The organism is Shewanella litoralis, from assembly GCF_009828585.1.
Lineage (GTDB): Bacteria > Pseudomonadota > Gammaproteobacteria > Enterobacterales > Shewanellaceae > Shewanella > Shewanella litoralis.
Window position 1 is genome coordinate 57,672 of sequence record NZ_WSRZ01000009.1, and the last position, 99,445, is coordinate 157,116.

Sequence of the window (99,445 nt, forward strand, 5' to 3'; positions counted from 1 at the left end):
TCTGCCGGTTTAGATTGTTCTTATGCTTTAGCTACTGACGGAACTCCTTTTCTTGGGCCTGACGGTGAAAGCCGTGATGCTTTTAATGATGTTGATGATTACCATGGCTTAGATCAAGATGACATGATGCTCGACTCAAGCCAAACTTATGCCCAGGCCTATCCTAATTATGAAATACAAGTGTCGGTGACTTATCTCGACTCAGTAACGAAGGCGCAAAAATTAATTAGCGTAGATGTCACTACACCTAGCAATGAAGTGATTACTTACCAAGCGGTAAGGAGTAATTACTGATGCTGTTGAATTCACGTGCTAAAGCCGTTGGTTTTACCTTAATCGAAATGGTCACGGTTATTTTGATTTTAGGTGTTGTGATTATTGGCGTCAGTGGCTTTGTGATATTTGGCACCCGTATTTTTGTTGAGTCGAGCGCGGTCGATCAAGTACTGAGTCAAAGTCGTTTTGGCATTGAAAGAATGACCCGAGACATTCGCCGTGCAGTGCCCAATAGTATTCGGGTGTTAACCGCAACCGATGGCAGTTATCAATGTATTGAATTGCTACCCATTTTAGCAAGTACCTCATACCTTGACGCGCCGTTTGTACCTGAGACTGCGCGCAATAGCCTTACCGCAATCAAAAGCATTAGACCAATTAGCGCAGGGCAGTCAGTATTGATTTACCCGCTAACCGATCCTGAAGTTTACAACCCTCAAGGGACAACAGCGAAACGCTTTATTGTGCAAAGTGTGTCTGAGACGGGCGATCAATTAACCATCACCTTGACTCAATCAGTGCGATTTACTGAAGCTTCACCATTAATGCGTTTATATGTTGCCGATAGCCCGTTAAGCTATTGCTTTGTTACCTCTGCGAGTTCGGTTGAATTGCGGCTTTATCAAAATTACGGTTATCAGGCCACTCAACCCACGCCCACAACAATGGGCGTAGGGGTGCTAATGGCGCAAAATGTCACTAATAGCTTAACGATTAATCCGGCCATTATTTTAACTCCTGCAACATTAGTGACTAATGCGATTGTGCATTTAAAACCACTGTTTACAGTTAATGGTGAGACGTTTCAATATCAACATCAAGTGCAGGTGATGAATGTTCCCTAAGCATAAGTTATCTCATCATGCTCAACGTGGTAGCGCATTAATCATTGGTATTTTTGTGTTAACCGTGATGTTTCTAGTAGCGGCGAGTTTAATCCGTATTGTTGGCGATGCTGATGAGTCTGTGAATATGGAAGTATTTGGCACGCGAGCATTGTTTAGTGCTAATAGTGGTGCTGATGCGGCATTAGCGCAGTTGTTCCCGCTCAGTGGCAGTGCTGCAACCTGCAGCAATGTGTCTTCATCTTGGACGCCTCCGAGCAACGCGGTTGGATTTCATAATTGTAGCGTGAGCATTAGCTGTAATACCGCCAGTGTTGGCAGTGTTGTTCAATATCGAATTAATAGCTTAGCGGTATGCGAAACCGGTGATTGTGCGGGTAACTCAAGTAGCTCAACATGTTTACGAGTGAGTCGCCAAGTGGAGGTAGAAGCGCGTGGGAATTAAACGACTACAAAAAGTGTGGCTGGGATTAAGCGCGATTATTGTTGCTTTTTGGATACATAGCGCCAACGCAAATGACAGTGATTTTCATATTCAATATGGTAAAGCAGATGCCAATAATATTACATTTGACACGTCATTTCCTTCAGGTGTAACTCCTTTGGTTTTTTTAATGCCAACCACCGAAGACGCGACTAACGATGGTCCAGCATCGGTATTTATTGATAGTGTATCGGCACAAGGTTTCACATGGTCACAAAAAAAACCAGTATCACCTGATAACCGTTACGTAGCACCAATTGAAATGTCTGAAGTACATTGGATAGCCGTCACACCAGGGACCTATGAACTGCCTAATGACATCAAGCTCATTGCAGGTTCAGTTAATTATAATCAGGCATTATTTGGTTCTAACTCACCCTATATCTCTGTTGATTTACCTGCAAGCCAAAATGTGTTGTTGAATCAGATTCAAACTCAGAATAATGACTGTTGGTTAACGAGTACCTCTGAGTTTACGAGTTCGGGGATCAAGCTTGCGTTAGATACTTCTGAGGTGAAAAGTAATAATCGATGTCAGCCTGGAGATTTAAATAATAGCCAAATTCAAAATGAAACCATTGGTTATTTATCGTTGAGCACCCCTAACGGTACAATGACTGCCAACGGTCGCATGACGTTAAATGGTGTCGACACCAATTATCACTTTGGTACTTCCAATACGCTTGATGGTTCTTCAGTGGGAAATATCACTGAACAATGTAAAAAAACAACTGAGTTAGTCGGTTTTACTGATGCTCCAATCTTTGTGGCGGGTAAAAATAGTCGCTTAGGTGGTAATGGGGGATGGCTGCGACGTTGTCATCTAACTAACGATACAGTGAGTATGTTTGTTGATGAAGACACCTATAGTGACAGTGAACGTAATCATCTCAATGAAAACTATAGCTTTGTTGCGTTGGAACCTAGCGAATGTTTTACAGATAATTTTGATCGTACTGACGTTGGTGATGATTGGGCGCTTAAGGTATTAGGGTCTTCATTGCCGCCCTCAATCGTGAGCAATAGACTGCGTTTTACCTCCGCTAGAGGCAATCAAGCGACATCGAGTACTTACCAACGTATATTTCCTGCAGCGAATAATTTAGTTGAAATTGAGTTTGATTATTTTGCTTGGTCGAGCCAGTCGGGCACAGGAGCCGATGGTATCGCAATTATTTTGTCTGATGCCAGTATTACCCCACAACCTGGGAGTTTTGGTGGTGCTTTAGGCTATGCCCCGCGTAATAACGGTACCCCTGGATTTGCTGGTGGCTGGTTAGGCATAGCTTTAGATGAATACGGTAATTTTTCTAGTCCCAACGAAGGTAAAAACGGAGGTCCCGGGTTTAGGCGGCAAGCAGTGGCAATTCGTGGTTCTGCAAACACAAGTTATCGGTATTTAACCGGTACGGAAGCCAATATTAGCCCCCAAATTGATGTGCGGAGTACATCCAGTGCTCAACCAAATCATAAATATAAAATCATTATTGACTCAAGAGTGTCAGGAACAGCAATAGTTTCAGTGCTGCGCGATGCCACGAATAATGGTATTACGGATAATTATGAAACGTTAATCGAGCCTTTTGATGCATTAAGTTTTTCAGGGCAAGCTCCTGTCCCTGAAGACTTTTATTTGTCTATAACAGGTTCAACTGGTGGCTCAAACAATAATCATGAGATGGATAATTTTAAGGTTTGCGCTCTTAAATCCAGAGAGGTTGGCCAGCAAATTCATCATTTTGAGTTTGATTACACTAGCTCTCCACTGACTTGTAAGGCCGAGACGATGACCGTTAAAGCCTGTAAAAATGCTGCATGTGATTTGTTTACCGACCCCGTACAAGCTGAGTTATCTCTTGATCCAAGCACGAATGGATCGTGGTACGTCAATGCGGCTAAAACTAATTTAGTTCAGTTTAACAGTGGCATTGCTACAGTTGCATTGCGTAATAATGTTATTACACCTATCACGATAGGAGTAAAATCTTCTGTTCCTTCTACTATCGCAGGCAGTAATACCTTGTGCCGCAGTGGTTCAGGTGCGTTAAATACTGCAAGCTGTAAATTTAGTTTTGCCGACAGTGGCTTTATTTTTGATGTGCCAGATAAGTTAGCCAATAAACCTACGGGTAATATTGCCATTAGTGCAGTGAAAAAATCCGATGAAACTTTGCAATGTATTCCGACCTTTGCCAACACCACAAAAAATGTCAGCTTTTGGAGTACTTACATTGAACCGGTTACGCCAATCATTGGGTCGTCGGTTACAGTGAATAATACCACTGTCGGCAAGCAAAGCTCGGCCGCGACCTCGATTGCGTTGGCTTTTGATGCAACGGGTAAAGCCAATATTGATGTTAACTACCCCGATGCGGGCAAAATGCAGCTTGATGCAAAATACACTGGCAGTGGCGATGAAGCAGGATTGGTGATGCTGGGCTCTGATCAATTTGTGAATTTCCCTGTGGGATTGTGTGTAGCACCCAAAGACAGTACCGCGGAGTGCTCGGCAGGAAACAGCAGTTGTAATCGCTATAAAAAAGCCGGTGAATCGTTTGATTTAGTCATTCAAGGTAAAGCATGGCAAGTCGATGGCGATGCTAATTATTGCGACAACGTTAATACGCCCAATTATGCTCATAATAATATCGTGCTAGGTCAGCAGCTTGTTGCGCCTAGTGGTGGTGTATTAGGTGCTGTAGGTTCTAATGAATACAATCATGTTGCGCAAACCACTAACAGTAATACGGTGGCTCAATCCGTAACCGAGGTCGGCGTATTTAAATTTACTGCTAACCCACCAAGCACGTATTTAGGTTCGAGTTTTTACGATATTCCGCTGGCAGCATCAGCTAATATTGGTCGATTTGTACCAGACCGGTTTGCCGTTACCGGCTCAAGTGTGTTACCAAGTTGTGGCAGCTTTACCTATATGGACCAGCCTTTTGGCTTAACCCTTACCTTAAGTGCATACAATACTGGCTCTTATATCACCCAGAATTATCAGGGGGCTTTTGCCAAAGCCAGTGCCAGTTTAGTTGGAGAGAACCTTAATGATGGCGTTGATTTAAGCAGCCGCTTAAGTACTTTACCAATCGATGCCAGTTCGTGGAGTTTTGGTGAGGCGAGTGTTGGTATTACGTATCAAGCAAATCTTAGCCGTATCATTGCGCCAGGTGTCGACGGACCCTTTAGCCAATTAGATATAGGTGTTCAGGTTGCTGATAATGATGGCAGTGTGTCATTTGTCGCATCACCTGATATGCGTGCAGATAGCAGTGATATTTGCACAAACAGTAATGATTGCAATGCAAAACAGATATCAACCCAAGATTTTCGTCACGGGCGAGTGGTGATGGACAATACCTTTGGCCCAGAAACCGAAATATTGCGCATGTCAACGTATGCACAATATTGGAATGGAGCAGGATGGATAACCAATACCAGCGACAGTTGTAGCCAGGTCATCGATCCACTTGATGGTTCTGAAATTTATGCACCTTTATTAACAGCTGGGCAAGCAGTAACACGCAGTGATGCGGGCAGTTTTGTGAATAATGGCCAACTCACTTTATTATGGCAAAACACAGGTTCTGATGCATATCGGGGTCAAGTGACAGCACCACTACAAGTCAACAATTGGCTCAAATGGTATTGGAATTGGGACGAAGCCAGTCCGACAGTACTTGATGACCCAAGAGCAAGTGCTTTCTTTGGTCGCTACCGAGGCCATGATCGGATCATTTATTGGCGCGAGGTCGGGCAATAATCGGCATAAAAAAGCATCGCTTTTACGCTTTTTAGGATTAAATTTGCTCGATTGACGTTTTTTTACAAGCTTTTGTAAAAAAAAACGCCAGATTAGCAATTGTTAACCTGTTCGGTCTTGTAGAATAGGGGTGTCATTGATAAAGTTAGCTGATTTTTCTTTCTTCTGACTCCACAGAATACAGGCCTGATACATGTTCAAAAAGCTGCGCGGCATTTTTTCTAACGACCTATCGATCGATTTAGGTACGGCAAACACACTTATTTATGTTCGCGATGAAGGCATCGTGTTGAACGAACCCTCAGTGGTTGCCATTCGCGGCGAACGCAATAGCAATGGGCCAAAGTCAGTTGCTGCAGTCGGGACTGATGCAAAACAAATGCTGGGCCGAACGCCTGGTAATATTCAAGCTATTCGTCCTATGAAAGACGGTGTAATTGCCGATTTCTATGTGACAGAAAAAATGCTTCAGCACTTCATTAAACAAGTGCACAACAACAGTTTCTTCCGCCCAAGTCCTCGTGTGCTTGTCTGTGTGCCAGTTGGGGCTACACAAGTTGAACGCCGTGCGATTCGTGAATCAGCCATGGGTGCTGGTGCACGTGAAGTGTATCTAATCGAAGAGCCGATGGCGGCGGCAATTGGTGCTGGTCTGCCTGTTTCTGAAGCAACAGGTTCAATGGTTGTTGATATCGGCGGCGGTACCACAGAAGTGGCGATTATTTCACTAAACGGTGTGGTGTATTCTTCATCTGTGCGTATTGGTGGCGATAAGTTCGATGATGCGATTATCAATTATGTGCGTCGTAACTACGGCAGCTTAATTGGTGAGGCCACAGCTGAACGTATTAAACATACTATTGGTACAGCTTACCCAGGCGATGAAGTACTTGAGATTGAAGTTCGTGGTCGTAACCTTGCTGAAGGTGTACCAAGAAGCTTCACATTAAATAGCAACGAGATTTTAGAAGCGCTGCAAGAGCCTTTATCGGGTATTGTCAGTGCAGTGATGGTGGCATTAGAGCAATCTCCACCAGAATTAGCGTCAGATATTTCAGAGCGTGGCATGGTGTTAACCGGCGGTGGTGCACTGTTGCGTGACTTAGACCGTTTGCTGATGCAAGAAACCGGTATTCCTGTAATGGTTGCCGACGATCCACTGACCTGTGTGGCTCGTGGTGGCGGTAAAGCGCTTGAAATGATTGACATGCATGGTGGTGATTTGTTCTCAGAAGAGAATTAATGATTAACTGCAAAGTGGCTTTGTTAACCGCAATGTGTGCTAGCAAAGCCGCGCACAATTTATGAAACCAATTTTCGTTCGTGGCGTTTCAAATCAATTTAGACTGACACTGGCAATTATATTGTCGGTGGCTTTGCTTGTTGCTAACCATCGTCTTGATCCCATCCGCCAATCATTATCCTCCTTGTTAAGCCCATTACAATATTTAGCCAATGTTCCCGGTGTGATGCTTGATTGGTCTGCTGAAGCCTTTGCCACACGCAATATGCTTGAGTTGCAAAATAAAGAATTGTTACGCCAACAATTGGTGATGTCTGAGCGTTTACAGCGTTTTGAGCATGTTCGTCAAGAAAATGAACGCTTGCGTGCGCTGCTCGGTTCTCCTGTTCACATGGATTCACGCAAAGTGGTTGCCGAAGTGATGGAAGTGGCCAGCGATCCATTTCGTCAGTTTGTGGTGCTCAATCATGGTTCGCAAACTGGGGTTTATGTTGGTCAACCTGTGGTTGATGCTCAGGGCGTTGTGGGGCAGGTTATTGAGGTCAGTGAATTTACTAGCCGCGTGTTAATGGTGTCAGATACGACTCACGGTATTCCGGTTCGTGTTACCCGAAATGACGTGCGGGCGATTGCTAATGGTACGGGTGATATTGATCAAATTGAGCTGCGCCATGTGGCTAAAAGTACTGATATTATTGCCGGTGATTTATTAGTGACCTCTGGTTTAGGTAATCGATTTCCTGAAGGCTACCCTGTGGCAAGAGTCATTAGTGTCTCTCGTGACGATGGCCAAAGCTATGCAGTAATTAATGCCCAGCCGTTAGCCGCATTAGACCGTATTCGTTATGTGTTATTGATTTGGCCTGATGAGACTAAACCTTTTACTTTACCGGCCGATTTGGTTGGCGTTGTCGCCACCGATCCTGCCAATGCGGCGCAAAATACAGTACCGGCTAATAGTGTGCCAGCTACTGGCGAGCAACCGCCTGGGCAAGCCGCTACAGCAACACCAACAATAATGTCACCAACGCCAACCATTGGAACGGAGCCGGCTGTAAATAATACCGCGCCTAGTTCAGCGTCTAATACCGTGACAGCACCGATTACAAACCAGCCAGCGCTAAACCCAGCAGTCAATAATACAACGACCCAACCTGCAACGACGACATCGTCAACGCCGATATCTAACACCAATGAGGTTAACCAATGAGTGCGCATATCACCAGCGGCCGCTTAGTGGTGTGGCTGACCCTATTTATTGGAATGATGTTTCAAATCATGCCATTACCGAGCATGGTAGAAGATTGGCGACCAGATTGGTTGTTAATGGTCATGGCGTATTGGGCGATGGCATTACCACATCGATACAGTATTCTCACCGCATGGATACTTGGGGTGATGCTCGATGTATTGTTGGGCGCGACGTTAGGTATTCGTTCATTAGCATTATCACTGGTGATTTATATTGTCGTATTATTATGTCAACGCTTACGTAATTATCCGCGTTGGCAACAGTCGCTCGTTATCGCCAGTTTGATTTGTATTTATCATGCATTGATATTCTGGGTTGAATTTGTGGTAGTAGGAGCAACTCCGTTTGATTTATCTATGTTTTTACCCGCAGTATCCAGTTTGTTTATTTGGTGGTGGGTATTCTGGGTTTTACGCAATATACGTCGTCGATATAAAGTGCGCTAAGCAGAGTGTTTCTGTGTTAATGGCATAAAAAGAGTAAATAAACATGACTTGGGTTTTGGCTTCAACTTCACCAAGAAGAAAAGAATTACTGGCGCAAGCGGGTTTTAGTTTTACCGCATTTAGCTTTGAGCTTGTGGCACCTGATATAGATGAAACCCCAAAAGCCAACGAGTTAGCGGCGGATTATGTTTGCCGCTTAGCGATAGAGAAAGCCCAGGCGGGGCTGATATTAAGTGCACAGTTTAACCAGCCAAAGGTGCTAGGTTCAGACACGATTGTGGTGCTTAATGGAGCCATATTAGGTAAGCCTGTCGATGCAGAAGATGCCAAACGCATGTTATCCATGCTATCTGGTAATACCCATGAAGTCATGACCGCTGTAGCGTTAACCGATGGCAAGCACACCTTAACTCGCCTTTGTCGCACTCAAGTCAGCTTTTGCGAATTATCTGTAGCTGACATTGATGCTTATGTGGCATCAGGTGAACCGATGGACAAAGCCGGTGCATACGGCATTCAAGCATTGGGCGGCTGTTTTGTTAAGTCGATTAGTGGCAGTTATTCTGCCGTAGTTGGTTTGCCGTTAGTTGAAACGCGAGAATTATTAGCCTGCATGATGCAGCAAATTTAACCTTTTGCTTTAATCGGTCTTCATACGGTGGTGCAACTGCTGTCAATATTACGATTGGAGCATGACCTCAATACTGGTGGCCTATGAACATAAAAGCACAGCGTAAAAAAGGCACAGAACTTCTTATCAATGTTACGCCAACCGAAGCGCGTGTTGCGTTAGTTGAGCATGGTGTGTTGCAAGAAGTCCACATTGAGCGCCGCATGAAGCGTGGCTTAGTAGGAAATATTTACAAAGGTAAAATTAGCCGCGTGCTGCCAGGCATGCAAGCTGCCTTTGTGGATATTGGTTTAGATAAAGCTGCTTTTTTGCATGCCTCCGATATTGTTCCCCATACCGAGTGTGTTGCCGATGTTGAAAAAGGCAACTTTGTCGTACGCGACATTGCCGAGCTGGTGCGCCAGGGCCAGGATATTATGGTGCAAGTGGTTAAAGACCCGCTAGGCACCAAAGGCGCTCGCCTCACTACCGACATCACCTTACCGTCGCGCTATTTAGTGTTTATGCCGGGCTCGAGCCATGTTGGTGTGTCACAGCGTATTGAGCTTGAAGAAGAGCGTCAACGTCTTAAAAATATCACGTTACCTTACGTTGATGATGACGGCGGGTTTATTATCCGTACCGCCGCAGAAAATATTGGTGAAGACGAGCTGGCACAAGATGCGGCATTTTTACGTCGAGTGTGGGCTAAAGTTAGCGAGCGTCGTAAACGCAAAGGTGCCACATTACTTTATCAAGACCTGGCATTACCAGTGCGTATTATTCGCGACTTTGTTGGCACGGAGCTTGACCATATTCAAGTAGATTCGCGCCGCACTTATGCCGAATTGCAGCAATTCGCTCAAGAGTTTATGCCAGAAATTGCCGACAAAATTGAGCACTATGCAGGCCCCGCGCCGATTTTTGAATTGTATGATGTTGAAAATGAAGTGCAGCGTGCTCTTGGCCGTAAAGTAGAGCTTAAATCGGGTGGTTATTTAATTATTGACCAAACCGAAGCCATGACCACGGTCGACATCAACACGGGCGCATTTGTTGGCCATCGTAATTTAGAAGAAACCATTTTTAATACCAATTTAGAAGCAACACAAGCCATTGCTCGGCAGCTGCGGTTACGTAATTTGGGCGGCATTATCATTATCGACTTTATCGATATGCTCAATAAAGAACACCAAGCCAGGGTACTCGAAAGCTTAAACGCAGCACTTGCCCTTGATCGGGTTAAAACCAGTGTGAGTGGTTTTTCTGGTTTAGGCTTAGTTGAAATGACTCGTAAACGTACCCGCGAAAGTCTTGAGCATGTGGTGTGCGGCGAATGTCCATCGTGTCAGGGCACGGGCACCATGAAAACCATTGAAACGGTGTCTTACGAAATTTTCCGCGAAATTATCCGCTTAAATCGAGCCTATAAAGCCGATGAGTTTCTATTGTATTGCTCGCCTGCGGTTTACATGAGTTTTAGCGGTGAAGAGTCGCATTTATTAGCCGAACTTGAAGTTTACATCGGTAAACGCATCCGCCTGCAAAACGAGCCTTTATACATTCAAAGCAAATATGATGTGGTGATGATGTAGTGTCAACAACCCGTGTAGCGACTATCAACAGGATCTGTTGGCAAATATTGGCGATTACGCTGGTGCTTTTTGCACTGGCAGTTAGCCTTATTCGCGGGTTGCTGCCCCATGTACCTGAAGTGCGCACCGAGCTGGTGAACTACCTTTACAGTGAATATAAACTGCAGGTAGAGGTTGAAACCTTAAGTGCCGAATGGCAAGCTTTTGGCCCCGCGCTGAGCATTAAAAATCTCACTTTACCACCGCAAGAATCATTGCCCATAACGGTTATCAGTCAAAACGTACACATTAAGATCGACTTTTGGCAATCGCTATTTACCCTCAGTCCCCAAGTCGAAACCGTGGTATTTGACGGTGTAAGTGTGGCGTTAAATTTGGACCAACTGTCAGCCAACGACGAACTCGATAGCAATCAACCCCAAGCAAACATAGATTGGCTTTATCACTTGTTATTGGAGCAGTTAGCGCATTTTTCGATAACCGATGCGTCATTACAATTAATCAGCAGTGAGCATGACTATCGACCGATTTTTATCGATAACCTTGAATGGCAGAACAGCCAAAATCGCCATCGCGCACAAGGGTTAATCCATGTTGATCAACTTGAATCAAATAATGAACAGCTGACCTTACGAATTGATCTTAGTGGTGATGGTTATCAGCCAGAGTCAGTTACTGGGCAATTATATGTGTCTGCAGAGTCACTTGATTTGGGCGAATGGGCATCTCGTCAACATAATACTCAGCAAGCTACCGACAAAATTGAGTTTCAAGGTGTCATCAATTTAGATGCCTGGATGACGTTTGCAAATCGTAAACTTCGTGATGGTGTATTGGTGTTTAAGCCAAGTTGGTTGCAATGGCAAGATAATGATAGCGTGCAAAAATTTGCCATTGATTCTGGAGTATTACAATGGACACCCGAGCAAGGCGGCTGGAAAATACACAGTGACAATTTAGCATTGTCGACGAACGAGCAAGCCTGGCCGCAATTAACATTGGCTTTGGGCGCACAAAAAGGGCAGTTTTTTGGTTATATTAATCAAATTATGCCAGCATTATTAACGCCCTTACTGCCATTAATCCCTAATTTAGGTCTCGAGCAAGTCAACAGCTGGCAACAGCTTAATCCTCAGGGCACCATAGGCCCGATTCGGTTATACAAACATGCACAACAATCACTCATCGCCACCGCTGATATTGAGCAATTACAATGGCAGCCATTTGGTGTTATTCCAGGGTTAAACCCCATTGATTTACAGTTAACGTGGGCTGATAACCAACTTGATTTTTCTCTACCCCAGCAAGCTTACCAATTTGATTTTGGTGACAGTTTTAGCCAACCATTAGCATTGCGAGGCGAGTCTATTAAGGGGCGCCTAGATCTTGCTAAGCAACGACTGACGATGGCTAATATTAGTTTAAGCAATGCTGACATTGCATTACAGGCTGGGGTCAATCTTGATTTAAGCGACAATCAACATTTAGCCTTAGCCGCTAATATGAGTATTTTTGATGTTGCCCATGCGGGGCGATATTTTCCGTTAATGGCCATGAGTCCCCAGTTAGTTGATTACCTCAACGGTGGCTTGCAAGCAGGTAAAATTGAACACGCTCAAGTGGTGTGGCATGGTGAATTGCGCGGCTATCCATATCAAGATAGTAGTGGGGTGTTTCAAGCGGGCTTTACCTTACAAGATGGTCGATATCAATTTCAGCCCGATTGGCCAGCTGTAACCGATTTAACCTTGTCGGCATTATTCGAAAACGCCTTAATGGACCTGCATATTGAAAAAGGGATGCTAGGTAACGTTGTTGTTGATGGTGCCAGAGTATCTATCCCGCAGTTGGGTAAAGAATCATTATTAAAAGTTGAGGCCGATATCAGCGCAGACGGCCAGGCCGCGACTCAAGTTATCAATCAATCACCACTAAAAGACTCAGTGGGTACCACGTTAAATGTCGTACAGATAAAACAACCTATTGGCATCAATTTAGACCTAGCAATTCCGCTATATCACGGTGGCCAACAATTGATAAAAGGTCAGGTTAATTTAAACAATAATCCGGTGTTTATTGCCAGCCCTGGCCTAGACTTACAACAAGTTACTGGCCAGGTGAGCTTTGTTAATCAATTTATCGAAGCTAAAAATATCAAGGCGCAATTGTTTAAACAGCCCCTAAATTTTAACGTCACTACGAGTAAACAAAACGATAATCTTGCGTTAAATATCGACATGGATGGCCGCTGGAATTTGGATACATTATCAAGCCAGCTGCAGAACCCTATGACAGGTTTATACCGTGGTGAGCTTGATTGGCAGGGGGCAATGACGATGGTTTTTGACCCAAGTGGGTACAGTTTACAAATGTCGCTCAGTTCTGATTTACTCGGCACTGAACTTGATTTACCCACGCCTTATGCAAAGTCTGTTTTGGAGCCAAAATTACTGCGCGCGGACTTAGTCGGTGACAATAAACAGTCTTCACTAAGCATTAAACTCGGTAACGATGTTGAGTTTTGGGGCGGGTTTAACGCCGAATATGGCGATAACCTGGTTTTTTACGATGTCATGGTAGGGCGGCATTTTAAATTAGGCGATAAACTCAGAAAACAATATGGTCACTTGCATCTCGATTTACCAAAGGTTGAGTTAGCACAATGGTTACCACTGATTAAACGCTTTAGTGCAGCCGCTGAACCACAAGTTATTGCATCATCAGTACGAGACCGAATTTTAACTGATACCGAATTGCAAACCACAAACAATACCGCCTTAGCCACCGCTAACCAAGCCTCTGCTCCTGCCGTGTTTCCACCATTAGTTGGGATCCATGCCAACGTTGCCCAACTCAATGTCCTTGGTCAGTCGTTTGATCAATTGCAATTTGATGCAGAGCCGACAGAATATGTATGGCGCTTTGATGCGATTTCTGAGCAATTTGATGGCAGAATCGATTTTTATTCAAACTGGCGTGAACAGGGCATTAAAGTGGCGGCAAAGAAACTGCATCTGTCACCGACCTCACAAGTTCAATCACCGTCGTCACAAGCAGCCATAGCAAATGAATCTGTTGATGCTATTAGTAAAACAAGCATACTCGATCAAATACCCACGCTGGCCATTGATGTTGATGATTTTAGCGTTTATGACCTGTCGTTAGGGCATTTAGTACTACAAGGTTTGCCCACAGAGCAAGGTTATCAATTCCAAACGCTGTCTTTAACTAAGCCTACGCTATCTCTGCAAGCCAATGGTTTATGGTCACTCAATGAGGGAGTCGACAGCACTGAATTTGATGTCACACTGCGAGCAGACAACTTTGACGACTTATCGACCACATTGGGCATTAACCCTGGTCTTAAAGATGCGCCGTTAGATCTCAGCGGCCAGGTGTCATGGCAAGCCGCGCCTTATCATTTTTCGCTCGACACCTTAAATGGCCAAATTAAGTTTGACCTAGGTAAGGGCCATTTATCAGAAATCAGTGACAAAGGTGCCAGGGTATTTTCGTTATTTAGCTTAGATTCATTATTGCGTAAATTGTCGTTAGATTTTTCAGACGTGTTTGGTCAAGGGCTGTATTTTAATACTTTTGCAGGTAATTTAACCATTGACCACGGCGTGGTAAAAACCACCGACACCGAAATGGATGCTATTGCCGGCAACATGAAGGTGAGGGGGTATACTGACTTAACCACTCAAAGCCTTAATTACGATATTCGCTTTGTGCCACAGTTGGCTTCAAGTGTGCCTACGGTGGTGTTACTGAGCACCAGTGCATGGACTTTAGGATTAGGTGCATTTGCATTAACCAAAGTGTTAGAACCCGTAATAGAAGTGATTTCAGAAATTCGCTTTCGGGTCACTGGCACCATGGATAATCCGCAACTTGAAGAGCTAGAGCGTAAGAGTAAAGAGATTGAAATTCCAAAGGCTATATTGCCGCAGCCAGATGAAAGCGGTATTGATGGCGCTGAGAATATGCCAGCTAAAATGAAGGATGCAGAGCAACACAGTCCGGCATCTGAAGCACAACCTACAGTAGAAGCGTCAACTGTTGACGCACCTACACCAATAACCAATGTCGTGACGCTACAAGGAGCGCAATATGCAAATCAGCTTATTACAATGCCAGAGCAGCCGCGACGTTCAAGCCAACCTCGCGTTTATCGACTCGCAGCTTAAACAGTTACCGCGTGATATTGATGAGCCACAACTTGTGGTACTGCCTGAATGTTGTTTGTTATTTGGCGGCCATGAAAGTCAACAATTGCAATATGCCGGTAGCGAACATCAAAGCGAGTTAAAAACTGCATTAGCCAACATGGCCAAGCAATACCAAGTGTATTTAATTGCCGGCACTATTCCAATGCGCGCTGATGATGGCAGAGTGTTCAGTCGCTGTTATTTTTTTGATGATCATGGCGTCACCCTAGGTCATTACGATAAACTGCATTTATTCGATGTCGATGTTGCCGACGGTACTAAAACCTACCGCGAAAGTGATACCTTCCATCCAGGCGATCACCTGTGTGTTGTCGACACGCCTTTTGGCAAAGTTGGGCTTGCCATTTGTTACGACATTCGCTTTGGTGATTTGTTTAGGGCACTGCGCCTTGCGGGTGCGGATTACATCGCACTGCCGTCGGCTTTTACCAAAGTGACCGGAGAGGCGCACTGGCAAGTATTATTACAGGCTCGGGCCATCGAAACTCAATGCTATTTATTGGGTGCAGGCCAATGGGGTCAGCATAATCAAGGTAGCCGAGAAACCTGGGGCCACAGCATGATTGTTGACCCATGGGGCAGAGTCATTGCCGAACGTGCCACCGAGTGCGGTTGGGCACAAGCCAAGGTTGAACTCAGTGAGCTACAACGTATACGTCAACAAATGCCGGTCATCGGCCATAATCGTTTCATTGCGCCACAATTAACCCCTGTTTAGGTGGACGCTTAAGACCTCATTCGCACCATGCGTTAGCTATTAATAAAAGAGAATTTGAATGCCATTTTTAACTCAAGTAGAGCAAAGCTTATTGCAAGATGGATTAACCTTAGATGGACTACAAGGTTACCTAAATACCATTCATCAACACAATATTGATTTTTCAGACCTGTATTTTCAAGCTTGTCGTCATGAGTCGTGGGTATTAGAAGATGGCATTGTAAAAGAAGGTAGTTTTCATATTGAACGCGGTGTGGGGGTGCGTGCGATTACCGGCGAAAAAACCGGTTTTGCTTATGCAGATGAAATTACCCCAGCAGCATTAGATGCCGCAGCTAAAGCGGCGCGTGGCATTGCCAGTGCGGGCGAGCAACACAAAGTACAAGCGTTTAAGCGCCAAACCGCGCATAAACTGTATGACAGCGCCGACCCAATAGCGGCAATGGACGAAGTCAAAAAAATCGACTTACTTAAACAGGCTGATGCCTATATTCGCAGCCTCGACAGCCGTATTATTCAAGTTGTGGTCAGTTTATCTGGCGTGCACGAAGAGATATTAATTGCCGCCAGTGACGGGACATTAGCCGCTGACATTCGTCCATTAGTGCGTTTTAATTGCAGCGTTATTTTAGAAGACAACGGCAAGCGTGAACGTGGCAGCGCCGGTGGCGGTGGTCGTCATGACTACAGTGTATTTTTAGCCACTGATGACGCCGGTTTACCACTGAGCTTTGAATTTGCCCGTGAAGCTGTGCGCCAGGCTCAGGTTAATGTTCATGCCATTGATGCCCCTGCGGGCGAAATGCCAGTGGTACTGGGTAATGGTTGGCCTGGGGTGTTATTACATGAAGCCGTAGGCCATGGTTTAGAAGGTGATTTTAACCGTAAAGGCAGCAGTGCATTTAGCGGTAAAATTGGTCAGAAAGTGGCGTCAACATTAGTCACCGTGGTCGACGACGGCACCATGGAGAATCGTCGTGGCTCGTTAAGCATTGACGATGAAGGTGTTGTAACCCAAAAGACCACCTTAATCGAAAACGGTATTTTAAAAGGTTACATGCAAGACAAGCTCAATGCGCGTCTTATGGGTCAGGCCCCTACCGGTAATGGTCGCCGCGAATCATACGCTCACCTACCTATGCCGCGTATGACTAACACCTATATGAATGCTGGCGAGTCTAACCCTGCCGACATCATTAAGTCGGTTAAAAAAGGCATTTACGCGCCTAACTTTGGTGGCGGACAGGTCGATATTACTTCAGGTAAGTTTGTGTTCTCAGCCTCTGAAGCATACTTAATTGAAGACGGCGAAGTGACTCAAGCCATTAAAGGCGCCACCTTAATTGGTAACGGCCCAGAAGCCATGGGATTAATCTCAATGGTCGGTAATGATTTAGCCCTAGATAAAGGCGTGGGTGTATGTGGTAAAGACGGCCAAAGCGTGCCGGTTGGGGTGGGGCAACCTACATTAAAAATTGATCGTTTAACCGTAGGCGGTACAGCGTAACAAACGTTAGTGAATGAGCTTAATGCTGAGTGCTACAGTCGATTAAGCTCGTTTATATATTGAAACGATTTGTTCTTTTAAAATTAACTGTATTGCTTACCTGTGCAGTGGATCTCAATGATTGACTGATAAGCAATGTAGAGACAGGGTATAATTCATTAAGAAAATAGAGCATAAGCTCTAGAGGTGATTATGATTTTAATGAATGTGATTAGGCAATGCATACAGCGCCCTGCACGTATGGCTGGTTGTATTACGCTATGTTTTAGTGCGTTAGCCTTTACCGGTTTAGCTAATGCTGAAACTGTGAGTTTTGTTCAGGCTTGGCAACAATTACAGCAAGTGAGTGATCATCTACAGGCTAAAAACCAACACGTTAACCGTGCTAAAGCTGAAGAACATGCCGGCGATGCATTAAACTATCCCTCGCTTAATATTGCGGGCAGCTATACCCGACTAGAAAAACCGATTGAATTAGACTTACAAGATTTAAACCCACTTGCCTCGCTTGATGCAAATTCATTACCCAGTGCGATTACCGAAGTATTAGCCACCATCCCCAGTTCAATGTATGTCACGCCGTTTACTGAACAAGATGTGTTCCGAGCCAGCTTGCAAGCCATGTGGCCAATTTACACCGGTGGGCGGATCACGGCTGCACAAGGGATTCATGCTGCACAAGTGTCAGAGTCAGAACAAGAGTTTGCCCTTGCCAGCCGAGAGTTATTTTTACAATTAGTTGACCGTTATTATGCGGTGTCGGTAACACACACCTTAGCTGACACTCAACAACAGCTGGTGGACTCGTTAAGCTTACATGTGTCACATGCTGAAAAGCTCGAGCAACAAGGGCAAATTGCCAAAGTTGAACGTTTAAATGCGCAGGTGGCACTTGAAAATGCCAAAGTCGATTTAGGCAAAGCTAAGCGCCAGTATGAAATGGCCGAAATCGCCCTTGCGCGGATGCTACATGTGCCAACGGTCAGTCCAAGCACCCCATTATTTGTACTCAAGCAACAGCCTTCTTTATCACGTTTAAGTCAGCTTACCTTAACCCAACACCCGGCACTAAAACTGCTTGAGGCTAAAGAAGCGCAAGCCAATGGTTTGGTCGATTTAGAGAAAGGCGGCTATTTTCCAACAGTATATTTATACGGTAATTACACCTTATATGAAGATGACAGTTTATTTTCTCAAGTGGAACCAGACTGGATGGTCGGCGTCGGTGTGAGTATTCCGCTTATTAGCCGTGACGGTCGCAGTGGTAAAGTGTTAGCGGCCAAAAGTGCCTTATTGCAAGCGCGATATACCAAGGCGCAAACTCGACAAGATTTAAGCTTACTGATAGACCAAAGCTATCGCCAAATGCTGCAAGCTCAAGAAGAAGTTGAAGCACTTAATGCTTCACTGGCGCTTGCCACTGAAAACCTACGATTACGCGAATTAGCCTTTAATCAAGGGTTATCGACCTCCATTGAGCGCGTCGATGCTGAACTGAATTTAACCGCCGTTAAAACCAAACAATTAGGGGCTAAATATCGTTATATGCAAGCGTATGCCAAAGTGATGGCGGTGAGTGGTCAGGTCGACGAATATATTAATAGAATTGAAATTCAGGGAGCTTCACATGCGAACTAACAGAGTTATCGCAGTATTCGCATTGCTGCTGTTATTGTTATTACTGGGCTATGGCGTCATGTTGGCGTTTACGCCTAAGCCAACTGTATTGCAGGGGCAAATTGAAGCGCGAGAATATAATATCTCCTCTAAAGTACCTGGCCGAGTAGAACAAGTGTTAGTGCGTAAAGGTGATAAGGTCGCTCAAGGCGATATTTTATTTTCCATTAGTAGCCCAGAGTTAGATGCTAAATTAATGCAAGCCCAGGGTGGGTTAGATGCCGCCACCGCTCAACAACAGCAAGCCAATAATGGCGCAAGACAACAAGAAGTCACAGCCGCACAAGAGCAATGGCGCAAAGCAAAAGCGGCCACTGAGTTACGGATTAAAACTTATCAGCGAGTTGAAAACTTGTTTGAAGAAGGTGTTGTCGCACGGCAACAGCGCGATGAAGCCTACACTCAATGGCAAGCTGCTAAATATACCGAACAAGCCGCTTATGCCATGTACCAAATGGCACAAGAAGGCGCGCGTAGTGAAACCAAAGCTGCAGCAGCAGGGCAAACTCGCATGGCCGAAGGGGCAGTAAAAGAAGTCAATGCCATTTTAGCCGACAGCCAAATGCGCTCACCTAAACAAGCTGAAGTCAGTGACGTATTACTGCAAGCGGGTGAGCTCGCACCTAGTGGTTTTCCGGTGGTGAGTATTATTGATATGAATGATGTGTGGGCGGTAATGCAGGTGCGCGAAGATCAATTGAGCCAATTTAAACAAGGGCAAACCTTAGCTTTAGAGATCCCGGCATTACAACAACAGGTAGAGTTTGAAGTGTCGCATATCAGTGTAATGGGCAACTTTGCCACCTGGCGCTCTACCGAAAGCGGCCACGATTTTGATATGCGCACTTTCGAAGTCGAGTTAACGCCAAAGCAGCCAATAGCAGACTTACGCGTGGGGATGTCGGTATTATTTCGTGTCGACACGCTTACACAATAAGCCAGGGTAAAAAGCTTAATGATGACAGAATTATTTAAGCGAGAATTCAATGCCCTATGGCACTCACCATGGCAGTTGGCCCTGATAAGCTATATTCCGCTTATTGGTGTGCTGGCATTATGGTGGTTGTTCAGCGCAGGTTTACCACGGCAACTCCCTGTCGCGGTTGTTGATGTTGATAACAGCCAAATTAGCCGTATGTTAACTCGCCAGCTGGCTGCTAACGCTGTGATTGCGCCACAATCCTATGCTAATGAAGCACAAGCCGTAGAGGCAATGCGCCAAACTCAGGTTTATGCCATGGTGGTGTTACCTTATCAGCTAAAAAAAGATCTGCTGACGGGTCAACAGCCCACCATTGATATTCGCTACAACAGTCAGTTTTTGCTGGTGGGTAAATTGTTGTCGAGCCAGTTACAGTTGAGCCTGGCAGAAGGACTGACCCAAATAGGCCAGCAACGCTTGCTACTTAATGGTGCTAACAAAGCCACCGTCGATGTTAGTTTGAGCCCCATTACCAATCAAACCACGGCATTATTTAATCGTAATAACAATTATGTCGGCTTTTTAGTGCCGCCCATTTTGATTGCATTGTGGCAATTATTATCGATGTTGGTGTTTATTAACAGCCTCAATCAAGAGCTGGTCCTATACCAAAATCGCTATTATTTTCCTAAACAAATCTGGGCATTAATCGCTACTAAGATTCTGTTTTATAGCCCTATTATGTTACTGCATGGCGGGTTCATCTTATTGTGGTTATATCATTACTTAGGGTTACCAGCCGCAGGCGCATTGGTTGACTTAACGCTCGCGCAGTTAGCAATGCTAATGGCGTTGTGGTTAATGGTATTGGTGATATTTACAGGAATGCGAGACAGTGCTCGTAGCGTGAGCTTTTGCACCGCATTATTTGCCCCAGCGTTTGCATTTATGGGCATTACCTTTCCGGTGAATGATATGCCTTTACTCGCCCAATGGTGGCGCTTAATCATGCCGTCTAGTCATTATATAGACTCTCACGTGAGCGTGATTAGTTATGGGGTCAAATTACCTCATGTGTTGGGGCAAATCAGTGGTTATTGGGGCTTTTTATTGTTGTTGCCTTTCATTGTGTTTTTCGCCAATAAAGCCAAAGATGTCCCAAAGACTGATTTAACCTCAAGTGATGTTAATCAGGAGGTCAGTTAATGAACTTCTGGCAGTTAATACTCGCAGAGTTTAAGGCTATTTTTGCCGACAAGGCGATTATGGTGACCCTATTTGGTGGCGTGTTGTTTTATTCGGTATTGTATCCATTACCGTATTTAAACCAGGTGCCTACCGAGCAACAAGTGGTTGTGGTTGATCATGACAACTCATCGCTGAGCCGTTTAGTGACTCGCCATGCCGATGCCAGTGCCAAAATTCATATTGTAGCCAATCTTGGCAGCATTGATGAAGCTGAAGCCTGGATAAGCGAGGGTAAGGCTCATGGTTTATTGGTGATCCCAGCCAATTTTAGACGTGATTTATTGCTAGGTAAGGGCGCAACCTTAAGCTATGGCGGCGATGCAAGTTACTTTTTAATTTATTCTGCAGTAGCAGAAGGGCTAGTGGCTGCGGGTTTAGATGCCAGTAAACAAGTGCAACTTATCGGTTTACTGGCCCGTGGGCAAAACCCGCAATTGGCTCAGCAAAGTGTTAACTCAATTAATATCAACTCAGTACCTGCATTTAACCCGAGCTTGGGTTACACACCCTATGTGATCCCCGGTCTCTTTTTACTGATATTGCATCAAACGTTATTAATTGGCACTGGGATTTTAGGCGCAGGCCAATGGCGAAGACCAGGATATTGGCAGCATGTGAGCCCTGGCGTATTGGTGTTTGCCCGTTTAAGTGTATTTTTACTGATTTATAGTGTGTTCAGTAGCTTTTACTTGGGGTACTGCTTTTATTGGTATCAGGTTAGTGTTGCGGCAACCATCATTGAAGTCGGCTTATTTATGCTGCCATTTTTATTAGCCACAGGTGCGTTGGGGATTGTGTTTAGTAGTTTATTTGCTCGGCGCGACTTATCAACTCAGGTGTACTTATTGATGTCGATGCCGGTGTTATTTGTGTCGGGATTTGTATGGCCCATTGCCTTAATCCCTGAACCTTTGGTGATGATATCGCAGATCATTCCTGCTGTACCCGCCATTATGGGAATGCTAGAACTCAATCAACTTGGTGCGGGGTGGTTAGCGGTTATGCCTAAATGGCTGCAGCTTTGGGGATTATTTGCGGTGTTTGCGTGTATTGCAATCATGAGGGTAGCCGCGAGACAAAAACAGGCTAAAGCGATGTTAAGTTAAATTCGCGATCACATTCAACATAGTTAAGTGTTGCCGAAGTAAAAAGACAGGCATCGCAATGATTGGCCTGTCTATCGCACCACACTCAGCTAGATGTGATGTTGTTATACTAATTGACTGATTGGCGTTAACCTTCGCGGTTATTTGGTCGCTCTCCAATTACAGAATACCAGTTTGCACTGTGTTTAATGCTGCTTCTAAACGTTCAACATTATGTTTATAAATACCGCTGCTATCGACTTTAGCTGCGCGTTTAAAGTCAGCTAATGCCCCTAAATTATCATTGTTCAATAGCTTCATTACGCCGCGGTTGTTGTAAGCGTAAGCACGAACTGACATAGAAGGTATGGCCACTAAAGATCGTGCGCTTTTAACTGCAGCGCTGCAGGCTTTTTCTGCTTTTTCCATATCAGACATTTGCACGTAACCGGCACATAAGTTCACATTGCGAGAATAGTCGTCTACGGTATATTTACTGGCAGAGAGTGTTGCTGTTAACCCTTCTTCAATATTACCTGCTTGCAATGCCGTTACACCTGGTACATCTTCAACAAGTACCATTTTGTAAGCAGTACTATCCATGTTTTGGCCTTGAGTGTTAGCCATCACACTTGCCGATGCGGTGAGTAATAATGTGGCACTGATTAAGCCATTAATGATGTTCTTGTTCATGATGTCGCTCCCTGTGAGGTTTGGTAGCGCCGCGCTACAGGTGAACTTTAGTGAAAAGCGATACAGGCGACAAACGATAAAAAACGCATTAATGAGTTAAAAAAACTCACCTATACATAAAGAGGTATATGCGAGTAGTAAATTAACCAAGAGCGCTATAGGTTAGAGTGAAGGGCAATCGGCTGGCTAGCAAGGTCTTGCCTTGCTGCCTTATCGACTTTTTATGTAGAATCATTACACCTCAAAGTCTCTGCCTTTAAAGAACTACAGCCCCCTAATATTACTCAAGAAACTAACTTCATTGTATATTGGACCGCTAAGCTAAATCGATGAGGCTACAATAAGGATAACAATGACGATACTTCAACACAGTAAATTGCTTGGCTACAGCTTTGTGACTTGGCTAAGTTTTTATCTGATTGGTCTGCCTGATTATTATCAACAATGGCCGTTTTGGATAAAATTACCCTTATTGCCACTTGTGACTTTGCTATATATTCCTATCACTAAGATGACGCTGAGAAAATACTGGAGCGATGGCCAGCATGTTATTAACTCATGCTGGCTGGCGTTTTATTTAACCTTACCTTTGTTTATTTACGATTATTTGCTGCTCGGGGTATATACCCAAACAACCTGAAGATGCTCGATTTCAGCAAGAATTTACACGCGTTTAGGCAAGGCATTGATTGCGGGTAATGGTTGTTCCCTTTCCAAAATCAATAACACAGCATAAACGCGTGTAAAACTTGCCCTTTGGGAGTTTCACCGTGTTCCCACTACGTTGTTGCGTTAATTTATAAGGTACCCACATTACCGCATTAACGCGCCTAGTATTGAAAACACGGTGAAGCTCTGAAACACGTCTCTTCAAGTTGATTGGGTATATAAAGACTTAGGCATCAATTTTGTTTTTTCATACTGGTATTTAAGCTTTTTCTACTTTTCATTTTGGCTTCAATTTCCGTATATAGCCTGGCGAATGGAAAAGGCAGAGGGCCGTCGCTAACACCTCAAGTGTGGCGCAAAAAGCGTGTTAGTTTTACCGGTTAGCTCAGTATCTACGTGAGCTAATGGCTTTCGTCATGAAAGCTTTTGAGGATCCAGTCGATAAGCAGCTGCACTTCAGGGCGCTGTTGTTCGTTCGTATGGCGGGTAAGGTAATAACGGTCATGGCTGTAAAGTGGGTGAGAGAAGAGTGGAATAAGGGTGTTGTTATCAAACCAGGCCTGGCTAATGGGCAGTGGGATTAATGCCACTCCTAGCCCTTGCTCTGCGGCGCGGGCGACACTGAACATACTGTCTAATTGTATAATTTGTTTGGGCTTGAATTGATCAAAACCGACATTTTCAGCCCATTGATGCCAGGCGTAAGGTCTGGCTTTATGCAGTATTAATGGCACTTTTGTCAGTGCTTTAAAGCCTTGAGAAGACAGTTCACTGTGTAGCTTTGGGTTGCACGCCGGGATATACGTGATGGGAAATAAATCGTAAACATTGGCACTGGGTTGTTGCTTACCAGACAGCATAATCGACACATCGGTATGCTTAATCACGTCACTGCGCGACTTAATGGTTTCAAGTTTTAGATTGATATTAGGGTATTTAGATGACCAGCCAATGAGCTTTGGCATAAACAATTCACTGGCAAAAAATTCGGGCATGGAAATGCTCACTTCAAGCATTCGGTCCGACTGATTAAACTCGCTAACCGTATTGACCAGTTGCTGCATCACCGGCTCAATGGCTTGATAAAAGCGTGCACCGACTTCGGTTAAAGCTATTGAGCGCGTTTGGCGAATAAACAAACTTTGGTTTAATGTTTCTTCTAGCTGTTTAATTTGATGACTTACCGCAGAAGGCGTTAAATACAGCTTTTTAGCCGTTTCTTTAAAACTTAAGCATTCCGCCGCAACGCAAAAACAGCGTAAACCGCGCATAGAAGTGTGTAAAGGCAGCATTCAATTCTCAACAACAGTAAATGACTTGGTATAGGGTAAATGACACGGATGACAATCGTCGGTGGGTGATTATCAGTCACTCACATTGTCACTAAACTCAAATGGTCATTTAGCTCAAATTGACAGCTAAACTGATTTGACAACGATTTAGCGGGCCAATGATTATTGCAGCAAAGATCAGACCATAGTTTAATATAATTTTAAAACAATATGTTAACTCATCTAATTGATAGGTTATTGGGTCGAGATGGTGCCTGTCAGATAAGTATGCGCACCACAGTAGTGCAGTATCGGTTTGGTAGTATCAAGCAGGGCTAGTGCTTAGTGAGTATTATCGACTAGAAATAAAGTGTTTCTTTTGGCTCGCCATCAATAAAGATGTCGCACTTGTCAGCAGTGCTGTTTTTCGCTGATTGCACAATACTGGCTACCACGCCAAAAGCACCACCTTGATCGCCTAAAACAGAACCAAAATAGCAATCGCCTTTAACCGCCATACCTTTGTATTTAGCGTTAAGGTGTTGAGTTGGTGTCATTGGTGGAAATTGACCCTGCATAATGGCGTCGCCATTAGCAATAAGTTGCAGTTTGTTTTTTTCTTTGTCATATATGCCACCAAAAATGATGGTTTGATCATTCACTACAACGGTTTTATTTTGTGCCACGATAGGCGGTTTAGCTGCACAAGCAGTAAGAAGCACGCCTGCGGTTAAAGTAGAAAGTACATAAAGTTTGCGCATTATTGTTCCTTAGTATGCGTCGAAAGACGTTTGTCTGTCTTTCGTATAAATAAACTAGCCCTGTTTATTAAATTGGATTGATTGAAAAGCAGTTGAGATACAGCAATAACACTTTTACCGTATTTCTGTCGCCATTGTAACAACTTATCAACGAATGCCAACCACAAAAAAGCCTGCTTATTCAGCAGGCTTTAGATTTCTGTATGTTAAAAACTACGATAAGGTAACAAAAAAGCTCAAGGTCGTAACCACACCTTTTGGTGTTGTTGCGTTTAAGGTAACCTGGCTAATACCCGATGCGTCTTCATTTTTAAGAGTAAAAGAGGTTGATGTACCGCCAGCGGCGTTCATGCTTGGTACTGTGTAACCGTCAAACTGTAAGTCACCCAATGTGCTTGTGACTGTTAGCGTGGTGCCCGCGGGTAATATTTGGTTAGCACTGTCAGCGAGTTGCACCTTAAATGTCGCGGTACTGCCGTTGGCTATTGCTTGAACATCACTATTGTAGTCATTAATGACGGTACCATTTTGACTCACGGTAAAGTTGGCCGCTGACCCTGACATGGTTAACACTAAGGCTTTACGGATATACGTGGTCATGGCCGTGCTGTCGCATAAACTGCCCTGGCACTGTGGACCATTAAACACACCGTCAGCGGCTTGATAAGCGCTGCTTGATTTTGTATTGAAATACACCTCAGCAGATTGACGATCGCCCGACTCATTGTCATCTCTAAAGGCATCAGGTAAATCAACAAAACCGCCAGTATTATAGGTTTCAACATCCATACCGTTGCCACTACAAGCAACAAGTGTCGACCCGCTTAAGCAGCCATTAACCGCAACGCCGTCAGTATCATCAAATACATTGTTGCCATTGGTGTCGAAGAAGGTCTCGTGGCCAAGAGCATAAGCCAAAATGGTGATGCGATGATCGCTGACTCGTGGTGATGCAGATGTCCAGGTCACGTTACATGTCCCGCTTACGATACTACATGATGGCTCAATTTGACCGCCTTCTGCGGTAAAGTTAACCGTGGTGTCGTCTGGTGCTGGGTTACCAAAACTGTCTGATGCATAAACCGTCATGGTGACAGCTTCGCCATTGTAATCGCCAGCTTCAGGGTTAGATGTCGATACTGAAATACTAAAACCCAATTGCTGTGGCAAACCCGTATTGACAGTTAATAGTTCTGATTGGCTGGTAATCGTATTGCCTGTGTCGGCGTCGCTTGTTGATGCCATGACACGAACAGGAGTTGGCACAGTTCCCGCTTGCACGCGAACACTGACTAAGCCTTCTGAATTACTGATGCTGCTGTCTGTTGTCTCGTTATTTGAAAACTGTAACCCACCCACTGTGGTGTCGAGACTAAATTCAACTTCTTGCTGAGCTGCCGGTTGACCGTTGGCACTGCTAACCAGGAATGTCACCAAAGAAGACTCTGTTGTATTGGTACCACCAGAACCTTTAATACGTATTTGAGTGGGCTCTGCTGACACAAAGCTTATATTTGATAATGTTTGGCGTGCTAACGTAAATGGCAGGCTAGCGCTTAAACTGACGTCATTAACGGTTGCTGTTGCCACAACGGTATCGCTACGTTGGCTATTGCCACTGCAACTGGTATCAGTAAACGTAGAACTTGCAGAGCCTGAGAGTGTGGTCACTGGCGAATCTAGACTGGCGTTTGCATTGGTATAACAATCAGAGCTAAAACTGATGCTGGTTGGGTTTTGTAAACGAGTAATTGTGCCATCTATTGCTTCAGTGACTAAAGTGGCTGTAACACCAAAAGTCCCGCCAGCGCTAATGGTATATTCGCTGCTGGTATCAGCTGTTAAGGTGGTGCCTAACGAGCCTTCAACAAAGACGCCGCTAGCATCAAAAAAGCCCATTTTTACGGTGCCATCAGTGGTGACATCGGTAGAGGCTAATACTTCATATGCGCTGGTGCTGGTGAGCGTGGTATCTTGATAATCTGTCGTTGCCGTGAGTAAACTCGCACCCAGCTCTGCATCCGTTGGCGTGAAATTAAGCGTCGCAATACCTGAGGTTTTAGTTAATGCGGTTGTTGGCGTTAACGAAGCGCTACCGGCATTAAAGGTCACTATTTGATTGGCAATGCCGAGGTTATTGCTGTCGGTCAGTTGCGCGTTTAGCTGCACTGTGTCACCCACATTAAAACGGGTAATCGCACCATTAGCGTCACTAATCGATACCGTAAAGTTGATTGCTTCTACAGGTACTGTAGTGGTGTATTCTTTAAACTGGTAATTACGGCTGGCACTGACGGCATCAGCATCATCTGGCGTATAGGTCACGCTTAACGTGCCCGCCTCTGTGCTGGTGGAGCTGACGATTGTTGAGGCTATACCGCTAGAGTTTGTTAATACAGACGCTGTGCTTAGCGTGCCATTACTGGTACTAAATTCAATGAGTGCACCGCTAACATTAGCGTTACCCAATTTAAGCTGTGCGACCGCACAAAAGCTGGTTTCGATATCAAAAATTAAACTGTCGGTACTGGTATCGCATTGGCCATTGACCACATTTTGATAACTGACCGACACGTTGTAACTGTCGTCTGATGTATCTGAATCGGTGCCATCAGCGGCACCGTTACAACCTGTCAATACCAACATTGAAGCAAAAGATAAAAAAAGTGCACGTATCGTTGTTTCAAGCCGCATTAGCAACATCCTTATTTGATTAATCAGATAAATAGAGAGCAGATCCTAATCTTTAATTTCAGAGCGTAAATACTTATATAGCTCTTTTGACGACTTTGATTCTGGGCCTTTGGCTAATTCTTTATTTGCCTGGCGGATCAATTGACGTAATTTTTGACGGTCTAATTGTGGATATTGGTCCAATAAGCTTTGAACTTCATCGTCACCATTAGCCAATAAGCGCTCACGCATTTTTTCAAAAATCTGTATTTGAGCTGCTTCATTATTGTTTTTGTTCAACACTTTATCGAGTGCTGCTTCAATAGGTTCATGCTCAAATCCGCGCATCAATTTACCAATATATTGTAAATGACGACGATAGGCTTCAGTTTTTTGTTTGATCAGTTTTGTTTTTAGAATCGCATCATATAGAAATTCATCTAAATCCATTTTGTCTAATTGAGTTTTGCTCAGCGCCACTAGACGCATGCCAAGTGCTTGAGCATCCTCACTTTCTTTTTTAACGCCTGTTCTGCTGACATAGTTGTCATCATTATCATAGGGCTGCTGAAACAGTTCAGAATCGCCAACAATCTTCATAGTCTTAAACCTCGAGTCAATATGCCTTAATGATAGCATTTATTTGGCATTGAATATGCAGATTTTATTCAAGATAACGGGTTGGTTATCAATCGCCATTTTAATTTGATATGCTAGCGGCAATTAGACTAATTAAAGAGTAAATTTGTGGCTTCTCATCCTTCTTCAGCGCCTAGCGCCAGTGAAACAACACCTAGAATTGATTCTGAATTATCGGCACTAAAAGATGCCGTAGCCGTTGCATTAGAGTACGCCAAACAGTTGGGCACTACTGCAGCAGAAGTCGCCATTAGCAAGCAACAAGGTTTGTCGGTATCAACCCGCGAAAAAGAAGTCGAAACGGTCGAATTTAATAAAGATGGTGCATTAGGGATTACCATTTACCGTGATGGCCGCAAAGGTAACTCTTCAACCTCAGATTTAAGCCCAGAGGCTATCCGTGAAGCCGTAAGAGCGGCAGATGGTATTGCTAAATATACCTCAGAAGACCCATTCAGTGGTTTGGCCGATCCTGCGTTAATGGCCCAAGATATTCGTGATTTACAGCTGTATCATCCACAAGATATAGATGCGGAAGAATTAGCAAAACTGGCAATCCGTGCTGAAGCGGCTAGCTTGTCGGTAGACAGTCGTATCCGCAATTCAGACGGTGCTACCGCCAACGCACACACCGCGGCTAAAGTGTATGGTAACAGCCATGGTTTTTTAAACGGATATTGTAGTTCGCGTTACAGCTTAAGTTGTGTGGTGATTGGTGAAGAATCTGACGGCAATATGCAACGTGATTATGATTATACCGTTGCCCGTAAATACCAGGACTTATTGGCGCCAGAGTTTGTAGGCCAACAAGCGGCAAACAAAACCTTAAGTCGTTTAGATGCGCGTAAAATTGCCACGGCAAAAATGCCAGTATTATTTGCACCAGAAATTGCTACCGGTCTAATGGGCCATCTCATTGGTGCAATTAGTGGTAGCAGTATTTACCGAAAGTCGAGCTTCTTGCTTGATGCCCTTAACACCCAAATATTTCCTGACTGGTTTAGCATTGAAGAACAACCGCATTTATCAGGCGCATTGGCCAGTGCTAATTACGACAGTGAAGGTGTCGCCACCCAAGATCGCCGTATTATTGATCGTGGCAACCTAGAGACATACTTATTAACCAGTTATTCAGCACGGAAACTCGGTATGACCAATACAGGTCATGCCGGCGGTATCTATAATTGGACCTTAAGCCACACCAATCAAACATTTGATGACTTGGTTAAAGCAATGAACACGGGTTTGATTGTGACCGAAGTGATGGGCCAAGGCGTTAATGGGGTTACGGGTGATTATTCTCGCGGCGCAGCGGGTTTTTATGTTGAAAACGGCGAAGTGATGTACCCAGTAGAAGAGATTACCATTGCGGGTAATTTAAAAGACATGTTTAAAGGCATTCAGGGCATAGGTAAAGATCGCGACTTACGTTCATCTATTCGTACTGGTGGTATTTTGCTCAGTGAAATGAAGATTGCCGGCAACTAATTTTTTACAAAAGGCCTAAGGTAAGCGAATTATCGCAGCGCTGTTAAATATTAGTTTGAGTTAATATATCTATTTAAGACCTCTTATCGGCCGATAAGGGGTTTTTTTATAACCAAAATTAACCATCTTGACGCTTTATATATCTACTTTACCTTTCTTGACAGTCGTTTACGCATACAAAGAGTCATAATACTGCAAATGTAGCTAAGCGGTTAATGGAGTAATTATGTTTAACAAGAAAGTAAGCCGATTGATAATCATGTCAACGGTTGGAGCAGCACTTTTAGGGTGTGGCTCTGATAGTTCTGATAGCAGTAGCAGCGATGTTGCTTATGTACAATATTATAATGCGTCGCCTAACAGCACCTCAACATCGTTAGTACTCGATGACTATGCTTACACCGCAATCGACTTTGCTGATGCGATGCCTCGTTACGGTTACAGTGTGGGGAGCGCAGATTTAGAGATATACGGCCAGGATGAAGACAGCGAAACGGTGACGGTTTACAGTGATACTGTAAGTTTAGAGACGGACGATAACCATTTGTTCGTATTATACGGAGATTACCTTGACCCACAATTACTGGATATAAACTACAACCGCGATGATATGGACGAGCTTAACGCGGATGATGATTACGAATACAGTAAAATGCAGGTGCTTATTGCCAACGTAGCTACTGATGAAGGCACATTTGACGCGTATATCTCTCTTGATACTCAAAGTATTGATGATGCGGTAATGATAGGCAGTGCGACTTATGGCACCTATACCGACTCAACTATTCTTGATACCGACGATTATATTGTGTACCTCACAACTGCGGGTACTAAAGATGTGGTTTATACGACCGGCAGCATGGATCTCACCACCGAAACGGTTTACAAATTCGTGATCCGTAACAGCTTTGGTGCAGGTGACATAAAAGTCACTATCGACAGTGTAGATTCAACGACAACACCAGATAACTATGCAGCGTTAGAAGCCACTGCAGATTACCGCGTGTTTAACGGACTTGAAACGCAAAATATTGATATTGATGTAACCAGTAAGCAAGAAACTCAGTATTTATATGATGTTGCATCTTTTGCGGTAACAGATTACCAATCAACGTCGTTTAACGATTATGGTATTACGGTTAAAGACGCCACCAGTAAAACCAAGTTATTCGATAATTTATTGGTTACCTTTAACCAGGATGATGTTAAATCGCTACTGATTTATCAAAAAGCCGACAGTTCTGTTAAAGGCATGGTTATCTCTCAAGACTTACGTCCACGTGCATACGAATATAAAGTCGATGTTGTTAATTTATCGTATGATTACGATGACTTAACGGTGTACTTTGTTCGTGACTCAGAAACCATTGAAACTGCAGAATACACCCTGACGGACTTAGACTTTGTTGAACAACAAAGCTTAACGTTACCTTCTGACGACTATGAAATTAACATCGTCTATGAAGACGACAACGGCACGCAAACATTGGTGTATCAGTCAGAATCACTGAGTATAAGTGGTGGCAACAACTTTACCTTTGTACTGTCGCCAGACACAGAAAGTGCGCTAGGACATCGATTAACCTCGTTGCAGTAACTGAGCTTAAAACGGGTATCGATTACAAGATGTCATTCGATACCAAAGCAGTAAATCAGCCAGTGTAAAACTAAAAAAGCCGATATCAGTGATATCGGCTTTTTTATGAGATAACTCGCTATAACGCTAATTTATCAAGGTTATTCGTCTTGATCATCGTCGACTTTAACGCCCCACACATCGTGCTCGTCGGCATGAATAATTTGTACCCAAACTTGGTCGCCTGGTTGCACGTCAAACTCGTCGGTTAAGTACACTTTACCGTCAATTTCTGGCGCGTCCATGTATGAGCGACCAATAGCACCTTCGGTGTTCACTTCATCAATTAAGACTAAATACTCTTGACCAATACGGGCTTGCAGCTTGTCGGCACTGATCTGTGCTTGAACCGCCATAAAGCGTTGTAATCGGTCTTCCATAACATCATCAGGTACATGATCTGGTAAATCGTTAGCTTTGGCACCTTTTACTGGCGAGTATTTAAAACAACCTACGCGATCAAGCTGTGCTTCTTCTAAAAAGTCTAATAGCTCTTCAAACTCTTCTTCGGTTTCCCCCGGGAAACCAACAATAAAGGTTGAACGAATCACTAATTCTGGGCAAATCTCGCGCCATTTAGTAATGCGTTCTAACACTTTGTCTGAGCTACCTGGGCGTTTCATCAATTTAAGGATGCGCTTGTTAGCATGCTGAAACGGAATATCTAAATACGGTAAAATACTGCCTTGCGCCATTAATGGAATAATGTCATCCACATGCGGGTAAGGGTACACATAGTGCAGGCGTACCCAAACACCTTGTTTGGCTAATTCTTCACAAAGCTGTTGCATATGGGTTTTCACTGGCATGCCATCCCAAAATGCGGTTTTATGTTTTACGTCAACGCCATAAGCTGAGGTGTCTTGCGAAATGACTAATAGCTCTTTTACGCCTGCGTTCACTAAACGCTGGGCTTCACCTAATACATCACCAATCGGGCGAGAGTCTAAATCACCACGCATTGACGGAATAATGCAGAAAGTACAACGATGATTACAGCCTTCAGATATTTTCAAATAGGCGTAATGTTTTGGCGTGAGTTTGACGCCGTGATCTGGCACTAGGTCCATCAGTGGATTGTATTTTGGCTTTGCAACATGCAAGTGCACTTGTTTAAGCACTTCGTCATAAGCATGCGGGCCAGTTACGCCTAATACGTTAGGGTGTAGCTCAATGATTTCGTCTTTCTTAACGCCTAAACAGCCTGTTACCAGCACTTTACCGTTTGCGGCTAATGCTTCGCCGATGGTTTCTAACGATTCTTGTACCGCGCTGTCAATAAAGCCACAGGTATTAACAATAACGAGGTCGGCATCGTCATAACTGTTAGTTACGTCATAACCTTCGGTACGTAATTGGGTGAGGATCCGCTCTGAGTCGACGAGGTTTTTTGGACAGCCCAAGGAAACAAACCCGATTCGATTACCAGTGCTTGGAGTGCTTGGGCTGTTTGCTTCAAGGGTTTTGACTGGAATATCGAGCGTGGTGGTTTGTTTCGGTGTAAAAGTTTCAACTGTCATAAGATCTCACACATAGAGTTTGCGATTATCGTCGCGATAAAATTGCGCGGATTATACCTGAAAGTCGTAAAAGGTATAGATCCAATGTGGTTGAAAAGTATACTGCAAAAGCAGGGTGAGTATAAAAACGGCGCGACATCTGTCGATGCCACGCCGAAGGGGATTGCGCTCGTGTTAGTTGCTCACGTTAGTTAGTGCGGTAACGGCTTAAAATCTTACCCAGGTTCGCTGATGCTTTAGATAGATCTTTCACGCCATGTGATGATTGCTGTGATAGCCCACGAATAACATTTGATTTATGACGAATATCAGTCAGTTCTTTGGCAATATCATTTGCCACTGCACTCTGTTCTTCTGATGAGGTCGAAATCTGGAAGCTCATATCCATAATTGAGCGTGAAGATTCGGCAATAGCATCAATGTCAGTACCAATATTACTGATTAAATCACTACTGGTTTGCGCTTGCTTAACCGTGTCTTGAGTGATGCTGTCAATGTTTAGCGTTTCACTTTGCAGTAATTCAATCATCTTATGAATTTCAACCGTTGCGGCTTGAGTACGGCCCGCTAACGTTCTCACTTCGTCGGCAACTACGGCAAAGCCGCGGCCCATTTCACCCGCTCGTGCAGCTTCAATGGCGGCATTAAGCGCCAGTAGGTTGGTTTGGTCTGAAATCGCATTAATGGTGGTGATTACTTCATTAATGTTGGTGGCATTAACCTTTAAGGTATTCACTGAGTTAGAGGTTTGCTCAATGTAATTAGACAATTGTTGAATTTCGTTAATCGCACGTTTTGCTCTGTCGTAGCTTTGGCGAGTATATTCTGAGTCTTGCTCCACGCGCTCGGTAGAGTTGCGTGCAATATTAGACACTTCAGCGGCAGAGGCGGTCATCTCTTCCATTGCGGTAGCAACAGAGTCGAGTGATGCATATTGTAGGTCGATTTGTTGTGCACTTTGTTCTGCATCGCGAGCAAAAGAGTCTGAGGTAGCGTGCAAGGTGTCGGTGTTTGTTTTAACCGCAATAACCAGTTCACTTAAGGTGTCCATGGCTTTGTCTAGTGCGCAACCAATGGTGCCAAACTCGTCACGGCCAGGGTGAAAACCTAAGCGTGAGGTTAAGTCGCCTTTAGCAATTTTTTCTGTGGTATCCCAAAGCACCCATAGTGCACCACCGATAAAGGTTGCATTCCAATATATGACTAGCGCAAAGGGTAATATCCATAAAAATGCCAGTAGCATCGATGTCATCGCAGCTTGTTTGGCGTCAGACTCGAGGTTATAAACCGATTCGCTCAAGGTGTAATATTGACCTGCCGAAGCATAAACAGCGGTTACTGTGTCTTGTGAACGAGTGCTGGTTTGGGCACGGTTAGAGACTTGTAAGCCTAAACTCGCAGCCTTTTCGAGCTGACCTGTCGCATCCAGTGCTTGCACCATCGATGCGGCTTTTTGCTCTAGCATCTGCACTGATTGCTGCTCAATTTGATCAAGTTTGCTGAAATAACTGCTGATGGAAACGCTGGACAAAATAATAAGAAACAGTCCGAAGATGGTCCAAAACTTATCGTTAATAGACATTTTGATGAAGAGTTTATCGATATTTCTGAAATCAACTTGTTTCATAGCGAGGGTACCTAAATCGGTAAATACAATAGATGCAAATAGTAGATGAGCTTGTCGTATTTTGATACTAAATACACAGCAGAACTACAGTTTTTATGAGCCTAAATACAGTTTTTATGAGCTTAACTACAAGTATTCTAAATTGATATCGACAATAAATCGAATAGCTAAAGTGATTTATTGTTTTTTCTGCCGTTGCCTAAGTGTAATGAAATGGCTTTGCACTATAGTCTGCTATGCATCATAGTTTGCTACAAGCTCATCACAAACCGCCCAGCTAAACATAATAATCACGCCCTAATCATCTATGCATTCTTTTATCGTTTCAAGATAAATTAAAAAATTAATAACAATACAAAACAGCATGTTGTAATGCTCTAAGCTGATTTTAAATAATAAGTGTTACAAAACTTATCTTATTGTTCTGTTATGCCTCCAGGCACTGTTCTGTGCTTAGTTTTTGTTTTTAATGGGTATTTGATCGCATTTTTTTGATTTGTTTTGTGGGGTTGGTTAATTTGTCTGGCTAATCAAGTAGATAGTGAATTTGGTTCGCCCATTTCTGTGATCAATGTTCTTTTTTATGTCACAGAACTTTGGGACAATCTCGCCGCATATTACAAAAAAATAGCATTTTTATTACAAAGTATGGGGTTAAAAACATGAAAGGACTGACTAAACTAACGGCGGTTTCACTCGCAGTAGCCGCTGCATTGCCAATGATGGCAAATGCAGATGTGCTTATTAGTGAATACGTAGAAGGGAGCTCAAACAACAAAGCGATTGAACTGTATAACAGCGGTGATGCCGCCGTTGATTTAACAGGTTACAAATTAGTTCGTTATAAAGACGGCGATACTACACCAACAGATATGGTCGACCTTGCTGATTCTATTGCAGCGAAAAGCATCAAAGTGATTTTACATCCAAGCGCCGCAATTACCTTGCCAGCAGGTACCGACTCAATGACCGGTAACCTATATTTTAATGGTGGCGATGCAGTCGGCCTATTAAAAGATGGTGTATTGGTTGATGTGATTGGCGATATTCCTACGCCAGCGGGTTGGGGGCTTGATACCACCTTTCAACGTAATGTAGCCAACTTAATGGCAAGCGCAACTTATGCTGCTGCCCAATGGGTTGAGTTAGAAAAAGATACCTTTAGTGGCTTAGGGACTCTAGAAGCCGCAGAAGCTCCAGAGCCAAGTACATTTACCTGTAACGGTGCCACGCTGACCAACATTTATGACATTCAAGGCGCTGGTGATTCAAGTCCGTTAATTGTGAGTGGCAGCTTTGAGTCTGCTAATGAAGTGACCGTAAAAGGTATTGTTAGTGCTAGAAGTGATAGTTTATATAAAGGTTTCTTTATTCAAGATGCCCAAGGTGACGGTTCGCCATATACCTCTGACGGTATTTTTGTTTACCTAAACGAAGCTGCGCCAGACACCATTCAGCCAGGTACTGAAGTGTGTGTGCAAGGTAAAGTTAAAGAATATTTTGGCTCAACTCAGATTGACATTAAAGACGAGCAAAAATTTGAAGTGGGCGTTGTCGGTGATGCACCTGCCGCGGTTGAATTTTATGTCGCTGACGGCGAGACACTTGCGCAAGCATTAGAGCGCGTTGAAGGCATGAAAGTGAAGCTAGATGCTGGCAGCGACATGAAAGTCACGCGTACCTTTAGTTTCGATTACGCAAGCTATCGCAACAACATGGTGTTGTCGCATAAAGCACCGTTAATGAAACCGACTCAAGTATTTGAGCCAAATTCAGCAGAAGCGGTAGCATTAAATGATGCCAATATCGTTAACCAGCTATTTGTTGAGTCTGACTATAAAGCTAAAGACGGTGAAGTGCCTTACTTCCCTGACTTTAATGCTGAAACAGGTTATATCCGCGTTGGTGACCAGTTAACTAATCTCGAAGGTGTTATTGGTTACAGTTACAGCTCATACCGTCTTTTAGCGACGAACACTATCACCGCGGGTGATTTTATCCGTGTTGATGACCGTACCGATGCGCCAACTGTGGCAGACATGGGCGATATTCGTGTAGCAAGCTTTAACGTACTTAACTTCTTCAATGATGCCGTCGGTGGCGATGCTAACCCATCAAACAGCAACCGTGGTGCGTTAACTGAAGACGAAATGGTACTACAGCGCACCAAGATTGTGACTGCGCTCGTTGCCATGAATGCTGATGTTGTTGGCTTAATGGAAATCGCTAACAATGGTTTTGGCGAGCTAAGTGCGATTCAAAACCTAGTTGATGCATTAAATGCTGAGCTGACAGACGAGCAAGCATATCGCTTTGTTGAAATTGAAGATGCTGATAAGTATGAAGGCAAATTCATTGGTAGCGATGCCATTACTGTGGGCCTGCTATATCGCCCAGCGCGCATTAGCTTAAATGGTGCCGCGCAAGTGATAGCAACACCAGAGCAGCATGCCGCTGAAGGTGCGCAAACTCGCGAGCAAAATGATGTTGTTGAATCTAGCCCTAGCTATAACGTGTTCCAGCGTCACAGCCTAGTGCAAAGTTTTAGCATTAATGATGAAAAACTAACGGTTGTGGTTAATCACCTTAAGTCGAAAGGGTCAGGTTGTGTTGAAGACTGGGCAGAGTTTAACGACAACTCAGAGCCAGCTGACTTACAAGGTAAGTGTAATGCATTCCGTGTATCGGCTGCCAAAGTATTAGGTGAGTCACTTAAAGATGTTGACGGTGATGTGTTAGTGATTGGTGATTTAAATGCTTATGGAAAAGAAGATCCGGTCGCCGTATTAACCGACTATGATGCCTCAACAACAGACCATGTTATTCGTACAGCATCTTGGACAACCCTTGATGGCAAAGTGTATGAACGCGAAGGTAGCGTGATTGATAAAGGCTACGGATTCATTAACTTAAACACGCAAGCGCACGGTGCTGATACTTACTCTTACAGCTACAACGGTGAGCTAGGTAATTTAGACCATGCATTAGGTAATGCGAGCTTAGCGGCTAAGTTAGTGGGTATTGATGACTGGCACATCAACTCGGTTGAATCTAACCTATTTGAATATGGCAGCAAGTACACTGGTGAGTTAGTGAAGTCTGAAAATGCATTTTCAGCATCTGATCACGACCCAGTGATTATTGCATTAAGCTACCCAGCGCCAGTGACGCCAGAGCCTGTTGACCCAGTTGAACCTGAGAAAGAGAGTGATGGTGGTAGTTTAGGCTACTTGGCATTAATGTTATTAGGTGCTTTAGGCTTACGCCGTCGTAGCTAATGATATTGAGCCACTAAAGTGCTCTGTTAACATAAAAAAAGGATGGCCATATGGTCATCCTTTTTATTTTTACGAGCTCAGGTTGATTAATCGATTAAATCATACTGCTCACGCAGCACCTTAATAATGTCTGCTTTTGGATTCGTCGGCAGTGCAATGCTATGGCCGGTGACTTTTTCTGCGACGCCAGTGTAGGTACGCGACACGTTCATCATTGCTTCAAGTGGCAGGTCATTGTCTCGGGCAAGGGCTTCACGCTCAGGCATTCTATCTTTGTTTAATAGAATGTCGGCATCGTCAAAATGATTTAATAAGAACTGACGGAAGCCTTCTTTTGAGTTCTCAACAATTTTACCATCACGATAAGCAGCACCGTCCCAAATACGTGATGAGTCAGGGGTGCCGACTTCATCCATATAAATCAATTTTGACAGACCATTTTTGTCATTCACATAGCCAAACTCAAATTTGGTATCGACAAACACCTGATCAAGCTTTGCTAGCGCGTCTGAAATGACTTTAAAGCCTTGTTTGAGTAAGGTTTCGTATAAGTCGATATCTTGTGGTTTTTCAAAACCAAATGCCTGGTAATTAGCTTCAATGTCGCTGCGGCTGATATTCACGTCATCTTGTGCTGGTACGCCTGGAATACCGGTTAAAATGCCTTTTGTTGATGGCGTTATTAGCAACTCTGGCAGTTTTTGATCTTTACTTAAGCCTTCTGGCAAGGTGATGCCACAAAAAACACGCTCGCCTTTTGCATAGGCGCGCCACATTGAGCCGGTAATGTATTGACGACAAATGGCTTCGACTTTAATAGGACGGGCTTTTTGTACTATCCACACAAATGGGTGCGGAATATCTAAAATGTGGCTATCAGCTAAGCCGTTTTCAGCAAATAAACCAAACCAGTGATTTGAAATCGCATTTAATGCCGCACCTTTGCCTGGAATGCCTTGCAAGTTACCTTCGCCATGGAAGATACAGTCAAATGCTGAAATGCGGTCGCTGATCACCATAATGGCAAGTGGAGTATCTTCAGGGACATCGTAACCTTTGTCCTGAATAAGACGACGGCTATCGGTATCAGTTAACCAGTAAACGCTGCGAACTTTGCCACTATGGACAGGCTTGTCGGTACGGATCGGTAAATCATTGTTCACGGCAAGAACGGAATCAGCAAGACTCATGCGAGTGTTCCTTAGGTAGTAGGGCACATAGGTTTTTTATGGCGGCTATTTTACCTGTATTAGCTGGATTTGCCACGCGAAAAGGGTGTACTGAAATAGGCTTTTTTATTATGCGAACAATCAAGCACCTTAGAAGCTGATCTTGATAAAGACTTTGGTTCGGCTATCGGGCAAAATCTACCTCCTTAATTGTGTGCGAGTAGATAACAGTGACAGTAGAACAGCAAAGCGCCAATAACCGTTTAGGATTGATATTTGTTTCTATAGCCGTATTTTTCTGGGGTATTTTACCCATAGCACTAAAACTCTCAGGTGGTTTTATTACTCCCGTTACCTTGACCTGGTTTCGGTTTTTAATGGCGTTGGTGGTGACATTATTAATTCAATGGAAAATCGGTGCGTTACGCCAATTTGTGGGTTTACCACGGGCAGTATGGCTCAAACTCACATTGGCTGGTGTACTGCTGATGTGCAATTACGTTTCGTTTGTGTACTCATTGAGTTACTTAGCCCCGGGCACAGCACAACTTAATTTTCAAACAGCGCCATTCTTTTTAGCATTTGGTGGGGTGTTGTTTTTTAAAGAACGTTTTACCGCATTCCAACTGAGTTGTTTTGCCACGCTTGCATTGGGGATGCTGATGTTTTTCCATCCGCAGCTCGATATGGACCAAGCTCGTGATGAGCAAGTGCTTATCGGCATTATGATTGTGCAGTTTTCAGTGATGTCGTGGACCAGCTATGCCTTATTACAAAAGTCGGTGAGCCAACGTTTATCGCCCAGTAATGTATTGTTGTTTATTTATGGTTTAGGCATTGTTGCAATGGCACCGTTTAGCGATTTTAGCCAGTTTAACACCATGACATTAAACCAATGGTGGATTGTATTATTTTGCGGTGCTAATACTTTAATCGCTTATGGCTGCTTTGCTCAGGCCTTGCATTATTGGCCAACCGCTCAAGTGAGTGCGATGCTATCGTTAACGCCAGTGTTGAGTTTTACCGCGACAGAAATTGTCGTCAGTTTAGGCTGGTGGAGTGGGGTATTTAGCAGCGCCAATATCGATGGCTTGTCATTTATGGGAATAGTGCTGATTGTGTGTGCAGTCTTTGCCGTGCAAATTGTTCCTATGTATCAAAAGCGTAAGCAGTCTAAAGCATTCAGGACGGTGCTGTAGGTTATCTCTTAATATTAGCGGTGCATTGCAAGGTAATAGAGCGTTAATCCAAATACGCTAAAAAACAAGCCGCCAATGATAATCATCCATAATAAGGTTTTATCTTGTTTAGCAGATTGAGCTAGATCCACAGGTGACGAGCCACCAACTATCTGTAATATGAAGGCTAAAAAATCCATTTACGACTCCTAATTATTGATGTAATTCGTATCAATCCAATTAAGGTCACTGTCTTCTATCTATTACTATTTTCCAAGTTAATTTATGTTAACGAAATAGGTGTTACTCATATTATTTATATCGAGAGTATAAACACCAAGCAGCCTTAATAGATTGCGATATAGTAAAAACTGAAAACAAAAATGGAGCCCTGAGGCTCCATTTTTTGTGTCATTCAGCTGAATGATTAGCCATTGTCACGTGGCTTACGTGGACGACGTTCAACACTTGCTGGACGATCGCCGGCTGGGCGGTCACCACGTGGACGATCACCACGAGGACGGTCACTGCGAGGTTTACGTGGAGCACCACGACCTGAGTCTGCAAACACTTCATCACCCGCTTCACGGATGTTAAGTGGACGACCACATACACGCACTTTTTTAAGGTGATTAAGGATGTCTTTTGGCATACCGTCTGGTAAGTCAACTGTTGTAACTTGGTCGAATAATTGGATTTGACCAATGAAACGACTGTCGATGTTTGCTTCGTTAGCAATAGCGCCAACAATGTTACCTACACCAACACCATTTTCACGACCCACATCGATAACATAACGGTTCATTTTCACGTCTGGGTTATCTTTTAGAGTGTCGGCACTACCAAAGCTGGTTGGCGCTGGACGGCTGCTGCGATCGCTACGTTCACGACGTGGACGGTCGCCACGATCGCTGTTACGGTCACCGCGGTCGCTACCACGATCACTGCGCTCGTCACGTGAATCACGTTGACGTTCAGTAATGGTTGGTAACTGTAATGGACGCTCTTGCTGTACTTGCTGTAACAAGGCCGCTGCAAGTAAGTCTGTATCAACTTCAAGCTGTTGGCATAATTCAGCTACGGCGTTTTTCATGAAATCTAAGTCGCCATTGATGGTTTCTTGGATTTGCTCGCCTAAACGAGATAAACGACGCTCAGCAACAGTCTCTGGACTTGGTACTTTCATTGGCGAAATACGGCTGTTTGTTGCACGTTCGATAGTGCGTAACATACGCATTTCACGGTTGGTCACAAACAAGATTGCCATACCAGTACGACCAGCACGACCAGTACGACCGATACGGTGTACATAGGCTTCTGAATCATAAGGAATATCGTAGTTTACAACGTGGCCAATACGCTCAACGTCTAAACCACGTGCCGCAACGTCAGTCGCGATCAAAATGTCTAACTTGCCGCGCTTTAGCTGATCAACAGCACGTTCACGTGCTTGCTGGTTCATGTCACCGTGTAGTGGTGATGACGCATAACCGCGTGCTTCTAATTTTTCTGCTAATTCAACACAGCTATTACGTGTACGTACGAAAATGATAATACCTTCAGTATTTTCAACTTCTAATACGCGAACTAACGCTTCAAGTTTGTTGTGTTGTGATACTTGCACATAACGTTGGTCAATTGACTCTACCGTTGTGTGACTAGCAGCAATGCTGATGTTAACTGGGTTATTCAAATGCTTAGCTGCTACGCGCTTGATTTGCTCAGGCATAGTGGCAGAGAATAACGCTAGTTGGCTGTTAGCTGGCTTATGTTCTAGAACCCATTCGATATCGTCGATGAAGCCCATTTTTAACATTTCATCAGCTTCATCAAGCACTAATGCTTTTAATGAGTCTAATTTAAGTGTGCCACGACGCATGTGATCCATTACACGACCAGGTGTACCAACAATTACTTGTGGGCCACGCTTAAGGGCGTTTAACTGTTGTTGCATGCTTTGACCACCGTAAATCGGCAGTACGTGGAAACCTTTCATGTGTTTTGCATAGCTACCAAAAGCTTCTGCAACCTGAACGGCTAATTCACGAGTTGGAGCCAACACTAAAATCTGTGGAGCATTGATTTTCATGTCGATTTTGTTTAGTAAAGGCAGGGCAAACGCACCTGTTTTACCGGTACCGGTTTGTGCTTGACCGATAATATCTTGACCAGCCATAAGCGGATCGATACTAGCAGACTGGATTGGCGTTGGTTTTTCATAACCAAGCTCGTCAAGTGAACGCAACAAATACTCAGACAGGCCGAGTTCGCGGAAAGTTCTTTCATTGGATGACATTGAGTTGTAGCCTTGTGGATGCGCACGAAGTTCGGAAGCTCGTGCTAAAGTTTCACAGACAGAAAATCAACCCCGTGTCGATTTCCCGCGCCGATAAGGGGGCGTATTATAGCAGTAAGTATGCGATTTGACCACGTAAAAACTAAAAATAAACATCAATTTGCATAATAATTGTAAAGATTGGCCTGATTCTTGATTTATAGCGTGTAGCAATTGCTTGAAAAGTGAGCGGTTGTTGCGTTTTATGATGTGTTTATTGGGTTAGGGTGAGTTTATCAATGGTTAACAGGTGATACACGGTTTCAACCACTGCAACGATAAAGTCGAGATCTAACGTGTCAGCCGTGTCATGTTCAGTGTGGTATTGCGCATGTGGCGGCACGCCAAAATACACCCATTTATAACCCGCTTTATGAAATGGATAGTGGTCTGACGCTCTTAACCAATCGGTTTTTTGTAAGCTTCCGCTAAGTAATTTATGGTGATGGGTGCGTATACATAACTGGGTTTGTTGCATCAATTTGGCTTGAATAAGGTCAAACTGTGTCAAATTTTTTTCCCCTTCCATGTATATTGCTCGGCGGCGATTTGGATGGCCAATCATGTCAAGATTAACGCTGAGTTCTACCTCTATATTAGGGTCTTGTTGCAATAATTTCACTAGGGCGTAACTGCCAAATAATCCCGGTTCTTCGGCATCGGTGGCGACTATCATCAGGTTAATGTCATCAACGGGAGCGTGTTGTTGCCAACGCTCGGCTATCGCCAACATACCTGCCACGCCAGAGGCGTTGTCGTCGGCACCAGGGTAAAATTTACTGCCTTTTTGGCCTAAATGATCGTAATGGGCGGTAATAATACGCCAACGACGTGAGGGAGTTTTTGCCGCAATAGTGGCGATTAAATTAGTGCCAGTCACTGTTGAAAATTGATAATCAAAGGTAAAGGGTATGGCAAACTCTGCTTGCCAGGGTTTAAGCCCAAGTTGATTAAAGCGTGCTATCAAAAAATCTTGCGCGGCCTGTGAGCCTTCAGTAGCGGTTTTGCGCCCTTGAAATTCGGCTGAGGTCAGTTGGAGTATATCTTGGTTGATTTGTTGCTGGGCGTCAGGCCAGGTAGTGATGAGCTCAGACGAACACTCAGGCAAGCTTGAGCTGCAGCCGCTGATAAGACTGGCTAATAACAGTAACCCAGCCACTCGATAACACATAAGAGGTTGCAACATATTTGTATTCTCCTCTGGGTGATTAAGTGGCTAGGCCCTAGATTAGCGTTTATCTGGTTACGTTTTCGCTTTGGCTTTGGCTTTTTTGGTGCGTTGCTTATGAATCTCCAGCATCGGCTTTAAAAAACGCGCGGTATGCGACTCAGGGTGCTCGGCGACATCTTCAGGGCTACCGGTGGCTAAAATCATGCCGCCGCCAGCGCCGCCTTCTGGGCCTAAGTCTACAATCCAGTCTGCGGTTTTTATCACATCTAAATTGTGCTCAATCACCACAACGGTATTGCCATGCGACTTTAAGCGATGCAGTACATCTAACAATAGTTGAATGTCAGCAAAGTGCAGACCTGTGGTCGGTTCATCTAAAATGTACAAGGTTTTACCCGTGTCGCGTTTAGATAACTCTTTTGCCAGCTTAACCCGCTGCGCTTCACCACCAGACAAGGTGGTCGCACTTTGACCTAGACGGATATAAGACAAGCCTACATCCATTAACGTTTGCAGTTTGCGCGCAATCGATGGAATCGCATCAAAATAGCTGCGGGCATCTTCAACGGTCATTTGCAGCACTTCGTGAATGTTTTTACCTTTGTATTTCACTTCTAAGGTTTCGCGGTTATAGCGCTTTCCTTTACATGAGTCACAAGGCACATACACGTCTGGTAAAAAGTGCATCTCCACTTTAATTAAGCCATCACCCTGACAGGCTTCGCAGCGTCCGCCTTTGACGTTAAACGAGAAGCGGCCTACTTGATAACCACGGGTACGCGACTCTTGCGTGCCGGCAAACAACTCTCGTATTGGGGTAAATATACCCGTGTAAGTTGCTGGGTTTGAACGCGGCGTGCGGCCAATAGGGCTTTGGTCGATGTCGACAACTTTGTCGCATTGCTCCATGCCTTTAATGCTTTTATACGGTGCGGGTTCGTCGACCGTAGCGCCGTTAAGCATGCGATGGGCAATTTTAAAGAAGGTGTCGTTAATTAGGGTCGATTTTCCTGAGCCTGACACACCAGTAATGCACGTAAATAGACCGATAGGAATGGTTAAATCGACATCCCTTAGGTTGTTACCTGAGGCGCCAAATAGCTCAATGACTTTTTTAGGGTCAATGGGCGTGCGCTCATCACTGATGTGAATTTGCTTCTTGCCAGAAATATACTGGCCAGTGACCGACTCTTCGCAATTAAGAATGTCATCTAACGTGCCGTCGCAAATCACTTCGCCGCCGTGTACACCTGCTCCTGGGCCAATGTCGATAACATGATCGGCTAAACGAATGGCGTCTTCGTCGTGCTCAACCACAATAACGGTGTTGCCTAGGTCACGTAGGTGAATAAGGGTTTGTAATAAACGTTCGTTGTCGCGTTGATGCAAACCAATGGACGGTTCATCCAATACGTACATAACGCCCACAAGCCCGGCACCAATTTGGCTGGCTAAACGAATACGTTGCGCTTCGCCGCCCGATAAGGTTTCGGCTGAGCGCGAGAGGCTTAAATAATTGAGGCCAACGTTAACTAAAAAGCCTAAACGTTCGCTGATTTCTTTTAAGATCTTTTCGGCAATTTGCGCCCGCTGGCCTTCAAAGGCGACAGTATCAAAGTACGCTTTGGCTTCGCCAATGGACCAGGTGGTTAATTGCGGCAAGTTAAGCTCGCCAATAAACACGTTGCGGGCTTCTTCACGCAGGCGTGAACCACCACAGCTATTGCAGGGCTGCATATTAATAAACTTAGACAGCTCGTCGCGCACCGAATTACTTTCTGTTTCGCGGTAGCGGCGGTCCATGTTATTTAAAATACCTTCAAACGGATGGTTACGTACCACCACGTCACCACGGTCATTGATGTATTTAAAGGCAATATTTTGTTTGCCTGAACCATAGAGGACAATCTTTTTCACTTTGTCGCTCAGTTCAGCAAAGGGCTTTTCAACATCAAACTTGTAATGTTCTGCTAACGAGCTGAGCATTTGGAAATAGTAAAAATTGCGTCTGTCCCAGCCTCTTACTGCGCCACCGGCTAATGATAATTCGTCGTTGGTGATCACGCGGTCTGGGTCAAAAAATTGTTGTACGCCTAAACCATCACAGGTTTGGCACGCGCCCGCCGGATTATTAAATGAGAAAATGCGCGGTTCAAGCTCGGCCATTGAATAACCACAATGCGGACAAGCAAAGTTTGCCGAAAACACTAATTCTTCGGTTGTCGAATCGTCCATGCTAGCAATTTTGGCGATACCACCAGACAACTCTAATGCGGTTTCAAATGATTCAGCTAAACGCTGTTTAATGTCTTCACGCACTTTAAAGCGGTCAACTACCACTTCAATAGTATGTTTAATGTGTAAATCTAAGGTGGGTGGGTCGGTTAAGTCGCACACTTCGCCGTCAATACGGGCGCGGATGTAACCCTGAGCCGACAAACTTTCAAGCAGTTTAACGTGCTCACCTTTACGATCGTTTACCACTGGTGCCAGCAACATTTGGCGACTGTCTTGTGGCATGGCCAACACTTTATCGACCATCTGGCTGACCGTTTGTGCCGACAAGGGTAAATTATGGGTTGGGCAACGTGGCTCACCGACTCGGGCAAATAGCAGGCGCAAATAATCGTAGATTTCGGTAATCGTGCCCACGGTTGAGCGTGGATTATGCGAAGTCGATTTTTGCTCAATTGAAATGGCTGGGCTTAAGCCTTCGATATGGTCGACATCGGGTTTTTCCATCAAGCTTAAAAACTGGCGCGCATAAGCTGATAAGGATTCGACATAACGACGCTGACCTTCTGCATACAAGGTATCGAAGGCTAAAGATGATTTTCCGGAACCAGATAATCCTGTAATAACAATAAGTTTGTCACGTGGAATTGTTAGATTGATGTTTTTCAGATTGTGGGTGCGGGCACCGCGTATTTCAATTTTATCCATCTATCTCGCTCTATGACTGGTGTAAACAAAACGATGAACAGTATCGCATAGATATCGAAGTACTTCAGATCAATTTTGTTATCAATAATGTTTTGTATACGCCCGTAACAACCAATAAGTTTAGTAAAAGGTAAACTAAATGAAGCATAGGTCGCAAACTACGATTTCCTTTTGAGCTAATTTACGGCGCTGTGATAATATGCTCAGCTAATCATTTTATTGAATCATTTTTCGAAGGGCAATTGCATGGCCGGTAATGGACTGTCAGGTATAGAGAAAAAAGTCGCTTTTTCGTTAGCCAGTGTGTTTGGTTTACGAATGATGGGGCTGTTTATGATTATGCCAGTCTTCGCATTGTATGGTCAGCACCTTGAGGGCTTTTCACCGTTATGGGTGGGTATTGCTATTGGTGCTTATGGACTGACTCAGGCAGTGTTACAAATTCCAATGGGAATTCTGTCAGACAAGTATGGCCGCAAACCAATTATTTTAGGCGGTTTGGTATTATTTGCTATTGGCAGCTTAATTGCCGCCTCATCTGATCATATTTATGGCGTGGTTTTTGGCCGTGCAGTACAAGGTATGGGCGCTATTGCCGCAGCCGTATTAGCATTAGCTGCCGACTTAACCCGCGACGAACAGCGCACCAAGGTCATGGCCGTCATTGGCATGTGTATTGGTTTTTCGTTTGCGTTATCGTTATTAGTTGGGCCTATTGTGGCGCAATACATGGGGTTAACAGGCTTGTTTTTATTAACCGCAGTGCTGGCGGTATTGGGCATGTTAATTGTGCAGTTTTTTGTGCCGAACCCCATCACTCAAGCACCGAAAGGTGACACAGTTGCCACCCCGACTAAATTAAAGCGCATGTTGCTAGACCCGCAGCTATTCCGGTTAGACGCGGGGATATTTATTTTGCATTTGGTGTTAACTGCGGTGTTTGTTGCGTTACCGCTAGATTTGGTGGATGCCGGTTTAGTCAAAGAAAAGCACTGGATGCTGTACTTCCCAGCCTTTGTTGGCGCATTCTTTTTAATGGTGCCGCTAATCATTATTGGAGTTAAGCGTAATAACACCAAAACCATGTTCCAATTTTCATTAGTAATTATGATGTTGTCATTAGCCACCATGGGCATTTTTGCTGACAATATTTGGATGTTAAGTGCTGCTGTTGTGTTGTTTTTTACCGGCTTTAATTACCTTGAAGCGTCGCTGCCAAGCTTAATTGCTAAGTTTTGCCCCGTGGGTGAAAAAGGCTCTGCAATGGGGGTGTATTCAACCAGTCAGTTTTTGGGGGCGTTTTGTGGCGGCATGTTAGGCGGCGGTGCTTATCAGTTAGTGGGGGCTTCTGGAGTCTTTTTTGTTGCACTAGGGTTAATGTTTTTGTGGTTGCTGTTAACCTTTGGCATGCAAAAGCCTGTATTGCTAAAAAGCTATACCCTTGAAGCCAATATAAAAGATAAAAATGATGCTCAGGTGATGGCCACCGAATTATCGCAATTAGCTGGTGTGGTTGAAGCCATTGTGGTGCTTGAAGAGAAGGTCGCTTATTTAAAGGTCGATGATAAATTCAATTTAAGCGAAGCCCGAGCTGTGTTAGGCTCTGTACAATAGATCGTGTAGATCATTTCGTTTAGAATTCAGATAAAGTAAATAGATAAGAATCTCAGGAGATTTCGATGGCTAGTCGTGGTGTAAATAAAGTGATTTTGGTCGGTAACTTAGGTAAAGATCCTGAGGTTCGTTACATGCCAAACGGCAACGCCGTAGCCAACTTTACAATAGCGACAAGTGAGTCGTGGAAAGACCAACAAGGTCAAGTGCAAGAACGCACTGAATGGCACAACATTGTAATGTATCGTCGCCTTGCTGAAATTGCGGGTGAGTATTTAAAGAAAGGCTCTAAAGTTTATCTTGAAGGTAAATTGCAAACCAGTAAGTGGCAAGACCAGGCTACCGGTCAAGACCGTTACAAAACCGAAATCAATGCGATGGAAATGCAAATGTTAGACGGTCGCAACTCGGGTGATAACGCAGGCGGTCAAGGTCAATATAATCAAAATACCCCAAACGCTTATAACTCAAATCAAGGACAGCCAGCTCGCCAAGAGCCTGCTGCAGCGCCTCAGCAACGTGCACCTCAGTACAACAACCAGGCTGCACCTGCTGGCAATAGCAATACTTACCAGGGCCAGCCTAATGCGGGTCAACAAGGTGGTTATCAGCAACCAGCCCCAGCACAGCAAGCTCCTGCTTATGCGCCTAAGCCTGCAGCGGCTCCACAAGGTAACTTCCAACCACAAAATGCACCGGCTCAACGCCCAGCGCCACAGCCTGCACAAAACTTCACTCCAGATTTGGATGAAGGTTGGGATGACGATATTCCGTTCTAGCCCGGAACTTAGTGCAACGAATTAACAAAAAGCCCTGGCAGCAATGTCAGGGCTTTTTTGATCTCTCGTCGCTCAGTTCAAGGGTTGATGCTTAAGCGGTTAATGATTCTGCCGGGCCAAAGAATTCATAATGAATCTGGCTTGCTGGTACACCCAGGCTGGTGGCGATAGCTAAAGCGGCTTTCATAAAGCCAATAGGGCCGAGGACATATAGTTCTACATCGCGGTTTGCTGGCAATTGCGCTTCGATGAATGAAGCATCAATAAAGCCTGTTGCATGTGGTTGGCAGTGTGCTTGTGGCTGGCTGTAAATGTATAGCGGTTTGATATTGTTGTTGGCTGCGGCAAGTGTATCTACATGCTGTTTAAAGGCATGTACGTCGCTGTTAATCGCGGCATGAATAAAGCGAATGTCACGGCCAGAACCTGCTGCAGTATTGAGCATGCTGATGGCGGGTGTAATACCGACGCCGCCAGTGAGCAGCACTAATGGTTTAGCATTTTTACGTAAGGTAAAGTCACCACTTGGTGCGCGTAACTTTATTTTGTCACCGAGCTGAATATTATTGTGTAAATGGTTTGAAACCACACCATTAGGCTCTCGTTTAACACTGATTCTTAGGTAATCTTTGCCTGCGGCATCTGACAAGCTGTAGTTACGACGCATTGCTACACCATCGATATCGTCAAATACGATGGTTAAAAATTGTCCTGCTTCAAAATCGGGTAAGCCTTGGTTATCAAAAGGCTGAAAGTAAAATGAGGTGATAACCGAGCTTTCATCTTCACGCTTCACTAAAATGAACTCACGCTCGCCGCGCCAGCCACCTGATTTTTGTTCATTCTCAGTGTAAATAGACTCTTCTGCGGCAATTAAAATATTAGCCAATTGGCTGTATGCTTTGGCCCAGGCATCAATCACTTCGTCTGTTGCCGCGTCACCTAAAACGGTTTTAATGGCTTGCAATAAACAGCTGCCAACTGCGTCGTATTGCTCAGGTAAAATGCCTAATGCAGTGTGTTTTTGAACAATTTTACTTACGGCGTCACTTAAATTACCCAGTTCATCAATATTGGCGCCATAGGCAATCACTGCGTTCGCTAACGCTTTCGGTTGGGTGCCTTTGCCTTGGTTAGTTTGATTAAAATAAGGTAACACTTCAGGGTGTTGAGCAAACAATAAAGGATAAAAATGGCTGGTTATGTCATTAGCATAAATTTGTAATGCCGGTACGGTGGCTTTAATAATTTGAACAGTTGCAGCGTCTAACATCGATGAGTCCTTTTGGGCTTAAATGGCGATAAACTTCAATTGTTTATTTGCGATACTCTTGTATTACACATAACGTGCCAATATTTATGATGTTGATTCATATATTATAATTTCGTAAAGGGTTAAATTGACCTAGATCAGCAAATGTGTCAAATTAACCTAAATTGGGTTAATTTGACTTATTATGAATATTTCTCCTTTCATTGATATTGTAGAAGACTTAAATCGCGATCTGGCTAAATCGGAACGTTATTTACGCCTCATTAAAGCGATTCAACGCGCCATTCCTTGTGATGCTGTAGCGTTATTAAAGCTCAAGCAAGATTACCTAGTGCCAGTCGCTGTGGTTGGGCTCAAGCAAGAAGCACTTGCACGGCAGTTTTCTATTCATCATCATCCGCGATTGCAGCAAATACTTGCCAGCCCACACATAACTCGTTTTGATGCCGATTCAAGCCTAGCCGATCCTTATGATGGTTTGGTGGACGACGGCAGTGAGCAATTGCACGTACACGACTGTATGGGCTGCACTATTTATGTTGATGGCAAAGTGTGGGGCGTGCTCACCCTAGATGCGATGCAGGCGGGCAGTTTTGATGCACTTAATCCAACCGAAACCCGAGCATATATTGCAGGGGTAGCCGCAGCGATTAAAACCAGTGAGCATATTGAAGCACTTGAGGCCAAAATTGAGCAAAGCCATCAGGTGGCTCAAGCAACCTTAGGCCCTTCAACCATTATAGGTAAGAGCACGGCTATAAACGCATTACAAGCCGATATTGATACCGTCGCCAGCAGTGATTTGTCGGTGTTGATTACTGGTGAGACCGGCGTGGGTAAAGAGTTAGTCGCGAAGAGTATCCATCAGCATTCACGACGAAACCTGCAGCCTTTAGTACAAATCAATTGCGCAGCATTACCTGAAAGTATTGTAGAAAGTGAATTGTTTGGTCATGTTAAAGGGGCTTTTTCTGGGGCGGTGAGTGATCGCTGTGGCCGTTTTGAACTGGCTGATGGTGGCACGTTATTTTTAGATGAAGTGGGCGAGCTGCCATTAGCGGTACAGGCTAAGTTATTGCGGGCACTGCAAAATGGTGAAATTCAACGCGTCGGTAGTGACAAGATCATTGTCGTCGATGTTCGGATTGTGGCGGCAACTAATCGTAATTTGCAGCAAGAAGTGAAAGAAGGACGTTTTAGGGCTGATTTGTATCATCGTTTGAGTGTTTATCCTTTGCCTGTGCCGCCCTTACGCGAACGCGGTAAAGACGTTATTTTACTGGCTGGATATTTCTTAGAAAAAAGTCAGCATCAATTGGGCGTCGCCAAACTGAGATTACAGCAAACGGCAATCGAACAGCTTATGCAATATGATTGGCCTGGAAATGTACGTGAATTAGAGCATCTGTTGAGTCGGGCAGCATTAAGGGCAATAAGCGAGCAAGGTCGTCTTGCTAGCATTATTAGCATTAATTGTGCGCATCTTGGGATAGCGTTTGCTGCACATCAACCTGAAGTTACATCAGAGTTAGTTATAACGCATAGCGTTGATAATCCTTCATCAATTGCATTAGCGAATGCCGAAATTTACGGGTTACGCGATGCAACCGATGAGTATCAGCGCCAAATTATTCAAGCGATATTAGTTAAAGAACGCGGTAATTTGGCAGCGGTAGCCAGAACGTTAAAACTTGACCGAAGCAACCTTATTCGTACCATGCGCCGTTTGGATATAGACCCCAATGCAGGGTTTATGTTGGTATAAACCCGTGGGGTATAGTGTTCTATACTGGGTATTTAGCCATAAATAATGAACGATTAACTCAGTGCACTTTTAATGGTGGTTTTTAAGTTTTGCATAAAGGTTTTAAAGTGCGGCATAAAATCGATAAACAGTGGGTGTTTACGGTTTTGCATCATTAATGGGCCTAACAAACGTAAACCAACACTTAAGATAGTGGCTTCTGACTCCGGGAGTCCACTGCCTTTTTTAAGATTCTCAACGAGCTTAAACAGATCTTCTCGGTCTTGGAATTCAAACTGTAATGGTTGAGCTGCGACGTTATCTGGATTAATTTGCTCGACGGTAATTCGATATTGGTTTTCTTTGCTCATGCTGAATTCCTCAATAAGTTTATGGGTAAATAAGTTAACTTTTTAAAAATCGTTCAATTTTAGGTTTGATGGTTTGATGGTTAATGATGTAATGATCATTAACGTTAAGCCTAATGGCAGCGCGGCGAGTAGCGCATCAAGCCAGTGGCTAAACAGTGCAGAATAACTGTTAAAGCCAATATTATTAATCGAAGTCGATAAGGCCATTGCAGACTCCATGGTAACTGCCATAAACAGTCCAATAATAATATTGCGCTTTTTCTCGCTGGTATCAGGTAGCCACTTTTCAACAATCTGCGTTAACAAAGTCATTAAGATAAATCCCGCAGGCATCACGGTTACCGCCGCAAATAAGAATGATGTTAACCAATCATTGAAAAACGTCTCGCTATATCCGGTGTTGATATAGGTCATTAAACCAATAAGTGAACCGCCCATGAAGGTCATCATCGCAAACACCACTAGCACTTTATAAATGATCGGGGTTTTCGTTGAGTCTACTTGGGTTAATGGCATAACGGGTTGTGCATGCATTTTGTTTCTCAAGTGATTAAAGTGGGAATGAATTAGGTTGATTAAGTCAACTATATTCATTATAGTGGACCATGTCAACTAGTTTGTTTGTGTCGACGATTAAGTCAGAGGCTTATGGTTGAGATATTTTTATGTGCTAATAGAAATTTTTTTCAATAAACTCTGGTCAATATCAATTGAATAAATTAGCCATTTCTAAAGGATGAGTGTGATGCAAAAAAATGTTGTTAGTCATATTGCGTTGATAGTTGCATTGGTTGCGGTCATCGCGGCGGGTGTGATGATTTTTGGTTCCTCGATGGGATTGTGGGACCCAATAACGGGCTTTATTGCGAGCCGTAAATATCATAATGTGCTTGGATATATCGTGGTGGCATTGGCCCTAACCAGTGTAGTCAGCGGTATGATGATTAAGACTGATAACCCTAAAGCGCGTGGCACTGCAAGGTCAGTCGTAGCATTACTGCTAGGGATTGCGATGTTGTCGCCGATGTTGAAGGGGCTTATTATCGAGCCGGTGAGGTATCCTCCTATTCATGATATTACGACAGATACACAGGCTCCGCCGCAATTTGTGTTTTTAACCGACAGCCGAATAGGCGCTAAAAATACTCTGGTGTATGGCGGGGCAGACATTGCTGCGCAGCAGCTGCAAGCCTATCCAGATATTCAACCTATATTGTCAGATTTATCAGCCGAGGTGGCGTTTGCAAAAGCCCTTGATGTGGCTAAAGTAATGGGCTGGGTGATTGTGGACCAACAGCCTAAAACACTGCGTTTTGAAGCTACAGCGCGAACGCCATTTTTCAACTTTGCTGACGATGTTGTCGTGGTGGTCGCGAGTGTAGAGCAGGGCAGCCGTATTGATTTGCGCAGTGTGTCACGTATCGGTATGGGCGATGCTGGGGTCAATGCAAAGCGTATTCAAGAGTTTAGCCAGCGGTTTGCTGAGCAGTTATAACCGTAACAGGGAATGAACGCGGTAAGTTTATCGAAAGAGCACCTAGGTGCTCTTTTTTATGGCTAAAAATCCTGCCTTTAAGACAGCTGCAACAGATGACATTTGTCATGGTGTATTGCTGACAAAGCACACTACAGCTTGTTAAGTATTTTGCTGATAATTAATCCATACCAACAAGGAGGCTTTATCATGCAACATAAATCATTGGATCAGCAGTTAATAGAATACCGTCAGCAAAGAGCGTTGGCTATGCCGTTATCTGGCATGATTGTCTGGAGTATTTTATTTGCTTTAAGCTTTATTCTACCCGCCTCACAAATGGTGATGGCTATTTTTATTGGCACGGGCTCAATTGTGTATTTAGCCATGGGAGTCTCTAAGCTAACGGGAGAAGGCTTTGGGTTTAAGAAGGCGGCTAATCGTAATTGGTTTGAAAACGTATTTCTGGCTGCGGTGGGGATGTGCTTTTTAACCTTTGGCATTAGCATTCCATTTTTTATGGAAAATTATCTCGCACTCCCTTTTGTATTAGCGATTCAGATGGGATTAATGTGGTTAGTTCATGGCGTGATTGCCGCGCAAAAGGTTGCTATTGTGCACGCTATTGTTCGTACTATTGCCTGCGTTGTTGCCTTTCAATTATGGCCAGAATTAAGCTTTCAAATCCAACCGTTAATCGTGGTGTTATGTTATGGATTTTCCATACCCGTCATGCAGTTTCATTGGCGCCAACAGCAAAAATTAACCGTGAGTGTTTAACGCTATAAATCACAGTATAAAAAAAGCCACAGCACAGAGCTGTGGCTTCACTGATACTAGCAAATCAGTTAATTCAATATTGCCTAGTTCTTTTTAGCGTATTTTGCGGCTTCTTCACCAGCTAAGCGACCGAAGGTGATGATGTCTGAAATGGCATTACCCCCTAAGCGGTTAGCGCCATGAACACCACCGGTTACTTCACCCGCACCGTATAAACCAGGGATAACCTGTTTTTTAGCATCCATGACTTCTGCTTTAGTATCGATCATCACGCCACCCATGGTGTGGTGTACGCCTGGGGTGATTTCGATAGCGTAGTAGTTACCTTCGTTTAGTGCACGTGGTAAGTCTGCACGTTCAAAATCAGTGTCTTTACCGCTGGTGACTAAACTATTGTAGCGGGCGACAGTTTCAGTTAATGCTTTACCGTCAATACCTTCCATTTTACCTAATTTAACTAAGCTGTCTGCAGAGGGTGCAACACCTAAACCGACATATTGGTTAATTTTAGACAGAGACTTACGTACAGAGTCATCAAAAATCAAATAAGCTGTTTTGCCTGTTTGTTCTAAGATGGCTGCTGAGGCTTTATCGCGAGTGGTGATTTCGTTAACGAAACGCTTACCTTCACGGTTAACCAAAATTGCACCATTACCACGTACTGCTTCGGTGATCATCACGCCACCTTTAACAGACAGTGTTGGATGCGCCTGGATATATTGCATGTCTTTTAATGCGCCACCGGCATTTTCAGCGACATCTAAACCATCACCTACGGCACCAGGCTGGTTAGTAGAAATAAAGCCTTTTAATGAAGGATCTAACTTAGCAACACGCTCATTGTTTTTAGCGAAACCACCGGTTGCTAAAATAACCGCGTCAGCTTTAACCCAGTAGTAACCTTTATACATCCCTTTAACGAGGATACCTTTTACACTGCCGTTATCATCTTTAAGCACTTCAATGCCGCGAGTATTCATGCGTAAGTCAATATTACGTTTAACCGCATTATCGTAAAGCACTTGTACCACATGAGCACCAACACCCGCACCACCGGTTGGACGGTGTGAACGGTTAACTGATGCGCCGCCCATCATGCCAACGTCGGTTAAATCGGCGCCCATTTTGGTCATCCAATCAACAGAGTCTTTAGAATGTGAGCTTAAGATCTTAACTAAAGCAGGGTCGTTTATGTCTTGACCACCTTTCATGGTGTCTTTGTACATAGTGTCAGGGCTATCAGTAATATTTTTGGCTTTTTGTTGGTCAGTCCAGGCTGCATTCATGCCGCCGGCTGCTAATTTAGCATTACCACCAATCACGGGTTCTTTTTCAATCAAAATCACTTTAGCGCCGCTGTCATGTGCTGCAACCGCAGCAGAGAAACCAGCACCACCAGAACCGACAATCACCACATCAACAGTATCTCGCGGAGCACTTGCTAGTGCAGCTTGACGCTCTGCTTTGTCTTTGGCGAGTTCTGCAATAGTTGGTTCATCACGTTGCCATTTTTTAGCATATGGCATGTTAAAGTCGAAGCTGTGGCAAGAGTCGCAGTAAACCATCGATTTTTCGTGAGCGCTGTGACATGAAGTACAAGCCACTTCGCCAGGAAAGTGAGAGGCGTGGGCATTGTAGTGTTCATGTTTTGTGGTTTCTGCCACTTCGGCTAATGTGCCGTGGCACGATACACATTGCGCATTTTCATAAGTTAAGCTGTCATTTGAGAGTTCACCATCTGCTGTATGACAGCTATCACATTCTTGGTTTTGCACATGGAAGTCGGCTAAGTTGTCAGCGGCTACGGCATTACCCATTAGGCCTGCAGTACCCATTAACGTGGCTAGACAGACTGCAATTTTCATCTTTTTCATGTTGATTCCCCCTTCTATGCCTTAACGGTGATAAGCCAATTAATGATAGAAGTCTTATTTTTGTTTTATCAATGCAGAAGTGATCATCACTCCACGTTACAAATACGGCTAAATGTGGGTCGAATTGATTATTCCGACCTGATTATTTATTTGCTCATACTCAGTTTTATCCATGATCGTGAAACCAGCAATGAGATAGGTGATTATGTACAGATAAATGACTGCTTAATCACAAGCTCTAAAACTCACTATGCAAAGATGCATAGCTACAAAGAGGTATATGCAATTTTGCATAGCGGATGTTGAGCGAGATCACATTGAGTGGAATGCGGATGAATTTAGACTAAGCGCGTTTATTACATAATGATTTACTCATATGCGGAATGCTGCACAGTTTCATTTAGGGTAAATCGATAATATGAACGCATGAGATTGATATTGCTGTGCCTTATTTGTATTACTCTGCCAGTGCTGGCGCAAGACAGCATTGTTTTTGGCGTGCACTCAAATACAGCGCCGTTAGAGTGGCGCAATAATGGCGTCGATCAAGGCTTTAATGTTGAGTTGATGAACCGAATTGGTCAGCTAACCAGTACGCGAATTATTGTTCGGCGCAAAAGTTTTCAGCAACTGCTAAACGATGTGCAAAACCCCAACAGCGACATTGATGTGATTGCGGTGGTGAGCCCGATAAATATGGACCGTCAGTTAGCGCAATCAGACCCTATTTATGCCACTCATGCCAAAGCTTACACCTTACAAGGTAAAGCGCTAATCAATAACTGGGCAGACTTAGCAGGTAAGCGTGTCGCCATTAAAAAAGGCGCTTTTGTTGATGTATTTTTGTCTGACAAACTGCAAAAATTTGATCGGGTTGATGTTGATCTATATGAAACCGGCTTTCAATTACTGATTAAAAATCAGGTCGACGTGGTAATTGCCGAAAGCTTTGTGGCTAGACGTTTACAGCCCTTGTATCCGTCGGTGCGCAGCTCTAGTGATCCATTAATTTACGGCGCGTTCAATTTTGTCGCCAATGCCACTAAAGCCAAGCAGATGAAGCAAATTAACGATGCATTAAGGCAATTAAAACTGTCGGGTGAATATGATTTACTGGTCAATAAATGGTTTGGTACCGGCCGCGAAAAAGTCGATTTAACCTTTACCGAAAAGCGCCTATTCGCACTGGCGATTGTGGTGGCTATTATTTCTGCCGCAGGGTTGGTCTATACCGGATTTATTAGTGCGAGCTTACGCCGTCACGCGAAAGCGTTAAATGCCCAATTGATGCAACGTAAACTGATTGAAGCCGAGATATCCGAACTGTCACAACAGTTTCAATCTGTGCTCGATGGCATTCCCAATGGGGTGACCATTGTTAATCAAGACTTACAGCATTTATGGAGTAACGATAACAATATTCATTTGTTAGATTCAGATGGGTTTTATTACATAGACAATGATGCTTTTGTGCTTAGAACCGCAGTGCTTAATGTGTTATCCAGTCAAAAATCACTTATTGCAGATATGCGCTACCAACAACAATTTTGGCAATTACAAATTCACCCCATTGCCCAGGATCAGGTGGTTATTTTGCTTGAAGAGTCAACCGAGCAACACAGGTTACGTCAAGCAAACGAAGAAGCCAGTCGCTTAGCGTCACTTGGTGAGTTATCTGCGGGGATTGCCCATGAAATCAATAACCCCACCGGATTAATCGTCCATGCCGTGTCGTTATTTAGTGCGGCAATGAAAGACTTAGCGCCTGCGGCTAGCCATTATCAAAAACAAAACCCTTTTTGGCTTGTGGCCGGATTACAGCCCGATATTGCCATCAAAGAGTTGCAATACAGTTGTGGTGCTATTGAAGACGGTGCTAAGCGTATTAGCCGAATTGTGAATGATTTAAAGCGCTATGCTATGCCGCATATTGCCGATGAATATACGCAGGTGTGTCTTAATGATGTAGTGCAAGTAGCGCTGCGTTTAACGGCAAATCAAACCAAATTTCATCAAGTTATTACTCATCTTAGTGAGCAACAACCCTGTATTACGGGTGATGCTCAGCAGTTACAGCAGGTGGTGATTAATCTTATTCAAAACGCATGTAATGCTTGCACAGAGCAACAAGGCATTATTGAAATAGAAACCAGCATCGACGGCGCCACTGCCATGCTTAGCATTATCGATAATGGCTGCGGCATGAATAGTGCGACCTTAAAACGGATTACCGAACCCTTTTTTACCACCAGGCGCCATGAAGGTGGCAGCGGGTTGGGGCTGTCGGTGTGCAGTAAAATTATTAAAGAACATCAAGGTGAAATGCAAATGTTGTCGAGTGTGGGTAAAGGGACCCGCATTCGCTTAACCTTTGCCTTAGCAAAAGAGTAAGCAATGAAACTAGCCCGAAATATCTTGTTAATCGACGATGAAGCCGCCTGGTTACGCACCTTAGCGGTAACCTTAAATCGACTAGTTCCAGAGGCTGAAATCGACACATGCATTGACAGCCGCCAGGTACAAAATCGCTTACAAGTGGGCGACTACGCCCTAGTGTTGGTAGATTTAACGATGCCATTTCACTCTGGCGAAGACATTTTAGCCATGGTTCGCAGTCACTTCCCCAATACTCGGGTCATAATTGTTACCGGTGTGAATGAAGTCGACACTGCCGTACGCTGCATTAAAAATGGTGCTTATGACTATTTTATCAAAACCGATGATGTTGACGATCTTGCGCGCACCGTACGCCGTGCGCTTGAAGTGGTTGGGCTTGAGCGTAACTATATTAAGATAAAAGAGAAGTTTTTAAGCCGTACGCTAGAAAACCCACAAGCATTTAATAATATTTTGACCTGTGAACCACAGTTATTAGATCAGTTTCGCTACCTTGAGGCGGTGTCAGGCAGCCCAGAACCATTATTAATTTATGGTGCTAGCGGAACAGGTAAAAGCGAATTTGCCAAATCGTGTCATGCACTTTATAGCCCAAATGAACCGTTACTGAGTATTAACCTTGCAGGCATAAGCAGTGAATACTTTGAGCAAAAAATGTGTGGCAAACTTTATCATCATAACAATGGCGAGCTAGAAGCTGTTGCGGGGTTACTGCACCAGGTAGGCAGTGGCGTGCTTTATCTTAATGAGATTGGTGCATTGCCACTCGATGCACAGGTTAAGCTACTGACCTTGTTAGAAAGCAAACAATACTCTCCTTTAGGCAGTGACACGGCTTACCCAGTAAAATGTAAATTTGTGGTATCCACTCAGGATGATTTACGTAAACTTCACCAAGCGGGTAAGTTTAGAAGCGATCTCTTATATCGTTTGCGCGCCCATAAAATTACATTACCGCCATTAGTTGAACGGCGCTTAGATATCTCAATGTTGATTAATCATTTTATTGCCTTAGCGGCGACAGAAATGAATTTACCCGCACCACTACAACCTGCAGATTTAGCCATACAGTTGGCCAGTTATGAGTTTCCAGGCAACCTGCACGAACTCAAAGGCATGGTGTTTGATGCCGTGAGCCGAAGCGACGGTATTACCCTCAATATTAGCCCTTTTATGGAAGCGATTAATGAACATAAATCGATGAATGATGTTCCACAAGACGGCATTATTTTCCCCAAACAACTGCCAACCATTGCCCAAATGAATCAGGCATTAGTCGATGAAGCCATGAGCCGCACCGCCAATAATCAAACTGCTGCAGCGCAAATATTGGGGATCAGCCAAAGTGCCCTGAGCCGGCGTTTAAAAGGGCATTAACACTTTTGTGGCTGGCATTAATCATGTTGAGTCGATTTTTGTGCAGATAGCTGCGGTAAGTTGTTGTCTGCGAGCCAGGCTTTTAAGGTATCTAGAGGCATAGGTCGAGCAAAGTAATAACCTTGAATTTGATGGCAACCGAGTTGCAGTAGCTTATGGACTTCGATTTCTGTTTCTACACCTTCAGCAATTAAGTTCATGCCTAACTCATTGCCAATATTAATAATATTTTTGACCATGACATGATCATCCTGTCCTAGGGGTACAACAAAACTGCGATCAATTTTTAAGGTATCAAAGGGTAAGTTTTTGAGGCGTTCAAGCGAGGAGTAGCCCGTGCCAAAGTCATCTAAATGAAATTTAAATCCGTGTTCAACCAAACGTTGCATGGTGGGCAAAATCTCGGTTTCGGAATCAGCAATTAAACTCTCGGTAAGTTCTAAGTGCAGTGCCGAAGGTGGTAAGTGATATTTATCAATACAGTCAATAATATCTTGTGTCAGATCTGAATCCCTAAACTGCCTCAGTGACAAATTGACATTACATTGTAGTTCCGGGTAATCAATACGCAGCTCTTGCAGCGCTGCGCCAACCTTGTCAAATACTTGCTGTCCTAGTTTTGTAATCATCCCTGATGTTTCTGCAATACTAATAAATTCATCGGGCGGGATAAATTCGCTGCATAATTTCCAACGAGATAACGCTTCTAGGCCGATAATACCGCCGTTCCTTGCATCAATGATAGGCTGATACCAAATGTCTAACTCTTGTTCATTTAATGCTTCTCGCAATGCTTGTTCAAGCTGCATACGGCGAGAGACGATATCAAGGAAGTTAATTTTAAAGACGACAGCTTGGTTTTTTCCTCTGCGTTTCGCTTCATACATGGCGAGATCTGCATTGCGAATAACATCTTCTTTAGATAGCGCATATTTGAGCGGAGCGAGTCCGATTGATGCCTGTAGGTTTAGTTTATGACCCTCATACTCAAAAGGTTCTGCAATATGTTTGAGTAAGTGTTCCGCAAATAGGTGAGCACCATCGGGATCGGTACCTTCTAATAAAATAGCAAATTCATCACCGCCTAAACGCACTACAGTGTCATCTATTCGTACTTGAGAAGTCATTCTTTGGGCTATTAACTTAAGAATATGATCTCCAGCAGAGTGCCCTAAACCATCATTAAGCAGTTTAAAGCCATCAAGATCGAGTAACAGCAACGTACTAGAAAAATGGGGCGTGAGCTCATGTTGATGCATGTAAATGTCTAGCTTTGCCTGTAATAGACGTCGATTGCCAATACCGGTTAGTGGGTCATGGTGAGCAAGGTGATGTAAATCTTCATGTCGTACTTCTACCTCTGCAATAAATTCATTAAGAGATTGTGCGAGGTTATCTAATTCATCATGGCCTTTTATCGGCCAGCGAATGGTTGAATGCGACTCTTGTCTATATTGGTCAGCAAGTCTTGAAAATATACGCAGTCGGTTTAATACCTTAAAATGTACAATCCAATAATTACCACTAAGTGAAATCAGTGTTAAACCCAGCACACTAAATAATAATAAATTAAAGGTGAGATCTCGTTCAGCCTGAAGGTGTGTACCACCTTGTACTTGTGTTTTTGCCGCTAAGCCGATTAACGATTTAGCCGCTAACCATTGATTATCTCCATCATTATTTTGCCGTACGACTGAAGATATCGACTGCGGGCTTGATGAACTTTTGATTAACTTAAAAGGCACAAGGGTTAACTCTCGCAAACCATTCAAAAACGACTCATTAAGAATTCGGATAAAAAATAAATAACCGCTTGATGGAGTATTTTTGAACGTGTTGGTAATCGCAACGCCAGATATCATAATTCCGACGTTATTGTGCCAAATGATTTTGCTGGTTACTGTTGTTTGTGTGGGTGACATAAGCGACGGTATAACAGGTTGCAGTATTGCCCATAAAATTTCAGGCATTGGCACTAAGTTTTCTGCTTGTGTCACTAATGGCGCAGACACTACGCTGCCATCTAAATGAGTAATGATAAAGCCATTGACTTGGATATTATCCAGTGCTTCAGAAGTATAGTTATCTTCGATATAAGTCGGGTTATTACCGAGTACAAATTGTTCGGTGTCATTCCAGTGGGCGTAATCAATTAAGCTTGATTCAAATGCCTGGTTGTTTTGTTCAAATACACCGTTAACCCGCATCAGTTGTTGCTCGTAAAATTTAGCGTCAAAATTATCGAAGCGTGAATTGATTAAATGGCTCGAAATCCACAGAAAGCAGACACCCACAAATATCAACAGTGCAGCCATGGCGTAAAGCATCCAACGCCCCATACTGCTAGTAATAGTTTGATTTTGCGCTATCGCCATACGACGTCTTCCTTGGGAACAACCATCTAATTAACCTAATGGTTGAGGGCATTGATAATCTGTTTTAATAGAATAGGTTAAAAATCCAATATAATAAATATCATCAGGATAAGTTTACCTGCGCGAGTGTTAATTTGTTGTTTTGTCAATTGCCATGGTTCGACTCGGGTTTATCGCTGGCATGCACATGACAGGCTTGTTTTTTCATCGCGATTGCCGTTTAGCCGTAAATCTTTATTTTACGCGGTTTCTCATCTTAACCCCTCCTTAACCAGCCTTTCGTTATGCTAGTGCCATTATGGTGTAATACACACGTTTTGAGGCGCAAATCATGATGGTAAAACCGGCTTTACGTAATGCAATGCTCGCACTGATGGTGTCGACCCTTTTGGGGTGCAGTAGCGTTGAATATGCCAATTATAGCGACCAAGCGAGCCAAACTGAGGCTGACCTTAGTGAGCGCTTATTGGCGCAGCTATTGGCTGAATCAAAGCAAAGTGATACAGCTGCATCTTCAAGCGTTGCCGTGGCGACATTGACCGACCTTGTTAACGTGCCTGAGTTACAGCAGTTTATTACTAGTGCACTTGAAAACAATCCGAGTTTGCAACAAAGCGTTGTGGCGTTAAATATGGCATATGCCCAGCACGGTATTACCTCTGCAAGTCGTTTGCCATCGGTTGATGCGGGCTTTAGTGGATCAGCAACAGAAGACAGTGACGACAGCTACACCACCGACATCACAGTCAGCTGGGAATTAGATTTATGGCAAAAAATTGCCGACAGCAGTAATGCTGCCCTAAAAGATATTGCAAGCTCGCAAGCCAGTTTACAAAGTGCCAAAGATTTAGTGGCTGCCAATGTGATGCGCAGTTGGTTAGACATCAGTTTACAACAACAATTAGTGGCGATTGAAACCCAGCGTTTAGCAGTACTTGAAAACAACCAGGCACTGATTATGGCGCGCTATCGTGTGGGTTTAGGCAGTTTAGAAGACCTTGATAACGCCAATACCAGCGCGGCGAGCACTCGTGCCACACTGGCGAGTTACCAAGAGCAGCTTGCCCAAAGTAAACGTGACTTAACCCTATTAACCGGCCAATGGACCGGTGAAGAGTTAGCCGCCGATATCGCCGCGCAATTTCCAGCAGTAATTAACCCAATAAGTGTACTGGGTGAGCAAAACCTTGGCCGCCGTCCCGACATTAAAACCGCATTTTATAATATCGAGGCCGAATCATTACGTACCGATGCCGCGTATAAAGCGATGTTACCGTCTATCAGTTTATCTGCCAGTTTAACCGACATGGCAGAATCACCAAGTGACGCGCTACTTACGGGGCCACTGTGGAGTGTGCTTGGGCAGTTATCTGCGCCGTTATTTCAAGGTGGTTTATTAAAGTCGCAAGCCGAATTGGCGCGCTTAACCACTGAGCAAAGTTACTGGATTTACCAGGACACCCTATTAACCGCAGTCAACGAAGTTGAAAACAGCGTTGGCCAAGAGTATTCACTGGCTAAACAACAACAATATTTAACCGAGGCACAAATGAGTGCTGAGCGTAGTTTTGTGAGTTACGAAGAAAAGTATCGCCAGGGTTTGGTTGATATTTTTGACCTACTCACAGTGCAGCAGCAAACCTATGATATTGAAGCGCAGCTTGCCACCACCATTTATAACCGTCTTGTTAATCGTATTGATTTAGGCCTGGCATTAGGTCTAGGGGTATCCGCATGAAATTTAACCGTATGAACGTCATCATCACTGTATTGTCTGTGGGCAGCATATTTGCAGCATTAGGTTATACCGCCTCTAAATTGCCGCCGGCGCCTAATCAAAAAGCTCCCGCTGCTGAAGCTCCGGCCAAGCCACTTGAAAAAAGTGCGCCAGTAACCTTATTGCCTCAAGTCGGTGTCGTCGCCGTTAATGGTCAAGAATACCAGGCTGAAGTGATTGGTTTTGGTGAAGCAAAACCGCGCTTTGAGCTCACCTTAAGCGCTGAAGTCAGCGGAAAGGTGATTGAGCTAAATCGTCAATTTGAATCAGGCCAGGTGATCAAAAAAGGCACGGTATTAGGTCAAATCAATGACACCAGTTATCAACAAGCGGTCACTCAAGCGCAATCTGACGTCGCCCAAGCAGAACTTGATTTATTAGAAGAACAACGCGAAGGCGAACAAGCCAAAGCGGAGTGGTTACGTTCTGGTTTGTCTGGCGAGCCAGCATCACCGCTGGTATTGCGCACGCCACAATTAGCCCAGGCTAAAGCGGCATTAGATAATGCCAAGCTTGCGCTTAAAAAAGCCCAACAAGATTTGGCCTACACCCAAATCACAGCGCCATTTGATGCATTGATTATTAGCCGTAATATTCAGCCAGGAAGCTACGTGCAAACCGGCACTGAACTTGGCACCTTGTACAGTGTGGCAGAAGTTGAAATCAACGTACCTTTGTCTGAAATGCAATGGAAAAACTTACCCGCATTTGATAACGCCCAGTTAGCTAAAACACCGTGGAATGTCACTTTGCAAAGCACCGATGGCCAATATCAATGGCAAGGCTATATTGAGCGCGTAGAACAACATTTAACTGAAACAAGCCGTCAACGCTCATTGATTGTGGTGGTTGACGATCCACTAGCGCAACAAACTGATTTGTACCCAGGTACCTTTGTTAAAACTAACATTCAAGGCAAATCGTTAACTAACTTATGGCAATTACCTTCATCGGCTATTTCGCAGCAAGGTGACATTTGGTTTGTTGACGATAATGGCCTATTAGCTAAGTCAGCAGCCAATATTGCGTTTGAAAAAGGCGGCTTTGTGTATGTGACGCCGATGACAGATAAACAAGATATGCCAGCCAAAATGCAAATTGTAAAACGCCCATTGAGTAACTTTAAAGTCGGCACCAAAGTGCTTGCTAAGGAAGAGGTATAGTCATGTCTAATCCTCAATCGACTCACACTGGGGCAATAGCCTGGTTTGCCAGAAACTCAGTTGCCGCTAACTTGTTATTGATTGGCATGATTGTTGTCGGTTTATTCTCATTAAATAGCTTACGCAAAGAGGCTTTTCCGAGTTTAGAGCCAGACCGCGTTACCGTGTCTGTTACCTACGACAGTGGCGATCCTGTGCTTGCCGAAGAAGGCATAGCAATCAAAATTGAAGATGCCTTAGAAACCGTACCAGGGATTAAACGTATTACCTCAACCTCTAATGCCAATGGCAGTAGTGTGATTATTGAGAAAACCAGCTCGTATGATTTAGATACTTTGCTAACCGACATTAAAACCAATGTCGATGCCATTTATAACTTTCCTAGCGAAGCTGAAAATCCGGTGATTGATAAGATGCGCATGCAAGATCACGCGCTCTGGATTGAGATTTATGGTGATACCGACCGGGCCACATTGCAGGCATTAGCCGAGCAATTAAAATCAGATCTATTAAGCCAGGATGCGATTCACGACCTTGAGATTAAAGCCAAAGCCGAGCCAATGATTTCGATTGAAGTTGATGAAGCTAAGCTGCAAGCCTATGGATTAACCTTAGAGTCTGTTTCAAATGCGGTAAATGCTGAATCTGCGACGTCAATTTCGACCAGCCTGTACAACGACGATAAAACCGTGCGCTTAAAAGTGTCAGATCAGGCGTATCAACAACAAGACTTTATGGCACTGCCCATCATTACTAATAGCCAGGGGTCGTTAATTACTTTAGGCGATATCGCCACAGTGAAAGACGATTTTGCCGACGACACCTTTGTATTGTCGCGATATAACAATGTCAGCTCAAGCGCGATTCAGATTGTGATGGATGAAAGCGGCGACATCGTTGATATTGTTGAGCAAGCCAAGCAAGTGGTTGAAAAATGGCGTAACTCGAGTGCATTACCTGAAAATGTCAGTATTGCCTCCTGGTATGACAAAAGTACCATGATTACTGAGCGTTTAAGCTTATTGGTTAAAAATGCCCTAAGCGGTATTGCGTTAGTGTTTATTATTTTGGCGTTATTTTTAAACCTTCGCGTGGCGTTTTGGGTGGCAGCAGGTTTGCCGTTTGTGTTCTTTGGCACCTTGTTTTTCATGACCAACAATTTTGCCGGCTTAACCCTGAATGAGATGACCACTTTTGGCTTTATTATGGCGCTGGGTATTGTTGTGGATGACGCAGTTGTCGTCGGTGAGAGCGTTTACAGCACCAGACAAAAATACGGCGACAATATCGATAACACCATTAAAGGCACGCTTAAAGTGGCCACACCGACTATTTTTGGCGTGTTAACCACAGTGGTCGCGTTTGTGGCGTTAGCCAATGTGGAAGGGCGCTTAGGGCAAATTTATGCTCAGTTTGGTACGGTTGTGGCAATTTGTTTAATGTTGTCGCTGGTAGAATCTAAGTTTATTTTACCGTCGCATCTTGCTCATGTTGATACTAAGAAGCCTGCTAAAAAATCATGGTTTAACCATATTCAACATGCTGCCGACAGCGGTTTAAAGTGGTCTAGCCGAGTGATTTACGAGCCATTAATTGAGTTTGCTCTGCGTTTTCGTTACGCCGTAGTCATGCTGTTTATTGCGGTGTTTATTTTGGTGGCTGGCATGCCAATCACTGGCAGCGTCAGGGTAGCGTTTTTCCCTGATATTACTGGCGACACCGCAGTGGCTGACTTTTCGATGCAAAACGATGCCAGTTTTGGTCAAACCTATAAAAACTTAACCACCTTAGAGGCGGCAGCTAAACGCGTAGATGCTCAGCTTTCTGCCCAATATAGTGATGATGACTCTGCCACTAACCTTGAGAGTTTACATGTACTGGCCAGCAGCAGTGACTCAGGCCAAGTACAGGTTGAGTTAGCGTCAGGTGCGCCTTATAGCCTAAAAGAATTTACCGTAAAATGGACCGAAGCGGTTGGCCAAATGGAAGGGGTCAAAAAGCTAAAAGTGTTAGCTAAAAAAGAAATGCTCGACAATTTTAAAGTAGAGATTAAAGCTAGCGATACCGAGTCTGTGTTTGCCGCAGGCCAAGCGTTAAAAGCGGCTATCGAAACCATGGACGGCGTCAGTGGTATCGATAACAACCTGGATTTAGGTGAACCACAATATCGCTTTGAGCTCACCGCTCAAGGCCGCGCACTCGGGTTTGATACTGAAACCTTGTCTGCACAAGTCTTGCAGTCATTTGGCGGCGGCGTGGTACAGCGTTTTCAACGCGGTAAAGATGAAGTAAAAGTGCGTGTACGTTACCCAGATGAAGACCGCCAAACCATTGGTGATGTCAAACTTGCTAACGTTCGCACCAGCGACGGCACCATAGTGCCATTAAGCCATGTGGCTGATATTTTTAATGACTATCAGCCATCAAATATCACCCGTATCGACAGTCAACGCGCGGTGTATATTAGTGCGGTGTTAGACAAAGACAAGATTGCTTCAAATGAATTAGTGAGCCAATTACAACAGTCATTAGTGCCGCAGCTAGAAGTACAATATCCTGGCGTGAGCTTTAATTTTGCCGGAGAAGCTGAGCAACAGGCCGAAACCACAAGCTCAATTGAGTCGATGTTTGTGCTGGCGTTGATTGCCATTTATGCCTTATTAGCCATTCCGCTTAAGTCATATGTGCAGCCGGTGATCATCATGACCGCGATTCCGTTTGGTGTAGTTGGGGCAATTTTAGGCCATTGGTGGAACGACTTAACCATCAGTATTTTATCGTTAAATGGTATTTTGGCGCTCAGTGGTGTGGTGGTAAACGACAGCCTATTATTGGTGTCGCGCTTTAATGAATTGATTAAAGAAGAAGGCTTGTCGGTACACGATGCCATTGTTGAGTCATGCACCGGGCGCTTACGTGCCGTATTGCTGACATCGGTGACCACGTTTGCAGGGTTAGCACCGTTATTAGGTGAAACCTCATTACAAGCGCAGTTCCTCATTCCTGCAGCAGCTGCACTGGGGTATGGTATTTTGTTTGCCACAGTGATCACCTTGATTTTGACACCGTCATTGTTGTTGATTCAATGTGAAGCAAAAGACTTTATTACCAATATCATGAATAAGTTACGCCCAAATCATGACGCAACAGCGTCGGCATAACCTTAAGGAGTCTGCTCGATGACAGCTGATAAATTACAGTTATTACTGGTCGAAGATGATCTCGACCTCGCTACAGCGGTTATCGAGTATTTAGAACTCGAAGACATCTTGTGCGATCACAGTGCTAATGGGTTAGCCGGGCTGCATTTAATTCAGCAAAACCATTACGACGCGATTATTTTGGATTTAAATTTACCCAAAATGAATGGTCTACAAGTGTGTGAGTCTATCCGTGCAGAAGGCATTGATGTGCCGGTATTAATGCTAACGGCGCGTGACACCCTAGACGACAAGCTCACTGGTTTTGCCAATGGCACAGATGACTATTTGGTTAAGCCATTTGCCATGGAAGAGCTCATCGTCAGGATAAAAGTATTGGCCCGCCGTCGCAGTGGCCAGGTGCAGCGTTTAACGCTGGCCGATTTAACCGTTGATGTGCAAAAAAAGCAGGCTTTTAGAGCACAAAGCGAATTAAAGCTGTCGCCGACCGCATTAAAGATTTTAACCGTACTCATGCGGGCTAGCCCAAACCCGGTGTCGCGGGAAAAGCTCATGCAAACTGTGTGGGGCGATGATCAACCCGACAGCAACAGCTTAAAGGTACACATCTTTAATTTGCGTAAACACATCGATGCCGAGCATGAGCACAAATTACTGCACACCATTAGCGGTTATGGTTTTGCAATTAAGGAATCTGAACTGTAATGAAAATACTCCCGAGTATTCGCTTATATGTATTGTTGGCAATGTTGGTTACCGGCATTGGTACCATATTGATCTTGTCGGCACTGAGCTTACATTACTTTATTGCAGGTATGGACTCATCTCTGCGAGTGTCGATGTATGCCCAGGGCCAGCAACAAAATGTATCAGACGGAAAACCCTACCAGTTTGAATCATTTACGGTAGCGAGTCGCTGGCAAGACATTCCCGAAAACGTGCGTCAAATTATGCTTGAGCCACCAACAGAATTTAATGTGCTTAATAAAACCATTGTTGGCGGTAATCTTATTACTCCGCCTGATGCGGGATATTTTACGATGAAAGTAAAATATGGTACTGAAACACGCATTGTATCAACGGTATTTGAACGCAATAAAATAGGTGCTTTTAAGCGAGATGGCCCCCCTTATTTTTTAATCATTTTGCTCACGGCAATATTAGGCATTATTGCTTTTTCAGTGGTGCTTATTTGGGTGGTGCGTCGGGTAACACTGCCGGTAGAAAGGCTTAAAAACTGGGCCAAAGGCCTCAATACTCAACAACTTGATAAGCCTACGCCAGACTTTCACTACAGTGAACTAAATACCTTAGCGACAATTATTAAAACCAGCTTGAGTACAGTGCAAGACAGCTTATCGCGCGAGCAACAGTTTTTGAGTTATGCCAGCCATGAACTACGCACGCCCATAGCGGTTATTCGTACCAATACCGAGCTATTGCAAAAGCTAATCGCCAAGGGGGCAAGCACTGAAAAACAAGCCCAGGTAGTTGAGCGGATTGAGCGCGCTGGATTGACCATGACCGATCTTACTGAAACGTTATTGTGGTTAAATCGGCGTGAAGGTAAAAGTTTACCCGTTATTGAGGTAAATTTAGACCAGCTAATTCGCCAATTAGTGAGTGAGCTGGCCTATTTAGCCAAAGGAAAAGATATCGACATTAGTATTGAAACAGACGAGTCTGTTCAACAGTTACCTGGCACATTATGCCGGATCATTATGACCAATCTTATCCGTAATGCGCTACAACATACCATGAAGGGCAGTGTGAGCATTGTGCAAAAGGGCTACACTGTCAGTATCATTAATCAGTGCGAATCGTACGCTAATAGCAGTGAAGATTTAGGTTTTGGCCTAGGGCTTGAACTCACTACACGACTCATTAAACAATACGATTGGCAGTATCAAAATATTGAAACTAATCGCGGCCGTAAGGTGTCTATCGATTTTACTGCGGGTTAATCTTATTTTGATTTCACTGAGCTAATGACCGAGTTAATCACTAAAGCCACCTAGCGTGGCTTTTTTATTGGTACGATTATTTGTTATAATGTGATGATAATAAAATTATCATCAGGTGGTAACTTAATTTGATTGTGCTAGCGCGCAATCGGCCTATAATGAGGGGTATCTTTTATACCGCCTAGGTTATGGGATCGCCTCAATGAAATACCGCACACATTTATTTTCTCTTCGTATCGGGCATGCGCTCCGAGAGTCCTTAAAAGACAACCCCTACAGCATTGCTGTATTTTCTAAAGATTTATTAGCAGGGTTAACCGTTGGTATTATTGCCATTCCCCTGGCAATGGCATTGGCTATTGCTATTGGCGTGGCGCCGCAATACGGCTTATACACTGCCATTATTGCCGGATTAATTATTCCGCTAACCGGGGGCTCGCGTTATAGCGTATCTGGGCCAACGGCCGCGTTTGTTGTCATTCTTTATCCTATCGTGCAGCAATATGGCCTGTCTGGGCTGTTACTTGCGAGCATTTTATCTGGAGTGATGCTGATTATCATGGCGTTGTTTCGCCTGGGTCGTTTTATTCAATACATTCCTGAGTCAGTGACGTTAGGTTTTACTGGCGGGATTGCCGTTGTTATTGCTGTGCTGCAAGTAAAAGACTTTTTGGGATTGAACATTACAGAAATGCCTGAAAGCTTTGTGGGTAAAGTGGCCACCTTAACCCAAGAAATACCGGGTTTTTCTGGGCCGACGTTGCTGGTAGGTTTAAGCACCTTAGTGGTGTTTATTTTGTGGCCAAAGCTTAAGATAGCGGTGCCTGCGCATTTACCCGCAGTAGTGGTAGGCAGCATCGTGGCTTTGATGTTAAATCTGTTAGGGTTTCATGTCGCGACGATTGGCTCAACCTTCAGTTTTACCTTAGCCGACGGCTCTATTGGCGCAGGGATCCCATCGATGTTACCTGACTTTGAATGGCCCTGGTTGCGATCGCAAGTCGGCGAAGCGCCATTGGCGTTTAGTTGGCAATTAGTCAGCGATTTATTGTCAGCGGCATTTGCCATTGCCATGTTGGGCGCAATTGAGTCGTTACTGTGCGCGGTAGTGCTAGACGGTATGTCAGGCAAAAAGCACAGTGCCAATAGTGAATTATTGGGCCAGGGTATTGGCAATATTATTACGCCATTTTTTGGCGGGATTACCGCGACTGCGGCAATTGCTCGTTCTGCAGCCAATTTTAAATCGGGCGCGGTAAGCCCAGTAGCCGCCATGATACACGCGTTGGTGGTATTGGTGTCGTTGTTGTCCTTGAGTACTATTTTGGCGTACATCCCAATGGCGGGCATGTCGGCATTACTCATCATGGTGGCGTGGAACATGAGCGAAGCGCCCAAGATTATTCATTTAATTAAAAAGGCTCCTGCCAGTGAAGTACTGGTGTTGATGGTGTGTTTATTACTGACCATATTTTTCGACATGGTGATAGCGATCAGCGCCGGGATTATTTTGGCTTCGTTGTTATTTATGAAGCAAGTAGCCGACATGACCAAAGTGCAAGACATTAGCGAGCAGAAAAAACACATCCATGTTGACCTGCCACCACGCTGGAAAGTGTTTAAAATTAACGGGCCATTATTTTTTGCTGCCGCTGATGGCGTCTTTGGTGAGTTGGTTCATTTAAGTGCCGAACAGGATGGCGTGGTATTGTATTTCGATGGGGTGTCTATTTTAGACTCTGGCGGTGTTGCGGCGTTATACAAATACATTGCCAAATGTAAGCACGATAACACCCGAGTCTTGTTGGCTGACTTTCAATTTCAGCCGCTGAAAACCCTGGCAAAAGCAGGCTTTAAGCCCGATGGTGTTCAGTGCGTAACGTATTCAACCTTAGCCGATGCGCTAGATGACATTGTGAAAACTTAACAGCCCCTAAAAGTAAACTTATAGGGGCTGTAATAACGATTCACAGCGCAGAAGTGCTATCTATTGAATAGATTTAGTTACTTGGCCGGTTTAGCCACTTCAATGTAGTGCCACGAGTCAGCAATGTGTAGCCTTGCCGAGGTGACGCGCTTATTGCGCTCTACATTGATGTGGTTGGTTTGTTCTGACCACAACTCTTGTAGTGCAGTCATTTTAAGGTAAAAACCATCCATGTCTGCCGTTATCGGGGTTTCTTGATACACCCACAAATACTTACCTTCCAACTCGGTGCCAACATAAGTCAGTGTGAGCGGTTGCTGTTGTTGATCTTGCATGGCAAAGGTTGAAATAGCGTAATAGGCAAAGGCATCGCGTCCAACCGGATCGCTGATCAAATCCGTGTTTTTATCGATCACTTGTTGGGCGGCATGTTCAGCATCGTGTAGATAAAAACGATGCTGAATTTCTAGCATGCCGCTGCGCTGATTAAACACAATACTGGTGTAGGCTTCTTTTTGCTGGTGGCCAAAGGCTTTACCCGCAAGCAAAGCTAAACTCACCATGCTGATTAATACTAGGCTGATTAATGGACGCATCATTTCTTTTTCGCCTTAATCTCAGGCTCTTCCAACGCTTCTTTATTGTCATGCATAATATCGCGATACTGATTGCCTTTACGTTCCTCTTCTTTAAAGGCCTCGATACGTGAAGGGATAATTTGCCGCGGATAATAGTTGTTTTCAATATCGACGTCGGCTGTTTCACCACGGCGGTCAATCACAGCAGAGACCAGAATATTGTCTTTATCGGTCACAATGAGCTTACTGACCTGTGATGGTGAACGACGCCAAATTTCAGCTGGCAACACTAACGATTCAGTGTTGCCATTCTCGAAGGTTAGCTCGAGCAGGATAGGCATCACGAGACCACCAAGATTAGCAAAGTTAAACACGTAGTAGTTTTTATCTTCTTTTAGCGCTCGTGCCAGTACTTGTTGCTCCCACGGGTCGAGCTCAGCGTGTTTTTTGTTGTACTTATTTCGCTCTTTATTGGTAACGCTAAATTGATCATGTTGGTCATGATAATCAAGGTTGTCGGAGTTCAGTTCAACCCAGGTTTTTTGGTCACTTTGTTGATTGCGCTCCACCGAATAAGGCATGGGTTTAGCTTGATAGTCTTGACGACGGCGCTCAAAATCAATGTCTGGATTATTGGTGTCCAGGCGCAGTTTATAAATGCGGTCGAGTGAGATATCAACATGGTCAGTGGTGTAAAACCAGCCACGGAAAAACCAATCTAAATCAACTCCAGAAGCTTCTTCCATGGTGCGGAAAAAATCACTTGGTGTTGGGCGTTTGTTCATCCAGCGGTGGCTGTATTCTTGAAATGCAAAGTCAAATAATTCACGGCCTAATATCACTTCCCGTAAAATATTTAATGCTACAGCAGGTTTAATATAAGCATTTGGCCCAAGCTGCAACACACTGTCTGACTGGGTCATAATAGGCACTTGCACGTTTGACTTCATGTATTCGGTGACGTCACTTGGCTCACGCCCCCAGGGTAAATCTGGGTCCCATTCGCGGGTAGCAATACCGTCTAAAAAGCTGTTTATACCTTCGTCCATCCAGGTCCATTGGCGCTCGTCTGAATTAACAATCATCGGGAAGTAGTTATGGCCGACTTCGTGAATAACTACGCCAATTAAGAATTGTTTTTCAGACAAGGTATAGGTGCGGCTTTCATCGTCGTGCCAAATGGTGCGCGGGCCATTAAAGCTGATCATTGGGTATTCCATGCCGCCAACAGGTCCATTAACACTAATGGCTGCAGGATAGGGATAGTCGAAGGTAAAACGCGAATAAACCTTAAGTGTATGGATCACCGAGGCCGTTGAATATCGCTGCCACAGCTCGCCACCTTCTTTTGGGTAAAAAGACATTGCCATTACGTGAGGGTTTTGGCTGTCTTTTTGCTGATAACCTTGTGCATCCCATATAAATTTACGCGATGATGCCCAAGCAAAGTCGCGAACATTGTCAGCTTTAAAGTGCCATGTTTTAGTGCCTTTAGCCGTACTCGATTCATTGGCGAGAGCTTCATCTTCCGAGACTATAAACACTGGCTTTTCAGCGGTTTTTGCTTTTTCTAAACGCTTAAGCTGTGTAGCTGAAAGTACGTTTTTGCTGTTTTGTAATACGCCTGTGGCTGTGACGATATGGTCGCTCGGTACAGTCATACTGACATCGTAATTACCAAACTCGAGGGTAAACTCACCACTGCCTAAAAACTCTTTGTTGTGCCACGCTTCGTAGTCAGAATAGCTAGCGACTCGTGGAAACCATTGGGCTAATAAAAAGATGTCATTGCCACCTTCTCGCTCATCGTCAGGAAAGTGTTCATAACCCGAGCGAGCCCCAACGGCGTCTTCTTCTAAAATATTGTAGCCGTAGTTAATGCGTAATTGAGTGGATTTGTTTTGCTTTAAAGCTGTGGGTAAGTCGACTCGCATTTGAGCGCCAACGATAGTGTACTTGAGTGGTTTTTTGCTGGCGTCAGTCACTGCTAAAATTTGGTAACCCAAGTTGTTATCGGCTAAAAACTGTTGTCGCCGTAAATCTTGCAGACTAATTTTTGCAAATGCATTATCACCATAAGTGTTAGAGGCGCTCACACTACCATCAACCCCATAAAATGCATCGCTTCGTTCAGCAATAGAGTCAGATTTAAAGCGGTTTTGCTCTAGCTGTAACCATAAATATTTAAGCGTGTACGGGGAGTTATTGTGATAAGTAATCACTTGCTCACCTTCAAGACGACGCTTTTCTTCATCTAGTGTGACATTAATTTTGTAGTCAACTTGCTGCTGCCAATAGTCTTTTCCTGGCTCGCCTGCTGCATTACGGTAATCATTTGCGGTGGGTAGGCTTTCTTCAAGTTGACGAAACTTATCGACAAAGTGGCCCTTACTTTGGACGATTTCTGAAGCTGAACTGGTAAACATTGCTGAACTGGTTATGACCAAGATTAACAGTTGACGATACACGCGCATAAACACTCCTTTGACGCCAGCGAGCCAGTGCCAATATTGCCAAAATAATGATTTATTGTATTTTTTATGGGCAGAGTGTAACTAAGTTGTAATGAATATACAGAGAAATAATGTTACTAAAGTTTGCACTTTAAAGCATAAACCGTGAGGTATTACTTATTGATGACAGGCAGAAACTTTTGTAAGCGCTTATGTCGCGCTTTATTTGTTGTGGTGCCAGGTAAGATTTTGTATTTATTGATAATCTCTTGATACTCACCATTTGCTTTTAACATTTTAATGCCGTTAGCAAAAATGGTCGCATTTGCTTGATTTTTCTGACTAAAGCCCACATGCAAAGGAACAGGCAGGCCAATGGTGCCGGCATAGCGCAAGTGTTGACTTAAGTTTAATTGACTTGCGGTGTACTCAATGACATTTTTGTTGTCGACAATGACCGAGTGTCGACCTTTTATCAGTCGAATGATATTCATCGCTAACGGATCGTTACCCGAGGCAAAGTAGGTATTTGGATGAGCGTTTAGCCAGGCGTCAAGTTCAACGCCATAGTCGTAGCCACTGACTGCCGCAGCTTGTGAAGTTTGGTTCAGATCGGCAATGGTTTCAAACGACTCGTCTTTACCAATAAGGGTATAAAAATCATTGCTGTTATAGCCGATGACGACACCCGCGTCGATGAGCTGATTGTCGGCAATTGCGCCAGGCGTTAATGCCAATACGGCATCAATATTATTTCGTTGCAACTCAAGCAAGGCGCGTTTATAAGGAATGGTGACAAACACAGTCGTTTGCCCTTGAATTTCAAAAGCGCGTTTTGTGAGTTCTACAACGTAACCCGTTTCATTTTCACAAATATAGGGACACCAAATATCTGATGCAATACGGATCGGCTCAGCATGAGCATCAATACTGATTAGCGACAGTAGTATCATCAGGTATTTAAACAATGATTGTGCTCCATGATTTTAGCGGGCGCCTATAGTAATGGTTTAGCTAATATTGGCAATGAATTTTTGATTAAAAAAGAAACTACTTTAGGTTTTTCTAACGTATGTGCCCATTATGTAAACAAGCACCGGGCAACGATAACAGGCTTTCAATGCTGGTTACTTTTTGATAACAATCAACCGAGATAGAATTTTATGGCGACAGCAAATAGACAATTTACCCATGTGACTGTTGAACAACCCGGCGAACCCAGCGTGATGACCATGACGCAGTCAATACTCGAGTTACCATTAGCAGGCCAGGTGACCATTAAAGTGTACGCCGCCGGAGTTAATGGCCCAGACATTAAGCAGCGCGTAGGAGCTTATCCGCCGCCAGCTGGGGCGAGCCCTATTATTGGTTTAGAGGTTGCGGGTGAAATCGTCTCGGTAGCGGAGGATGTAACACAGTGGCAAGTGGGCGATAAAGTGTGTGCTTTAGTCCCCGGCGGTGGCTATGCCGAGTTAGTGAACACTTACGCAGCCCATTGCTTACCTATCCCGACGGGTTACAGTTATGTGCAAGCGGCAGGGTTGCCTGAAACGTTCTTTACTGTGTGGGGTAACTTGTTTATTCGCGGTGGATTAAAAACGGGTGAAACCTTACTGATCCATGGCGGTTCTGGCGGCATCGGTACTACTGCTATTCAGATGGCAAGCCGTTTAGGAGCAAAAGTGTTTGCTACCTCTGGCAATGCCGAAAAATGCCAATACTGTTTAGAACAAGGTGCCAGTATGGCGATTAATTACAACGAAGAGCCATTTGTGGAGCCTATTTTAGCGGCTACCCAGGGTGTCGGCGTGAATGTGATTATGGACATTGCCGGTGGTGACTTTATCAATGAAAACCTCAAAGCGATAGCCACCGATGGACGTATGGTGTCAGTGGCAATGCAGCGCGGCCCGCAAGCGACTATCGATATCTTTCGTATTATGGCAAAACGTGTGGTGTGGACCGGGTCAACACTGCGGCCACAAAGTGTCGCCAATAAAGCACAAATTGCGCAAGGCTTGGCAGAGTATGTATGGCCGTTATTAAACAGTGGTGCTATGAGCATTCCAATTGACAGCGTGTTTCCTTTTTCGCAAGTGGTACAGGCACATCAGTTAATGGAGTCAGGTAAGCATAAAGGTAAGATTGTGTTAGATTTACTGGCTTAAACCTTCGCACCTCAAATTAGGCTTTGGTGCTGCCAGCTTTAAATTGAGGTGAATAACAATCTCGGCTCTTTATACAGATAATGCGATGCCGATAAAGTTTTTCGACAAAAAACTTGAAGGCTGTTTGATTTAAGCTATTGTCCTGTTATCGATGTTTATAAAGAGCGTCTAATGTAACTGACAATGTCACATAGTTGTAAGTCAGTGGAGTGAGGTTCAATTGAGGTTGTGAACTATCGGTCGCAATTCAATCGTATAGATAGACAGGTTAAAGACCCCTTTTTTAATAGTGGTAATGGTCTTTATCCAGGCAAATTTTTCTAAGATGGGCATTTTTATGCAATTACGCGAAAAATTCATCGTTTTAGGCATTGATTCTCAGAAATATTCTGTTTAAATACCCACGTAAATACAGAAGAGATAATCGTGGTGCAAATTGAGGGTGTTTTCACTCATTACACTGCATCATTTTTAGTATATGTGTTGATTTAAGGGCGTTAGCATATATGTATAACACAGCAAAAAAACTTTGGGTTGGTGAATTAAGAACGTCGAAAGGTAACACTATCGTCGTTTATGATGGCCAATTACCACAAGCGTCTCCAGGGCGCGTTTACATGTTCCACACTGTGCGTAATACGATTGTTGAATTTGTAGAAGACATCGTTAAAGTTAATCTACACGACTTAGATGACGAACAAACCAAAGCGGCTATGGCCGAGTTTGGGGATGCATGGAAAGCTGCACGTGCTGAGTTTATGTTAAAGCACCAATCACGGATAGACTTGTCAAAAGTGCCAGATACGGCGCCACCTCGCAAAGCCAAACCTGTGGCTGAGCCAGATGAAGCAGTCGGTTCAGATGATGATATACCTGACTTTGATGACGACGATGACGATGATGACGACAGTTACGACGAAATGGGTGATAACCTAGACGATTAATCGCGTAGACAAGGTGATGTTATTTAACAACATTTTGTCTAGTCGTGGTGCATCGGGTTATCAAAACGGCATAAAGAAGGGTGATTCTTTATGCCGTTTGTTTTTGTGCTAGTTTTTGTGTTAACCGTTAGTTTGACTCAGGTTGATTATTCTTTATCAAAACTGTCGACAATAATCGCGCCCATCGATGCGGGCATCGCGATTAAAATAATCCGCTTTAACGCTAAAATAGGCTCGGTCATTAAGGGGAGCTTATTAAGCGCGAGTAACACTATGCCTACCACTAATAACGTCAACAAATACGCTGCCACCACCCGCAATAAAAATGCCCGTCTTCGTTTAACAATATTACCTTGAAATACACTCTGATATGCAAAAATCGTGATAAACGCCAACGACAAAAACACCACAAGCACTAAGTTTAACGTCGGTAAACTCGCCGATAGTCGCCACGCTTCTTCCGAAAACGCAATTGGCACAGACAGGGCAAAAGCCCCGACTGCAATTTGGCCAATATCTTCAGCATTAAAGGTGGGCTTTACCGGCGGATTACTTGGCATCGAACTGATAACGAGTGATATGGTGGTAGACGCTCTCTGGTGTTACCCACACATTGCTAGCGCCTGGTAAATGGGGCTGGTTAGGTGAGTCGGGTAACATTTGCGGTTCAATACACACAGCTTGATGATCAACTAATACCCGTTGCTTTTTCGCGATAGTGCCTTGTAAAAAGTTAGCACCGTACACTTGTACACCTGGTTGGTTAGTGTAAACCGTCATGTTGCGGCCGCTATTTGGGCTGGCTAAACAGCCAAAACGTTGTAAGTCAGCGCCAGGGTTATCAAGCACATAACAGTGATCAAAGCCTTTTGTAGCGGCTAATGCTGCTCGTTGAGTTTGCACTGACATTGGCGTGGCTACGGCCATGTCTAAATCGCTGCCTTGAGTCGATTCGATAGCGGTTGGCACGCCAACATCATTCATTGTGAGGTAGGTTTTGGCGTCTACTTGCAACGTATGTTCGGCATTGGTGTTGCTGCGGTTGCCGTCTAAATTAAAGTAACTGTGTTGAGTTAAGCTAATTGGGCAGGCTTTGTCTGTGCTGGCCAGCATTTCTACGTATAAATTATTGCCCACCAAACGGTAGTCTAACTGTACAGTGCAATTGCCTGGAAAGCCCATGTCGCCGTCAGGGCTTTTTAAGGTTAGCCGCACCCCGTCACTCAAGGTGCCGAGTTGCCACAATTTACGGTTAAAGCCTTCTGCGCCACCGTGTAAACAATTAGTAGCTTGATTGACACTGAGTGAGTAGCGTTGGCCTTGATATTCCATGGCACCATTAGCAATGCGATTACTGTAACGTCCGGCCACAGCACCTAAATGCACTTGTTGGGTTAAATAGTCTTCTGCGTTATCGCAGCCTAAAACAATATTTTTACGTTCGCCATTGCGATCGGGTGTCCATAATGATCGAATGATGCCGCCTAGACTTAATACCTCAAGTGCGATGATGCCATTATCAATTCTAACCCGCTCAATCTCACCACCACGGGGATCTTGCCAAGGTTCAAGCACACTAAAACGTACCATTTACGCCTCTCTCTTCTGGTTAATTTAACGGATGCGTCCTGCACCGCCACTGGCTGAGCATAAGTGTATGGTTGCTTCAATTCCTGTTTTAGTAAAGAATTGATTTTCAACTAAATTAATCACATCGTCGCTTAAGTCATGATTCACTAACGCCAGTACACAGCCATCACTCATGCGCACACCGCCTTGCTCACCAATCAGTGTTGCAATCAGGATGACCAGGGTGTCTATTTCTGGGGTGATGATCTCAAAGTCATCTCGCATTGAAGCTTGTGACTGAGCCATTAACTGACTAAAGCGGGCAATATTGTTTTGTTGTAAAGCGCGAGCGGCATTACTGGTGCGTTGATTTTCAGTAATGATATGACGGGCTCGGCGGAATTGTTCATCTGTGAGCAGGTCTTTGCTTTGGCTTAATAAACTTAATGATGAGTCACGTAATGAGTCGAGCCCTAGCAGTTGAGTAATGTGGCTACACTCTTTTTTACGTTGTTCAAATTGTTGTACAAATGCCTGTCGGCCTTGTTTTAAGTCGATAATAATCATACTGAGCTCTTCAGGCAATAACACTGGTTCACTCTCAAGCTCTAAGCAATCAATTAATAACGCGTGGTCGGGTTCGGCCATTGCGCTGATCATCTGATCCATCATGCCGCAGTCTAAACACATAAATTGGCTTTCGCCGCGTTGGGCTAATTGGGCAATGGCTAACGGCGATAAATGCAATTGGCTGGCATAACTAATGGCAGTACCAAAGGCAATTTCTAGTGCAGCAGAGGACGACAGCCCAGCGCCAAGTGGCACATCGCCTACAATGGCTAAATCTAACCCTTTGGCTTGTAAGCCTGATTGATTCATCGCTGCCGTGACACTTTTTAGGTAATGTGTCCAATCATCACCCGCTGCGACAGAGCCTTCTTCACCAAATCGCCATTGTTCTATTTGCCCTGGAAACGCAGTCGTCACAGCGCGGAATAAATTATCGTCACGGTGTTTAACGGCAATCACAGTATGAAAGTTAATCGCTGCGGGCAGCGCAAGCCCTTCATTATAATCGGTATGTTCGCCCATAATATTCACTCGGCCGGGCGCTTGATATAACTCATCAGGCTTGGTTCCGAATGTTTGAACAAATAATTTAGTCGCGCGTTGAGCAGGGTTTGACATACTTCAAAAAATCCAACAAAAAAGTGACAAGAACCCTTGAGTTATAGCATGACTTTACAGTGCGTGTAACTGAGATTTTCTTATCTGAAGCAAAATTGAAAATACTGTGTCGCAAACAAAAACGCCTACAGTAATCTGCAGGCGTTTAGTTATCTTGAATGAAGCTTGATTAGTTTTATGATGGCGACTTAACCGGTTGAGCTTCAGTCACAGCGTCGTCTACTTCAGCCACATTTTCGACTTCATTTTCAACCGGAGTAGCGGCGGCATATTCAGGTACGATTTCTGGTGGTGAATCCAATAACTCATGGATCACATGGTCGACAAAACCGGCACCTGCAGCCTCATACAAGTTATACACAGTATGCACTCCAGACTCTTTCAGTGCTTCACCATCTTCAGCATATTGCACAATGGCGCTAATCTTGCCTTCGTAGTTCATTTTTTGCAGTTGTTCTACTGCAAATAAATTACCCACATGATGTGGCATTGCCAGTAGTACCAACTCTAAATGCGGCGCGCGTTCAAGTTTTTCCCAAAAGTCGGTATCGCTGGCATCACCTTGCACAACGTTACGGCCTTCACTGCGGTGAAAATCTACTAATTCTTGTTTGTGTTCAATCCCTAAAATCTCACCGGTATATTTAGCACGCAGCTCATCGTAAGCACCCGATCCAATTCGGCCCATACCTAAAATCAAAAAGCGTGGGTTACCAATGCGAATTTGTCTGTCTTCAGGGTGTAACGGATGGCGTTCAAGCTTACTCAGGCGCGACTGATAACGTTGGTAAATGTTGCTGACGCTATTATTAAGTGGCGCAGCAAATAAAAAGCTAATACTTAATGCCACCGCAATAATGATCAGCCATTCTGGTGGTAACCAACCTTTATGGGCCGCCACTGCCGCAACAATTAAGCCAAATTCACTGTAGTTGCCTAAGTTAAACGAGGCCAGCAACGAGGTGCGCGAACGCAATTTAAAGCGAGTGAGTAGGTATAAAAACATCACAATTTTCACTGGCACTAGCGCAACCAAAATGGCGGCTAAGCCAATATCGGCCAGGGTGGGCAAACCATTTAAACCAATGGTTAAGAAAAATGCGACTAAAAAGAGTTCTTTAAAGAAGTAAATCGACTTGGCGAGCTCAGATGATTTAGCATGTCCTGCCAGTAAAATACCGATAATCAGCGCGCCTAAATCGGGTTTTAAGCCGACAGCCTCAAATAGCCATGCTCCCACAACTAACGCCATCACTAGGCCAAAGAGCACTAGCATTTCACCGTGACCAACCCGGTCGAAAACTTTATAAATTAACGGGCGAGCAAGCGGCAATAACAATAAGCCAAAGGCCCAAACTGATGGGATATTACCTTTAGAAATGGTTAAAAATATCACCGCAAAGATATCTTGCATAATCAAGATACCAATAGCGACACGGCCATAAAGCGACTGCATATCACCGCTGTCTTCAAGCACTTTTACCGCAAATACCGTGCTTGAAAAGCTCAGGGCGAATGACACTAACATCAGCTGATTTATTGAAAATCCGTCGAGTTGTTCTATGCCTAAAAAGCCAAGTAATTTGAGTACTGGGACAAAAAAGATAATCGAACCAATTAAATGTAGGCTTGAACCTGCCCAAACTTCGGCTTTAAATAAACTTTTAATATCGAGTTTAAGGCCAATTGAAAATAACAGCAGGGTGACACCCAAATCAGCGAGTTGCTGCAAAATAGGCAAACTACTGTCTTCAATTCCAAATGTGAATAATACGAAGCCCGCGGCAAGATATCCAATGAGTGGTGGTAAACCGACTCGACTCACCAGCATGCCGCACAATAAGGTGATAATAAGAATAGCGGGTTCCATAACACTCCTTGAATGAAGAATATAAAACCACATTGTATAAGAAAAAGTTAAACTTTCGATGACTTTAATGTCGTAAATGCAAAAAACAGCATCTTTAGTCATTAAAGATGCTGTTTTTAAATAGAAAATATTTTACGTTATTTTAATAACAGGTCTAAATGAGCAGCAAAATCTTTAGGGCCCATAAACCCGGTTACGCGTAAGTCTTCACGTTGTTCGCCGTCTTGGTTAAACATCAATAACGTAGGTAACCCCAGCACGCCATAATGCTCAAGTAATTCAATATCAACATCATCACTGGCGGTAACGTCGGCTTGCAGTAAAATCATTTGATCCAGGCGCTGCGCCACCTCTTTATCTTTAAAGGTAATCGCCTCAAATTCTTTGCAGGCAACACACCAGTCTGCATATAAATCGAGCATCACGGTTTTACCGCTAATGCTGGCTTTATCGAGCTCGACCTCTAAATCTGCAAGTGACTTAATACGAATAAAGTGATTGGCTTCGGTTTTGCCTTTGCCCTCAATACCCGCTTGAGTAATGCTTGGTGTCTCGTGGCCAAAAGCTGTCATCAGTGCCTGGAAACCATACGAGAAACTGGCTAACAATGTCAGTAATAGTAATACGCCACGGGTGGTTTGTTTCCAATTAAACTCACTGAGTTTGTTCTGGTGCATTAAGTAGCCGGTTAGCGCCACGCCCCATATCGACCACAATAGGTCTGAGACTAGGCCTGGCCAAATACGCCCTACCATCACAATCGACACCGAAATCAGTAAGAAGCCAAATACGGTTTTAATGATGTCCATCCACGCACCTGCGCGAGGTAAAATTTTGCCGCCAGAAGTACCAATAATCAATAACGGTACACCCATGCCCATACTCAATACATACAGGGCTAAAAAGCCTTGGACTAAGTCGCCAGACTGCGCCACGTAAATCAACGCACCAGATAGTGGTGCCGTAGTACAAGGAGAGGCGACTAAACCAGAGATAATACCCATTAAGAACACGCCAATCAGGTTGCCCCCTTTTTGGTTGTTCGACATCGAATTCATTTTTTCTTGCCATTTAGACGGCAGTTTTAAATCGTACATGCCAAACATTGATAAGCTCAGCAGCACAAACATCACCGCCAGAAAAATCAAAATAGCAGGGTGTTGCAGCGCCGCCTGAAACTTAAGTCCGGCAGAGGCCACCACTAAACCTAATAACGAATAAGTAATGGCCATGCCTTGTACGTATGCCATCGACAAGGTAAATGCCTTACCCGTAGACAATTTTCTGCCCTGACCAACAATAATGCCCGACAAAATAGGGTACATCGGGAACACACAAGGCGTTAACGCTAAACCAATGCCTAAACCAAAGAAGATAGCTAAGGTCCACAGTAGGCTGTCGTTTTGCAGCATTTGGCTTAAGTTGTCTTGTTGGGTTATCGGTGCTTTTGCCGTATCTGTGGCTGCTTCAGATTGTGTTGTTACTGGCGCGCCGATGACTTTCTTGGTGATAATGTTACCGTCATTGGCTTCAACAGCGGTTAATTTAACCTCGTTTTTGGTTGGCGGATAACATAATGTGCCTTCTGCACAGCCCATAAACGTGACGTGAAATAGCGCATCTGCATCAGCTTGTTTTAACCCTACAGGGATCTCTACAAACGAGTAATACACTTCCTGGTCGCCAAAATATTCGTCGTTATGGTTTTTGCCCCGAGGGAGCTCAATATCCCCAATGACCGCGCCGTTTGCAGAAAACTGCAGCTTATCGCGATACAAATAATATCCGTCGGCAATCACAAAGCTGATTTTGAGTTGATTACCTTGTTGCTCGTAATCAAACGCAAAAGCCTCGTTCACTGGCATGAGCTTAGGCTCATTGCTTAAAAAGCTAAATGCGTTACTCGCAGCATTGGCACTGTGTACCATTGGCGAGAGGATGATTGATGACATCAATAACAATGATGTAAGGCAGAATACGACGAGTTTTTTCATGATTGTGAGTTGTCTTCTATCCATTGTAGATAAGGGCCAAAACCACCGATAATCGGAGTGGCAATGAATTCAGGTACTTCATAAGGGTGCATTTGGATCACAAGTTGCTCAATGGCATGGTACTGATCTGCCATACATTTTATTTGCAATGGCACCTCTTGCGACTGACAAATCTCATTATCCCAGCAGTATACAGACTCAACGGTTTGGCCTATTTGCACACAAGCAGCCAATTGTTTTTCAACGAGTGTAGCGGCAATCATCTTCGCTGTTTCGGCGTCTGGGCACGTGGTTAAAATCACGAGTTGCTTGGGTTTATACATATATAATCTTAAAGTTTACTTAAGTTAAAGGCGTTATACTAAAAGCGTCATCACATTACGCTTATTTAGCTGAATTTTCACTAAACTGAGGTGATATTCGTGAGCTGTCTTGAAAACAGACCCGATAACCCCCATTTAAGTTTCATCGGCAGAATTTTTTTAGGTCGCCACTTTATTACTTATACGTCGCTACGTTATGTATTACACGTCGCAAACTGTAACAAAAAGCGATGATTAGAGGCCAATATGTTTTTCATTTTATTGTTAGTATTTGTACTTATTCCGGTTGTTGAGCTTAATGTGCTAATAGAAGTGGCCAGTTCAATTGGCTCCTGGACCACAGTCGGCTTAGTGTTATTTACCGCCGTTGTTGGGGTGTCGCTTGTTCGCAGTCAGGGGCTAAGCACCTTAATGAGCGTGCAGCAAAAGCTGGCGCGTGGCGAAGCGCCAGGGCAAGAAATTGTTGAGGGCATGATGTTAGCCGCGGCAGGGGTATTGTTACTTATTCCTGGTTTTGTGACCGATTTTATTGGCTTAATTTTATTAACCCCATTTACCCGAGCCCCCATTGCGGCGTTTTTATACAAGCGCATGCAACTTCGTGTGGTAGCCAACGGTGGCTTTAAAGGTGGTTTTGGCCCAGGACAAAGCCCATTTGGTCAATCAGGGCCTTTTGGTGGACAAAACCCATTTGATCAAAACGGCAATACTTTTGATGGCGATTTTGAGCGTAAAGATGAGCAACCGCGCAGCCATCACATTGAGCAAAACAAAAGTGACGATGACATTATTGATGTTGAGCCGCTAGACCCAAAAGATGACAAAAAATAACCCTTCATCACAGTAAAAACAGCCGGCTAAACATTATTTAGTCGGCTGTTTTTGTTTGTAATTGCTTATCTTGTTTGGCACCTAACCAAAATGCAGTGGCAATACTGATCGCCCAGTTAGCAATAAAAATCCAGGTGATGGCAGACAAGTCGGTCGATTGGGTGTCGAGCGCCGCTTTAGACACCTCGGCGTAAATAGTACTTAAATCGTTGCCGATATTGCCGGCCAAAATCTGCTCTGCAATCACTTGCGCGCGGCTAATAATATGATTCATCAATACCATCACACACAGTAAACTGACACTAATAAACCCCCAGCCTAACCACTTTTTACCTAACCAAACCTGACCACTGCCAGGGCAAATAATGGCCGACAATAATGCGGCATAGAGGGATTTTTTCATGATAATACGGCTGAATGTTGAAGATAGTAATAAAGGGTATTAACTCACTGACGCCCGCTAAAGGCAAGCGCTGGGTATAAGGTTAATGTCGAATTAATCTGAGGGGTTAGTATTGGTGTGCAGCAGCTCTTTATTGCGCTCAGAGTTGCTGTCATGGTCGTTATCATAACGCTGATCAATAGTTGAACCATTGGTTTTATCGGCACATGGCACACTGTGCTTAATGTGTTCGGGTTCGCTTATTTGTGTCGCAAGGTAATAACATGCAATACCCATTAACGTATTGGTGATGGGTAGAGCCAGTAAAATCCCTTTAACCCCACCAATATAGGCACCTAGCGCCGCTAATGGCAGCATAATTAACACTAATCGACACAGGTTAATCACCAGTGAGCTCAGTGGTCTGTGATAAGCATTTAAACTGGTCGCAAAAATAATCACAATACCTAACGGACCATACGCTGCTGGCAGCACCATCACATAAAAACTCAACCAATCAATTACTAACGGGTCGTTGGTAAACAGCTGGGCAATGGCTGTGGCGTTAAAATACAGCGGAATAAATAACAAGGTTTGAAACACAAACACAAATTGTAGCGACATCAATAAGGCTTTTTTGGCACGCTCTGGTTGGTCTGCACCTAAATTTTGCGCAATAAACGGCATTAAGCTTGACGATAAGGCCATCACCACAATCAATAACACCGACTCTAGGCGGATCCCCGCCCCAAATGCAGCAACACCGGCATGATCAATGCGCGCCAGCATGGCCATAATAATGCCGTTGGCAATCGGGTTAATCACATTCATTAACGCGGCAGGGCGCGCAATGTGTGCCAGGGCTTTCCAGTGCAAAATAAAGCGGCCAATATCAAAGCTGGCAAATTCAACCAGCTTGCGTTTAATCACAATCAAATAACCGGCTAACAACATTGCCACAACCCATGACAACGTGGTGGCAATGGCGGCACCTTGTATTTCTAAGCGCGGAAATGGCCCAATACCAAAAATAAGCAGCGGATCGAGAATTAAATTCACTACAGCAGCCAACATCATAATTTTTGCTGGGGAGCGAGTGTCGCCTGTGGCACGTAACCCTTGATTACCCACCATCAACAACACTAGTGCAGGTGCGCCTAAATACCAGTACCACATATAGTCATTAATTAACGGTAAGCTGGCTTCGTTGGCGCCGAGTAGGCTGAAAATGGGTTCAATAAAGACACAACCGAGAATCGATAAACCCCAAATAATCAATAAGGTCATGCACAAGGCGTCAAACAAAAACACCTTAGATTCGGGCGCATGGCCAGAGCCAATTAAGCGGCCAAGGTTGGTCGAAACCCCCGCACCGATGCCAATACCAATGCTTGAAATCACTAAGGTAACCGGAAAGGTAAAGCTTACCGCCGCTAAGGCTTCGGTCCCCAACTGGCTGATAAAAAAGATGTCTACCAGACTGCCACCCAGAATGGTCATAATTCCAATCAGGTTTGGCAAGGTCATATTAAATAGTACACGACCAATAGGCGCGCTGAGCAACCCGTGTCTGTCTTTCATCTATTCTCTAGTGTTTGGGGTTTTAAAGGTGTCGAATTCTATCAGGATTGGTCGCACTTTAATAAAACAGACTTAAAAAAAGTGTAGTTTTTTTTAGAAATCCCCTTGGATCTGTGATCAATCACCCCCATATCACATGCATCAAGGGGAAAACCCTTATTTGTTAGTCAATAGCCTCGCTTTTTGGGCATCACATCATTAGGAGAGTTCATAGATGAATATTCGTCCATTACATGACCGCGTTATCGTTAAACGTTTAGAAGTTGAATCTAAATCTGCAGGCGGTATCGTGCTGACAGGCAGCGCTGCAGAGAAATCAACTCGCGGTAAAATTCTTGCCGTAGGCAATGGTCGTATTTCAGAAAACGGCACAGTTACTCCACTTGACGTTAAAGTGGGCGACGTGGTGATCTTCAATGAAGGTTACGGCGTTAAGAAAGAAAAAATTGACGGTGAAGAAGTCTTAATCCTGTCAGAAGCTGACCTGATGGCAGTAGTAGGCTAAGCCTCACGCATCAATCGACTTTCCAATTAATCATTAAATTTAAAGGAACATCAAAAAATGGCAGCAAAAGAAGTCTTATTTGGTAATGACGCACGAGTAAAAATGCTTGCAGGCGTTAACATCCTAGCCAACGCAGTTAAAGTTACCTTAGGCCCTAAAGGTCGTAATGTTGTTTTAGATAAAAGCTTTGGTTCGCCACTTATCACCAAAGACGGTGTGTCAGTAGCCAAAGAAATCGAACTTACAGACAAGTTCGAAAACATGGGCGCACAAATGGTGAAAGAAGTTGCTTCTAAAGCCAACGATGCAGCCGGTGACGGTACCACTACTGCAACTGTATTAGCACAAGCTATTGTTGTTGAAGGCCTAAAAGCAGTTGCGGCGGGTATGAACCCAATGGATCTTAAGCGCGGTATCGACAAAGCGGTTATCGCAGCCGTTGCAGAGCTTAAACTTCTTTCTCAAGAGTGTTCAGATACTAAAGCCATTGCTCAAGTCGGTACAATTTCTGCTAACTCTGATGAATCAATCGGCGAAATCATTGCTACTGCAATGGAAAAAGTTGGTAAAGAAGGCGTTATCACCGTTGAAGAAGGCCAAGCGCTTGAAAACGAATTAGACGTTGTCGAAGGTATGCAGTTTGACCGTGGTTACTTATCACCATACTTCATCAACAAGCCAGAAACTGGCAGCGTTGAACTAGACAGCCCATTCATTTTGTTAGTCGACAAAAAAGTGTCTAACATCCGTGAATTATTGCCAATCCTTGAAGGTCTAGCGAAAACCGGTAAGCCATTGCTTATGGTTGCAGAAGACGTTGAAGGTGAAGCATTAGCAACGCTAGTTGTAAACAACATGCGCGGCATCGTTAAAGTGGCTGCAGTTAAAGCACCTGGTTTTGGCGACCGTCGTAAAGCAATGTTACAAGACGTGGCAATTCTAACTGGCGGTACTGTTATCGCTGAAGAAATCGGCCTAGAACTTGAAAAAGCTACCCTAGAAGATTTAGGTACCGCTAAGCGCGTTATCATTACTAAAGATAACACCACCATCATCGATGGTAACGGCGACCAAGTGCAAATTGCAGCACGCGTTTCTCAAATTAAACAACAAGTTGAAGAGTCGACATCTGACTACGACAAAGAAAAACTTCAAGAGCGTATGGCTAAACTCGCTGGCGGTGTTGCAGTAATCAAAGTTGGCGCAGCAACTGAAGTTGAAATGAAAGAGAAAAAAGCCCGCGTAGAAGATGCATTACATGCAACTCGCGCAGCAGTAGAAGAAGGTGTGGTAGCCGGTGGTGGTGTAGCCCTTGTTCGCGTAGCAAGCAAAATTAAAGACGTTGAAGTGATTAACGAAGACCAAAAACACGGTGTGGTAATCGCACTACGTGCTATGGAAGCGCCTTTACGTCAAATCGCAACTAACGCAGGTCAAGAAGCATCAGTTGTGGCTAACACTGTTAAAAACGGCGAAGGTAACTTCGGTTACAACGCTGGCAACGACACATACGGCGATATGTTAGAAATGGGTATCCTAGACCCAACTAAAGTAACCCGTAGTGCATTACAGTTTGCAGCATCAATTGCAGGCTTAATGATCACAACAGAAGCAATGGTTTCTGAAGTACCACAAGAGTCTGCGCCAGATATGGGCGGAATGGGTGGTATGGGCGGTATGGGCGGCATGATGTAATCTAGCTGGTCTAAAACGTTGATTACGGCGTTGCTTCACCACTCGTTTATGAAAAACTAAACGTCGTGGTAAAGCGCCTTGTTCTAACACGATTTATCCTGCGCTATATAATCTAACTGGTTAAAATCAGTTATAGCGGCGTTACTTTGCCACTCACGTAGAAAAACACTACGCTTCGTGACAAAAAGCCTTGCTCTAAGCTGATTTTTCCTGCATTAGATCAAATGTTGCTTCAAGCCTAAAAGCTTAAAGCTGAACTTCTTGTAAAAGAATTGAGAAAGCCTCGATACCTAACAGTATCGGGGCTTTTTGTTTCTAGCTGGTTAAAATCAGTTATAGCGGCGTTACTTTGCCACTCACATAGAAAAACACTACGCTTCGTGACAAAAAGCCTTGCTCTAAGCTGATTTTTCCTGCATTAGATCAAGTGTTGTTTCAAGCCTAAAAGCTTAAAGTCAAACTTCTTGTAAAAGAGCTCTTGGTGAATAGATTAAAGCCTCGATACTTAACGGTATCGGGGCTTTTTGTTATTATGGGGAAGGGTGTTATTCTCATTGATAAAGACTGGGTCATATAGAAGAATAAGCTGAACTAGGTTATAATATAAGCGTTATCGCGGAGGGTATAATGGTAAATTCAACAAAAGATAAAACACCGAAAAACGCTCGAATTTTTACACCGAAAATGAGCAATTTTGAAATGAGCTCTCGTTATGAAGGTTTATCTATGAAGAAAGAAAATGCCGGAAAATCGATTGATGATTTGAAACTGAAGTATGCGCGATAAATATGGTGTAAGTCACGACATTTACTGTTACCCCGCTTCGGATGTACTTCAAAATAAGCTTAATATTCAGGATTATGACAACCTCGCGGAAGCCGAATTAGCATTTACTGCGACTCGATACCGCGAATACTCTTCAACAATCACTTCGATACAAGACTTCAACTTAAAGCATCTCATGGGCTTGCACATGCAATTGTTTCAAGATGTCTATCATTGGGCTGGCGAAGTCAGAACTGTGGATATTGCTAAGGGAAGTACACGTTTTTGTACCTGTTCAAGAATAGAGGCTGAAGCGAACAAACAATTCACTCGAATCGTGTTATTGGAACGATTCGATTCAAAAGATGAACTAATTGCAGAAATCACCGATATCTTTTGTGAGCTGAACATTATTCACCCATTTAGAGAGGGTAATGGAAGAGCACAAAGGTTCTTTTTTGAAGAGCTCTTTTTCTATTTTGACTTGAGCGTTAATTGGCCTGATATTTCGAAAGATGAATGGGTAAATGCAAACATTCAAGGATATTTAGGTGATCTAAGAGCGTTAAATAAAATTTTGAGTGATGCCACTTCATCAATATAATTATCATCGAATTTAATGGTTTTAACTATAAGTAAAAAAGTTAATTTCCAGTGTACTCCATAGCTCACTTGTTTGATTTATTGAAGTGTAAAGTTAAACGTCGTGGTAAAGCGTCTTCTTTAACCTACCTCATATTAGTAGTATGTGCGACGCTCTACTCTAGCACTATAACAAGGGGTACTATCATTTTTTGCAGATAGATATTTTATTAAAGTAGGTAAGCTACCAAGTGTTATAAAAAAGAACCCATCATTGTTTTTTGTGACCTGTAACGTTGGGTTAAGGTGATTATTCTCCTTAAATTCAATTGTGTATTTTTCTATCAAATTACTTACTTTGTTAATATTTTGGTTTATATATGGAAGTAATATCTTTCTTGATTGGAAATGTATATCAGTAATGGCATCAAAATAACAATCAACTACATCGTGAAGATCGTATATGGCTTTGTCCTCAGATTCTATTATCTTTCTATTACGTCGCTGAATTTTAGCTTTTAGAATTTTTGATGTGGGGAGTCGAAGTGAAAATTTAACAAAAAACTGCTTTGTTGTTCGATCTTGGTCGCCACCATATGTACAATTTTCAGTTGGAATTGCAGCATGTTGGCAGTAGTTTCTAATTGCCTCTCCTATTGCAATTTCCTTTTTTCTTATTGTAGTTATGCTATCAACGTAAGTGTTTTTTTTGTTGGTTATGTCAGAGAGCAAATCACATTTAATTTCTTCATTCTTGCCATACTGGATAATATTTTCGTGATATTTTTTTAACAAGTTTAATGAGTTGAAAATAAGCAGACTTAATTTACTAACAATTTCATAGCGATAAATCTCATCGTCAAAATTATGTAGTGAAATCTCATGGCAACCGCGGTACATCGCACTTTTAAAATCAATTACAGACTGTTTTGCTAAGTCATAATCTTGCTCTAACTTATAATATTTGTAAATTTCTGATTTTAAAAGCTCTATGTTTGAAAACTCAATATCTGTTAAATGAACTTCATAAGGTAATTTAAAGTGTTTATCAGGGGTAGAATCGACAATTTTATACATAAATGACCTACTTAGTATCGTAATCGCTTAATATAGAAGAATGTAATTTCAAATTAAGCTTCTAAATTCTTTGTGGGCAGTGCATAAAAGTAATCACAAAGTAAACTTTTATACCATCTAAATAATAATTCGCTTTTCAAATCCACAATCTACACAATTCAATGTGTAGGTTTCTTTGCGCTTGGTGACTTTGGTATTTCTACTCATGCAATGTGGGCAGGCTTGCTTCATTGCTGTGTTTTTACTGCATTGGTTGCAGTTGATGTAGTAACCGAATTTGCCATACATTGGTGTGTATTGTGTTGGTTCGCCACAATGTTTACAGCTTAGTATCGGGTGTTGCTCTGGTGCTAATCTGGCTACAGCTTGAGGCATTGCAGTATTAGATTGAGCTAGATGATAAGTGGGTGCAGATGCTGGTTTAAGCTCTTGTTGTTCAAGCTTTGGCTCAAGCTGTGGTATGCCTGATATAGCTTGGGTTTGCTTTCGTTCCACCTGAGCATGATTAGCTTGCTGAATATTTGAGTCGATATGTTGGCTAATAAGAAATTGGCCAATTGAATCGAGTTCTTGTTGGTTGAAATCAGGACGGGTATCAGCCACGTTCATCAAGCGGATTATTTTGTGTTTAAGGTCCATGATCCTTTTGAGTTCATCGACCAAAAATTCAGTTTTGAAAAGCTTGTCGGAAATCTCTTTGGGCATTGTTTTTCTGTCGATGACAGCATTACTGGATACCGCACATAAATAGTGCCAACAACGTCCATTGAAGCCTTGCTGCTTTATACCGAGGAACTTACTTAATATTTCACTCTTATGGTGTTTCAGCATTTCCTTTAACAAGGCTTGTTGCAGCTCTACTTGCTTAATGGGTGAGGGCATTCCAGCCCACTGGCTGTTATAGCTGCGCGTCCATTCACCCTGGTTGTTCACTTTAACGTGACCTTTAATGCTTTTTGATTCAATTAGCACAAAGCCATAGGTGTACACGATCAAGTGATCGATTTGAGCGGTTTCATCATTAAAGCTGAATTTTAAGTCGTTGATAACCAGCACTTCAGGGTTGTCTTTAAATGCGCGGCGTAAAAAGAAAGCCACGTCTTGTTCTTGCTTTTGGCCCGCAATAGCCTGTGGAGATGAGGTCGTTTGGAGTGATTTAGTCTTGAGAATCATTTATCAACAGCATCCATTCATAACTTGATAATAATCAATATCATAATATCTATTATATGGATAAAAAAGCCAGTGTTAAATTTAAAAGCAAGGCGTAATCGATTCGATAGTGTAACAACTTACACTTTTGGTTCATTTAATGGTTTAGGTATTTAAAAAGTGTACAAAGTTACACTTTTAGTAGGAGCAAAAGAGTAAACCACTATAAAGTGTAGATTGTTACACTTCATTGTTGAAATATCAGGCATTCAGGGCTAAAGTGTAGCAATGTACACTTTGGACTAACGTTATGGCATCTGCACTTAATCAACAATCTTTAGGCTTACTCATTAAAGAAACCAGAAACAATGCGGCACTGACTCAAGATGTGGCGGCGATGCTGTGTGGCGTGACTAAAAAGACCTTAATCCGTGTTGAGAAAGGCGAAGATGTTTATATCTCAACTGTGTTCAAAATTCTTAATGGATTGGGTATTAACATTTTGGCGGCGCAGCCCAGTGATGCTGATTCGAGTGGGTGGTACTAATGATGAGTACCGCTGAAAAACTTACTTTGGATATGTATCTGGGCGATCAGATAATTGGTGAGCTGTCATTTGATCCAGCGACTGAGACATTCACGGTCCAATACTCTCATAGTTGGCAACAAGGTGGTTTCCCTATTTCGCCAATGATCCCTTTAAAGGGAACCGCTAACAGTCATCAAATTGCGATGTTTTTAGTCAACCTATTACCTGAAAATAAAGGCTTAGAATATTTAATTGAATCGCTAGGGGTATCTCGCGGCAACACATTTGCGCTTATACGTGGTATAGGCCTTGATACCGCTGGAGCTATCGCTTTTCTGCCTAAGGGTGCATTACTACCTTCAACGATATTCAGGGAAGTCATTGCTGATGAAGTGGTCAAGCGAATTGAAGATCCGCAGTTATGGCCAATGGAAGTGTGGGATGGAAAGCCAAGGCTGTCAGTCGCAGGGGTGCAGTCTAAATTAAACCTGTTTTATGACGGTAAGATCTTTGGCTTTGGAGATGGCACGCTTGCATCCACACATATTTTGAAGTTTGCACAATACCGTCATTTAGTGATAAACGAATTTGTGACAATGCGCTTGGCTAAAGCTATCGATAACAACGTTGCCCATGTTGAAATTATCAATTTTGGTCAGCATAAATCACTTTGTGTTGAACGCTTTGACCGTCGTTATATCCCAGAGCATCAAAAAGTATTGAGGCGGCACATGATTGATAGCTGCCAAGCGCTTGGTTTTAGTGTTAGCAAAAAATATGAACGCAACTTTGGTACAGGTCGTGATGTGAGAAATATTCGAGAAGGGGTTAGTTTTGTACGCTTGTTTAGCCTTGCTAGCCAGTGCATTAATCCGGCTGCCGCTAAACAAGATATGCTGCAGTGGGCTTTATTTAATTTACTTAGCGGTAATGCAGATGCTCACGGTAAAAATTACTCATTTTTTATGACTCCCACAGGTATGGTACCAACTCCGTGGTATGACTTAGTTAATGTGGCAATGTATAAGGATTTCGAGCAAGAGATGGCAATGGCTATTGATGATGAGTTCGACTCTAATCGTATATATGCTTATCAACTGGCTTCGTTCGCAGAAGAACTGAATTTTCCACGAGCATTATTAGTCAGTAATTTAACAAAGATGGCAACCAAAATAGAGCAAGTTATAGATGATGTGATTGCGATGCTTCCTGCGCTGGATAAAGATGAACATACCTTTGTGGCTGATTATCGGCAGCAACTCATGGCAAGGTGCCAACGCTATCTTGATATGGCAACCGAAGTTAAAACTGTTGAGTTGTAGTGATAAAGCCAATGTATCTACAAATACTCTTTTGCTCTAAGTTTGTCTGCAAAACTACTATCTATTGTACAAGCCCTGATGCAGCGATGTATCAGGGCTTTTTGTTTGGGGATGACTGGTTACTTACGGGTAATCTTATCCAGATATCCCATGGCGAAGGCCGATAATACGAATGTGATGTGGATGAGTAGGTACCACATTATTTTGTCGTTCTCGATGTTTTCGGCATTCATAAAGACTTTGAGTAAATGAATTGATGAAATGGCGACAATCGATGCGGCCACTTTGTTTTTAAGTGAGCCCGAGTCCATCTTGCCTAGCCAGCTGAGTTTTTCGCTGTTTTCGCCGACATCAAGCTGTGACACGAAGTTTTCATAACCTGAAAACATCACCATAATCAGCAGGCCACCGACTAAGGTTATGTCGATGAGTGACAGGGTAACGAGCACGAGATCCACTTCTGCCATTGTGAAAATTATCGGGATGATGTGAAAGATCTCTTGAAAGAACTTTATGCCTAAGGCGAGCAAGACTAAGCTTAATCCCAAATAAATCGGCGCCATGATCCAGCGGGATGCATACATCAATTTTTCAAATATTTGTTCCATAAAAATAGTAACCCTTCAAATAAATACGCTAAAAATCAATTGAGCCATTTGCTGTAAAACAATGTGATAGTGAACTGTAACTGCGCTGACATATTATGGCAAGCTTGGTGATGCTTTATCTAAGATTTAGTCGCAGTCAATAAACTTGTTATCGGCTCTTAAATATTGAAAACAGCCTTGGGTAGCTGCTTGAATTCTTCATGAAAATAGTTATTAATACCTTGGTAAGTCAATAGGATAGCAAGTTAGACTTTTTGTGGCGTATCTTATTTATTCAGAACTCAGGTTATTTAGAAGGATAAAAGGATTTGTTAGTGCAGACTAAAAGATAACCTGCTGACGTGTATGTTTATTTAATCTATTTTAATCTAGTGCTCAGGTTAGTCGCTTAGACTATGGCTTTTATATTTATTAGTAAAAAGAGGGATCTATCATTATGGATAAAGCGAATTCAAACACTAGGCGAAAAATGCCCTGGATTGCAATTGGTATCATTGCGTTAATCGTGTTGCTGTTTAGCCTACTCGTTACGCAAATGCCTAAAGGATTTACGTCAGATCTTGAACAGATAGGTACGGGGAAACCTGCTGTTGTGTTTGTTTACGATCCTAACCTTGTGTCGAGTATCACCCAAACAGAGCAAATGAATGAAGCGCGCGATCATCTTGGTGATAATGTGTTCTTTTTACTCGCTAGAACGGCAACGCCAGAGGGCGAGGCGTTTATTGCGAAGCATAATGCCGATTCTACTGAAGTCTTTCTGTTTAACTCTACAGGTGAGCTCATTAAAAGAAAGCCTGCAGTGTTAGATGCTAATGAACTGATGCGTTTGGTACGGTAGGTGTTTTTGGGTGATTATACCAATGCTGAGTTGACGTAATAGCCTACACTGGCGATAACTCTATAGCTTTACCACTCGTTTAAGAGAGTTAAACAGCGTGGTAAAGCATTTTGTTCTCTTGTTTAGGGAATTTATTTGAATCCCATTCCATGTATTGGGTATTTTTTTCCTAACTGAAAAATAATAGATTGGTTATCAGACGACGAACACTCTGCTGGGTATCCATCTGTTATCATGCATATCGTTAATTTTTGATTTTTGGCTTCTGTTGTAAAGCGCCATTTGTAGAACGTCTTCAATATTTCATTTTCTTGTTCTAAAGTTATATTTGATTTTACGACGTGCTGCTCATGAGGTCTCATAAAGACTACTTTGCCAATTCTAGGTATATGTGTCGGCTCTGATGAGTTGTACTCTATTTCGATATAGATACTTTTATTTGTTTGCGTTGCGACTTTGTCTAAAGTACTGCGATCATATTGAACAACCGCTGACTCATCATTATTTTCCAGATCCCATAATCTAACTGGGTTCCGATAAGCGACCCAGCGAGTCCCAAGTCCATTTATGTTCTCAAAAACTGCAACTAGCTGATCTTTTTTCGCCACCATTTTAAAAGAGCCATACTTATTTTTTAACCGAGCGTTACCAACTCCATCTACCCAAGACCAATTTCCACCTAAGGTTAAATTGCCTTGATTATACAGGTCATTACTTTTGTAATAACTTCCATTCTCATCAAATAAATAAGTTTTTATGGTTTCTTCTGCTGTGTACCAATAACCTTCAATTGAATCTAAAGTTGTAGAATATGGACTTATTAATAATTTTTCAGCAAAGTCAGCATAATATGGGGTAGCATTTTCATACAAATTTATATGTTTTGTGTTTCTATCAAATACCTTTAATTTGACTTCATTCGTATCATAATTGATTCCAGCAAGCCAATAACCTGCATTTTTAATCTCTCCAGCATTGACTGGAATAGTGGCATTCATATCACAAAGGCTAATAGAAAAATTCGTATAAGTTGTTACTTTATCTAAACAATAAACTCCAGGCTCTACAGATTTCAATCCAAAGTTTTTACCACTAAAATTAATAACATAACTTCTCCCACTTTCTATATTTTTCAAATTAATTGATATAATACGGTCCAGGTATTTAGTGAGCTTATCTTTGTTATTCATTTTACGTAAATCAAAACCGATCAAAATAGCGCCATCTTGATTAGCCGCTGATAGTTTATTCAGTGTCTTTGAACAGTCATTTTCGGCACCATTTAAATTAGAGCAAGTGCCTAATTCTTTGTGGTTGGAAGTATTAGAGGCGCAAGCGGAAACTAGCAACAGTCAGGGCGGGATCATACTTTGTTAACAGTAGGGAACTTTTTCGTATCGGCATGATCTGATCAGGCATGTTAATCTACTGAACCTAATCCATGTCCTTATTTGAACACTTGAAACTTATCGAAGACC

Annotated in this window: 76 protein-coding genes (1 of these 76 running past the window's edge); 44 read left to right on the plus strand and 32 right to left on the minus strand. The window is 43.6% G+C overall.

The window, feature by feature from the left end; genetic code table 11:
• The 16 genes from GQA99_RS09175 to GQA99_RS09250 form a co-directional block, all read left to right on the plus strand.
• On the plus strand, nt 1–294 hold the 3' portion of the coding sequence (locus GQA99_RS09175; protein ID WP_160053594.1) for a prepilin-type N-terminal cleavage/methylation domain-containing protein. 291 nt of this gene lie to the left of the window's left edge; 294 of the gene's 585 nt are visible here — the last part of the coding sequence; its start codon lies beyond the left edge, outside the window; its stop codon occupies nt 292–294.
• Entirely contained in the window at nt 294–1,121 is an 828-nt protein-coding gene (locus GQA99_RS09180) for a PilW family protein (protein WP_160053595.1), read from the plus strand. The genes GQA99_RS09175 and GQA99_RS09180 overlap by 1 nt, the downstream gene beginning before the upstream one ends.
• A complete protein-coding gene (locus tag GQA99_RS09185) occupies nt 1,111–1,566 on the plus strand; it encodes an MSHA biogenesis protein MshP (protein WP_160053596.1) in 456 nt (151 codons plus the stop codon). Before GQA99_RS09180 ends, GQA99_RS09185 begins: the two co-directional genes overlap by 11 nt.
• Complete coding sequence (locus GQA99_RS09190; protein WP_229785861.1) at nt 1,556–5,374, plus strand: DUF6701 domain-containing protein; 3,819 nt, start codon at nt 1,556–1,558, stop codon at nt 5,372–5,374. Before GQA99_RS09185 ends, GQA99_RS09190 begins: the two co-directional genes overlap by 11 nt.
• Nucleotides 5,375–5,567: 193 nt before the next feature.
• On the plus strand, nt 5,568–6,617 hold the full coding sequence (locus tag GQA99_RS09195) for a rod shape-determining protein (RefSeq protein ID WP_137224785.1): 1,050 nt from the start codon (nt 5,568–5,570) through the stop codon (nt 6,615–6,617).
• Nucleotides 6,618–6,678: 61 nt separating this feature from the next.
• Nucleotides 6,679–7,827: a rod shape-determining protein MreC gene (mreC, locus tag GQA99_RS09200; protein ID WP_229785860.1), complete on the plus strand. Its 1,149-nt coding sequence runs from the start codon at nt 6,679–6,681 to the stop codon at nt 7,825–7,827.
• Entirely contained in the window at nt 7,824–8,315 is a 492-nt protein-coding gene (gene mreD, locus GQA99_RS09205) for a rod shape-determining protein MreD (protein WP_160053597.1), read from the plus strand. The genes mreC and mreD overlap by 4 nt, the downstream gene beginning before the upstream one ends.
• Nucleotides 8,316–8,358: 43 nt before the next feature.
• Entirely contained in the window at nt 8,359–8,946 is a 588-nt protein-coding gene (locus GQA99_RS09210; protein ID WP_160053598.1) for a Maf family protein, read from the plus strand.
• An 83-nt stretch (nt 8,947–9,029) separates the two neighbouring features.
• Nucleotides 9,030–10,520 carry a ribonuclease G gene (rng, locus tag GQA99_RS09215; RefSeq protein WP_160053599.1) on the plus strand — a complete coding sequence of 497 codons (1,491 nt, stop codon included), beginning with the start codon at nt 9,030–9,032 and terminating at the stop codon, nt 10,518–10,520.
• Nucleotides 10,520–14,710: a YhdP family protein gene (locus GQA99_RS09220; protein WP_160053600.1), complete on the plus strand. Its 4,191-nt coding sequence runs from the start codon at nt 10,520–10,522 to the stop codon at nt 14,708–14,710. Before rng ends, GQA99_RS09220 begins: the two co-directional genes overlap by 1 nt.
• Nucleotides 14,634–15,470, plus strand: a complete 837-nt coding sequence (locus tag GQA99_RS09225) for a carbon-nitrogen hydrolase family protein (protein ID WP_160053601.1) — start codon at nt 14,634–14,636, stop codon at nt 15,468–15,470. Before GQA99_RS09220 ends, GQA99_RS09225 begins: the two co-directional genes overlap by 77 nt.
• Before the next feature lie 58 nt (nt 15,471–15,528).
• A complete protein-coding gene (gene tldD, locus GQA99_RS09230; protein ID WP_160053602.1) occupies nt 15,529–16,977 on the plus strand; it encodes a metalloprotease TldD in 1,449 nt (482 codons plus the stop codon).
• Between the two features lie 201 nt (nt 16,978–17,178).
• Nucleotides 17,179–18,615, plus strand: coding sequence for a TolC family protein (locus GQA99_RS09235; protein WP_373291427.1), 1,437 nt, complete (start codon nt 17,179–17,181; stop codon nt 18,613–18,615).
• A complete protein-coding gene (locus tag GQA99_RS09240; RefSeq protein ID WP_160053603.1) occupies nt 18,605–19,591 on the plus strand; it encodes an HlyD family secretion protein in 987 nt (328 codons plus the stop codon). Before GQA99_RS09235 ends, GQA99_RS09240 begins: the two co-directional genes overlap by 11 nt.
• Nucleotides 19,592–19,612: 21 nt before the next feature.
• On the plus strand, nt 19,613–20,782 hold the full coding sequence (locus GQA99_RS09245) for an ABC transporter permease (RefSeq protein ID WP_160053662.1): 1,170 nt from the start codon (nt 19,613–19,615) through the stop codon (nt 20,780–20,782).
• Nucleotides 20,782–21,930 (plus strand): ABC transporter permease, encoded by a 1,149-nt coding sequence (locus GQA99_RS09250; RefSeq protein ID WP_160053604.1) that lies wholly within the window; start codon nt 20,782–20,784, stop codon nt 21,928–21,930. The genes GQA99_RS09245 and GQA99_RS09250 overlap by 1 nt, the downstream gene beginning before the upstream one ends.
• Nucleotides 21,931–22,089: 159 nt before the next feature.
• Here the strand turns inward: GQA99_RS09250 and GQA99_RS09255 are convergent, their stop codons facing one another.
• The gene (locus GQA99_RS09255) at nt 22,090–22,602 is read right to left on the minus strand and encodes a tetratricopeptide repeat protein (protein WP_160053605.1); all 513 of its coding nucleotides are present in this window, start codon (nt 22,600–22,602) and stop codon (nt 22,090–22,092) included.
• Between the two features lie 352 nt (nt 22,603–22,954).
• Here GQA99_RS09255 and GQA99_RS09260 point away from each other — a divergent pair, with 352 nt between their 5' ends.
• The gene (locus GQA99_RS09260) at nt 22,955–23,242 is read left to right on the plus strand and encodes a hypothetical protein (RefSeq protein WP_160053606.1); all 288 of its coding nucleotides are present in this window, start codon (nt 22,955–22,957) and stop codon (nt 23,240–23,242) included.
• 430 nt (nt 23,243–23,672) lie between these two features.
• Here GQA99_RS09260 and GQA99_RS09265 read toward each other — a convergent pair whose 3' ends face one another.
• From GQA99_RS09265 to yjgA, 4 genes are all read right to left on the minus strand, one after another.
• The gene (locus tag GQA99_RS09265; protein WP_206194574.1) at nt 23,673–24,563 is read right to left on the minus strand and encodes a LysR substrate-binding domain-containing protein; all 891 of its coding nucleotides are present in this window, start codon (nt 24,561–24,563) and stop codon (nt 23,673–23,675) included.
• A gap of 338 nt (nt 24,564–24,901) precedes the next feature.
• Nucleotides 24,902–25,303, minus strand: coding sequence for a hypothetical protein (locus tag GQA99_RS09270; RefSeq protein ID WP_160053607.1), 402 nt, complete (start codon nt 25,301–25,303; stop codon nt 24,902–24,904).
• 213 nt (nt 25,304–25,516) lie between these two features.
• Entirely contained in the window at nt 25,517–27,997 is a 2,481-nt protein-coding gene (locus tag GQA99_RS09275) for an Ig-like domain-containing protein (RefSeq protein ID WP_160053608.1), read from the minus strand.
• Nucleotides 27,998–28,042: 45 nt separating this feature from the next.
• Nucleotides 28,043–28,576 (minus strand): ribosome biogenesis factor YjgA, encoded by a 534-nt coding sequence (yjgA, locus tag GQA99_RS09280; protein WP_160053609.1) that lies wholly within the window; start codon nt 28,574–28,576, stop codon nt 28,043–28,045.
• 147 nt (nt 28,577–28,723) lie between these two features.
• Between yjgA and pmbA the strand changes: the two genes are divergently transcribed.
• Both pmbA and GQA99_RS09290 read left to right on the plus strand, forming a co-directional pair.
• On the plus strand, nt 28,724–30,103 hold the full coding sequence (pmbA, locus tag GQA99_RS09285) for a metalloprotease PmbA (protein WP_160053610.1): 1,380 nt from the start codon (nt 28,724–28,726) through the stop codon (nt 30,101–30,103).
• A gap of 226 nt (nt 30,104–30,329) precedes the next feature.
• Nucleotides 30,330–31,700, plus strand: coding sequence for a hypothetical protein (locus tag GQA99_RS09290; RefSeq protein ID WP_160053611.1), 1,371 nt, complete (start codon nt 30,330–30,332; stop codon nt 31,698–31,700).
• Between the two features lie 140 nt (nt 31,701–31,840).
• Here GQA99_RS09290 and rimO read toward each other — a convergent pair whose 3' ends face one another.
• On the minus strand, nt 31,841–33,259 hold the full coding sequence (gene rimO, locus GQA99_RS09295) for a 30S ribosomal protein S12 methylthiotransferase RimO (RefSeq protein ID WP_160053612.1): 1,419 nt from the start codon (nt 33,257–33,259) through the stop codon (nt 31,841–31,843).
• 187 nt (nt 33,260–33,446) lie between these two features.
• Nucleotides 33,447–34,886, minus strand: coding sequence for a methyl-accepting chemotaxis protein (locus GQA99_RS09300; protein WP_160053613.1), 1,440 nt, complete (start codon nt 34,884–34,886; stop codon nt 33,447–33,449).
• Nucleotides 34,887–35,548: 662 nt separating this feature from the next.
• Here GQA99_RS09300 and exeM point away from each other — a divergent pair.
• The gene (gene exeM, locus GQA99_RS09305; RefSeq protein WP_160053614.1) at nt 35,549–38,164 is read left to right on the plus strand and encodes an extracellular exonuclease ExeM; all 2,616 of its coding nucleotides are present in this window, start codon (nt 35,549–35,551) and stop codon (nt 38,162–38,164) included.
• Between the two features lie 86 nt (nt 38,165–38,250).
• On the opposite strand, the gene GQA99_RS09310 is transcribed toward exeM, so the two are convergent.
• Nucleotides 38,251–39,354 (minus strand): phosphoribosylaminoimidazolesuccinocarboxamide synthase, encoded by a 1,104-nt coding sequence (locus tag GQA99_RS09310; protein ID WP_160053615.1) that lies wholly within the window; start codon nt 39,352–39,354, stop codon nt 38,251–38,253.
• Nucleotides 39,355–39,557: 203 nt separating this feature from the next.
• On the opposite strand from GQA99_RS09310, the gene GQA99_RS09315 reads away from it, so the two are divergent.
• A complete protein-coding gene (locus tag GQA99_RS09315) occupies nt 39,558–40,532 on the plus strand; it encodes a DMT family transporter (RefSeq protein ID WP_373291426.1) in 975 nt (324 codons plus the stop codon).
• Between the two features lie 14 nt (nt 40,533–40,546).
• On the opposite strand, the gene GQA99_RS09320 is transcribed toward GQA99_RS09315, so the two are convergent.
• The 4 genes from GQA99_RS09320 to uvrA form a co-directional block, all read right to left on the minus strand.
• On the minus strand, nt 40,547–40,711 hold the full coding sequence (locus tag GQA99_RS09320; RefSeq protein ID WP_160053617.1) for a hypothetical protein: 165 nt from the start codon (nt 40,709–40,711) through the stop codon (nt 40,547–40,549).
• Between the two features lie 227 nt (nt 40,712–40,938).
• Nucleotides 40,939–42,807, minus strand: coding sequence for a DEAD/DEAH box helicase (locus GQA99_RS09325; protein WP_160053618.1), 1,869 nt, complete (start codon nt 42,805–42,807; stop codon nt 40,939–40,941).
• A 253-nt stretch (nt 42,808–43,060) separates the two neighbouring features.
• Nucleotides 43,061–44,032 carry a M20/M25/M40 family metallo-hydrolase gene (locus GQA99_RS09330; RefSeq protein ID WP_160053619.1) on the minus strand — a complete coding sequence of 324 codons (972 nt, stop codon included), beginning with the start codon at nt 44,030–44,032 and terminating at the stop codon, nt 43,061–43,063.
• Between the two features lie 57 nt (nt 44,033–44,089).
• Nucleotides 44,090–46,960, minus strand: coding sequence for an excinuclease ABC subunit UvrA (gene uvrA, locus GQA99_RS09335; RefSeq protein WP_160053620.1), 2,871 nt, complete (start codon nt 46,958–46,960; stop codon nt 44,090–44,092).
• Nucleotides 46,961–47,206: 246 nt separating this feature from the next.
• Between uvrA and GQA99_RS09340 the strand changes: the two genes are divergently transcribed.
• Both GQA99_RS09340 and GQA99_RS09345 read left to right on the plus strand, forming a co-directional pair.
• Nucleotides 47,207–48,574 (plus strand): MFS transporter, encoded by a 1,368-nt coding sequence (locus GQA99_RS09340; protein ID WP_160053621.1) that lies wholly within the window; start codon nt 47,207–47,209, stop codon nt 48,572–48,574.
• Between the two features lie 65 nt (nt 48,575–48,639).
• Nucleotides 48,640–49,353, plus strand: coding sequence for a single-stranded DNA-binding protein (locus GQA99_RS09345; RefSeq protein WP_160053622.1), 714 nt, complete (start codon nt 48,640–48,642; stop codon nt 49,351–49,353).
• Between the two features lie 91 nt (nt 49,354–49,444).
• Here GQA99_RS09345 and hmpA read toward each other — a convergent pair whose 3' ends face one another.
• Nucleotides 49,445–50,626 (minus strand): NO-inducible flavohemoprotein, encoded by a 1,182-nt coding sequence (hmpA, locus tag GQA99_RS09350; protein WP_160053623.1) that lies wholly within the window; start codon nt 50,624–50,626, stop codon nt 49,445–49,447.
• Nucleotides 50,627–50,810: 184 nt separating this feature from the next.
• Between hmpA and norR the strand changes: the two genes are divergently transcribed.
• The gene (gene norR, locus GQA99_RS09355; RefSeq protein ID WP_160053624.1) at nt 50,811–52,391 is read left to right on the plus strand and encodes a nitric oxide reductase transcriptional regulator NorR; all 1,581 of its coding nucleotides are present in this window, start codon (nt 50,811–50,813) and stop codon (nt 52,389–52,391) included.
• 53 nt (nt 52,392–52,444) lie between these two features.
• Here norR and GQA99_RS09360 read toward each other — a convergent pair whose 3' ends face one another.
• Nucleotides 52,445–52,741: a DUF3861 domain-containing protein gene (locus tag GQA99_RS09360; protein ID WP_160053625.1), complete on the minus strand. Its 297-nt coding sequence runs from the start codon at nt 52,739–52,741 to the stop codon at nt 52,445–52,447.
• A 42-nt stretch (nt 52,742–52,783) separates the two neighbouring features.
• Nucleotides 52,784–53,335, minus strand: a complete 552-nt coding sequence (locus tag GQA99_RS09365) for a DUF2798 domain-containing protein (RefSeq protein WP_229785859.1) — start codon at nt 53,333–53,335, stop codon at nt 52,784–52,786.
• Nucleotides 53,336–53,486: 151 nt separating this feature from the next.
• Between GQA99_RS09365 and GQA99_RS09370 the strand changes: the two genes are divergently transcribed.
• Nucleotides 53,487–54,236, plus strand: coding sequence for a DUF1499 domain-containing protein (locus tag GQA99_RS09370; protein WP_229785863.1), 750 nt, complete (start codon nt 53,487–53,489; stop codon nt 54,234–54,236).
• Between the two features lie 189 nt (nt 54,237–54,425).
• On the plus strand, nt 54,426–54,995 hold the full coding sequence (locus GQA99_RS09375; protein ID WP_160053627.1) for a DUF7010 family protein: 570 nt from the start codon (nt 54,426–54,428) through the stop codon (nt 54,993–54,995).
• Between the two features lie 83 nt (nt 54,996–55,078).
• Here GQA99_RS09375 and GQA99_RS09380 read toward each other — a convergent pair whose 3' ends face one another.
• A complete protein-coding gene (locus GQA99_RS09380; RefSeq protein WP_160053628.1) occupies nt 55,079–56,869 on the minus strand; it encodes a flavocytochrome c in 1,791 nt (596 codons plus the stop codon).
• 426 nt (nt 56,870–57,295) lie between these two features.
• Here GQA99_RS09380 and GQA99_RS09385 point away from each other — a divergent pair, with 426 nt between their 5' ends.
• A complete protein-coding gene (locus GQA99_RS09385; protein ID WP_160053629.1) occupies nt 57,296–59,260 on the plus strand; it encodes an ATP-binding protein in 1,965 nt (654 codons plus the stop codon).
• Between the two features lie 3 nt (nt 59,261–59,263).
• Nucleotides 59,264–60,643, plus strand: coding sequence for a sigma-54-dependent transcriptional regulator (locus GQA99_RS09390; protein WP_160053630.1), 1,380 nt, complete (start codon nt 59,264–59,266; stop codon nt 60,641–60,643).
• Nucleotides 60,644–60,660: 17 nt separating this feature from the next.
• On the opposite strand, the gene GQA99_RS09395 is transcribed toward GQA99_RS09390, so the two are convergent.
• Nucleotides 60,661–63,018, minus strand: a complete 2,358-nt coding sequence (locus GQA99_RS09395) for a bifunctional diguanylate cyclase/phosphodiesterase (RefSeq protein WP_160053631.1) — start codon at nt 63,016–63,018, stop codon at nt 60,661–60,663.
• 331 nt (nt 63,019–63,349) lie between these two features.
• Between GQA99_RS09395 and GQA99_RS09400 the strand changes: the two genes are divergently transcribed.
• The 6 genes from GQA99_RS09400 to dauA all read left to right on the plus strand — a co-directional run bounded on the left by GQA99_RS09400 (nt 63,350) and on the right by dauA (nt 73,010).
• Nucleotides 63,350–64,756, plus strand: coding sequence for a TolC family protein (locus GQA99_RS09400; RefSeq protein ID WP_160053632.1), 1,407 nt, complete (start codon nt 63,350–63,352; stop codon nt 64,754–64,756).
• A complete protein-coding gene (locus GQA99_RS09405) occupies nt 64,753–65,958 on the plus strand; it encodes an efflux RND transporter periplasmic adaptor subunit (RefSeq protein ID WP_160053633.1) in 1,206 nt (401 codons plus the stop codon). Before GQA99_RS09400 ends, GQA99_RS09405 begins: the two co-directional genes overlap by 4 nt.
• Nucleotides 65,959–65,960: 2 nt before the next feature.
• Nucleotides 65,961–69,119: an efflux RND transporter permease subunit gene (locus tag GQA99_RS09410; protein WP_160053634.1), complete on the plus strand. Its 3,159-nt coding sequence runs from the start codon at nt 65,961–65,963 to the stop codon at nt 69,117–69,119.
• Nucleotides 69,120–69,137: 18 nt separating this feature from the next.
• Nucleotides 69,138–69,824, plus strand: coding sequence for a response regulator transcription factor (locus GQA99_RS09415; RefSeq protein ID WP_160053635.1), 687 nt, complete (start codon nt 69,138–69,140; stop codon nt 69,822–69,824).
• Nucleotides 69,824–71,083: a sensor histidine kinase gene (locus GQA99_RS09420; protein ID WP_160053636.1), complete on the plus strand. Its 1,260-nt coding sequence runs from the start codon at nt 69,824–69,826 to the stop codon at nt 71,081–71,083. The genes GQA99_RS09415 and GQA99_RS09420 overlap by 1 nt, the downstream gene beginning before the upstream one ends.
• A gap of 202 nt (nt 71,084–71,285) precedes the next feature.
• The gene (dauA, locus tag GQA99_RS09425) at nt 71,286–73,010 is read left to right on the plus strand and encodes a C4-dicarboxylic acid transporter DauA (RefSeq protein WP_160053637.1); all 1,725 of its coding nucleotides are present in this window, start codon (nt 71,286–71,288) and stop codon (nt 73,008–73,010) included.
• A gap of 77 nt (nt 73,011–73,087) precedes the next feature.
• Here dauA and GQA99_RS09430 read toward each other — a convergent pair whose 3' ends face one another.
• The 3 genes from GQA99_RS09430 to GQA99_RS09440 all read right to left on the minus strand — a co-directional run bounded on the left by GQA99_RS09430 (nt 73,088) and on the right by GQA99_RS09440 (nt 77,009).
• On the minus strand, nt 73,088–73,609 hold the full coding sequence (locus GQA99_RS09430; protein WP_160053638.1) for a DUF6702 family protein: 522 nt from the start codon (nt 73,607–73,609) through the stop codon (nt 73,088–73,090).
• Nucleotides 73,606–76,062, minus strand: coding sequence for a M1 family metallopeptidase (locus tag GQA99_RS09435; RefSeq protein WP_160053639.1), 2,457 nt, complete (start codon nt 76,060–76,062; stop codon nt 73,606–73,608). Before GQA99_RS09435 ends, GQA99_RS09430 begins: the two co-directional genes overlap by 4 nt.
• Before the next feature lie 152 nt (nt 76,063–76,214).
• Nucleotides 76,215–77,009 carry a substrate-binding periplasmic protein gene (locus GQA99_RS09440; RefSeq protein WP_160053640.1) on the minus strand — a complete coding sequence of 265 codons (795 nt, stop codon included), beginning with the start codon at nt 77,007–77,009 and terminating at the stop codon, nt 76,215–76,217.
• A gap of 195 nt (nt 77,010–77,204) precedes the next feature.
• On the opposite strand from GQA99_RS09440, the gene GQA99_RS09445 reads away from it, so the two are divergent.
• Together GQA99_RS09445 and GQA99_RS09450 are read left to right on the plus strand one after the other, a co-directional pair.
• Nucleotides 77,205–78,209, plus strand: a complete 1,005-nt coding sequence (locus GQA99_RS09445) for an NAD(P)H-quinone oxidoreductase (protein WP_160053641.1) — start codon at nt 77,205–77,207, stop codon at nt 78,207–78,209.
• Between the two features lie 506 nt (nt 78,210–78,715).
• Nucleotides 78,716–79,153 carry a hypothetical protein gene (locus GQA99_RS09450; RefSeq protein ID WP_160053642.1) on the plus strand — a complete coding sequence of 146 codons (438 nt, stop codon included), beginning with the start codon at nt 78,716–78,718 and terminating at the stop codon, nt 79,151–79,153.
• Nucleotides 79,154–79,299: 146 nt separating this feature from the next.
• Here GQA99_RS09450 and GQA99_RS09455 read toward each other — a convergent pair whose 3' ends face one another.
• From GQA99_RS09455 to cutA, 6 genes are all read right to left on the minus strand, one after another.
• Entirely contained in the window at nt 79,300–79,713 is a 414-nt protein-coding gene (locus GQA99_RS09455) for a DUF2391 family protein (RefSeq protein WP_160053643.1), read from the minus strand.
• On the minus strand, nt 79,703–80,743 hold the full coding sequence (locus GQA99_RS09460) for an aldose epimerase family protein (RefSeq protein ID WP_160053644.1): 1,041 nt from the start codon (nt 80,741–80,743) through the stop codon (nt 79,703–79,705). The genes GQA99_RS09455 and GQA99_RS09460 overlap by 11 nt, the downstream gene beginning before the upstream one ends.
• Nucleotides 80,744–80,767: 24 nt before the next feature.
• Entirely contained in the window at nt 80,768–81,910 is a 1,143-nt protein-coding gene (galK, locus tag GQA99_RS09465; protein ID WP_160053645.1) for a galactokinase, read from the minus strand.
• A 175-nt stretch (nt 81,911–82,085) separates the two neighbouring features.
• The gene (locus GQA99_RS09470; protein ID WP_229785858.1) at nt 82,086–83,780 is read right to left on the minus strand and encodes a cation:proton antiporter domain-containing protein; all 1,695 of its coding nucleotides are present in this window, start codon (nt 83,778–83,780) and stop codon (nt 82,086–82,088) included.
• A 137-nt stretch (nt 83,781–83,917) separates the two neighbouring features.
• Nucleotides 83,918–85,774: a protein-disulfide reductase DsbD gene (locus GQA99_RS09475; protein ID WP_160053646.1), complete on the minus strand. Its 1,857-nt coding sequence runs from the start codon at nt 85,772–85,774 to the stop codon at nt 83,918–83,920.
• On the minus strand, nt 85,771–86,097 hold the full coding sequence (cutA, locus tag GQA99_RS09480) for a divalent-cation tolerance protein CutA (protein WP_160053647.1): 327 nt from the start codon (nt 86,095–86,097) through the stop codon (nt 85,771–85,773). The genes GQA99_RS09475 and cutA overlap by 4 nt, the downstream gene beginning before the upstream one ends.
• Nucleotides 86,098–86,343: 246 nt before the next feature.
• Between cutA and GQA99_RS09485 the strand changes: the two genes are divergently transcribed.
• Nucleotides 86,344–86,928, plus strand: coding sequence for an FxsA family protein (locus GQA99_RS09485; protein WP_160053648.1), 585 nt, complete (start codon nt 86,344–86,346; stop codon nt 86,926–86,928).
• 37 nt (nt 86,929–86,965) lie between these two features.
• Here GQA99_RS09485 and GQA99_RS09490 read toward each other — a convergent pair whose 3' ends face one another.
• On the minus strand, nt 86,966–87,331 hold the full coding sequence (locus GQA99_RS09490) for a hypothetical protein (RefSeq protein WP_160053649.1): 366 nt from the start codon (nt 87,329–87,331) through the stop codon (nt 86,966–86,968).
• A gap of 93 nt (nt 87,332–87,424) precedes the next feature.
• On the minus strand, nt 87,425–88,891 hold the full coding sequence (locus GQA99_RS09495) for an MATE family efflux transporter (protein ID WP_229785857.1): 1,467 nt from the start codon (nt 88,889–88,891) through the stop codon (nt 87,425–87,427).
• A 214-nt stretch (nt 88,892–89,105) separates the two neighbouring features.
• On the opposite strand from GQA99_RS09495, the gene GQA99_RS09500 reads away from it, so the two are divergent.
• From GQA99_RS09500 to GQA99_RS09510, 4 genes are all read left to right on the plus strand, one after another.
• On the plus strand, nt 89,106–89,396 hold the full coding sequence (locus GQA99_RS09500) for a co-chaperone GroES (protein WP_011639076.1): 291 nt from the start codon (nt 89,106–89,108) through the stop codon (nt 89,394–89,396).
• 57 nt (nt 89,397–89,453) lie between these two features.
• Nucleotides 89,454–91,091 carry a chaperonin GroEL gene (groL, locus tag GQA99_RS09505; RefSeq protein ID WP_160053650.1) on the plus strand — a complete coding sequence of 546 codons (1,638 nt, stop codon included), beginning with the start codon at nt 89,454–89,456 and terminating at the stop codon, nt 91,089–91,091.
• 627 nt (nt 91,092–91,718) lie between these two features.
• Nucleotides 91,719–91,877 carry a hypothetical protein gene (locus GQA99_RS20585; RefSeq protein ID WP_170293523.1) on the plus strand — a complete coding sequence of 53 codons (159 nt, stop codon included), beginning with the start codon at nt 91,719–91,721 and terminating at the stop codon, nt 91,875–91,877.
• Nucleotides 91,867–92,460: a Fic/DOC family protein gene (locus tag GQA99_RS09510; RefSeq protein ID WP_160053651.1), complete on the plus strand. Its 594-nt coding sequence runs from the start codon at nt 91,867–91,869 to the stop codon at nt 92,458–92,460. Before GQA99_RS20585 ends, GQA99_RS09510 begins: the two co-directional genes overlap by 11 nt.
• Nucleotides 92,461–92,594: 134 nt before the next feature.
• Here the strand turns inward: GQA99_RS09510 and GQA99_RS09515 are convergent, their stop codons facing one another.
• Nucleotides 92,595–93,515, minus strand: a complete 921-nt coding sequence (locus GQA99_RS09515) for a hypothetical protein (protein ID WP_160053652.1) — start codon at nt 93,513–93,515, stop codon at nt 92,595–92,597.
• 117 nt (nt 93,516–93,632) lie between these two features.
• Nucleotides 93,633–94,688 (minus strand): nuclease-related domain-containing protein, encoded by a 1,056-nt coding sequence (locus GQA99_RS09520; RefSeq protein WP_160053653.1) that lies wholly within the window; start codon nt 94,686–94,688, stop codon nt 93,633–93,635.
• 289 nt (nt 94,689–94,977) lie between these two features.
• On the opposite strand from GQA99_RS09520, the gene GQA99_RS09525 reads away from it, so the two are divergent.
• Together GQA99_RS09525 and GQA99_RS09530 are read left to right on the plus strand one after the other, a co-directional pair.
• A complete protein-coding gene (locus GQA99_RS09525) occupies nt 94,978–95,214 on the plus strand; it encodes a helix-turn-helix transcriptional regulator (protein ID WP_160053654.1) in 237 nt (78 codons plus the stop codon).
• 2 nt (nt 95,215–95,216) lie between these two features.
• Entirely contained in the window at nt 95,217–96,518 is a 1,302-nt protein-coding gene (locus GQA99_RS09530) for a HipA domain-containing protein (RefSeq protein ID WP_160053664.1), read from the plus strand.
• Between the two features lie 119 nt (nt 96,519–96,637).
• Here GQA99_RS09530 and GQA99_RS09535 read toward each other — a convergent pair whose 3' ends face one another.
• Entirely contained in the window at nt 96,638–97,126 is a 489-nt protein-coding gene (locus GQA99_RS09535) for a TIGR00645 family protein (RefSeq protein ID WP_160053655.1), read from the minus strand.
• Between the two features lie 436 nt (nt 97,127–97,562).
• Between GQA99_RS09535 and GQA99_RS09540 the strand changes: the two genes are divergently transcribed.
• Nucleotides 97,563–97,967, plus strand: a complete 405-nt coding sequence (locus GQA99_RS09540) for a hypothetical protein (protein WP_160053656.1) — start codon at nt 97,563–97,565, stop codon at nt 97,965–97,967.
• Between the two features lie 131 nt (nt 97,968–98,098).
• On the opposite strand, the gene GQA99_RS09545 is transcribed toward GQA99_RS09540, so the two are convergent.
• Nucleotides 98,099–99,181 (minus strand): hypothetical protein, encoded by a 1,083-nt coding sequence (locus tag GQA99_RS09545; protein WP_160053657.1) that lies wholly within the window; start codon nt 99,179–99,181, stop codon nt 98,099–98,101.
• Nucleotides 99,182–99,445: the final 264 nt, after the last annotated feature.

Excerpts from the sequence above, each read along its gene's own strand:
- GQA99_RS09225 (WP_160053601.1), top strand. The coding sequence starts at position 14,634 with ATGCAAATCAGCTTATTACAATGCCAGAGCAGCCGCGACGTTCAAGCC.
- GQA99_RS20585 (WP_170293523.1), top strand. The coding sequence starts at position 91,719 with ATGGTAAATTCAACAAAAGATAAAACACCGAAAAACGCTCGAATTTTT.
- yjgA (WP_160053609.1), bottom strand. The coding sequence starts at position 28,576 with ATGAAGATTGTTGGCGATTCTGAACTGTTTCAGCAGCCCTATGATAAT.
- cutA (WP_160053647.1), bottom strand. The coding sequence starts at position 86,097 with ATGTATAAACCCAAGCAACTCGTGATTTTAACCACGTGCCCAGACGCC.
- GQA99_RS09395 (WP_160053631.1), bottom strand. The coding sequence starts at position 63,018 with ATGGCGATAGCGCAAAATCAAACTATTACTAGCAGTATGGGGCGTTGG.
- GQA99_RS09450 (WP_160053642.1), top strand. The coding sequence starts at position 78,716 with ATGTATAACACAGCAAAAAAACTTTGGGTTGGTGAATTAAGAACGTCG.
- GQA99_RS09400 (WP_160053632.1), top strand. The coding sequence starts at position 63,350 with ATGATGGTAAAACCGGCTTTACGTAATGCAATGCTCGCACTGATGGTG.
- GQA99_RS09455 (WP_160053643.1), bottom strand. The coding sequence starts at position 79,713 with ATGCCAAGTAATCCGCCGGTAAAGCCCACCTTTAATGCTGAAGATATT.
- GQA99_RS09535 (WP_160053655.1), bottom strand. The coding sequence starts at position 97,126 with ATGGAACAAATATTTGAAAAATTGATGTATGCATCCCGCTGGATCATG.
- GQA99_RS09240 (WP_160053603.1), top strand. The coding sequence starts at position 18,605 with ATGCGAACTAACAGAGTTATCGCAGTATTCGCATTGCTGCTGTTATTG.
- mreC (WP_229785860.1), top strand. The coding sequence starts at position 6,679 with ATGAAACCAATTTTCGTTCGTGGCGTTTCAAATCAATTTAGACTGACA.
- GQA99_RS09460 (WP_160053644.1), bottom strand. The coding sequence starts at position 80,743 with ATGGTACGTTTTAGTGTGCTTGAACCTTGGCAAGATCCCCGTGGTGGT.
- GQA99_RS09300 (WP_160053613.1), bottom strand. The coding sequence starts at position 34,886 with ATGAAACAAGTTGATTTCAGAAATATCGATAAACTCTTCATCAAAATG.
- groL (WP_160053650.1), top strand. The coding sequence starts at position 89,454 with ATGGCAGCAAAAGAAGTCTTATTTGGTAATGACGCACGAGTAAAAATG.
- GQA99_RS09290 (WP_160053611.1), top strand. The coding sequence starts at position 30,330 with ATGTTTAACAAGAAAGTAAGCCGATTGATAATCATGTCAACGGTTGGA.
- GQA99_RS09180 (WP_160053595.1), top strand. The coding sequence starts at position 294 with ATGCTGTTGAATTCACGTGCTAAAGCCGTTGGTTTTACCTTAATCGAA.
- uvrA (WP_160053620.1), bottom strand. The coding sequence starts at position 46,960 with ATGGATAAAATTGAAATACGCGGTGCCCGCACCCACAATCTGAAAAAC.
- GQA99_RS09255 (WP_160053605.1), bottom strand. The coding sequence starts at position 22,602 with ATGAACAAGAACATCATTAATGGCTTAATCAGTGCCACATTATTACTC.
- rng (WP_160053599.1), top strand. The coding sequence starts at position 9,030 with ATGAACATAAAAGCACAGCGTAAAAAAGGCACAGAACTTCTTATCAAT.
- GQA99_RS09390 (WP_160053630.1), top strand. The coding sequence starts at position 59,264 with ATGAAACTAGCCCGAAATATCTTGTTAATCGACGATGAAGCCGCCTGG.
- GQA99_RS09325 (WP_160053618.1), bottom strand. The coding sequence starts at position 42,807 with ATGTCATCCAATGAAAGAACTTTCCGCGAACTCGGCCTGTCTGAGTAT.
- GQA99_RS09515 (WP_160053652.1), bottom strand. The coding sequence starts at position 93,515 with ATGTATAAAATTGTCGATTCTACCCCTGATAAACACTTTAAATTACCT.
- GQA99_RS09345 (WP_160053622.1), top strand. The coding sequence starts at position 48,640 with ATGGCTAGTCGTGGTGTAAATAAAGTGATTTTGGTCGGTAACTTAGGT.
- GQA99_RS09485 (WP_160053648.1), top strand. The coding sequence starts at position 86,344 with ATGTTTTTCATTTTATTGTTAGTATTTGTACTTATTCCGGTTGTTGAG.
- GQA99_RS09415 (WP_160053635.1), top strand. The coding sequence starts at position 69,138 with ATGACAGCTGATAAATTACAGTTATTACTGGTCGAAGATGATCTCGAC.
- exeM (WP_160053614.1), top strand. The coding sequence starts at position 35,549 with ATGAAAGGACTGACTAAACTAACGGCGGTTTCACTCGCAGTAGCCGCT.
- galK (WP_160053645.1), bottom strand. The coding sequence starts at position 81,910 with ATGTCAAACCCTGCTCAACGCGCGACTAAATTATTTGTTCAAACATTC.
- rimO (WP_160053612.1), bottom strand. The coding sequence starts at position 33,259 with ATGACAGTTGAAACTTTTACACCGAAACAAACCACCACGCTCGATATT.
- GQA99_RS09530 (WP_160053664.1), top strand. The coding sequence starts at position 95,217 with ATGAGTACCGCTGAAAAACTTACTTTGGATATGTATCTGGGCGATCAG.
- GQA99_RS09410 (WP_160053634.1), top strand. The coding sequence starts at position 65,961 with ATGTCTAATCCTCAATCGACTCACACTGGGGCAATAGCCTGGTTTGCC.
- GQA99_RS09270 (WP_160053607.1), bottom strand. The coding sequence starts at position 25,303 with ATGCGCAAACTTTATGTACTTTCTACTTTAACCGCAGGCGTGCTTCTT.
- GQA99_RS09195 (WP_137224785.1), top strand. The coding sequence starts at position 5,568 with ATGTTCAAAAAGCTGCGCGGCATTTTTTCTAACGACCTATCGATCGAT.
- GQA99_RS09540 (WP_160053656.1), top strand. The coding sequence starts at position 97,563 with ATGGATAAAGCGAATTCAAACACTAGGCGAAAAATGCCCTGGATTGCA.
- GQA99_RS09265 (WP_206194574.1), bottom strand. The coding sequence starts at position 24,563 with ATGCTGCCTTTACACACTTCTATGCGCGGTTTACGCTGTTTTTGCGTT.
- GQA99_RS09365 (WP_229785859.1), bottom strand. The coding sequence starts at position 53,335 with ATGAATATAGTTGACTTAATCAACCTAATTCATTCCCACTTTAATCAC.
- hmpA (WP_160053623.1), bottom strand. The coding sequence starts at position 50,626 with ATGTTAGACGCTGCAACTGTTCAAATTATTAAAGCCACCGTACCGGCA.
- GQA99_RS09470 (WP_229785858.1), bottom strand. The coding sequence starts at position 83,780 with ATGGAACCCGCTATTCTTATTATCACCTTATTGTGCGGCATGCTGGTG.
- GQA99_RS09375 (WP_160053627.1), top strand. The coding sequence starts at position 54,426 with ATGCAACATAAATCATTGGATCAGCAGTTAATAGAATACCGTCAGCAA.
- GQA99_RS09385 (WP_160053629.1), top strand. The coding sequence starts at position 57,296 with ATGAGATTGATATTGCTGTGCCTTATTTGTATTACTCTGCCAGTGCTG.
- GQA99_RS09235 (WP_373291427.1), top strand. The coding sequence starts at position 17,179 with ATGAATGTGATTAGGCAATGCATACAGCGCCCTGCACGTATGGCTGGT.
- GQA99_RS09370 (WP_229785863.1), top strand. The coding sequence starts at position 53,487 with ATGCAAAAAAATGTTGTTAGTCATATTGCGTTGATAGTTGCATTGGTT.
- GQA99_RS09475 (WP_160053646.1), bottom strand. The coding sequence starts at position 85,774 with ATGAAAAAACTCGTCGTATTCTGCCTTACATCATTGTTATTGATGTCA.
- mreD (WP_160053597.1), top strand. The coding sequence starts at position 7,824 with ATGAGTGCGCATATCACCAGCGGCCGCTTAGTGGTGTGGCTGACCCTA.
- GQA99_RS09340 (WP_160053621.1), top strand. The coding sequence starts at position 47,207 with ATGGCCGGTAATGGACTGTCAGGTATAGAGAAAAAAGTCGCTTTTTCG.
- GQA99_RS09250 (WP_160053604.1), top strand. The coding sequence starts at position 20,782 with ATGAACTTCTGGCAGTTAATACTCGCAGAGTTTAAGGCTATTTTTGCC.
- GQA99_RS09310 (WP_160053615.1), bottom strand. The coding sequence starts at position 39,354 with ATGAGTCTTGCTGATTCCGTTCTTGCCGTGAACAATGATTTACCGATC.
- GQA99_RS09495 (WP_229785857.1), bottom strand. The coding sequence starts at position 88,891 with ATGAAAGACAGACACGGGTTGCTCAGCGCGCCTATTGGTCGTGTACTA.
- GQA99_RS09380 (WP_160053628.1), bottom strand. The coding sequence starts at position 56,869 with ATGAAAAAGATGAAAATTGCAGTCTGTCTAGCCACGTTAATGGGTACT.
- GQA99_RS09520 (WP_160053653.1), bottom strand. The coding sequence starts at position 94,688 with ATGATTCTCAAGACTAAATCACTCCAAACGACCTCATCTCCACAGGCT.
- GQA99_RS09420 (WP_160053636.1), top strand. The coding sequence starts at position 69,824 with ATGAAAATACTCCCGAGTATTCGCTTATATGTATTGTTGGCAATGTTG.
- GQA99_RS09260 (WP_160053606.1), top strand. The coding sequence starts at position 22,955 with ATGACGATACTTCAACACAGTAAATTGCTTGGCTACAGCTTTGTGACT.
- GQA99_RS09445 (WP_160053641.1), top strand. The coding sequence starts at position 77,205 with ATGGCGACAGCAAATAGACAATTTACCCATGTGACTGTTGAACAACCC.
- GQA99_RS09330 (WP_160053619.1), bottom strand. The coding sequence starts at position 44,032 with ATGTTGCAACCTCTTATGTGTTATCGAGTGGCTGGGTTACTGTTATTA.
- GQA99_RS09185 (WP_160053596.1), top strand. The coding sequence starts at position 1,111 with ATGTTCCCTAAGCATAAGTTATCTCATCATGCTCAACGTGGTAGCGCA.
- GQA99_RS09210 (WP_160053598.1), top strand. The coding sequence starts at position 8,359 with ATGACTTGGGTTTTGGCTTCAACTTCACCAAGAAGAAAAGAATTACTG.
- GQA99_RS09510 (WP_160053651.1), top strand. The coding sequence starts at position 91,867 with ATGCGCGATAAATATGGTGTAAGTCACGACATTTACTGTTACCCCGCT.
- GQA99_RS09525 (WP_160053654.1), top strand. The coding sequence starts at position 94,978 with ATGGCATCTGCACTTAATCAACAATCTTTAGGCTTACTCATTAAAGAA.
- norR (WP_160053624.1), top strand. The coding sequence starts at position 50,811 with ATGAATATTTCTCCTTTCATTGATATTGTAGAAGACTTAAATCGCGAT.
- GQA99_RS09500 (WP_011639076.1), top strand. The coding sequence starts at position 89,106 with ATGAATATTCGTCCATTACATGACCGCGTTATCGTTAAACGTTTAGAA.
- dauA (WP_160053637.1), top strand. The coding sequence starts at position 71,286 with ATGAAATACCGCACACATTTATTTTCTCTTCGTATCGGGCATGCGCTC.
- GQA99_RS09320 (WP_160053617.1), bottom strand. The coding sequence starts at position 40,711 with ATGGATTTTTTAGCCTTCATATTACAGATAGTTGGTGGCTCGTCACCT.
- GQA99_RS09360 (WP_160053625.1), bottom strand. The coding sequence starts at position 52,741 with ATGAGCAAAGAAAACCAATATCGAATTACCGTCGAGCAAATTAATCCA.
- GQA99_RS09275 (WP_160053608.1), bottom strand. The coding sequence starts at position 27,997 with ATGCGGCTTGAAACAACGATACGTGCACTTTTTTTATCTTTTGCTTCA.
- GQA99_RS09405 (WP_160053633.1), top strand. The coding sequence starts at position 64,753 with ATGAAATTTAACCGTATGAACGTCATCATCACTGTATTGTCTGTGGGC.
- GQA99_RS09430 (WP_160053638.1), bottom strand. The coding sequence starts at position 73,609 with ATGATGCGTCCATTAATCAGCCTAGTATTAATCAGCATGGTGAGTTTA.
- GQA99_RS09490 (WP_160053649.1), bottom strand. The coding sequence starts at position 87,331 with ATGAAAAAATCCCTCTATGCCGCATTATTGTCGGCCATTATTTGCCCT.
- GQA99_RS09435 (WP_160053639.1), bottom strand. The coding sequence starts at position 76,062 with ATGCGCGTGTATCGTCAACTGTTAATCTTGGTCATAACCAGTTCAGCA.
- tldD (WP_160053602.1), top strand. The coding sequence starts at position 15,529 with ATGCCATTTTTAACTCAAGTAGAGCAAAGCTTATTGCAAGATGGATTA.
- GQA99_RS09245 (WP_160053662.1), top strand. The coding sequence starts at position 19,613 with ATGACAGAATTATTTAAGCGAGAATTCAATGCCCTATGGCACTCACCA.